The organism is Blautia sp. SC05B48, assembly GCF_005848555.1.
Lineage (GTDB): Bacteria > Bacillota > Clostridia > Lachnospirales > Lachnospiraceae > Blautia_A.
In genome coordinates this window covers 2,557,501-2,672,843 of record NZ_CP040518.1, presented here as the reverse complement: position 1 = coordinate 2,672,843, position 115,343 = coordinate 2,557,501, and the positions used below count along the sequence as shown (strand labels likewise).

The 115,343-nt window shown below is 43.1% G+C and carries 108 protein-coding genes, 8 tRNA genes, 2 rRNA genes, 2 pseudogenes and 2 riboswitches (2 of these 122 only partly in view); of the genes and pseudogenes, 27 read left to right on the top strand and 93 right to left on the bottom strand.

What is annotated here, in order from left to right:
• Positions 1-409, bottom strand: the start of a protein-coding gene (locus tag EYS05_RS12340; protein WP_138277282.1) for a glycerol dehydrogenase. The gene continues 692 nt to the left of window position 1, outside the view; 409 of the gene's 1,101 nt are visible here — the first part of the coding sequence; its start codon is at positions 407-409; the stop codon falls past the left edge of the window.
• Between the two features lie 484 nt (positions 410-893).
• Positions 894-4,100, bottom strand: coding sequence for a hybrid sensor histidine kinase/response regulator (locus EYS05_RS12335; RefSeq protein WP_118513358.1), 3,207 nt, complete (start codon positions 4,098-4,100; stop codon positions 894-896).
• Positions 4,101-4,332: 232 nt separating this feature from the next.
• Positions 4,333-4,423, bottom strand: a riboswitch (cyclic di-GMP riboswitch).
• A 760-nt stretch (positions 4,424-5,183) separates the two neighbouring features.
• Between EYS05_RS12335 and EYS05_RS12330 the strand changes: the two genes are divergently transcribed.
• Positions 5,184-5,675, top strand: coding sequence for a hypothetical protein (locus EYS05_RS12330; RefSeq protein ID WP_138277281.1), 492 nt, complete (start codon positions 5,184-5,186; stop codon positions 5,673-5,675).
• Positions 5,676-5,728: 53 nt separating this feature from the next.
• On the opposite strand, the gene EYS05_RS12325 is transcribed toward EYS05_RS12330, so the two are convergent.
• The 3 genes and pseudogenes from EYS05_RS12325 to EYS05_RS12315 all read right to left on the bottom strand — a co-directional run bounded on the left by EYS05_RS12325 (position 5,729) and on the right by EYS05_RS12315 (position 8,775).
• Positions 5,729-7,423 carry an AIPR family protein gene (locus tag EYS05_RS12325; protein WP_138277280.1) on the bottom strand — a complete coding sequence of 565 codons (1,695 nt, stop codon included), beginning with the start codon at positions 7,421-7,423 and terminating at the stop codon, positions 5,729-5,731.
• A 107-nt stretch (positions 7,424-7,530) separates the two neighbouring features.
• A pseudogene (locus EYS05_RS18090) lies at positions 7,531-7,987 on the bottom strand (very short patch repair endonuclease).
• Between the two features lie 5 nt (positions 7,988-7,992).
• Positions 7,993-8,775 carry an HNH endonuclease gene (locus EYS05_RS12315; RefSeq protein WP_138277279.1) on the bottom strand — a complete coding sequence of 261 codons (783 nt, stop codon included), beginning with the start codon at positions 8,773-8,775 and terminating at the stop codon, positions 7,993-7,995.
• A 206-nt stretch (positions 8,776-8,981) separates the two neighbouring features.
• Between EYS05_RS12315 and EYS05_RS12310 the strand changes: the two genes are divergently transcribed.
• Together EYS05_RS12310 and EYS05_RS12305 are read left to right on the top strand one after the other, a co-directional pair.
• Positions 8,982-9,320 (top strand): helix-turn-helix domain-containing protein, encoded by a 339-nt coding sequence (locus EYS05_RS12310; protein ID WP_117496744.1) that lies wholly within the window; start codon positions 8,982-8,984, stop codon positions 9,318-9,320.
• Between the two features lie 11 nt (positions 9,321-9,331).
• Positions 9,332-10,384, top strand: a complete 1,053-nt coding sequence (locus EYS05_RS12305; protein WP_138277278.1) for a DNA cytosine methyltransferase — start codon at positions 9,332-9,334, stop codon at positions 10,382-10,384.
• Between the two features lie 43 nt (positions 10,385-10,427).
• Here EYS05_RS12305 and EYS05_RS12300 read toward each other — a convergent pair whose 3' ends face one another.
• From EYS05_RS12300 to EYS05_RS12220, 17 genes are all read right to left on the bottom strand, one after another.
• Positions 10,428-11,393 carry a restriction endonuclease PLD domain-containing protein gene (locus tag EYS05_RS12300; protein WP_138277277.1) on the bottom strand — a complete coding sequence of 322 codons (966 nt, stop codon included), beginning with the start codon at positions 11,391-11,393 and terminating at the stop codon, positions 10,428-10,430.
• The gene (locus tag EYS05_RS12295) at positions 11,393-13,243 is read right to left on the bottom strand and encodes a Z1 domain-containing protein (RefSeq protein ID WP_138277276.1); all 1,851 of its coding nucleotides are present in this window, start codon (positions 13,241-13,243) and stop codon (positions 11,393-11,395) included. The genes EYS05_RS12300 and EYS05_RS12295 overlap by 1 nt, the downstream gene beginning before the upstream one ends.
• Positions 13,244-13,254: 11 nt before the next feature.
• Positions 13,255-14,406, bottom strand: a complete 1,152-nt coding sequence (locus tag EYS05_RS12290) for a restriction endonuclease PLD domain-containing protein (RefSeq protein ID WP_138277275.1) — start codon at positions 14,404-14,406, stop codon at positions 13,255-13,257.
• Positions 14,407-14,845: 439 nt separating this feature from the next.
• Positions 14,846-15,043 carry a hypothetical protein gene (locus EYS05_RS17715; RefSeq protein ID WP_138277274.1) on the bottom strand — a complete coding sequence of 66 codons (198 nt, stop codon included), beginning with the start codon at positions 15,041-15,043 and terminating at the stop codon, positions 14,846-14,848.
• Between the two features lie 18 nt (positions 15,044-15,061).
• Positions 15,062-15,355 (bottom strand): hypothetical protein, encoded by a 294-nt coding sequence (locus tag EYS05_RS17710; protein ID WP_138277273.1) that lies wholly within the window; start codon positions 15,353-15,355, stop codon positions 15,062-15,064.
• 12 nt (positions 15,356-15,367) lie between these two features.
• Positions 15,368-15,844 (bottom strand): ParB N-terminal domain-containing protein, encoded by a 477-nt coding sequence (locus tag EYS05_RS17705; protein WP_138277272.1) that lies wholly within the window; start codon positions 15,842-15,844, stop codon positions 15,368-15,370.
• The gene (locus EYS05_RS12265) at positions 15,834-16,619 is read right to left on the bottom strand and encodes a ParA family protein (RefSeq protein ID WP_138277271.1); all 786 of its coding nucleotides are present in this window, start codon (positions 16,617-16,619) and stop codon (positions 15,834-15,836) included. Before EYS05_RS12265 ends, EYS05_RS17705 begins: the two co-directional genes overlap by 11 nt.
• Before the next feature lie 14 nt (positions 16,620-16,633).
• Complete coding sequence (locus EYS05_RS12260) at positions 16,634-16,954, bottom strand: SymE family type I addiction module toxin (RefSeq protein WP_138277270.1); 321 nt, start codon at positions 16,952-16,954, stop codon at positions 16,634-16,636.
• Between the two features lie 487 nt (positions 16,955-17,441).
• Positions 17,442-17,990: a uracil-DNA glycosylase family protein gene (locus EYS05_RS12255; protein ID WP_138277269.1), complete on the bottom strand. Its 549-nt coding sequence runs from the start codon at positions 17,988-17,990 to the stop codon at positions 17,442-17,444.
• Positions 17,987-19,321, bottom strand: a complete 1,335-nt coding sequence (locus EYS05_RS12250) for a B12-binding domain-containing radical SAM protein (protein ID WP_138277268.1) — start codon at positions 19,319-19,321, stop codon at positions 17,987-17,989. Before EYS05_RS12250 ends, EYS05_RS12255 begins: the two co-directional genes overlap by 4 nt.
• A complete protein-coding gene (tmk, locus tag EYS05_RS12245) occupies positions 19,318-19,938 on the bottom strand; it encodes a dTMP kinase (protein ID WP_138277267.1) in 621 nt (206 codons plus the stop codon). Before tmk ends, EYS05_RS12250 begins: the two co-directional genes overlap by 4 nt.
• Before the next feature lie 268 nt (positions 19,939-20,206).
• Entirely contained in the window at positions 20,207-20,395 is a 189-nt protein-coding gene (locus EYS05_RS18085; RefSeq protein ID WP_243119311.1) for an IS3 family transposase, read from the bottom strand.
• A 63-nt stretch (positions 20,396-20,458) separates the two neighbouring features.
• On the bottom strand, positions 20,459-21,121 hold the full coding sequence (locus EYS05_RS12240; RefSeq protein ID WP_243119099.1) for an IS3 family transposase: 663 nt from the start codon (positions 21,119-21,121) through the stop codon (positions 20,459-20,461).
• Positions 21,118-21,402, bottom strand: a complete 285-nt coding sequence (locus tag EYS05_RS12235) for a helix-turn-helix domain-containing protein (protein ID WP_138277266.1) — start codon at positions 21,400-21,402, stop codon at positions 21,118-21,120. The genes EYS05_RS12240 and EYS05_RS12235 overlap by 4 nt, the downstream gene beginning before the upstream one ends.
• A gap of 169 nt (positions 21,403-21,571) precedes the next feature.
• On the bottom strand, positions 21,572-21,835 hold the full coding sequence (locus EYS05_RS12230; RefSeq protein ID WP_330575459.1) for a hypothetical protein: 264 nt from the start codon (positions 21,833-21,835) through the stop codon (positions 21,572-21,574).
• Positions 21,836-21,954: 119 nt separating this feature from the next.
• Positions 21,955-23,322: a 23S rRNA (uracil(1939)-C(5))-methyltransferase RlmD gene (rlmD, locus tag EYS05_RS12225; RefSeq protein WP_138277265.1), complete on the bottom strand. Its 1,368-nt coding sequence runs from the start codon at positions 23,320-23,322 to the stop codon at positions 21,955-21,957.
• Positions 23,323-23,325: 3 nt separating this feature from the next.
• Positions 23,326-24,273: a 3'-5' exoribonuclease YhaM family protein gene (locus tag EYS05_RS12220; RefSeq protein WP_118514797.1), complete on the bottom strand. Its 948-nt coding sequence runs from the start codon at positions 24,271-24,273 to the stop codon at positions 23,326-23,328.
• A 307-nt stretch (positions 24,274-24,580) separates the two neighbouring features.
• On the opposite strand from EYS05_RS12220, the gene EYS05_RS12215 reads away from it, so the two are divergent.
• The 3 genes from EYS05_RS12215 to EYS05_RS12205 are packed head-to-tail and all read left to right on the top strand — an operon-like array spanning position 24,581 to position 29,086.
• Complete coding sequence (locus EYS05_RS12215) at positions 24,581-26,962, top strand: endonuclease MutS2 (protein WP_138277264.1); 2,382 nt, start codon at positions 24,581-24,583, stop codon at positions 26,960-26,962.
• A 16-nt stretch (positions 26,963-26,978) separates the two neighbouring features.
• Complete coding sequence (locus tag EYS05_RS12210) at positions 26,979-27,680, top strand: response regulator transcription factor (protein WP_015524367.1); 702 nt, start codon at positions 26,979-26,981, stop codon at positions 27,678-27,680.
• On the top strand, positions 27,677-29,086 hold the full coding sequence (locus EYS05_RS12205; protein ID WP_138277263.1) for a sensor histidine kinase: 1,410 nt from the start codon (positions 27,677-27,679) through the stop codon (positions 29,084-29,086). Before EYS05_RS12210 ends, EYS05_RS12205 begins: the two co-directional genes overlap by 4 nt.
• A gap of 101 nt (positions 29,087-29,187) precedes the next feature.
• Here the strand turns inward: EYS05_RS12205 and trmL are convergent, their stop codons facing one another.
• The 3 genes from trmL to EYS05_RS12190 all read right to left on the bottom strand — a co-directional run bounded on the left by trmL (position 29,188) and on the right by EYS05_RS12190 (position 32,174).
• Positions 29,188-29,688: a tRNA (uridine(34)/cytosine(34)/5-carboxymethylaminomethyluridine(34)-2'-O)-methyltransferase TrmL gene (gene trmL, locus EYS05_RS12200; RefSeq protein ID WP_118514668.1), complete on the bottom strand. Its 501-nt coding sequence runs from the start codon at positions 29,686-29,688 to the stop codon at positions 29,188-29,190.
• Between the two features lie 78 nt (positions 29,689-29,766).
• Complete coding sequence (locus EYS05_RS12195) at positions 29,767-30,384, bottom strand: AIR synthase-related protein (protein ID WP_174235848.1); 618 nt, start codon at positions 30,382-30,384, stop codon at positions 29,767-29,769.
• A gap of 104 nt (positions 30,385-30,488) precedes the next feature.
• Positions 30,489-32,174, bottom strand: coding sequence for a B12-binding domain-containing radical SAM protein (locus tag EYS05_RS12190; protein WP_138277262.1), 1,686 nt, complete (start codon positions 32,172-32,174; stop codon positions 30,489-30,491).
• Between the two features lie 376 nt (positions 32,175-32,550).
• On the opposite strand from EYS05_RS12190, the gene EYS05_RS12185 reads away from it, so the two are divergent.
• Positions 32,551-33,231: a Crp/Fnr family transcriptional regulator gene (locus EYS05_RS12185; RefSeq protein ID WP_118514672.1), complete on the top strand. Its 681-nt coding sequence runs from the start codon at positions 32,551-32,553 to the stop codon at positions 33,229-33,231.
• Here the strand turns inward: EYS05_RS12185 and EYS05_RS12180 are convergent.
• The 3 genes from EYS05_RS12180 to EYS05_RS12170 form a co-directional block, all read right to left on the bottom strand.
• Positions 33,228-35,051, bottom strand: coding sequence for a DUF6020 family protein (locus tag EYS05_RS12180; RefSeq protein WP_138277261.1), 1,824 nt, complete (start codon positions 35,049-35,051; stop codon positions 33,228-33,230). The two genes, EYS05_RS12185 and EYS05_RS12180, sit on opposite strands and share 4 nt — an antisense overlap.
• A gap of 101 nt (positions 35,052-35,152) precedes the next feature.
• Positions 35,153-35,452, bottom strand: a complete 300-nt coding sequence (gene trxA / locus EYS05_RS12175) for a thioredoxin (RefSeq protein ID WP_118514676.1) — start codon at positions 35,450-35,452, stop codon at positions 35,153-35,155.
• Between the two features lie 46 nt (positions 35,453-35,498).
• Positions 35,499-36,407, bottom strand: coding sequence for an NAD(P)/FAD-dependent oxidoreductase (locus EYS05_RS12170; RefSeq protein ID WP_138277260.1), 909 nt, complete (start codon positions 36,405-36,407; stop codon positions 35,499-35,501).
• Positions 36,408-36,656: 249 nt separating this feature from the next.
• On the opposite strand from EYS05_RS12170, the gene EYS05_RS12165 reads away from it, so the two are divergent.
• Together EYS05_RS12165 and EYS05_RS12160 are read left to right on the top strand one after the other, a co-directional pair.
• Positions 36,657-37,841: an iron-containing alcohol dehydrogenase gene (locus tag EYS05_RS12165; RefSeq protein ID WP_138277259.1), complete on the top strand. Its 1,185-nt coding sequence runs from the start codon at positions 36,657-36,659 to the stop codon at positions 37,839-37,841.
• A gap of 130 nt (positions 37,842-37,971) precedes the next feature.
• Positions 37,972-38,044, top strand: a tRNA-Phe gene (locus EYS05_RS12160).
• 105 nt (positions 38,045-38,149) lie between these two features.
• Here the strand turns inward: EYS05_RS12160 and EYS05_RS12155 are convergent.
• The gene (locus EYS05_RS12155) at positions 38,150-39,229 is read right to left on the bottom strand and encodes a 3D domain-containing protein (protein ID WP_138277258.1); all 1,080 of its coding nucleotides are present in this window, start codon (positions 39,227-39,229) and stop codon (positions 38,150-38,152) included.
• Positions 39,230-39,391: 162 nt separating this feature from the next.
• Between EYS05_RS12155 and EYS05_RS12150 the strand changes: the two genes are divergently transcribed.
• A complete protein-coding gene (locus EYS05_RS12150) occupies positions 39,392-40,081 on the top strand; it encodes a lysozyme family protein (RefSeq protein ID WP_138277257.1) in 690 nt (229 codons plus the stop codon).
• Between the two features lie 166 nt (positions 40,082-40,247).
• Positions 40,248-40,320 (top strand) — tRNA-Gly (locus tag EYS05_RS12145).
• A gap of 207 nt (positions 40,321-40,527) precedes the next feature.
• Here EYS05_RS12145 and EYS05_RS12140 read toward each other — a convergent pair.
• From EYS05_RS12140 to EYS05_RS12090, 11 genes are all read right to left on the bottom strand, one after another.
• Positions 40,528-41,712, bottom strand: a complete 1,185-nt coding sequence (locus tag EYS05_RS12140) for a phosphoribosylaminoimidazolecarboxamide formyltransferase (RefSeq protein ID WP_138277256.1) — start codon at positions 41,710-41,712, stop codon at positions 40,528-40,530.
• Positions 41,713-41,750: 38 nt separating this feature from the next.
• Positions 41,751-42,464, bottom strand: a complete 714-nt coding sequence (locus EYS05_RS12135; protein ID WP_138277255.1) for an IMP cyclohydrolase — start codon at positions 42,462-42,464, stop codon at positions 41,751-41,753.
• A gap of 86 nt (positions 42,465-42,550) precedes the next feature.
• Positions 42,551-42,632: riboswitch (ZMP/ZTP riboswitch) on the bottom strand.
• A gap of 97 nt (positions 42,633-42,729) precedes the next feature.
• A complete protein-coding gene (locus EYS05_RS12130) occupies positions 42,730-43,446 on the bottom strand; it encodes a peptidoglycan recognition protein family protein (protein WP_243119098.1) in 717 nt (238 codons plus the stop codon).
• Between the two features lie 112 nt (positions 43,447-43,558).
• On the bottom strand, positions 43,559-45,013 hold the full coding sequence (guaB, locus tag EYS05_RS12125; protein ID WP_118514690.1) for an IMP dehydrogenase: 1,455 nt from the start codon (positions 45,011-45,013) through the stop codon (positions 43,559-43,561).
• Positions 45,014-45,081: 68 nt separating this feature from the next.
• Positions 45,082-45,585, bottom strand: a complete 504-nt coding sequence (locus tag EYS05_RS12120) for a DUF6106 family protein (RefSeq protein WP_118514692.1) — start codon at positions 45,583-45,585, stop codon at positions 45,082-45,084.
• 113 nt (positions 45,586-45,698) lie between these two features.
• Positions 45,699-47,318 carry a chaperonin GroEL gene (gene groL, locus EYS05_RS12115; protein WP_138277254.1) on the bottom strand — a complete coding sequence of 540 codons (1,620 nt, stop codon included), beginning with the start codon at positions 47,316-47,318 and terminating at the stop codon, positions 45,699-45,701.
• 47 nt (positions 47,319-47,365) lie between these two features.
• On the bottom strand, positions 47,366-47,650 hold the full coding sequence (gene groES, locus EYS05_RS12110; protein WP_015524351.1) for a co-chaperone GroES: 285 nt from the start codon (positions 47,648-47,650) through the stop codon (positions 47,366-47,368).
• A 297-nt stretch (positions 47,651-47,947) separates the two neighbouring features.
• Positions 47,948-48,733 carry a GTP-sensing pleiotropic transcriptional regulator CodY gene (codY, locus tag EYS05_RS12105; protein ID WP_015524350.1) on the bottom strand — a complete coding sequence of 262 codons (786 nt, stop codon included), beginning with the start codon at positions 48,731-48,733 and terminating at the stop codon, positions 47,948-47,950.
• 146 nt (positions 48,734-48,879) lie between these two features.
• Positions 48,880-50,952 (bottom strand): type I DNA topoisomerase, encoded by a 2,073-nt coding sequence (gene topA, locus EYS05_RS12100; RefSeq protein WP_118514696.1) that lies wholly within the window; start codon positions 50,950-50,952, stop codon positions 48,880-48,882.
• A 75-nt stretch (positions 50,953-51,027) separates the two neighbouring features.
• Positions 51,028-51,915, bottom strand: a complete 888-nt coding sequence (gene dprA / locus EYS05_RS12095; RefSeq protein WP_110103465.1) for a DNA-processing protein DprA — start codon at positions 51,913-51,915, stop codon at positions 51,028-51,030.
• A 25-nt stretch (positions 51,916-51,940) separates the two neighbouring features.
• The gene (locus EYS05_RS12090) at positions 51,941-53,476 is read right to left on the bottom strand and encodes a YifB family Mg chelatase-like AAA ATPase (RefSeq protein WP_227945533.1); all 1,536 of its coding nucleotides are present in this window, start codon (positions 53,474-53,476) and stop codon (positions 51,941-51,943) included.
• A 220-nt stretch (positions 53,477-53,696) separates the two neighbouring features.
• Between EYS05_RS12090 and EYS05_RS12085 the strand changes: the two genes are divergently transcribed.
• On the top strand, positions 53,697-53,912 hold the full coding sequence (locus tag EYS05_RS12085) for a helix-turn-helix domain-containing protein (protein ID WP_015524345.1): 216 nt from the start codon (positions 53,697-53,699) through the stop codon (positions 53,910-53,912).
• Between the two features lie 105 nt (positions 53,913-54,017).
• Here EYS05_RS12085 and EYS05_RS12080 read toward each other — a convergent pair whose 3' ends face one another.
• From EYS05_RS12080 to EYS05_RS12055, 6 genes are all read right to left on the bottom strand, one after another.
• Complete coding sequence (locus EYS05_RS12080) at positions 54,018-54,776, bottom strand: hypothetical protein (RefSeq protein WP_138277253.1); 759 nt, start codon at positions 54,774-54,776, stop codon at positions 54,018-54,020.
• Between the two features lie 60 nt (positions 54,777-54,836).
• Positions 54,837-56,795 (bottom strand): fructose-bisphosphatase class III, encoded by a 1,959-nt coding sequence (locus tag EYS05_RS12075; RefSeq protein ID WP_021651819.1) that lies wholly within the window; start codon positions 56,793-56,795, stop codon positions 54,837-54,839.
• Between the two features lie 98 nt (positions 56,796-56,893).
• Entirely contained in the window at positions 56,894-61,387 is a 4,494-nt protein-coding gene (locus EYS05_RS12070; protein ID WP_138277252.1) for a PolC-type DNA polymerase III, read from the bottom strand.
• Positions 61,387-62,451 (bottom strand): flavodoxin-dependent (E)-4-hydroxy-3-methylbut-2-enyl-diphosphate synthase, encoded by a 1,065-nt coding sequence (gene ispG / locus EYS05_RS12065; RefSeq protein WP_138277251.1) that lies wholly within the window; start codon positions 62,449-62,451, stop codon positions 61,387-61,389. Before ispG ends, EYS05_RS12070 begins: the two co-directional genes overlap by 1 nt.
• An 84-nt stretch (positions 62,452-62,535) precedes the next feature.
• Entirely contained in the window at positions 62,536-63,684 is a 1,149-nt protein-coding gene (locus EYS05_RS12060; RefSeq protein WP_059085427.1) for a toxic anion resistance protein, read from the bottom strand.
• A 71-nt stretch (positions 63,685-63,755) separates the two neighbouring features.
• Positions 63,756-64,991, bottom strand: a complete 1,236-nt coding sequence (locus EYS05_RS12055) for a 5-bromo-4-chloroindolyl phosphate hydrolysis family protein (protein WP_129975631.1) — start codon at positions 64,989-64,991, stop codon at positions 63,756-63,758.
• Between the two features lie 149 nt (positions 64,992-65,140).
• Here EYS05_RS12055 and EYS05_RS12050 point away from each other — a divergent pair, with 149 nt between their 5' ends.
• On the top strand, positions 65,141-66,166 hold the full coding sequence (locus EYS05_RS12050) for a branched-chain amino acid aminotransferase (RefSeq protein WP_021651824.1): 1,026 nt from the start codon (positions 65,141-65,143) through the stop codon (positions 66,164-66,166).
• A 147-nt stretch (positions 66,167-66,313) separates the two neighbouring features.
• On the opposite strand, the gene EYS05_RS12045 is transcribed toward EYS05_RS12050, so the two are convergent.
• Together EYS05_RS12045 and thyA are read right to left on the bottom strand one after the other, a co-directional pair.
• Complete coding sequence (locus EYS05_RS12045) at positions 66,314-66,808, bottom strand: dihydrofolate reductase (RefSeq protein WP_015524334.1); 495 nt, start codon at positions 66,806-66,808, stop codon at positions 66,314-66,316.
• A gap of 23 nt (positions 66,809-66,831) precedes the next feature.
• A complete protein-coding gene (gene thyA, locus EYS05_RS12040) occupies positions 66,832-67,680 on the bottom strand; it encodes a thymidylate synthase (RefSeq protein WP_138277250.1) in 849 nt (282 codons plus the stop codon).
• Positions 67,681-67,904: 224 nt separating this feature from the next.
• On the opposite strand from thyA, the gene EYS05_RS12035 reads away from it, so the two are divergent.
• Positions 67,905-68,435, top strand: a complete 531-nt coding sequence (locus tag EYS05_RS12035) for a VanZ family protein (RefSeq protein WP_138277249.1) — start codon at positions 67,905-67,907, stop codon at positions 68,433-68,435.
• A gap of 129 nt (positions 68,436-68,564) precedes the next feature.
• Here the strand turns inward: EYS05_RS12035 and EYS05_RS12030 are convergent, their stop codons facing one another.
• The 3 genes from EYS05_RS12030 to EYS05_RS12020 form a co-directional block, all read right to left on the bottom strand.
• Entirely contained in the window at positions 68,565-68,993 is a 429-nt protein-coding gene (locus EYS05_RS12030) for a hypothetical protein (protein ID WP_138277248.1), read from the bottom strand.
• Between the two features lie 37 nt (positions 68,994-69,030).
• Positions 69,031-70,575 (bottom strand): 4-alpha-glucanotransferase, encoded by a 1,545-nt coding sequence (gene malQ, locus EYS05_RS12025; protein ID WP_138277247.1) that lies wholly within the window; start codon positions 70,573-70,575, stop codon positions 69,031-69,033.
• A 97-nt stretch (positions 70,576-70,672) separates the two neighbouring features.
• Positions 70,673-71,611, bottom strand: a complete 939-nt coding sequence (locus EYS05_RS12020) for an alpha/beta fold hydrolase (RefSeq protein ID WP_022426630.1) — start codon at positions 71,609-71,611, stop codon at positions 70,673-70,675.
• Positions 71,612-71,851: 240 nt separating this feature from the next.
• Here EYS05_RS12020 and EYS05_RS12015 point away from each other — a divergent pair, with 240 nt between their 5' ends.
• Positions 71,852-73,015 (top strand): DUF5067 domain-containing protein, encoded by a 1,164-nt coding sequence (locus EYS05_RS12015; protein WP_243119097.1) that lies wholly within the window; start codon positions 71,852-71,854, stop codon positions 73,013-73,015.
• A 211-nt stretch (positions 73,016-73,226) separates the two neighbouring features.
• The gene (locus tag EYS05_RS12010; RefSeq protein WP_015524323.1) at positions 73,227-73,442 is read left to right on the top strand and encodes a DUF378 domain-containing protein; all 216 of its coding nucleotides are present in this window, start codon (positions 73,227-73,229) and stop codon (positions 73,440-73,442) included.
• A gap of 105 nt (positions 73,443-73,547) precedes the next feature.
• Here the strand turns inward: EYS05_RS12010 and EYS05_RS12005 are convergent.
• From EYS05_RS12005 to epsC, 5 genes are all read right to left on the bottom strand, one after another.
• A tRNA-Gly gene (locus tag EYS05_RS12005) sits at positions 73,548-73,620 on the bottom strand.
• Between the two features lie 3 nt (positions 73,621-73,623).
• Positions 73,624-73,694 (bottom strand) — tRNA-Gly (locus tag EYS05_RS12000).
• A gap of 35 nt (positions 73,695-73,729) precedes the next feature.
• A tRNA-Gly gene (locus EYS05_RS11995) sits at positions 73,730-73,802 on the bottom strand.
• Between the two features lie 3 nt (positions 73,803-73,805).
• Positions 73,806-73,876: transfer RNA gene (locus EYS05_RS11990), tRNA-Gly, on the bottom strand.
• Positions 73,877-74,001: 125 nt separating this feature from the next.
• Positions 74,002-74,922, bottom strand: a complete 921-nt coding sequence (gene epsC / locus EYS05_RS11985; protein WP_118624352.1) for a serine O-acetyltransferase EpsC — start codon at positions 74,920-74,922, stop codon at positions 74,002-74,004.
• A 184-nt stretch (positions 74,923-75,106) separates the two neighbouring features.
• Between epsC and EYS05_RS11980 the strand changes: the two genes are divergently transcribed.
• Together EYS05_RS11980 and EYS05_RS11975 are read left to right on the top strand one after the other, a co-directional pair.
• Positions 75,107-75,194 (top strand) — tRNA-Ser (locus EYS05_RS11980).
• A 129-nt stretch (positions 75,195-75,323) separates the two neighbouring features.
• Positions 75,324-75,394, top strand: a tRNA-Trp gene (locus tag EYS05_RS11975).
• A 168-nt stretch (positions 75,395-75,562) separates the two neighbouring features.
• Here the strand turns inward: EYS05_RS11975 and EYS05_RS11970 are convergent.
• The 11 genes from EYS05_RS11970 to EYS05_RS11915 form a co-directional block, all read right to left on the bottom strand.
• On the bottom strand, positions 75,563-75,985 hold the full coding sequence (locus tag EYS05_RS11970; protein ID WP_118514723.1) for a cytidine deaminase: 423 nt from the start codon (positions 75,983-75,985) through the stop codon (positions 75,563-75,565).
• Between the two features lie 42 nt (positions 75,986-76,027).
• A complete protein-coding gene (gene udp, locus EYS05_RS11965; protein WP_118514725.1) occupies positions 76,028-76,816 on the bottom strand; it encodes a uridine phosphorylase in 789 nt (262 codons plus the stop codon).
• Positions 76,817-76,921: 105 nt separating this feature from the next.
• Positions 76,922-77,389: a YbaK/EbsC family protein gene (locus EYS05_RS11960; protein WP_118514727.1), complete on the bottom strand. Its 468-nt coding sequence runs from the start codon at positions 77,387-77,389 to the stop codon at positions 76,922-76,924.
• A gap of 25 nt (positions 77,390-77,414) precedes the next feature.
• Positions 77,415-77,777 carry a hypothetical protein gene (locus EYS05_RS11955; protein ID WP_118624350.1) on the bottom strand — a complete coding sequence of 121 codons (363 nt, stop codon included), beginning with the start codon at positions 77,775-77,777 and terminating at the stop codon, positions 77,415-77,417.
• A 30-nt stretch (positions 77,778-77,807) separates the two neighbouring features.
• A complete protein-coding gene (locus EYS05_RS11950; RefSeq protein WP_118624348.1) occupies positions 77,808-78,314 on the bottom strand; it encodes a PF20097 family protein in 507 nt (168 codons plus the stop codon).
• 197 nt (positions 78,315-78,511) lie between these two features.
• Positions 78,512-78,775: a hypothetical protein gene (locus EYS05_RS11945; RefSeq protein WP_243101169.1), complete on the bottom strand. Its 264-nt coding sequence runs from the start codon at positions 78,773-78,775 to the stop codon at positions 78,512-78,514.
• 457 nt (positions 78,776-79,232) lie between these two features.
• Positions 79,233-79,889, bottom strand: a complete 657-nt coding sequence (locus EYS05_RS11935; RefSeq protein WP_243119095.1) for a hypothetical protein — start codon at positions 79,887-79,889, stop codon at positions 79,233-79,235.
• A 307-nt stretch (positions 79,890-80,196) separates the two neighbouring features.
• Complete coding sequence (locus tag EYS05_RS11930; protein WP_138277245.1) at positions 80,197-80,370, bottom strand: response regulator; 174 nt, start codon at positions 80,368-80,370, stop codon at positions 80,197-80,199.
• A complete protein-coding gene (locus EYS05_RS11925) occupies positions 80,312-81,028 on the bottom strand; it encodes a sensor histidine kinase (RefSeq protein ID WP_138277244.1) in 717 nt (238 codons plus the stop codon). The genes EYS05_RS11930 and EYS05_RS11925 overlap by 59 nt, the downstream gene beginning before the upstream one ends.
• A 34-nt stretch (positions 81,029-81,062) precedes the next feature.
• Complete coding sequence (locus EYS05_RS11920) at positions 81,063-81,884, bottom strand: hypothetical protein (RefSeq protein WP_118624573.1); 822 nt, start codon at positions 81,882-81,884, stop codon at positions 81,063-81,065.
• Between the two features lie 5 nt (positions 81,885-81,889).
• Positions 81,890-82,507 carry a helix-turn-helix domain-containing protein gene (locus EYS05_RS11915; protein ID WP_118514737.1) on the bottom strand — a complete coding sequence of 206 codons (618 nt, stop codon included), beginning with the start codon at positions 82,505-82,507 and terminating at the stop codon, positions 81,890-81,892.
• 192 nt (positions 82,508-82,699) lie between these two features.
• On the opposite strand from EYS05_RS11915, the gene EYS05_RS11910 reads away from it, so the two are divergent.
• Entirely contained in the window at positions 82,700-83,335 is a 636-nt protein-coding gene (locus EYS05_RS11910; RefSeq protein ID WP_138277243.1) for a class I SAM-dependent methyltransferase, read from the top strand.
• Position 83,336: 1 nt separating this feature from the next.
• Here the strand turns inward: EYS05_RS11910 and EYS05_RS11905 are convergent, their stop codons facing one another.
• The 3 genes from EYS05_RS11905 to EYS05_RS11890 form a co-directional block, all read right to left on the bottom strand.
• A complete protein-coding gene (locus EYS05_RS11905; RefSeq protein WP_138277242.1) occupies positions 83,337-84,185 on the bottom strand; it encodes an alpha/beta fold hydrolase in 849 nt (282 codons plus the stop codon).
• 334 nt (positions 84,186-84,519) lie between these two features.
• A complete protein-coding gene (locus EYS05_RS11895; protein WP_138277241.1) occupies positions 84,520-84,879 on the bottom strand; it encodes a DUF2500 domain-containing protein in 360 nt (119 codons plus the stop codon).
• 31 nt (positions 84,880-84,910) lie between these two features.
• A complete protein-coding gene (locus EYS05_RS11890) occupies positions 84,911-85,399 on the bottom strand; it encodes a hypothetical protein (RefSeq protein ID WP_118514745.1) in 489 nt (162 codons plus the stop codon).
• A gap of 94 nt (positions 85,400-85,493) precedes the next feature.
• Here EYS05_RS11890 and EYS05_RS11885 point away from each other — a divergent pair, with 94 nt between their 5' ends.
• Positions 85,494-85,922 carry an MATE family efflux transporter gene (locus EYS05_RS11885; protein WP_138277240.1) on the top strand — a complete coding sequence of 143 codons (429 nt, stop codon included), beginning with the start codon at positions 85,494-85,496 and terminating at the stop codon, positions 85,920-85,922.
• A gap of 249 nt (positions 85,923-86,171) precedes the next feature.
• On the opposite strand, the gene EYS05_RS18080 is transcribed toward EYS05_RS11885, so the two are convergent.
• The 10 genes from EYS05_RS18080 to EYS05_RS11835 all read right to left on the bottom strand — a co-directional run bounded on the left by EYS05_RS18080 (position 86,172) and on the right by EYS05_RS11835 (position 91,919).
• Complete coding sequence (locus EYS05_RS18080; RefSeq protein ID WP_334295809.1) at positions 86,172-86,264, bottom strand: hypothetical protein; 93 nt, start codon at positions 86,262-86,264, stop codon at positions 86,172-86,174.
• Between the two features lie 183 nt (positions 86,265-86,447).
• Positions 86,448-86,696 (bottom strand): nitrilase-related carbon-nitrogen hydrolase, encoded by a 249-nt coding sequence (locus EYS05_RS11875; RefSeq protein WP_118514749.1) that lies wholly within the window; start codon positions 86,694-86,696, stop codon positions 86,448-86,450.
• Positions 86,693-87,277, bottom strand: a complete 585-nt coding sequence (locus tag EYS05_RS11870) for an NUDIX hydrolase (RefSeq protein WP_118514751.1) — start codon at positions 87,275-87,277, stop codon at positions 86,693-86,695. The genes EYS05_RS11875 and EYS05_RS11870 overlap by 4 nt, the downstream gene beginning before the upstream one ends.
• 96 nt (positions 87,278-87,373) lie before the next feature.
• Complete coding sequence (locus EYS05_RS18075; protein ID WP_138277239.1) at positions 87,374-87,604, bottom strand: GNAT family N-acetyltransferase; 231 nt, start codon at positions 87,602-87,604, stop codon at positions 87,374-87,376.
• A complete protein-coding gene (locus EYS05_RS11860; RefSeq protein ID WP_118624336.1) occupies positions 87,594-88,778 on the bottom strand; it encodes an MFS transporter in 1,185 nt (394 codons plus the stop codon). The genes EYS05_RS18075 and EYS05_RS11860 overlap by 11 nt, the downstream gene beginning before the upstream one ends.
• A gap of 21 nt (positions 88,779-88,799) precedes the next feature.
• Positions 88,800-89,819 (bottom strand): D-2-hydroxyacid dehydrogenase, encoded by a 1,020-nt coding sequence (locus tag EYS05_RS11855; RefSeq protein WP_118514757.1) that lies wholly within the window; start codon positions 89,817-89,819, stop codon positions 88,800-88,802.
• Positions 89,809-90,285: a pyridoxamine 5'-phosphate oxidase family protein gene (locus tag EYS05_RS11850; RefSeq protein WP_118514759.1), complete on the bottom strand. Its 477-nt coding sequence runs from the start codon at positions 90,283-90,285 to the stop codon at positions 89,809-89,811. The genes EYS05_RS11855 and EYS05_RS11850 overlap by 11 nt, the downstream gene beginning before the upstream one ends.
• A gap of 73 nt (positions 90,286-90,358) precedes the next feature.
• Positions 90,359-90,538: a hypothetical protein gene (locus tag EYS05_RS11845; RefSeq protein WP_118514761.1), complete on the bottom strand. Its 180-nt coding sequence runs from the start codon at positions 90,536-90,538 to the stop codon at positions 90,359-90,361.
• Complete coding sequence (locus tag EYS05_RS11840; protein WP_118514763.1) at positions 90,516-90,749, bottom strand: DUF3791 domain-containing protein; 234 nt, start codon at positions 90,747-90,749, stop codon at positions 90,516-90,518. Before EYS05_RS11840 ends, EYS05_RS11845 begins: the two co-directional genes overlap by 23 nt.
• A 24-nt stretch (positions 90,750-90,773) precedes the next feature.
• A complete protein-coding gene (locus EYS05_RS11835) occupies positions 90,774-91,919 on the bottom strand; it encodes an aldo/keto reductase (RefSeq protein ID WP_118514765.1) in 1,146 nt (381 codons plus the stop codon).
• A gap of 375 nt (positions 91,920-92,294) precedes the next feature.
• On the opposite strand from EYS05_RS11835, the gene EYS05_RS11825 reads away from it, so the two are divergent.
• On the top strand, positions 92,295-92,915 hold the full coding sequence (locus EYS05_RS11825) for a Gfo/Idh/MocA family protein (RefSeq protein ID WP_207670813.1): 621 nt from the start codon (positions 92,295-92,297) through the stop codon (positions 92,913-92,915).
• A gap of 20 nt (positions 92,916-92,935) precedes the next feature.
• On the opposite strand, the gene EYS05_RS11820 is transcribed toward EYS05_RS11825, so the two are convergent.
• Genes EYS05_RS11820 through EYS05_RS11810 form a run of 3 tightly spaced genes read right to left on the bottom strand, consistent with a single transcriptional unit; the run spans position 92,936 to position 96,134 of the window.
• Entirely contained in the window at positions 92,936-94,081 is a 1,146-nt protein-coding gene (locus EYS05_RS11820) for an ABC transporter permease (protein WP_118514767.1), read from the bottom strand.
• Positions 94,068-95,192 (bottom strand): ABC transporter permease, encoded by a 1,125-nt coding sequence (locus EYS05_RS11815; protein ID WP_138277238.1) that lies wholly within the window; start codon positions 95,190-95,192, stop codon positions 94,068-94,070. The genes EYS05_RS11820 and EYS05_RS11815 overlap by 14 nt, the downstream gene beginning before the upstream one ends.
• 12 nt (positions 95,193-95,204) lie before the next feature.
• The gene (locus EYS05_RS11810; protein WP_138277725.1) at positions 95,205-96,134 is read right to left on the bottom strand and encodes an ABC transporter ATP-binding protein; all 930 of its coding nucleotides are present in this window, start codon (positions 96,132-96,134) and stop codon (positions 95,205-95,207) included.
• 516 nt (positions 96,135-96,650) lie between these two features.
• On the opposite strand from EYS05_RS11810, the gene EYS05_RS11805 reads away from it, so the two are divergent.
• From EYS05_RS11805 to EYS05_RS11795, 3 genes are all read left to right on the top strand, one after another.
• Positions 96,651-97,658: a sensor histidine kinase gene (locus EYS05_RS11805; protein WP_243119306.1), complete on the top strand. Its 1,008-nt coding sequence runs from the start codon at positions 96,651-96,653 to the stop codon at positions 97,656-97,658.
• A gap of 133 nt (positions 97,659-97,791) precedes the next feature.
• Positions 97,792-98,412: a response regulator gene (locus EYS05_RS11800; protein WP_118514773.1), complete on the top strand. Its 621-nt coding sequence runs from the start codon at positions 97,792-97,794 to the stop codon at positions 98,410-98,412.
• A 103-nt stretch (positions 98,413-98,515) separates the two neighbouring features.
• Entirely contained in the window at positions 98,516-99,634 is a 1,119-nt protein-coding gene (locus EYS05_RS11795; protein WP_138277236.1) for an RluA family pseudouridine synthase, read from the top strand.
• Here EYS05_RS11795 and EYS05_RS11790 read toward each other — a convergent pair.
• From EYS05_RS11790 to EYS05_RS11775, 4 genes are all read right to left on the bottom strand, one after another.
• Positions 99,616-101,022, bottom strand: a complete 1,407-nt coding sequence (locus tag EYS05_RS11790) for an MATE family efflux transporter (RefSeq protein ID WP_118514777.1) — start codon at positions 101,020-101,022, stop codon at positions 99,616-99,618. The genes EYS05_RS11795 and EYS05_RS11790 overlap by 19 nt on opposite strands.
• A 173-nt stretch (positions 101,023-101,195) precedes the next feature.
• On the bottom strand, positions 101,196-102,842 hold the full coding sequence (locus EYS05_RS11785; protein WP_138277235.1) for a glycoside hydrolase family 43 protein: 1,647 nt from the start codon (positions 102,840-102,842) through the stop codon (positions 101,196-101,198).
• 1 nt (position 102,843) lies between these two features.
• The gene (locus tag EYS05_RS11780) at positions 102,844-104,022 is read right to left on the bottom strand and encodes a glycoside hydrolase family 5 protein (RefSeq protein WP_138277234.1); all 1,179 of its coding nucleotides are present in this window, start codon (positions 104,020-104,022) and stop codon (positions 102,844-102,846) included.
• Positions 104,023-104,038: 16 nt separating this feature from the next.
• Positions 104,039-105,409: an MFS transporter gene (locus EYS05_RS11775; RefSeq protein WP_138277233.1), complete on the bottom strand. Its 1,371-nt coding sequence runs from the start codon at positions 105,407-105,409 to the stop codon at positions 104,039-104,041.
• Positions 105,410-105,559: 150 nt separating this feature from the next.
• Here EYS05_RS11775 and EYS05_RS11770 point away from each other — a divergent pair, with 150 nt between their 5' ends.
• Complete coding sequence (locus EYS05_RS11770; RefSeq protein ID WP_138277232.1) at positions 105,560-106,417, top strand: AraC family transcriptional regulator; 858 nt, start codon at positions 105,560-105,562, stop codon at positions 106,415-106,417.
• A 103-nt stretch (positions 106,418-106,520) separates the two neighbouring features.
• Here EYS05_RS11770 and EYS05_RS11765 read toward each other — a convergent pair.
• The 4 genes and pseudogenes from EYS05_RS11765 to EYS05_RS11750 form a co-directional block, all read right to left on the bottom strand.
• A pseudogene (locus EYS05_RS11765) lies at positions 106,521-106,919 on the bottom strand (family 1 glycosylhydrolase); the annotation flags it as partial.
• Between the two features lie 525 nt (positions 106,920-107,444).
• Positions 107,445-108,731 (bottom strand): cytidylate kinase family protein, encoded by a 1,287-nt coding sequence (locus tag EYS05_RS11760; protein WP_138277230.1) that lies wholly within the window; start codon positions 108,729-108,731, stop codon positions 107,445-107,447.
• A gap of 28 nt (positions 108,732-108,759) precedes the next feature.
• Positions 108,760-109,179, bottom strand: a complete 420-nt coding sequence (locus tag EYS05_RS11755; protein WP_118514789.1) for a MarR family winged helix-turn-helix transcriptional regulator — start codon at positions 109,177-109,179, stop codon at positions 108,760-108,762.
• 379 nt (positions 109,180-109,558) lie between these two features.
• Positions 109,559-110,170 (bottom strand): ECF transporter S component, encoded by a 612-nt coding sequence (locus EYS05_RS11750; RefSeq protein ID WP_118514791.1) that lies wholly within the window; start codon positions 110,168-110,170, stop codon positions 109,559-109,561.
• Positions 110,171-110,485: 315 nt separating this feature from the next.
• Between EYS05_RS11750 and EYS05_RS11745 the strand changes: the two genes are divergently transcribed.
• Together EYS05_RS11745 and EYS05_RS11740 are read left to right on the top strand one after the other, a co-directional pair.
• On the top strand, positions 110,486-110,977 hold the full coding sequence (locus EYS05_RS11745) for a DUF5060 domain-containing protein (protein ID WP_138277229.1): 492 nt from the start codon (positions 110,486-110,488) through the stop codon (positions 110,975-110,977).
• Between the two features lie 276 nt (positions 110,978-111,253).
• Entirely contained in the window at positions 111,254-111,766 is a 513-nt protein-coding gene (locus EYS05_RS11740; RefSeq protein WP_138277228.1) for a DUF5605 domain-containing protein, read from the top strand.
• Between the two features lie 222 nt (positions 111,767-111,988).
• Here EYS05_RS11740 and EYS05_RS11735 read toward each other — a convergent pair.
• Positions 111,989-114,878 (bottom strand): 23S ribosomal RNA (locus EYS05_RS11735).
• A 460-nt stretch (positions 114,879-115,338) separates the two neighbouring features.
• Positions 115,339-115,343, bottom strand: a 5S ribosomal RNA gene (gene rrf, locus EYS05_RS11730) (it continues 113 nt past the right edge of the window).

The following is a 115,343-nucleotide window of genomic DNA, read 5'->3' as shown; positions in this document are numbered from 1 at the left end:
AAACTCCTTCTTCTGTATAAATAACAGACAAAGCACTGCAAGGGGCATCTGTAGATGCGATCGTCGGACAAATAAATACCGGTGTTCCCGCATAATATGCAACTGCCTTCGCTGTATCAAAGATCTTTCCTCCACCAATACCAATGGTAAGATCACACTGCTCATCTTTTACGATCTTTACCAGACGATCGATCTCACTGTTACAGCATTCACCGTTAAAATAATCAAAAACCACCTCACAGGAACTCTCAGCAAAGCTCTCTTCGATCGTTTTGCCAATTCTTTTATATCCGCCTTTACTGATCAGAACCAACGCTTTTTTTCCGCTCTTTGCAGCATAAGTTCCAAGATTCTTCATTTCTCCCGCGCCCTGTAAATATTTGGACGGGCTGATTAAAATTTTCGCCATTTTTATATTTCCTTTCTTTGTTTTCAGAAGTCAGCCTCCGCATCCGGCTTTTGTATTTATATTATAATTGCTGTATTTTTTTATTGCAAGGAGTATTTGAGGATTTATACAGCATCACCTGATCTGAAAAGCTGTTAAGCAATTTTCTTTTTCTCCCAGTCAATCTACTATCCTGCATATGTCAGAAAACATTGCAGTGCCACCCAAATTTGCATCGTTTTGGAATTTACAGCTTACGACTTCTATATAAGGAACATGGTATGTTTCAGGGGAATTAATTGATTTGATCAAAGTGCAGTGTTTTATGATATTTGGCATACTTCCTGAATATGCAATTTTCCATCTTTTACTGTATATTGGCGCTTGTAACTGCTATTTCTGGAATCATACGAAGTACTCACTGTAAATCCTTCATTCTGATTCAAAATTTTCTGTCTGTTTGCTCTGTTCCTAGTAATATACTTTGTGATCACATGAAAATCAGTTACAGCCAGCTTTCCAGAACATCATTCAGCTTATTCATATCCAGCGGTTTCGCGATATGTCCATTCATGCCTGTATTTTTGGCCAGCTGTACATCTTCTGCAAAAGCATTGGCAGTCATGGCAACAATAGGCAGTTTTCCCTTTTCACCCGGAAGGCTCCTGATTGCTGCAGTTGCCTCATAACCATTCATGACAGGCATTTGGATATCCATAAAAACAAGATCATACAATCCTTCCGGAGAAGCTTCCACTTTTTCAACTGCAATTTTCCCATTTTCTGCCGTTTCCACTTTTGCACCTGTCATCTGCAAAATTTCACCAGCAATTTCTCTGTTCAACTCATTATCCTCAACCAGCAGAATCCTTTTTCCCGTGTAGTCTGATTCTGACAGCTTCTCCAGATAATTTCTTGCTGTTTTTTCTTTTCTTCCTGAAGTAAACTGCCGCAGTGTTGCCGTCAGCCTGGAACGGAACAGCGGTTTTGCAATAAAAGCATCTACACCTGCAGCCTTTGCTTCTTCTTCAATTTCGCTGAATTCATAGGATGTCAGTACAATGATGGGGATCTCTTTTCCTATCCGTTTCCGGATCTGTCTGGCAGTTTCTATACCATCCATCTCCGGCATCTTCCAGTCTAAAATAACAGCAAAGTAATCATCTTTCAACTCATGCCGTGCATAACAGCGCTCAACCGCTTCCCTGCCAGAGAGAACCCATTCACCCATAATACCGATTTCCTTTAATGTTGCAACTGTACTTTCACAGCATGTCCTATCATCATCCACAACCAGGACCGGCAGATTCATCAGATCTCTGTCCTGTTCTTTTTCTTTTTCCTGAAGCTCCAGATAAATTGTTACTGTGATTTTAGTTCCCTTGTGCAAGGTACTGTCCACTTTAATAGTGCCATTCATCAGGTTCACAATATTTCTGCTGATTGCCATTCCCAGACCAGTTCCCTGGACTCTGGTTGTCCGGTGGTCATCCGCGCGGCTGAACGGCTCAAACATGATTTTCTGGAATTCCGGTGACATACCGATCCCATTATCCTCAATCGTAAATTCATAGCATCCAAGTTCTGAAAATCCATTTGGCTTTTCCTCTATGGAAAAAATAATATTCCCGCCATCCGGTGTATACTTGATCGCATTACTCATCAGATTCACAAATACCTGCTGAATCCTCAAGCTGTCACCACAGACAGCCTCATGTTCAATATGATTGATGTGTATATCAAAATTATGTTTATGTTCATCAAGCACCGGTTTCGTAAGTGTAATAAGATTATCTACCAGCTCTGACAGATTGAAATCTTCCTGTGCCAGTGTCATTTTTCCACTTTCAATGCGTGCCATATCCAATACTTCATTGATCAGCCCCAGCAGATGGCGGCTTGATTCTGTGATCTTGCCGAGGCATTCAATGACTCTGTCCTGGCTCTCAACATTTGCTCCTGCGATTGCTGTCAGACCCACAATCGCATTCATTGGTGTCCGGATATCATGGGACATATTGGAAAGGAATTCTGTTTTCGCACGATTTGCATTTTCTGCGGACCGGTAAGCCTCTTTCAGTGCCTGACGGGATTCAATCTCTGCTTTCTTCTCCTGTGTCACATCCATGGATGCCAGCAATACCTTTTCCAGCTTTCCATTCTTCCATTCCAAGGGAATATAAGAAGCGATTTTATAAGTCTTTTCATCCAGGCTGCAATACTCAAACTTATAAATATCATTTTCACTTTTCAGTTTTTTCCGAATATTATCCGGGGCTATCAGGATATCTATAGCTTCCAATGGTTCCAGTGTCTTATATTTTTCAAGAACCTGCATCTGAAAATCATGATAAAATCCCAGAGGTTTATATATCATCTGTCCATTCAGATTGTAGAATTCATATCTGTCATTTTCCAGATCACAGACAACAAAGCGGTCAACCAGACGCACTATGCTCTGGATCAGCTGCTCCATGGAAGCATTATCTGCTGCCATCTGCAGATGCCGTGCGCTCTCTACCTTTGTCTCTGTGATATCACGCAGAAAGATCATGGCATATTCTGAATCCTCTATTTCGCCACGTATGACCACATTGCGGACCCATCGTTCTTCTCCATTCAGAGTGATACGGCACTCTAAAGCCAATTCGGTTTCCAGCCCCTTCAGCCTTTCTGCAATATAACCACGGTCGTAAAAAGAGGATACCGCCTTCTTATCTGTCTCCACAACATAGGAATCCACAAAATGCCGGATCAATTCATCCCACGTATGACTCTGTTCAAAGACGGTCATCAGGGACGGTTCAACCTTAAAGGTATCAAAAGTATTCGCTTCCAGATTCACATAATACTCGCACAAATCTGCTTTCGTAAAAGCCCGGTGGAAAGCAGCAGATTTTTGTGCCTGCATGATTTCTTTTTTCTCCCCATCAATGTTAATAAAAATCCCGGCAATCCTGCTGGCAGAACCATCCAGACGGCGTATTACTTCTGCCGATGCCCGAAACCACTGGTATTGATTATCCTTCATTCTCATACGATACTCTACCTGGTATTTTATCTGGTTCGTCTTATCCTTAATTGCCGCCTGAAGCTGCACCATTACTCTTTCTTTATCCTGTGGATGCAGAAGATCTGACCAGGATTCCAGTTTATTCGGAAAGTCCAGGGTGTCATGATAGCCAAGCATTTTTCGAAATTCATGACTCCAGTTTGCATTCACAATCTCACTGTTTTCGTCACAGTCAAAATACCAGAAGCCGGAACAGATAGCCTCATTGAGCAGTGCCAAATTTATATGATCCCAGTTGACCTGTACGGACATAACCCAGATCTGTCTGCCCGCCTCATCTGTCGCATCCTCTTTACAAAGCCGTACATTATTCACTGTACCGTCTGCTGCAAGGATCTGTGCTTCCCCTGTTCCGTGAAGCTGCAAAAAACGGTCTCGCTCCAGTATATCTTCCTCGTCATAAAAGAAGTTTCTCAATGAGCCTTTTGTCTGTTCCATGAAAGTATCGAATGTATATCCTGTACTATGCAACAGCAGATTATCCACAGACAAAATAGACAGGTTTTGGTCATAAGATCCTGTCATTATACCTACCCCGCCATTATTTTCCAGTGTTTTCTGTACGGCCTGTGACATGGCCTGTGTCTGCCCCGTTACAGTCTCACCTAAGGAATATATTTTGTCTTCATAATTTTTCATTTTATAAAAGTCCTCTCTCCGTCTTATGCCTTCTTCATCCTGCTTTTATCTGTATACAGAAAACCTGTCCCTGCTAGTTTTGTTACCCATTTTTGCATACAAAAAGGACATCTGCCAAAATCTGCCAGTGTCCCTACTATATTCTTTAAAATCACACATCTATATAGTATAAAAGGTATCGGAATCTCTCCTGTTCAAACATCTTTTCCATATATTATGATGATATGGAAACAGTGGCAACCGGCTGACATGGTCAAACTTTCTGACTTTAGTCCCTTCTGGCTTTGCGGCCCTGCCTTTCAACAGGTTTGCCTTTAAAATAATTTTCATTTTTTCCAAAAATAAAATACCATGTGGTTTTTCTTACGTCAATAATATTTTGGTGGAAAATTTACATATATTTTAACCGAATCAAGTAACTCCCCTGTGGAGGTTGCGAAAAGCAATAAGCAGTGGGTGAGGACCTGCTTGTATCAGGAAGAGTTCAAGCTCAATGTCATCAACTGAATATCTTTATCCGATAATGACTTACTATTTCATTTGACATGAGCGCACAACCTTCATTGAAGTCCCAAAATGAATGATTTGCATATCTATGTATTAAAACTTTGCTATCGCAGAACTTAATTCTACTATGATGACAATTAAAAATTGTATAATTTATTCTTCTCTACAACAAATAAATCTGATTGCTTTAATCCAAGCGCGCAAAAGCAGGAGGATGCACATATTTTCTGATCTGTCCTAACAGACCCGTCAGAAATTCCTGTGCCTGACCTCTTTTTTTGTGCGCTTTTTTCGCCTCTTCTATCCGAGATCCGGCACTGCCATGTGCATCCCCCTTTCGGCAATCGTCACGAAAGGAGTCCCCTATGGCAAAAAAATCCCAGGAAACAGCCGACGAAAAGAAATATTTTGTACTCTTTGAAACAGATGAAGAAGGCATCCGCCAATTTCAGTCCTGTTCTGATCAGGACAGATCCGCGCCATGCTCTCTAAGATGTGCATAGAAGGCAAAATGGTTCCCGCCCTCAAACTGGAAGTCAATAAAAAGCCTATGATGTTTTCAAACGAGAACAATGGATGCAGGAGCATCATTACAGAATAGAAAACCGCTGTATCGTCAGCGGTCAAAACGGAAAAGCAAGATTCTGCCTCATCAGAATCCCCAACCCCTCATACACTCCGGACAACGGGCAGCCCAAAACCTTATCTAACAGCTGTACTGCCTGTCCGTACAACAATAAGTTCAATCTTCTGAAAGGAAAAACCTGCTTTTCAACATTATCCGTCACGGATAATGACGGAAACACCGATTCCTACGAGCCAGTGTCCACCCGTGACATCAACTATACTGACCACTACCAGGAACTACTCACCGGATGGATCAGCTACATTCAAAAGAACTATCCCAAGTATAACAGATATATAGAATTAATTAAACTCCTAGGACAAGAATTTACCCTAAAAGAAGCCTCTGCAATCCTGCATAAGCCACAGCGAACGCTCTACGGCTGGGTACAGACACTTAGGCCAATTTTTAAGGAATATTTGCAGACAATTGATAATATTTAAACAGAAAAAAATCCACCTGTTTCAACTTATCGACAGGTGGATTTATTCTTTCATCATTTAATTACAAATTCCGTTTTCAAATTTTCTACCAAAGTAGCTGTTTTAGTAGATTCTGCACTAGTGATATCTGTTACATGCTTATCAATTAATTGCGTTAATTTATTTACTTCGTCTGTTAATTTCGAATTATCCGATGCTATAACTAAAATTTTCTCGCAAAACTTATTCATCTTATTTGCATTCATTTCAGGAATTTTATCATCAGCTAAATCGTATTTAATCAGCATTAATATAAAATATTTAAATTTTCTATATTGCGCAGGAATGCTTTTATTTCTAAATAGAAATTCCAAACGATATAATGTAAATGCACAAGTATAATATGGCAATAGCTGATGTCCCTCATTAAAAATTCCATCTATTGCTTTTAACAAACGACCATAATATCTACTAGCTAAATGTGGTTTATCGTAAAACATAGATGCAACCGCTTTAATTTGAGTACTTATAGAAACAATACGCACTTTTTCAATATCTGTTCCATAATTATATTGCTTGGACCTTCTCTCGTAATAGAGGCGATTGGCTCCCGTAAATGTTCCATAAAATGCTTCCAATTTTCTATGAAATTCGTTTAATGCTATTAACTGTTCATCAGATACCTCTGTTTGACGGTTTGTTGCCTTTATTATTCTGTTTACAGTTTCATCATCTTCTGTTTCTATTAATTTTATCGGTAACTGCAATCCATTTATTATATCATCTTTATTATTAAATATAACATGACTAGTTTGACATCCATTAACAATCTGATAATCTGTCAATGTAAATTTATTTCCTATATTCGACAATTCCTTACATATTACAGTCACACCATTATTAAGAAGAACGAATTTTTGTGAATCTGTTCTTAACGATTCAGACATTTCATGATTTACGGGATTATCTCCCTGAAAATCCCTTACATTGTCATAAAACACACTTTTACGTATTTCTCCATTTTCTCCTGTAATAAGTTTCAAATAAGATTCACTATCAATATATCCTAAATACGACTGAGTAACTCCAGGTATTTCTGGCAAAAGAATTTTATTACTAAATTCTATTTCTGTTTCAATCACATCTATTGTGTTTCTATAATATTTCTGCAATAAATCAGCACCAACCGGAATATATACTACATTGCTAAAAATATTCAAGTCTAATAAGTCACTTTTGACAAGCTCCATTCTCCCCACGCAATTCTGATCATTAACCCATTTTCCTGTGGTTATATAATACAAATAACATACAGGTTTCTTCTTTATATATGTAGCCTTTGAAAAAATATATTCAACGATTTTACTTTTTTCAATTATAGCCTCATTTCTTCGCATTTGTGGACTGTCTGAAAAGAAATCTTTTACTCCAGTTCCAAAAGTTCCCATATCACCATAGTCAAAATTTGATGATGTTTTTGCCTGTACAAAAACAAAATTTATTTCGGATAATTTCTTATTAATCTCAAGCAAATCATCTATTTCCTCTTTTGATGTAATCAGCAATCCATTCACTAATATTGCAATTGCATCTATTCCACAATCATCACCATCTCCTATTACAACATCTATCGGGTTAAAATTTTCTGAATACATTTGTTCTATAGCGCAATATGAAGAAAACATTTCAAATTGTTTGCTTTGATTTTTTTCAACTATATCCTGCGATTTTAAAAAAGAATCCATATAGCTCTGTACAATTCTATCCATAAATTATCCTTTCTCGTATGTTCACTAAGAATCACATTATTTTATCCACATAAGTCCTTTTCAGTTATAGCAATTATAATACAAACGCCAACTTACAGCAACACGCCTCATTCTTCTTTCATATATTCAGATTCATCATTTCTGATTTTCAAATCAAAAATCGTCTCTTCAACAACACGTACACACTCATCTGTATTCTTCTTAATATCCTTTCCCCAGAATCTAATCACCGTCCAACCCATAAACAGCAATTTCTTATTAATCTCATCATCTCTCTCTATTTCTGGAAATCTTCGCTAACCAGTATTCACTATTATTCCCTTTTTCAAGTCTTGGTTTTAAAACTTCCCAGTCTTTCCCATGAAAAAATTCACCATCACAAAAAATAGCAATTTTATACTTTGTAAGAACAATATCCGGTTTTCCAGGAAGCTCTTTATAGTTCTTTCTATATCTGTACCCTTTATCCCACAGTGCTTTCCGTAGTATTGTTTCTATCTTCGTATTATCTGAACGAATGTGTTGCATATTCTTCTTTCTTTGATCCGGTGTCAAATTATCCATATCAATTACCCCAAAAAGACTACATCATTGTGATATTCAAGAAATGATTTACCGGGCAAAAATTTATCTGGAAGATTGATTTGTGTACCTTCATACCCATAGAACCAATCTCTTGTTTGCTTATCCATTTCAGCATTTTTCATTTCTTTAGAAACTATCAGCCTTAATTTACTGTCTAACGTTATTAAACCTCTATCAAAGGCCTTATCATGTAATGAATTTAAACACAATCCATTACATGGATTTGTTCTTTCAGTTTTTTCATCACAAACATTCCAAGGTTTAATATGACTCGCAATTAACAAAGATGATTTTGACATTCCTGTTATACAGCATTTATTTCCGTATGAGCTTAAAACAGCCATTCTGAAAAAATATTGTCCAACACGCTTCTTCATTACTCGCTCTTTATATTCTCCCGGTGGAATATCATCAATATCTCCCACATCAATAATTTCCCTAACTTCTACATTTTGCATTCTTGCTCGAATTTCCTGAGCCTGATATGATAGTTCTGTCCAATCATTGCAAAATTCGCTAAATATTTCTCCATCCAGTTTACTGCCATGTGCCATTGCTGTAACATTTCTTTTTTTTAATTCCGGATCATAATGCGCTAAATTATGCATCTTTAATCCTACAGATCCAGGCGTTCTACCTAAAAGTTCTGCAAGCTTTTTTATTTCTGGATTTGACTGGCTAATTTTACTAAATGGTGTTCGACAATACAATTCATATGCTAAAATCGTTTCTTCCCGGCTCCATTTTACTCCATTCCGATTTGCCATATTATCTTCCTTATCTTAACGTGCTTTTCCAATTTTGATTTATTTCTTACACTCACTATACACTATATCACATTTTTACAGCCAGTTATTTTTTAATCGCATAAGTTCTTACAGTTCATATTTTCGCTGCTTTTTGGCAGCATTTTGTTAATTTTTTCATTGACATTAGGCAGCGTGCGTGATATACTTTCACAAGAGGTGAGAGTATGCCCAATTTAGGCCAATTTATAAAATCCAAAAGAGAATCTTCCGGATTATCTTTAAAAAAATTAAGTTCCGCAACTGGAATCAGCGACACTGAAATATTAAAAATTGAAAACGGTACCCGCAAGAAACCAAGCTGGGAACATCTTTGTAAAATTGCAAAGGCATTAAATTTTCACCCATTTGAGGTTTTGCTTAGTGCTGGGTACATATCAGAAAATGATATTCATCCACCATTATTGATCAGCGGACTGGAAGATCTGAATGAGCAACAACTCAATACAGTTCAACTGTTCGTTAACTTTATCAAAACACAGGAAAAGACCTGTCTGAACGATTAAGGAGGCTACTTATGCAATACAGATTAGGAGAATTATTTTGTGGTCCAGGCGGAATTGCATGGGGAGCTACCCACGCTGATATAGGCAATTCCGATTATTCAATTGTACATCAATGGGCCAATGATTATGATGCAAATACTTGCGAAACATACCGGCACAATATCTGCCCTGATGCACCACAAACAGTTTACCATGAAGATATCCGTAAATTCGATATGAGCAAGCTGGCACCAATCGACGCCCTGGCCTTCGGCTTCCCCTGTAATGATTACAGCGTTGTAGGAGAACAGAAAGGAATGGACGGTGTATATGGACCATTATATTCTTACGGAGTAACAGCTCTGAAAAGATTTAAACCACAATGGTTTCTTGCGGAAAATGTTGGTGGTTTGCGTAATGCTAACGACGGCACGGCTTTCACCAAAATCTTAACAGAACTCCGTGATGCCGGATACACGATTACTCCGCATCTTTATAAATTTGAAGAATATGGTATTCCTCAGGCACGTCATAGAATTATTATTGTCGGCATCCGCAATGACATTAATGTAACCTATCACGTCCCTTCTCCTGAACCATATAGTGAGATAGACAACACATGCAGAAATGCTATTCAAAACCCGCCAATCCCTGCAGATGCACCAAACAATGAAGCTACGCGACAGTCAGCGACCGTAGTTGAACGTCTCAGACATATTCGTCCTGGTGAAAATGCATTTACAGCGGATCTTCCGCCTGAATTACAGCTTAACATTAAAGGTGCCCGAATCAGCCAGATTTACAAAAGACTGGATCCAGAAAAGCCATCTTATACAGTAACCGGAAGCGGCGGCGGCGGAACCCACATTTACCACTGGGAAGAACCAAGAGCATTAACCAACCGCGAACGTGCCAGACTCCAGACATTCCCAGATACTTATGAATTTCAGGGAACCAAGGAAAGTGTACGTAAACAGATTGGAATGGCAGTTCCTTGTCGTGGAGCTCAGATAATCTTTGAAGCGATTCTTAAAAGTTTCGCAGATATTGATTATCCATCTGTCGAAGCTAATATCAATGAATAACAAAAAGTCGGAAGTTTAGCAGCTTCCGGCTTTTTATTATTCATCACTTTTCTTCAACAGAAAAGTCCATATAGTACTGTTCTTCATCTATCTTGTAAAAAGTCACATCTGTTCTTCCATACGCCAAAAGATCATCTTTTTTGACATATGCTCCATTGCATAATCCAAGCCGGTTTCTAAAATATTCTCCCAACAACGCATTACTGGCAGGAGTAGTAATTGCTTTATCATTCTGCTGTTCTACTCTCAGCTGTAACGTGTGATGATCATCTGTAACTACTAAAAAATGCTGTTTATCCAACGGGAAAAATCCAGATTTCGCAATATGCGATGGCAACGGAATATAAGCCTCATTTCTGTTTCTTTTATTCCTCTGTCCCCAGTTTAATCCAGATCTAGTTCCAGTTTCTCCGCCTCGTGCCAAGAGTGACAAATGCACACAATTCTCAGCATCTGTTTCCATTTGTTCCCTTGTCGTATCTTCTGCTGACCGCAAAACAACATATTCATCTACTTCTGCATATGTACAATACATCGTCCTTTTCTCGGCATCTGTATATATTCCATACGCCCGAACAGCATCCGTCTCATTTACATTCTCTTTATCATCATGCAAAAGATATTGCTGCGTAAAAGGTCCTGAAATCTTATACGCCCTTACCGGTGTGTCTCCATTCAACCAAATATAATAGCTGCTATTTTCAAATGCTGGCGGATATGTCAAATAACTACATGAAAAATTCCCCCATGTATCTGAATATCTGGTTCCATGCAGTTCCTTAAAACTTTCATGAGATCCTTTATCTATTCCCTTATTCAAAGTATCACCGATAATCAATTTAACTGTCACATCGGAAATTCCAAGTTCCTCATAGCTTTTTAGCAGCCATGAAGCCATACTCGGTGTAGCTTCTGCTGTTAAAATACACAGCCTGTCTACGCCCTCTTTTATTGGATCAAACAGAATTTTTCCTGCAATTCCATCCGGATATTTTAAATCACCGCTCATCAAGCATCCTCCTCAATGACATCATAATACATTGTATTACTCGGCAATTTTATATTCGGAACCCAGAGTTTCTTTCCGCCCCATCCTTTTGTTCCAGTTATCTGATACATTGTCAGAACCACTTTATCTGTAAAAGTTCCACCCAGCTGCCAATCATTAGGTGACAACAATGCACCTGTACCCTGAGCAACATTTCTTTCCCGGCGTATAATCAAAATTCCCTGTCCTGTCGGATGCTCTGACAAAATAGTATCTATAACAGAGCAAAATGCCTGGAGTTTAAAATCAGGACTCGGAATAATATGTGCCAATATTTCTTTCATTAGACGAAGACTCACCTGATAATACGGCTCTGTTTCAGAAAATGCCTCCAGAAGTTTTGATATATCTTCAATAGAATCATTATCAGGATTAAACGGATAATAATTTGTTCCTCCTGAAATAATTTCCACGTGGTCATTATCCAATACATTTTTACGTGTTGGATTAAGCCCCTCTGGATAATATATCTTCACATCCTCAATGCCCTTTTCAACCTGTGCAATTATAGAATTATTGGTAGCGTTTATATCTGCAAACAATTTATACAGATTTTCATCAATGTAAACCTTCATCATGCCCGGATCACGATCATATCCAAACATCCTGCTGTGCTGCCACATTGTATCTGCCTGCGGTTTTTTACTCGTTCTCGTATAGTAAATAGTCTGTAATCCCGGAAATGTTACGCCACGGCCCAATGTATTTCCGCCAACAACGAAATTGCAGCCAGCTTCATAATCTGAACTCTCCACATCATTTTTTCCATTCATAACAAGAACTCTGAACTGATTTCCAGTTAATATTTCTTTAACTTTAGCATACAAGTCTTCCAAAGAACACTTTTGAGATCTTGACGGATTCATATCTGCGTACTGTCTGCTTAATTCATTCTTTAATTCTGCATCAAGATTTTCAATACACCATTTTAGTTCCTTCTGTATATCTCCTTCAATCTTCTTATGTACAGCTACCCTTACGCTCGGATGAAACAAGCAGTTAGATACTTTACCGCCTGACAAAAGAATCTGAGCAGACACCAACAGATGTCTTACAACCACTTCTCTCATAGGCATTTTAAGCTTTTCCAAAAATGATACACAGTCCGGCTTTCCACTTGAAGGGAAGAAAAAATCACCTCCAAGATAAGCATCTCCCGGCTGAAAATAATATGTAAAATATGGATGCCATCCAGATGCAAGCGTCTGTAAAAAGATTGCCTGCGGCGTTCCTGTCACCTGCAGATATAAACTGCTTGATGCACCATTTTTTATGCTGTCCAGATATTTATTAATTGAAGACTGCCAGTTTCTGTTGACCAACGTATTTAATGAAGCCGCATCAGCCTCATCATCAATGATGAACAGCGGATTTCCTTTCATAAAACCTGTTGAATTAAGAATATTCGCCCACAATTTCAGCATCCGCACATTCTTCTTTAATACAATAATTACAGGATCCATCAGACTGTTTTCATTGAAAAGTGCCGCATCATTTTCTCCGCAAATACAGAATCCATCAAGATCTGTTTTTACTCGATCCAGAGTCTGCTGCTGAAGAACAACATTGTCTGTGGTCAGTAAAACAAATACCGGAAATCCTAAATCTGCCGCCTTGCATATAATTCCAAACATCTGTCCAGTTTTACCGGATTGAACATTTCCCAGCAACAGACCAATTTCATGACTGGAAAAAGAAAATGTTTTTATATGCTTATTTCCAACATCATTTGCTGTTTTTTCAATAGATTCTGCAAGTTTTGTATTTCCTCTATCAGTTATTTTTTTAAGGTAGGTTTTCAAATACTGCATATACTTTTCTCCTATTCATCTTCGGATCCAGCTGTAAATGAAAGCATCCAGACATCCAGCGGATTTCCATCTTCATCCAATGCAGTCTGACCTGTTTTCTTAAATTCCAGCCTGTCACATCCATATTCCTGAAGCATTTCTTCTGTAATCATTCCCAGGCGATCCGTATCAACTGCCGTATTATTTACTGGCTTTACTATACCTGCCGCTGCCAGCCTTCCTTTCAGCCATCTTCCCATTATCAATTCATCGCCAACTGCACTAAACTGTTTATTATTATCACTTGTTGTATGTGCTTTGAACCAATATCCATCATCTGTCACTACAAAAAATGGTTTATTCTTCTCTGGATAACCTTCCATACGGTACACATCTGCGCCAACTGTCAGCTGAGTTTCATACCAGTCTCTTGCCTTTCTCTTACTTCGCGGTGCTGCATAACAGACATTAATATTTGACTTTGTATAATGCTTTCCATCATCCAAATGACGCTCATCTTTCTTAGGAACTTTCAGTTTCAGAAAGAATGAAACATACGCTTTACATCTTTCATAAAACTCCACATTTGATTTTGGTACAGATGTAACCAGTTCTATTCCATTTAATGCAGTATTAACTTCTCTCACAAGCGGCATATTCTTTACAAGCGCAATATTCTCTGAGCAGTTTTGCATTTTCAACTTCTCAATGTGTTCTGCAATCTCCGCCACTTCCTGTTCAGTTGTTGTAATAGCAGACATCTCGTACTGCCTTCTATTGCTTGCTTCCAATTTGATAACTCCAAGATTTGCAGATCCGATAATTGCCGAAAATGGTTTTCCGTCTTTATAAAAGCAAAACAGTTTTCCATGATACTTGAATGCCTTTATAACTCGAATCTCACCAATATCTGATTTCTGCCACTTTTCATTGATTTTTATTGCTGTATGATATGCTCCTTCTGGCATACCTTCAATAAAATACATCCCTATATTTAAGCAAACTTTAGAAATACCACATTTATCCACAAGCCTGTCTAATTCGGCAAGTGATGCATTAGAAGTATATCCAACTGCGATTTCGACTCTGTCAGCTATTTTCATCTGTTCATTAAAGCAGTCCATTATTGTTTCCTGATCATCCTCTGTTCCTAATGGCAGAATATTTGAATATAATAATTCCATCCTGCACCCCCTATAAACTCTTAATGTATTATTCAATTTTACTGCAAAACAGCTGATAATGCTAGGACATAAATGTATTTTCAATTTGTATAGTAAATTGTTTTCAAAGATATACACCAAACATAAAAAAGACGCTACCATTTCTGATAACACCTTTCCAAACTATATCAATTTGTAATCTTTCTTCCACCCAACTGCCATTTATCATGTTTCTTAATGCTCCGCACAGCCTGCCGCAGTGTATTACTGCGGCCATGCTGATGATACGGATGGGACACCTTATGCTTATGAAATATGATACAGGATCCCATCAATGGATATTCTGGATTATGTATATACCACATATGCCTTGTATTCCGGGGACATGATGGTTACATCCCGGTCATCCATATAAATAATCTCAAAATACCCCGGATCCAGACATTCAAGATCTTCTCTGCTAAACACCTGTTGCCTCCTTTCCAAAATACCCTTCCAATGCCTTCTCCATAATCTCCTGCACTGCTCCGGCATCCATCTGTGCAAAATACTTCTCATACAATTCCACCGGCAGTTTCACTGACACACTCTGCGGCTTCTTCTTTTCTTTACACGCCAGAACACTCTCAACCGTCTCTTTCGTAATCTCCTTTCCCATCTTCCGCAGTTCCACTGCCTACTTCGGTTTCAGTTTCTTTCCCTCAGCCTCTGCCACCTGCTGGATCATCTTCTGCATCTTCACATTCAGATAAGACAAATCAACAGCAACTACCATTGCCAGTGTCCCCTTATCTACTGCATCCTTAAATTCCGGAATCAGCCGGTCCAGTCTCATATATCTGGCAATATTCCTTCCAGTCATTCCATATTCCTCACCAAGTCCATCACGGCTCTTCTGTGACTTGTGGACATCATGTCCACAGGTTCTCTGTCTGGACTTGTGGACATCGTGTCCACAGGTTTTTTCCAAAGCCTCAATTTCCTACCGGATATCATTCCGTTTCCCCTGACTGCTTATTTTTTCATAACGTGCCACCAGCACTGCCGCCTTCTCTGATGGAAGCAGTTCCGCAAAGGATCTCTGCAACAGGTTTGTCTCGATCACGTACACATAAGCATCCTCATCAGACAGATCCGTCTTCACTATCGCCGGCACCTCCGTCAATCCTGCTATCTTTGCCGCATTGGTTCTGTTATGCCCTGCAAGCATCTCATATCCCCTTGCAGCCTTCCTCACGATCACCGGATTCAGCACACCATGCTCCCTGATGCTCTGTACCATATCTTCGAGGCGGTCTCCCTCATACAGCCGGAATGGATGATCATGAAACGGATGGATTTCCTCAACAGGAATAGAAACAATCCCATTCACAGCCACTGGCGTATCCTTCACCGGATCCTCAGCAAGAAGATCCAGTGCGTCCTGAAATACTTTTCTTTTTGGTGCATTAGCTTTCATCCCCAACCACCTCCTCTGCCAGATTTCGGTATGCTTTACAAGCCTTATTCTCCGGTGCATACTCCAGAAGCGGCTCACTGTAATAAATTGATTCTCCCACCTTTACTGTGTTTGGTATGATGTTCTTAAAAATCCGGATCTGTCCATCAAAAGTATCCGTCAGCTGTTCTGTGATTACCTTGCAGAGATTTGTTCTGGCATCACACATAGTCAGCAGAATCCCTGCAATCTGCAGGCGGTCATTCAGTCTGCTTCTGACTTTCTTCACTGTCCGGATAAAATCCTGCAATCCCATCATTGCCAGAAGCTGTGGATTGACAGCAATAATCACCTCATCAGCCGCCGTCAGTGCGTTAATCGTCAATGTTCCGAGCGATGGACAGGTGTCTACAATAATATAGTCATACAGCCCTCTCAGTGGCTCCAGAATGCCGACCAGCATCTTCTCTGAACCCATTTCCATCCGTAGCTTACTGTCCACTGCCGAAAGCATCATGGATGATGGAATAAAGTCCACACCGTTTCTGCTCTGAATAAATTCTGACGGATCCGGCACTTCCTCATCTTCCAGCCGATTCATCATCAGATGTCCAATCGTCACCGGTACAGCCGCAGGATCTTCAATTCCGAAGCTGGTAGTCTGATTTGCCTGGCTGTCAAAATCAACAGCCAGAACCCTTTTTCCCATCTCAGCCAGTGAATAAGCCAGGTTCCAGGAGCTGGCAGTCTTGCCAACTCCCCCTTTAAATGATCCGCACATAATAATCCTTGCCATACTCTCTCCCCCTCTCATGCTTTCTTTCCATAACAGCCGGCACTCTGCTCCGCCACATATTTTGCAGTAATTTCTTCTTTTTCATTCTGGTATCTGATTTTCAGTTTCTTAATCTCCTCATCCATAAATGCTGTTTTTGCTTCCTGCTCCTGTGCTTTATTCACATCCGGTGTGATAATCAGCTGACCATTTTCACATTTCACCTGTACATAATCTCCAAGATGAAATCCAAGTTCTTCCAGCCATTTTCCTTTTAATGTAATTGTCGGAACCGTCTCATATTTATAACCGCTCTGTCCACAAACCTTCATATTTCTTACATTTTTCTTTGCCATAGAATTGACTCCTTTCAGATTTGACTAATAGATTTTCAGATAAAAAGAAAAAGCCGCTGACACGTTATCTTCTAACGCATCAACAGCTTCTGTCTTGCTTTGTTTCAGTGTATTATTTGGTTTTATTTAGGCTCTTTACCATCTTTAATACGATAGTAATCATCCATATCCACGCTGAGTTTTACCGTGGTATCTGGTTTTCGGTTGCTCAAGAGGCACACAGTCTCTACATGCGGTGAAAGTTACTTCTTATACTAAATAGCGAAACCGTCACCTTTTGCGAAAATGTTTGTATCACTATTAGGGGGATAGCATTTACCCCGTCTAATCAACTTTCCTACACTACAAGTTTTAGTCCGAATCATTCAGCTTTTAAACGAGAGGCAAAAAGTGTGCCATATGTCCCAGACCCCAACCGACTTAGTTCTCCGTCATTTTTATACCTGCGATTGTAGCAGGAACATATCACGCTTTATATCCATCACAACTATAATAATTGATTTATTATCCTTTCAACCCCCTCAATATATTCATCCATTCGTTTTCTTTTATAAACGTAAATATAAGATGGATGGTGAATTGGTACATAATAAGTCCCTTCATATTTTTTATAATGATATTCAAATTCATCCCATTTTTCAAAATTGATTTTTAAATGTTTTCCAACAGATGAATAAACTTTTTCTCCCAACAAAAAAACTATTTTCGGAGACATTGCCTGAATTTCACCAACCAAATGTTCAAAACAACTATCGATTTCTTTTCTATTAGGATAACGCAATTTTTGTTCCTCTGTTAAAGGAAGGCATTTTACTAAATTTGTTTTATATGTGATTACCTCTCCACACAATTCCTCTATCTTTTGAATCAACATTCCTGTATTGGTTTCCGGAGACAACGGGACTTCTTCATCAGATTCCATTTTTTTTGCCGAAAGACCTACCCAAAAAACCTGACATTCTTTTTCTGTATCTAATAGCGGTTTTTGGTTAAAACACAAACCGCACTTTTGACATCTACGTATTTGCTCAATCATTGTTCTTCCTCTGTAAGTTTCTGTGTTTTTATAATATATTCATTTAACATTTCATCTATCTCCGCACTATAATTCCCAAATTCAAAATTGAACTGTGATCTTCCCTCAAATTGACTTATTGATTTATTAAATTCACACCCATGAATAATTCCAGTGCTTTTTACTATTTCATTATATAACTGCGTTCCATGATATGGTCTAAATTGGAACACACTGGTTCTAAATGTTCCAGGAGTCTTAAGCGATATTTCTTTTATTTTAGAAGCCAATTCATATGTTTTTTGAAAATCTTCTTTTGTTTCTTCTGGAAAACCATAAATAAAATACCCCTTCAAGTCAATTCCATTCTCCAGAATTTCTTTTGAAACAGTTATAACATCATCTGAACTACCAAGCTTATTTATTTTCTTTCTCATTCTTTCTGAACCAGATTCGATTCCAATAAACAATTCCCTACACCTTCCATTGTGGAGATCCTTCACTTTTTCAATATTTCCAATTAGAGACAACACATGAACCATTCCTCGCCAACTCAACTGTGGAAATTTTGAAAAAATATTATTTGCCATATCTATACTTTTACCATTTCTTAAAAACAAATCATCTAAAATTCGAATGCTTTGTATATCTGGATATGTAGATAGTATTTCTTTGATTTCCATTATAACACTTTCTTCTGTGCGAATTCTGGTTGTAACATCTTTATTTAAGCTCCTGGCCCCTCCGCAAAACGCGCAATCAAACGCACATCCTCTCGATGTAATGATTGCTATTTCTTTCTCACCATAATGATTGTCTACTATCTCGTTTCCCAAATACCTCCTATCCAAAAAGACATTTGAAATATCCTCTGGAAAATATTCCGAATCTTTATTAACTCTATATACAAATTTTTGATTCTTTTGTTCCTCTGGAATCTGATTGCATAATCCTAAAACAAGGGCAGGTATTATAAATTCTCCCTCACCAATAATTATGTTCAATCTATTTTGGGTATCCCATTGAAGTATATCAAAATAAATACTCTTAACGGCTTGTCCTCCGATAAAACAATCACATGGGATCTCAATACTTTCAATAATAAACTTCACCATTTCGTAATTTTGCGTAAAAATGTTTATTCCAATATAATCTGGATGCATTTTATTAATAAAATTCGCTATATCTGTTACAGATTTTCTTTCTTTTACGCAATCTACAATAGTAACATCTATTCCCGCTTTTTCTAAATATGTTGCTATATATCCTAATCCCAGTGGTGATAAATACTGTTCTTTCTCTTTTGTGGTATCCCAAAATATAGGAGAGTTAAATAGAATAAATTTTTTCATACCTTCCTCCAGTTATTAACTACATAAGAAACCACTTTTTCTACATTTTCTTCCAAATTGTCATTGTTATAAATATTCATAACATCGATATTATATTTCCTTAATTCTATAATCCCTCTCTCCATAAAATCAAGTTCACTTTTTGACTGATTCCCTTTTTCAAATCTAGTCAATGTATCTCGTTCTGATAATCTTTTTTGCAAAACCCTTTCATCTGCAAACACTGCCAATTGCAAATCCGGCTTTATTATTTCGGAATTTGCAGTCAACACAAAAGTAGCACTAACACCATCCATTTCTTGCAATATTAGTGATGAAAGTATATACCTATCAGAAATAACCAGTTGTCCCTCTTCTAATGCAGGTATAATTTCATTGGTCATATGCTCATATCTATCTGCCGCAACCAAACACGCCAAACTTATCCCTGAATGTTTTTCTGCAAACTCTCTTAAGAAATTTCCCAGTTTAGTATCCGTGGGCTCCCTTGTTATATATACAGCATATCCCAATACTTCCAATTTATTTTTTATAGCCTCTATTAGTGTTGACTTTCCAACACCATTAGGACCATCTACAGCTATAAAATAACCGTCTAGTTTTTCCTTCTCTAACATATAACCACCATCTCTATTGAAAAGAAAATATGTGTATCACAGTATCAATATATTTATCATCACTTTTGTTTATAATGGGATTTTCCAAAAGATTTTACCCCTGCTACAAGGCTTCCTGTCTCTGCCTTTCTAAAATTTCTGTATATTGTTCATACGCAGCTGTTTGGAACATTTTAAGTATTTCCTCCTGCACATCTAACATTGCCGGATGAAGACTGGTCCTATGTCAAGATTTAGTACGAGTTAAAATGAGAAATTTCTCCCCATTTTAACCTGCCAGAAGCTCAGCCTCAGTGTGCGTTCTTTCATACACTCGTTCGAATTCGTTTGGCGACATATAGTTGCAATGGCTATGAATTCGTTTCGTATTGTAGAAAGCTTCCAGATATTCAAAAATCAACTGGTATGTCTGCTTATAGTCGCGAATTTTAAAGCGATTGAGCCATTCACGTTTGATAATAGAATGAAAGGATTCAATGCATGCATTATCCCACGGAAAAGCTTTCTTCGAATAACTGCGCTACATATTTTCGGTTGCTTTTTTATATTCCTTTGCAACATATTGGCTGCCACGATCCGAATGGATAATTAATGGTTGATCGATATTTCGGCGAACTTGGGCTTTGTTTATAGTATCAATCACGCAAGATACTTCCAGTGTTTCTGAAAGCGTCCAGGCTATGATTTTTCTGGAAAATAAATCCATAACACTGGTCAGATAGACAAATCCATCTATTGTCCAGATGTAGGTAATATCCGAACACCAGACTGCATTCGGACGATCAGGATTAAATTGCTCATCAAGGATATTTTGTAATTCAGTGCTGAAATCGGAATCTTTTGTGGTGATCGTCCATGGTTTGCTCCACTGAGCACGGATCCCCATTTGGCGCATATATGTACCAACGGTTCTTTCCGAAATGACTTCACCAGTTTTTCGAAGTTCTACAGTGATTTTCGGAGCACCGTAGTTCTGCTTGGAATCATCATAAATATCCTGTATTTTTGCTTTTACAGCTTTACGACGTTTTTCTGTATCAGAAGGTACGTGGTGGAGCCATGCAAGATATCCTGAGCGAGAGACACCTAAAAATTTCAACATTCTGGAGACGGAAACCCGGCGTCCAGCCTTTTTGGCAGCTTCCGTCTTCTCAGACACTTCAAGATAAATGGCTTCCGTCATTTTCTCAGAATGTTGATTGCTTTTTTTAACACATCAAGTGCATCTTGGGCATCACGTAATTCACGTCTGAGACGGGCAATTTCCTTCTGCTCATCAGATGCATAATTACCAGAACCACGAACAGGAATATCACCTGATTCCCGGAAGTCTTTCAGCCATTTTGTTAATGTGCTGTATCCGATGCCAAGATTTTCTGCACATCCACGTACTCCGAGATTTTTGTGATCCTGATAGTACTGGACTGCATCAAGTTTAAATTGTTTGTCATGTTGCTTTGCCATATGAGATCCTCCTTCAGCATGCCTCTATTATATCATGCTTATGTGTATTTGGAATTTCTCATTTTGGCTTGTACTATTTATATTCTAGCACCATTGTCATAATTAAGAAAAGTAGACTTGCCACTAAATTGGTCACCTGTGATATCTATAATAATATGTTTGTCTACCATCAGCCACGCATGAGATGTCCGTTTTCATCCGGTTTACCCCAATATGTTCCACAGACATAATCTGTTTTGATACCTTTATCTAATAAATACTGGGCTAACAAATCACTCGTATCTCCGCAACAAGCACGTGGAAATCTGCGATATATGCTGTCATTATCAAACTCCCCTGCTTCCAAAGCCAAATCAATCGCTCTTCGAAATTGGGTTGTGAACTGTTTAATTTCCTTCATCATACGCTCCTTTAACAAAACCACTTTTGCCAAAATGTATATCTCTCATTCCCCAAATCCTATCCCCTGGGGTAAATCTCCGATTATATCATCACTCTTCGGAAACAGAAACACACATCTATTTTTCTTCCAAAATCGCAGAAACCTTTGATTTATTGGGATTTTCTTGACAGAAGGCAGACTGTTTCAACATGGACTCCCTGCGGAAACATATCCGTAGTAGAAACCCGCATCAACTCATAATCCTCCGCACACAGCACCTTCAGATCCCTCGCCAGTGTCGCACTATCACAGCTCACATACACAACCCTCTCCGGCTTCATTTTAAGGATTGTATCCAGAAGCACCTCATCACAGCCCTTCCGTGGCGGGTCTACCACGATAACGTCTGCATAAACGCCATTCTTCTCATACTCTCTCGGCAGCACTTCCTCTGCTTTTCCGACAAAAAACTCTACATTCTCAATGCCATTGAGCTTCGCATTCTCTCTTGCATTGTCAATGGCCTGTGGTACGATCTCCACGCCGCGGACGAATTTTGCTTTCTGGGCCAGGAACAGGGAGATAGTTCCGATTCCACAGTACAGATCCCATACAGTTTCATTTCCCGTAAGGCCGGCATATTCCAGAGCCTTTCCATACAGTTTTTCGGTCTGGATGGGATTAACCTGGAAAAAGGACAGGGGAGAAATCTGATAGGAAATATCTCCGATGCTGTCCGTTATATAGGACTGTCCCCAAAGGAGACGAAGCTGATCACCCAGGATCACATTATTCCGTTTTTTATTAACATTGATGGTAATGCTGGTCATTTCCGGAATTTCACAGAGTGATTCCACCAGAGCCTTTTCTGCAGGGATCTTATCTCCGTTTAAGATCAGACAGACCATCATCTCATCTGTATGGAAGCCATAACGAATCATAATATGACGTACAAGACCTTTTCCCGTAGTCTCATCGTAAGGCTGTACATGATATTTTTCCATGTGTCCGATCACACGATCCAAAACCTCTTTATTCTGTTTCACTCCCAGAATACATTCCCGGTTATCAATGATGGAGTGGGTTCTTCCTGCATAAAAGCCTGTGATGATCTTTCCGTCTTTATTTTTTCCTACCGGAAACTGTGCCTTGTTTCGATAATGATAGGGTTCTTCCATCCCCATGATCGGTTCCATATCAAGATTCTGAAAACCTCCGATTCTTTCCAGATGTCCACGAACCTTTTTCTCTTTAAATTTCAGCTGCTGCTCGTAGGATAATGCCTGAAGCTGGCATCCTCCGCACTGGCGGGCAATGGAGCAGGCAGGCTTCACACGGTATGGAGACGGCGTGATCACCTCCATCAGGCGGCCATAGCCGTAGTTCTTTTTTGCCTTGATGATCTTGGCTTTGATCCGGTCTCCGATCACGGCGTCTTTCACAAAAACGGTGAAGCCATCGGCTTTCCCGATACCTTCACCGTCAACTCCGCAATCCTCTATATCTAAAGTGAGTATATCGTTTTTACGGAATTCCATGTATTAAATATCTCCTGTTCTTCTTAAATTGGACTCAAAAAGCCGGTTGAAACCAAGCCATTCTTTTTTGCCTTTGTCTGCGTGGAAAATTTCTGTCAGAGTCTCCATCCTTGCATCTGTATTGTCTGCCAGATTCAGGGCAACTGCCTCCGCAAGTGCCGGTTTCTTGGGAGAACCGTACTCCAGCTCACCATGATGTGCAAGAATACAGTGGATCACCTGATTCTCAATCTTCTCCGGAAAATCCGGAATCTCTTTTGCAAGATCATGTACCATCTGCGCCCCGATCACAATATGTCCCAGAAGCTGTCCCTCATCTGTATAATCATTCATCGGAAAAGCAGAAAGCTCCTTAGTTTTACCCACATCATGAAGAAGTGCAGTTGTGATCAGAAGATCACGGTTTAAAACCGGATATGCATTCGCCATGTAATCACAGAGACGTGTCACTCCAAGAGTGTGTTCCATCAATCCACCGATAAAGCCATGATGTACGGTCTTGGCCGCAGAATGTCCCTCAAATATCTTCATAAATTCCTGATCTTCTACAAAAAGCTTCTTCAGAAGCTGGGAAAGATAGGGATTCTTCACACTGTTGATAAGCTCTCGCAGCTGGCTCTGCATATCATCCACACTGTTCTCACTGGTAGGAAGATAATCTGCCGGATCATACTCCCCTTCTCCTGCCTTGCGTGCTCTCTTGATATTCAGCTGCATGGCGCCTGCAAAGCTTGTCACATCTCCCATGATCTCAATGTAATCAAGAGCATCAAAATCATCAATTCCCAGAGAATTGGGATCCCAGATCTTACCATCGATCACACCTGTTTTATCCTGAAGGATCAGATTCTCATAAGGCTTGCCATTCTTCGTTGTAGCTGCCTGTTTCTGTTTGCAGAGATAGATCCCGTTTACTCTGTCTCCTTCATGTAATTCATTTAAAAAACGCATAAATTTCTTGCCTTTCTGTTCTTTTTACTTTCAAAGCGGACATACTTACGAACGCATCTACTTCACACTTTGCATTCACAACCAGTCTTTCTTTACGATCTCTGGCTGTACCCCGGTCCGAGCTTCCCTGCATTTCTGCGCGGTTTCCATTTACTTCCGGGCTTTATTCAGTATCATAACACATTTTACTTTCCTTTGCTATGGAAATCATGTAAAATAGGAAACGAAGTGTTTTTTTGCATATCCTGTGTTGCGCAGAAAAACACAGAATCAACAGAAGTAACAAAAAGGAGTAACTACAGCAACAATGAACAAAAAAGCATACAAAGCACTTGAATACTATAAAATCATAGATCTGCTCACAGACAAGGCCTCCTCCCCCATGGGAAAAGATCTCTGCAGGAAGCTCACCCCTTCCACGGACATTGATGAAATCCGGTCCATGCAGTTACAAACACACGATGCCCTTGCCCGCCTGTTCAAAAAAGGCGGCATTTCCTTCGGCAGTGTCAAGGATATCCGTGGCACATTAAAACGTCTTACTGTGGGCAGCGCTCTGAATGCACCGGAGCTGCTTTCTGTCTGCAGTCTTCTCGAGAATACCGGTCGTGTAAAGGCCTATTCCAGAAGTGATCGTGATGACGGAATGACTGATTCCCTTGATGGAATGTTTGCGGCACTGGAGCCTCTGACGCCCCTTAGTACAGAGATCCGCCGCTGTATCCTTTCTGAGGATGAGATAAGTGACGATGCCAGCAGTACACTTCGTCAGATCCGCCGCAGCATCAAAGCCACCAACGACCGGATACACACCCAGCTTTCTTCTCTGGTTGCAGGAAGTGCTAGGAATTATCTTCAGGATTCCGTTATCACCATGCGTGACGGTCGCTACTGTATCCCAGTAAAGGCTGAATATAAAGGCCAGGTTCCCGGTATGATCCACGACCAGTCAGCCACTGGCTCCACCCTTTTCATTGAGCCCATGGCTGTTGTCAAGCTAAACAACGACATCCGCGAGCTGGAGCTGAAAGAGCAGAAAGAGATCGAAGTGATCCTTGCATCCTTAAGCCAGCAGGTAGCTGCTGAGCTGGAAGCTATTCACGCAGATCTTTCCATCATGGTACAGCTAGATTTTATTTTTGCCCGTGCTGCACTTGCCATGGACATGAACGCCAGTGAACCTATTTTCAACACAGAAGGCCGGATCCGGCTTCGCCAGGCCCGTCATCCACTGATCGATAAGAAAAAAGCCGTTCCTATTGACATCCGTCTCGGGGATGATTTTGACCTCCTGGTTGTCACCGGACCAAACACCGGTGGTAAAACTGTTTCTCTGAAAACCGTAGGTCTTCTTACCATGATGGGACAGTCGGGTCTCCATATCCCGGCGCTCGATCGTTCCGAACTTGCACTTTTCCGCGAGGTTTATGCTGATATCGGAGATGAGCAGAGCATTGAACAGTCCTTAAGTACCTTCTCCTCTCATATGACAAACGTGGTTTCCTTCCTGAAATCCGCAGATCAGGATTCCCTGGTCCTCTTCGATGAGCTTGGTGCCGGTACTGACCCTACAGAGGGTGCCGCTCTTGCCATTGCGATCCTGTCACATCTTCACGAGCAGGGTATCCGTACCATGGCGACCACACATTACAGCGAACTGAAGATCTATGCCCTCTCCACTCCGGGTGTGGAAAATGCCTGCTGTGAATTCGATGTAGAAACCTTACGTCCGACCTACCGCCTTCTGATCGGTGTTCCGGGAAAAAGTAACGCATTTGCCATTTCTTCCAAGCTAGGGCTTCCGGATTTCATCATCGACAAAGCAAAAGAACAGATCAGCGAGCAGGATGAATCTTTTGAAGATGTTCTGACATCCCTGGAGCAGAGCCGTGTCACCATCGAAAACGAGCGTGCTGAAATTGCTCGTTATAAAGAACAGGTAGAAGATCTGAAAAAATCCCTTCAGGAAAAAGAAGAAAAGCTGGATGAACGTAAAGAGCGGATTCTCAGAGAAGCCAATGAACAGGCACATGCGATTCTCCGCGATACCAAGGAATACGCAGATCAGACCATGAAGCTTTTCCATAAATTCCAGAAGGATCACGTAGATACCGCTTCCGTGGAAAAAGAGCGCCAGAACCTGAAAAAACGTATGTCAAAAGCCGAAACTGGAATGTCTTCCAAACAGCAGAAGCAAAAGCCAAAAAAACAGCTGAAACCATCCGATCTTTCTCTTGGCGATACCGTAAAGGTGCTCAGCCTGAATCTCAAGGGAACAGTTTCCAGTCATCCGGATTCCAAAGGATATCTCTTTGTGCAGATGGGTATCATCCGTTCCAAGGTTCATATCTCCGATCTGGAGCTTGTGGACGAACCGGTGATCACCACTCCGTCCATGCAGCGCACCGGTGCCGGAAAGATCCGTATGTCCAAGGCAGCCAGCATTTCCACAGAGATCAATCTTCTCGGAAAAACCGTAGATGAGGCAGTTGCAGAGCTGGATAAATATCTGGATGACGCCTATATCGCACACATGAAATCCGTCCGTATCGTTCACGGAAAAGGTACCGGTGCCCTCCGCAAAGGTGTCCACAATTACCTGAAGCGCCAGAAGCACGTAGCTTCCTTCCGTCTCGGCGAATTCGGAGAAGGCGATGCCGGCGTGACCATTGTAGAATTCAAGAAATAAAAAAGGAGCTGAAACCATGGCTACAAAACAGAAAATCCTCATTGTTGACGATGACAACAACATTGCAGAGCTGGTTGCTCTCTATCTCACAAAAGAATGCTTTGAGACTAAGATCGTAAATGACGGCGAGGAAGCCCTGAAGCAGTTCCATATTTTTCACCCGGATCTGATCCTTCTGGATCTCATGCTTCCGGGCATTGACGGATACCAGGTATGCCGTGAGATCCGTCACACCTCCGATGTACCGATCATTATGCTTTCCGCCAAGGGAGAAACCTTTGACAAAGTCCTGGGACTGGAGCTTGGAGCGGATGATTACATCATCAAGCCTTTTGACTCCAAAGAGCTGGTGGCACGTGTCCGTGCGGTACTGCGCAGATTTCATGTAAAATCTCCGTCTGCCGCGCCAAAGGAAAAATGTGTTTCCTATCCGGATCTGGTGATCAACCTAACCAACTATTCTGTAACTTATATGGGACACCAGATCGATATGCCGCCAAAGGAGTTGGAGCTTCTCTATTTCCTGGCAGCTTCTCCCAATCAGGTTTTCACAAGAGAACAGCTTCTGGATCACATCTGGGGCTATGAATACATTGGTGATACCAGAACCGTAGACGTTCACATCAAACGTCTCCGTGAAAAGATCAAGGATAACCCAAACTGGGCTCTTTCCACAGTCTGGGGAATCGGTTACAAATTTGAGGTAAAGGATTCATGAAACTGCATCTTTATACTAAACTGCTGATCCTGTACTTTATGCTGGGCGGAATCTGCTTTCTGCTGCTTTCCTCCGGCGGCTCCTACCTGGTAGAAAAAAGGCTGGAGCGCTCTACCGGAGAGTCTCTTTACCGCACTGCCAGCCAGCTGGTTTCCAAAAATGAACTTCGTCAGGCTGTAAAAAGCCCCAAAAACGAATCCAGCATCCTGGCTCTTTCCTCAGCAGCAGCCTTTCAAAATGCAGATTTCTGGGTTATGGATACAGATGGGACCGTTCTGATAAACACAAACCAGCAGTCCTCTGATTCCGGTGCTATCACCGTCAGGAACTTCCGGCCGGAAGATTACGAAGATACCTGCTATTCTTCCGGTACGTTTTACGGGACATTAAAAACCGCACAGTTAAGCACAGTTGTTCCCATAAAAGATACAGATCTGGTGATCGGTTATCTGGTGATCCACTATTCTATGAAAAACCTCTACGAAAGCCGCAGCAATATCGTAGAGGTTATGGTACTGATCTTTATTGTGATCTATGCACTGTTTTTCAGTTTTCTTCTGATCTATTTTTACAGGGTCCATAAACCTCTGAAAGAAATCTTAAAGGGTGCCCTGGAATTTGCCAACGGAAATCTTTCCTACACGATCCCCGTAGATTCTGAAGATGAGATGGGATATCTTTCCCACTCCCTGAATTACATGGCAGACAAGCTGAACAAAAACGGAGAGTATCAACGGCAGTTCATTTCCAATGTGTCCCATGATTTCCGATCACCTCTGACCTCCATCAAAGGCTATGTGGAAGCCATGCTGGACGGTACCATCCCACCGGAAATGCAGGACCGTTATCTAAGGGTCATTGCTTTTGAATCCACCCGTCTGGAGAAGCTTACCCGAAGTCTCCTTACCTTAAACGAACTGGATGTCAAAAAGCGTATGATGCATATGCGGCGTTTTGATATCAATGAAACGATCCGTACCACAGCCGCCACCTTTGAAGGAACCTGTTCGGAACGAAACATCCGTCTGGAGCTCCTCCTTGCGGGAAAAGAGCTTTTTGTCCGTGCAGATATGGAACAGATTCAGCAGGTACTGTACAATTTATTGGACAATGCAGTAAAATTCAGCAGTGACAATTCTTCCATCACACTGGAAACCACCGTCAACCATGGCAAGGTTTTTGTCTCAGTCAAAGACCATGGAACCGGAATTCCAAAAGAAAGTCTTTCCAGGATCTGGGACCGTTTCTATAAGATCGATGCCTCCCGTGGAAAAGACCGCAAGGGTACCGGACTTGGCCTTGCCATTGTAAAAGAGATCATCAACGCTCATAAGCAGAACATCAATGTGATCAGCACCGTAGGTGTTGGAACAGAATTTATCTTTACACTGGAAAAATCAAAATAAAACATCAAAAAACCTCTGATCCGGAAGGCTGTAAAAGAAATATCTCTCAATATCTCCTACAGTATTTCCAGATCAGAGGTTTTTATTTACTCTTTGCAGGCTTATTTCCAGTCGTAATTTCTCAGATGACCTTCCAGATTCATATGCGTGAAATTATGCTGTCGCAGCGCCTCATAAAGCACAATGGCAACTGAATTGCTTAAATTCAGGGAACGGATATCTCCGATCATCGGGATCCGCACGCAGGTTTCCTGATTGTTTACCAGAATATCCTCCGGGATTCCCGCACTCTCCTTGCCAAACATAATGAAACAGTCATCCTCATACTGCACATCTGTATAAGTCTGAGGTGCCTTGGTGGTTGCGTAATAAATCTTTGCTCCCGGATTCTTTTTGAGAAAATCCTCATAGTCCAGATATCTGGTCACATCCAGTTGTTCCCAATAATCCATACCTGCACGCTTGATGGCCTTTTCATTCAGGCGGAAACCAAGCGGTTCGATCAGATGCAGCCTGGTTCCTGTTGCCACACAGGTTCTGCCGATATTTCCTGTATTTGCCGGAATTTCCGGCTCATGGAGCACAATATTCAAAACTCCCATTTATTATTTTCCTCTTTTCTACATAACATTAAATATACAAAATATGCATTCGCACTCCGCTTCCGCTTCGCTGCTTGCTCATGAAATCAAAAAGCCAAGCTTTTTGATTTCATCTTCTGCCGGCCGTTCCAGATATCTGGCATTTCCGCCGCTGTAAAGAAGCCTGTCATTTCCGGAATCGGTCTGTCCGATCACTGCTGCCATGATCCCCTCTCGCCGCAGCTGCTGCACAAACGCATCGCCTCCACGGATTCCCAGAAGAATACTTCCGCTGGAAAGGAGCTTGTACGGATTCACATCAAAGACCTCACAGATCTCTATGGTTTCCTGTCGGATGGGCACACTCCGAAGATCTGCGCTAAGACCTACTCCGGATGCCTCCGCTATTTTCCAGAGGGCAGCAAGAAAGCCACCTTCTCCCATCAGATATCGGGCACTGGCTCCGGATTCTTCCGCCATTTTCCAGATCTTATTATTCTCTTTTTCTGTTCCTATTCCGTAAACCTCCGGAAGCTTCACAACATCCTCTAGAAACCGTTCTGCAAAAACATCCCGCAGTCTGTCATGATAATTCTTTGTGATCCATGCAGTTCCTTCTGCAGCCACAGGGCCTGCCACGATCAGCTCATCTCCCGGCATAAGCCGCCCGTCTATTTCTGCCTGAAGCGCCTCCAGTGCCTTTTTTCCAAGTTTCATAACTGCCGCCTTAATAAATGATAAGCGAAAGCACAGTCGGAACTACCATTGCCAGTACCAGAATAACTGCGATGATCGCTGTGATCACTTTCCTTTTTTTCGGATCAAACATTCCCATAATTATTATTCACCTCATCTGTAATATCCGTTAATTGTGCATTGTTGGTCAAAGGATCCCTGTCTGTATAATCAAAAAGAAGCCTCTTTCCATCCCGGAACACCTCGATATGGGCGGTTTTCGGGATTTTTTTTGCTTTCCGGTAATCCCAGATCTGCCGCTCATACGGCTTCTGGTCTGAAGCAAAGGATGGCCTGCTCTTTAAATTCTCTCGAAGATACAGATCGAGGAGCATTACATCGGAAAGTGCTTCCGGCGGGATCTCTTTCTGTTCTCCGGCAAACTCCATAAGAATCTCATAGCGCCTCATTCTGGAATGAGAGATCTCCGAGTAACCTTTTTTCTCATAAAATCTGCCAAGTGCCTCATACATCCGGAAAGGATCGTCAAAATACTTCTCCAGAAATACAAGGGTATTTTTGAACTGCCCACTATTATAATACACTTCCACCATACTTTCCACCATTTTCAGCCTTAAAATCTCCTCGTAGGTCAGCCAGGCTGTGGAAAGTACCTCATAGGGTTCCCGATCCTTATAAAGAATCTGATATTCCCCTGTCATTTCCATCATGTGTGATCCCTTCAGCACCTTCAGAAAACCAAGCTGAAACTGTTCCGGATGCAGTGTGTAAACATCGCAGAAGGACTTGTGGAAGCTATCATAGCCCTCATAGGGAAGTCCTGCGATCAGATCCAGATGCTGGTGGATATTTCCAAAGCTGTGGATCTGCTCTACAATCCTTTTCAGCTTTTCAAAATCCATGGTTCTCCGAATGGCTTTGATGGTCTGAGGATTGGTAGACTGTACACCAATCTCCAGCTGGATCAGACCCGGACGCATGGTTTTCATCAGCGCCAGCTCCTCCGCACGGAGAAGATCTGCTGAAATTTCAAAGTGAAAATTGGTGATCCCGTTGTCATGCTCCGTAATATACCTCCAGATCTCCATGGCATGGTCATGCTTGCAGTTGAAAGTACGATCCACAAATTTGACCTGAGGAACTTTATTATCAATAAAAAACTGCAATTCCTTTTTTACAAGCTCAATATCACGGAACCGAAGCTTCTTATCTATGGAAGAAAGGCAATAGCTGCAGGAAAAGGGGCATCCCCTGCTGCTCTCATAATAAATAATGCGGTTTTTAAACTCTGTAAGATTGCTGTATGCAAACGGAACTTTACTTAGATCCATCAATTCCCGCCAGCCCGTGTGTACAATATTCCTGTCTTTGTTTTCATCACGAAAAGCCACTCCACGGATCTCGCTCAAAGTTTCCGGTTTTCTTTCTATATAATAACCTGCCAGTTCATGGAAGGTTTCCTCTCCTTCTCCCACCATCACTCCAAAAAACGCAGGATTCTTTTTCAGAAATTCCACCGCATCGTAGGATACCTCCGGGCCTCCTGCCCAAAATTCCACCTGTGGAAGAATTTTCTTAAGATCCGGCACTAGTTCCCTGACAAAGGAAATATTCCAGATATAGCAGGAAAAGCAGATCACATCCGGCTGCTCCAGATAAATATCTTTTAAAATGTCATCCCTGATCTGATTGATCGTGTACTCTTTGACCACAACCCTGGAGCTGTATTCTCCGGAACAGGATTTCAAGTTATATACCGCAAGATTGGAATGGATATATTTTGCATTGCATGCTGCAAGTAAGATTTTCAAATTTTACATTCTCCTAACTTCTGCCGGATAATTTCTTTCCCCGGCAGTTTTCATTATTTCTCTGTTGATCCTTTTCGCTTTATGATTATAACGTTCCCTCCACCGGATGTAAATAGAAAAACAGGGGTTACTGTTCACTGGTAATATTCCGCGAGGTGTTTTTTGTGAGCGAAGGTCACAGAAAACCCGAGACATACCGCGCGAATTTATGCGATCAGCATAAATTCTGTGCATCGCGAAGCGTGTTGCTGAGAACGGAGTGAACCATAATAAACAAGGATTTCCCTCCTGCCGCAAAAATGCCGTTTTTGTTGTATTTCCATCCAAACAGCGTTAAAATGAGTACTATATATTTTTATAAAGGAGTAATCTTTTTATGGATCGAAACAGCTGTCTGAATTATTTTCAGGCGTTTCCCTTCTGGGAACATATGACTGAAGAAGATCGGAATTTTCTTCTTGATAACATTCGCGAGCTTCATTACCCGGCAGGTGCTGCCATACAGTCTGAAGAGCGCCAGTGCCTGGGAACTCTTTTTCTTCTGAAGGGAGTTCTCCGTGTTTATCTACTGTCCGCTCAGGGAAAAGAGGCTACCCTGTACCGTTTAAGGGACAGTGATATCTGCACTCTTTCCGCCTCCTGCATGCTTTCTGCCATTACATTTGATGTACAGATCGATGCAGAAACAGACTGTGATCTGCTTCTGCTTCCGGCAGTTCCTTTTTCCCGGCTGATGAAAAACAATATCTATCTGGAAAATTTCATCTACAAACGGACAACTGAACATTTCTCAGATGTGATTGCAGGAATCGAACGGACATTTTTTATGACCCTGACTCAGAGGATCGCAGCCTTTCTTCTGGATGAAGCTGCAGATACCGGTTCCGATGAGCTTGCTCTCACGCAGGAAGCCATCGCCCGCTCCATCGGAAGTGCCAGGGAAGCTGTCAGCCGCAGCCTGAAAAAAATGAATAAAGACGGCTCTATCCAGATCTCACGGGGATCGATCCGCATTCTGGATAAAAGACGTCTTTATGAAATGATGAATCTTTTTTAATTTGAAGCTATTTTTGGTGCCGGCTGCAGAATCCACCAGAACAGCATCGGCATAATAGTCATTACCGGCCACATATAACGGATCATCCCATTTACAGGAGAAACAAGACATATCAGTATATTCAGCACCGGTATGGCAAAGATCAGGATTTTTTTCCATTGTTTCTTCACAAGAAGATATCCTATCAGCAACAGGGTAAGCCATGTATACGTTCCTGCACTTAGGATAAGTCCCAGGCCAGGTGCGCGCATCCATAATTCATCATAAAGCCGGAATATATACTGGATTTTTTTTGGTCCAACATAACTGACATCGATCCCGGATTTCTTCTGATACAGTTTATCTATGTAGAACCGGTACACGCCCTGCTGTCCTCTTCCCATATGGAACGGATCATTATAACTGTAAATATTATTCAATGTCGCCTGGATATATACTCCCGGATGACGACGGAACATGGCAAACCAGGCTTTAAAATAATCCTTCATGTATCCATCCAATTTAGGATCATCATCATTATCTCTGAACCTGAATGTAATTTTCACAGGATCCGACAGTTCCGGATTATACTTCTCGGCAAGAACATCATAATCCAGGATCCTGTTTATCGCTTTCTTCTCACTTGCGGTTACATCATCCGGATATTCTCTCAGATATCGGGCAGTCTGCTGAAACGGTACCGAAAGCATTTCACATCGGGATCCAGGTGCCACGCCAAGGGCAGGTGCTGCCCCCTTTTCTACGCCCAGATAACAGGCAAAAACACAGACAGCCACAATAAATGCATATTTCCTCGCGCCCTTTACCAGGAAGAAAAACAAAAGGATCAAAGAAGGCAGGACTAGATGAATGCCATTATTTCGGGTAAGACAAACACTGATTCCCAGAAGAAATAAATATACTGCCTTTCTCTTGGAAAAAGAATGACAAATATCTATATACACTGCAAAATACAAAGTAATGACTGCCGTATATAATCCATCTTTGATCACTGCCTGCGCATAGCTTCCAAATATGGGAACAAATGCAAACAGCAGAACAGTACCAAAAAGTATCCATTTTGGAGCCTTCCATCTGTACAGATAGCGGACTACCGCACTGTAACACCAGATTTCCACAGAAGTAAACACAATGACGATCAGAAATACTCCAAAATTATAACACCAGATAGTTTTTCCAAGTGTCAGCAGTCCACCCATGATCATCGTCAGGACCCATGGATGATGATTGTCCAGCGGCATGGCTCCCAAAAATACATCCAGCTGCCGAAATCCATCCGCCGGGATCGAGCCTGGGAGAAACGCCAGGATAAACGGTGTCCATCCAATGATCATAGATATCTTTGCCAGGCGGAACCACATTACTTCTTCCTCTCTGGCCGGGATACGCCCGCAGGCCTTTCGGAAAAACTCCATCTCAGGAATCCTCCAGAAATAAGTGATTCCCATATCACAGATAATATAAAATCCTATAAAGCATCCGGCTGAGATCAGGATCTGTTTCTTTGCGCCAAACAGAAAATCCCAGTTTCCATTTGTAAAATAAGAAGTTCCAAGAAGCATTCCCGCTGAAAAGATCACTGCCAAAACATGTGCCTGCCAGTTTCTGTATTTCCGGTAGCCCTCCCATCCTTTCACGTATAAAATAAGCAGCAGGATCCATGCAAGTAAGCTCGTGCATCCCAATCCATTATAAACATTGCTCATTTTCTCTGCAGAAGTATTGCCATCCATTGGAAGGCCCGTAAAAGAAAAGGCCAGTGCTGTGATCATTGCCGCGATCACAGGCACTGCATTCTTTTTTATTATTTTCTCATCCATATTTTATTAACCCTTGTTTAAAATTTTCAGTAAGCCAACAATGCTCTGGAAACCGTTTCGGTTCCCAGAGCTGTATCTGTTTTTTCTGTTTTCTGTTTTGGTTACTGAAGCGCTGCCTCAAGCTCTGTCTTTGATGTCAGTCCCACAAAACGTGCGGTCTCTTTTCCTCCTTTGAATACCAGCAGTGTAGGGATACTCATGATTTTGTACTGCTGTGCCAGTGATGGCTCTTTGTCTACGTCAACCTTGCCAACTTCATATCCGGCTTCTGCAAGTTCTTCCACGACCGGAGCCTGGCGTCTGCATGGTCCGCACCAGGTTGCCCAAAAATCTACCAGTACCGGCTTTTCTGCATTTAATACCTCAGTTTCAAAATTGTCTGTTGTAAAAACTTTTGCCATGATAAAATTCCTCCTTGATCCTGTATTTGTTTTTTTTAATTTCAGCTTATGCCTCCGCTTTCAAAAGCTTCCGCACATACCGACAGGCGGAAAGTCCTGCCTGGGCACCGTCATGAACAGCTTTTGCCACCTGGAGAAGTCCACCGGTGCAATCACCTGCTGCATACAGCCCCGGAACTGTAGTCTCCATCTCTTCATTGATCCGGATATTTCCTTTTTCATTCAGCTCCGCGCCGATCTGGCGGGCCATCTCCGAGCTTCCGGCTGTACCAAGCGCTACAAAGACTCCCTCTGCCGGCACAAAAGAATCTTCTCCGGCACCTGCCTCCTGCATGGACACATCACTTTTCAGGCGGATGCCTGAAACACGTTCATCCCCTTCGATTGCCTGGATCTTCATGGTATTAACCGGAAGCTGATTTTCTCTTGAAAATTCCGGTTTCTTTCCATCTGTAAAGATCGTCACACGGGAAGCGGTATGAGAAAGTTCTTCTGCTTCATGAAGAGCAAAATCACTGCTTCCAAGCACTGCCACTTCTTTTCCTCTGTAAAAAAATGCGTCACATACTGCGCAGTAGCTGACACCTTTTCCCTCAAATTCCTTTACTCCCGGAATCCTGGCAGAAGCTCTCCTGCTTCCGGTTGCCAGGATCACGCTGCGTGCCTCAAAATCTCCTGCGGTAGTTTTCACCTCAAAAGTATCAAAACCACCCATTCCCACAACCTGGGCATCCAGGATCCGTACTCCAAGTGCTCTTGCCTGGGCAAGACCTCTTTCAAAAAGCTCTCTGCCGGACAATGGATGCTCCAGTCCGTAATAATTCTCGATCTTCTCTGCTTTTTCCAGTGAACCGATCCCTGTATTTATAATCAGCGGATCCATATTTCCCCTTGCCGCATAAAGTGCTGCCGAGATTCCGGCCGGACCTGCTCCTATGATAATGATATTCTCCATTTCAGACACCTGCTTTCTTCTTCATTTGGATCTGTTCTATAATATACGCTTCGCATTGGTCTGTTTCTGTGATCAGGTCACTTTTCCTTCACAGAAGTCATTATACCACATTCCCCCAAAATTACACCCTTTTTTCAATAGCTTTTATTTGCGTCTGTTTCTCTTCTATGCTATTATTATAACGTCTTTAAACCAATTAAATGAACCAAGATGATACCCCTGCGGATCATAAAAAGGAGCCTAATCTCTATGAGAAATTTTGAATATTTTACCCCTACCCGGGTTATTTTCGGGAAAGATACACACCTTAAGATCGGCACTGTTCTAAAAGAGCAGAACTGCAGCAAAGTACTGATCCATTATGGCAGCCACAGTGCAGTAAGCTCCGGTCTGATCGATGAGATCCGATCTTCTCTGGATGAAGCTGGTATCTCCTATGTCACTCTTGGCGGTGTGGTTCCCAATCCCCGTCTCTCTAAGGTACGTGAGGGTATTGAGCTTTGCCGCAAAGAACAGGTTGATTTTCTTTTGGCTGTTGGCGGTGGCAGCGTTATTGATTCCTGCAAGGCCATCGGCTATGGACTTGCCAATCCGGATACAGATGTATGGAACTTTTTTCTCCGCACCGAAACCCCAAAATCCTGTCTTCCCGTAGGCGTTATCCTGACGATCGCAGCTTCCGGAAGTGAAATGAGCGGATCCTGTGTGATCACCAATGAAGATGGCTGGCTGAAACGGAGTAGTGCCCGCAACGATCTGTGCCGCCCACGTTTTGCTATTTTAAATCCTCGACTCACCTATACCCTGCCGCAATATCAGACCGAAAGCGGCTGTGTGGATATCCTGATGCATACTATGGAACGGTACTTTGTAAATATCGAAACCATGGAGATCACTGACAGTATCAGCGAATCTCTGATGCAGACTGTGATCTATAACTCCCGAATCCTGATGAAGGAGCCGGATAATTATACTGCACGGGCAGAGATCATGTGGGCCGGCAGCCTTTCCCACAATGGACTTACCGGCTGCGGAACCGGCGGTGGTGACTGGGCCTGTCACCAGCTGGAGCATGAACTGGGCGGCACCTACGATGTAGCTCACGGAGCTGGTCTTGCCGCTTTGTGGGGAAGCTGGGCACGTTACGTTTATGATGCAAATCCGGAACGCTTTGCCCAGTTTGCAGTCAATATATTTGACATTCCCTGCAGTACTGACTTCAACAAAACTGCCCTTGCCGGCATTGAAGCCATGGAAGATTATTTTCGTTCCATCCAGATGCCTACCAGCCTTCATGAGCTTGGTCTTGATCTTACAGAAAAGGAGATCCATGATCTGGCGTTTAAATGCAGCTTTGAAGACACCCGTACCATCGGTGTATTCAAACAGCTGAACATGAAAGATATGGAAAAAATCTATCTTGCTGCCAGATAAATCTGTAGCCATAATATTGCAGATGTTTTTTTGAAAATCAGATTTTTCAGAAAAACATCTGTTTTTTTTATTTTTCCCTTGCATTCTCTACATAAATGTGTTAAAGTAACAAAGTACTCGAAAGAGACATGCCCAGATAGCTCAGTTGGTAGAGCAGAGGACTGAAAATCCTCGTGTCGCTGGTTCGATTCCGGCTCTGGGCATTATTTTTTTACTCTGATCGCAGAATAGCCTCTGCTGGTCAGAGTTTTTTTATACAAAAAAACTGCTGCAAATCCCTTGTGGAATCTACAGCAGTCTTTTTCTGATCACTGAAGCAAATATACTTCTGTATAAAACACACCCTTCTGCTCTGCTTCGGAATGTGTTGCCACATATACGTCGATACAATTGGTCCGGATTGCTCCTCCACAGTCCTCTGCAACATAAACCTGGCCATTGATCACTACTTTGGAACCGTATGGGATCTGACTCGGATCCACTGCGATCGTACGGTTGGTAGTGGCCGTTACTCCTGTGGAAGTAATTCCATTCGCCCATGGTCCGCAGCAGATGCTGCACGGACAATAATGCGTGATCCGGAATGTTCCCAGTGGTTTCAGTGTCGCGTCAGAAGATACTGATACCGGCGTTCCGATCTGTACGCCAGCTGCGGTACTTCCGGAACCACCTGTGGAAGTTACACCATCCACTGCATCCGCAAAAATCCCCTCCCCGGAACTCTTGGTAAGGGATCCTGCTTTTGTGTTCTTTTCCTGCTCTGCCTTGGCCACTTCCGTAGCCTGATAACCTTCCAGACAGCTGGTCGGAATATATCCGACGTGATCTGAACCACTGTCATCTGTGTAAACGATCCTGCTCCAGATAGCATCTACCGTACCTGTTCTTTTCAACTCATCATCCTGAAGGACCTCTCCTACAACCTCTCCGTCTTTCTTGCCGGGATAATCCAGGATATCACTGTCCTGTGCCGCTGTAACTGTATCCGTAAATTTATTTACGATCTCTGTATCACTGAGCACGCTGTCCGAAACATAACCGATGATCTTGTCCTCACCTTTCTTTTGGAAGGTCACCTTGCTCCAGCCATTGTCACAGACTGCAACTCTTTCAAGCTTCGTTCCCAGGATCACAGAACGCAGCTCTGTACCACTGTCTCCCGGATTGGACCGGATTAACGTATTTTTCGCTGTAACATAAAGCGTATCATTCTTCGCCAAAACATTTACTGTATTTCCCGCCCCATCATCAATCTGAAACTGCTGAGGTGTTTTTTTCTCCTGTGTATATGTATCCAATGTTGCTTCATATCCCAGTACCTCTGCAGATACTGATACAGGGAAAAGCATAGAAGCACATAAAATAACTGCCAGAAGCTTTTTTCGCATGAAATCTTGCCTCCTTTTTTCCAGCATTCTACGGTTTGTCCCGACTATCATAGCATATCAGATCATATTTTGCAATTTCACAGGACAGTCTTCAGAAATTTTTAACAAAAAGATCATATTTTTTAACTGGTCAAATCTATCCGTAACGGATACAATACATATATGAATACAAAACACAAGAAACCAACCCTTACTAAAAAACAGCGCCACAGACTCCGTGTACAGCAGGTACGCAGGCAAAAGATCTTTCTGACATGTCTTTTTCTGCTGATCGTGGGCTGTATCCTTCTGCGTTTTCCCAGATTTTCCGGCAGGCAGGAGGAAACCCATCAGATCAATGCAGCCTGTGAAGCTTATCGCGATGAGGTTTCCAGCGAAGCAGCACAATATAATATGTCCGACTATGTAGACCTGCTCCTGGCTGTGATGATGCAGGAAAGCTCCGGACAGGGTACCGATCCCATGCAGTCCTCAGAAGGAGCCTACAATGCCAGATATCCTCAGCAGCCCAATGGTATCACAGATCCTTCTTACTCTATTTCCTGTGGCATCCAAGAACTGAAATATGCTCTGGATAAAGCCGGCTGTACCGGTCCGACTGATCTTTCCAAAATCCGTCTGGCTCTGCAGGCATACAATTTCGGAGCCGATTCCTATTTTGCTTATCTGGAGGAGAACGATCAGACTGTGTGGACGGCCCAAAGTGCCCAGGCCTTTGCCCAGATGGCAAGCGGCAACACACAACGTGATGAAGATGATCCCCTTCACGATCCTGCAGGTCCATGGGACTATGGTGACCAATACTATCCGGATCATGTTTTGCGCTATTACCACTTAGACAATAACTCATAAGCCACCGAAATATTGTCATATACAAGGTCTGTTTCAGATGTCTGGAATAAACTTTATATGTTGTATATAATTTCAAAAAAATTCCAAAAAACATTTGACAGAATATAAAATCTATGCTAATATATGTCTTGTCGCTGAGGGAGATACTTGAGGCGATAAGGCATATGCGATAGTGGCGTAGTTGGTAACGCGCGACCTTGCCAAGGTCGAGACCGCGGGTTCGAGCCCCGTCTATCGCTCTTTAGAACTCTGATTTTTCAGAGTTCTTTTTTTTTGCTGATTTATACCTGCTTTCAATCATATGGACATTCACAGCCTGTTGAAAACTATCCTCCTTCAATCAAAAAGTCCCGAATCTGATTTCTTTTTTCCAGAAATTCAGATTCGGGACTTTATATTTTTTATCTTTTATTTCAGCCGCTTATCATGGTCATGATATATATCTTTTAGTGGTGGAAAAGGCGGATTCCAGTAAATGCCATCACCATTCCATACTTATTACATGTATCGATAACTGCGTCATCACGGACAGATCCGCCCGGCTCTGCAATATATTTTACACCGCTCTTATATGCGCGCTCAATATTATCACTGAACGGGAAGAATGCATCGGATCCCAGTGTCACACCGGTAAGACCATCCAGCCATGCTCTCTTCTCTTCTTTTGTGAACACTTCCGGCTTCTCTGTGAATGTCTTTTCCCACGCACCATCTGCAAGGACATCCATATATTCCTCACCAATGTAAACATCAATGGCATTATCTCTCTCCGCACGTGTGATCGTGTCTTTAAACGGAAGCTCCAGTACCTTCGGGCACTGACGGAGATACCAGTTATCTGCCTTCTGGCCTGCAAGGCGTGTGCAATGTACACGGGACTGCTGTCCTGCACCAACGCCGATAGCCTGTCCGTCCTTAACAAAGCATACGGAATTGGACTGTGTATATTTCAGGATGATCAGAGAAACCTTCATATCTCTCTTGGCTTCTTCCGTAAGCTCTTTATTCTCTGTTACAATATTGGAGATCAGCGCATCATCAATTGCCAGCTCCTGGCGGCCCTGCTCAAAAGTGACTCCAAATACCTGTTTGTGCTCCAAAGGTTCCGGAACATAGTTTTCATCAATCTGGATCACATTGTAATTGCCTTTTTTCTTCTGCTTCAGAATTTCAAGAGCCTCCTCTGTATATCCAGGTGCGATCACACCATCAGAAACCTCTCTCTTGATCAGTATTGCGGTATCTTTGTCGCAGACATCAGAAAGAGAAATAAAATCACCAAATGATGACATACGATCTGCACCTCTTGCTCTTGCATACGCACATGCAAGCGGAGAAAAATTCTTCCAGTCCATATCGTCTACCCAATAGATCTTTGCCAGTGTCTCATTCAGTGGGAGTCCGATGGAAGCACCTGCCGGAGATACATGCTTAAATGAAGTTGCTGCCGGAAGTCCGGTTGCTTTCTTAAGGTCACGTACCAGCTGCCAGCCATTAAAAGCATCCAGGAAGTTGATGTATCCTGGTCTTCCGGAGAGTACCTGGATCGGAAGCTCACTTCCATCTGCCATATAGATCTTTGATGGTTTCTGATTTGGGTTACATCCATATTTTAACTGTAATTCTTTCATGAAAAAGCTCCTCCGTTCTCTGTGATATCCCTATTTTCTTATTTATTCTTGTTTACAATCCTGGATTCATATTTTCCTGTCTCAATGTCAATAAAACGAACAAAGAGAGAAACTTTATTATCCTGGTTCAGGCTCTTCCAGAGGAGATCCGCAAATTCATCAATATCGCTTGGGATCTCTACCAGCTTCGGCTCTCCCTCGAAACTTGGAAGTGGATTTCCATCACATTTATAAGTATGGATAAAACGTCCCTGTCCTGCTGCCGCATTCTCATAGGCGAATGTATAACGAAGACAGGAATCCGGATTTCCGTTATTGCTCTTTAAAATAGACATCGCATAATTGAATTTACCGTTTTCAACATGAAGAACGCCTGAAATACGAGGTGTATAGTTCGGCGCATCCGGCTCAAACTCTCTGCTGCGGAGAGACTGTTCAAAGGTAAGCTGTCTGTCCATTCCCTCATAGATCGTATCTGTCTGATCACCATTTGTTACAATGGTCTTATTTCCAAGGACACGTACCGGTGCATAGATGATCAGGCTCGGGTCTGTAAGCTTGGATGGATCAAAAGCCTGTGTACGGATTCCTTCCCCATCCTCAACAAAAATACGGTTTCTGCTGTTCTCGCTTCTTCCCATAATAAAATATGCAGTAACTGCATGTTTCCCGTCAGCGGAACGTCCGATCACAATTCCTCTTCCCGGATAGGAATTTTCTTTCAGTTCTTTTTCAAGTGAAAATGTCGTCATTTTTCACAGTCCTCCTTGTCTAATGTAAGGCCCAGGGCTTATCCCAGGATATGAACGGTAACAAAAAACCGCCTGGACACCCCTTATCAGGCTGCCCAGGCGGTCGGCTTCTCACTTCACTGCACTCCCTGTAGGTGATCCTACTTTCCGCCAGTCATGCAGCTTCTGCTGTTATACTACAATACTTCTTCTTAATTTTCAAGCCCCTATTTTCAGAAATTATTTTTCCAGACTTCTTGTTGCTCACAAAATAAACAATAACACTTTATTTCCCCTGTAATGCATAATCTGTCTGGATCTGTGCGGCAATGTCTGATTTCATCTGGATCCATGCATCGGGATTCTCCACATAATACTTCGGACAGTCTTTACCTGTAACATCATAATGACGGATCACCTGATCCGAAGTCAGCCCAAAGCGTGTACAAAGCCACGCTGTCAGCTTTACCGTCGAATCATAGGTTGCTGTATTAAACTGCCCTGTTTCATCCGGATGGCAGCATTCAATGGATATGGTATCTACATTTCTGGAATTTGTGGCATAGGATATTTCCGAGGTAGGAATACATTGTACCACTTCTCCCTCCAACCCTATCACAAAATGACTGCTGACTTTGTTGTCCTGTGTTGTCGCAAGATTTTCAAAATAATTCCGGTTGGATACGGCAGTAGATCCCGGATTGGCCGTATAATGAATGGCTATATAATTTACCTGTTCGATAGAAATCTGTGGTCTGGAATAGGAATTCGGTGTCAGAAGCTCCACATCAATAAAAGGCGCTCCTTCTGCCTGCCATTGTTCCGGCCCGCCATTTCCGCTGGCATTCCCGGATATTTCTTCCTGTCCGTACTGAGTTTCACTCTGTTCCATGCGCATCTCCAAAAATGCGTATCCTAACACACACGCAGCAAAAGCAACGATCACAATGATAAATATCAGCACAACCCTTTGCAGGATCTTGATCGGATTCTTTTTTCTCAAAGACTTCTTTTTTCTTCTGGAAGACTCGGAGGAAGTTTTCTTTACGGAAACAGGCCGCCCGCTATGGGACGGCCTGGGTGACTTCTTACCGGTCTTACCTTTTTTTCCTTTATTATTCATCTACACTGTAGTTTGGAGCCTCTTTTGTGATGTGGATGTCATGTGGATGTGACTCTTTAAGAGATGCAGCTGAAATCTTGATGAATCTGCCTGTTGTCTTAAGCTTCTCAATATTCTCTGCTCCACAGTAACCCATACCGGATCTTAAACCACCGATCAGCTGGAATACGGTATCCTCAACGTGTCCTTTATACGCAACACGACCCTCAACACCCTCCGGCACAAGCTTCTTGGCATTCTCCTGGAAATAACGGTCCTTGCTGCCATTCTCCATAGCTGCGATAGATCCCATTCCACGATATACTTTATATTTTCTTCCCTGGTAAAGTTCGAATGTTCCCGGGCTCTCATCGCATCCTGCGAACATACTTCCCATCATGCAGACATTGGCACCTGCTGCGATGGCCTTGGTGATATCTCCGGAATATTTGATACCGCCGTCTGCAATGATCGGGATTCCGTAGCTGTTAGCCACTTCATAACAATCCATAACTGCAGTAACCTGCGGAACACCAATACCTGCAACAACACGTGTTGTACAGATAGATCCCGGTCCGATACCAACTTTGACTGCATCTACTCCGGCCTCGATCAGAGCCTTGGTAGCTTCGCCTGTTGCAACATTACCTGCGATTACCTGAAGTTCCGGATATACTGTCTTGATCTCGCGGACTGCTTTTAAAATGTTTTCTGAATGACCATGTGCAGAATCAATTACGATCACATCTACATTAGCCTTCACAAGCGCATCAACACGCGCAAGCACATTTGCTGTGATACCAACCGCAGCACCACAGAGAAGTCTTCCCTGTGCATCCTTGGCTGCAAGCGGATACTTGATCTGTTTCTCGATATCCTTGATGGTAATGAGTCCTTTTAAATTAAAGTCATCATCTACAATGGGTAATTTCTCCTTACGGGATTTCGCAAGGATCTTCTTGGCATCCTCAAGTGTGATTCCTTCCTTAGCTGTGATCAGTCCTTCTGAAGTCATGCACTCCTTGATCTTTCTGCTGAAATCTGTCTCAAATTTAAGATCACGGTTTGTGATAATACCTACCAGTTTTCTGCCTTCTGTGATCGGAACACCGGAAATACGGTATTTCGCCATCAGATCATTGGCATCCTTCAGTGTATGCTCTGCTGAAAGATAAAACGGATCGGTGATAACACCGTTCTCAGAACGTTTAACTTTGTCAACCTCTTCTGCCTGTGCCTCAATGGACATATTCTTGTGAATGATACCGATACCACCCTGTCTGGCCATAGCAATTGCCATTCTGTGCTCTGTAACTGTGTCCATTCCCGCACTCATCATGGGGATATTCAGCTTTACTTTCTTGGTTAAATACGTTGAAACATCAACCTGATTCGGAATTACTTTAGAATAAGCCGGAACCAGCAGGACGTCATCAAACGTAATGCCTTCACCAATAATAGTACCCATTGCATTTCCTCCCTTTGTGTAAGATATTTTAAATTTGTGAACTAGTGTAACAAAAAACAAGATTCATGTCAATCCAAAAAAACTTTACTCGGTGCAGAATTTTTCATGGTATTGGCAAGTTCATCATCCAGCTCCAGGATCACCTTGCAGGTTTCTCCGCTGTCTCTTACGATCATGGCATAGCGCTTATGATCCTCAATCCCTGAGGAAAAGTCTATGGTTTTCATCTTCTGATTTCCGTTGTAATAATCCATTCTGTGGGATTTCAGAGGTGCCACAAGATCAGCCTCCGCAAGCTGGAGTGATTTTACTCTTTTCCTCTTTGACTTGGACATGATCATATCAATATCCAGTTCCCCGTTAACAAACAGATATTCATATTCCAGGTCTGTTTTCGGAATCACAAAATAACATGCAACACCAAGAGCGATAGCCGGAACCAGAAGAAGTGCATTCAGCACCAGACCTCCCAGAACCATGATCACGGTCAGTGCAATAAGACCGTATTTTACAACAAGATCCTTCCCTGTCTGTTTCTTCTTTACCAGAAGTTCTGAATATAAGTCACTCATTTGCTTCTTCCTTTCGTAATTTACTGATTTCTTTTGATTATAACACAAAAAGAGAGCCGCGTCCATGACGCAGGCCCTCTCATTTTGTAAATTATTTACCTGCCTGATTGAAATTACATCATTCCCATTCCCGGGTTTGGTGCCGGAGCAGGAGTATCCTCCTTGATCGTGGAAACTACAGCTTCTGTTGTAAGGAGTGTAGATGCAACGCTTGTTGCGTTCTGCAGAGCACTTCTTGTAACTTTAGCCGGGTCAAGAATTCCGTTCTCAACCATATTTACATATTTCTCATTCAGAGCATCGAAACCAGTTCCAACCTCAGACTCTCTTACTTTGTTGATGATAACAGAGCCTTCCAGTCCTGCATTTGCGGCAATGTGGAACAGCGGAGCCTCAAGAGCTTTCATGATCACAGCTGCACCTGTCTTCTCGTCTCCCTCAAGTGTTGCAACAAGTTTTGCAACTTCTTTGGATGCATGGATGTAAGCGGATCCGCCACCTGCGATGATACCTTCCTCAACAGCTGCTCTTGTTGCTGCAAGAGCATCTTCCAGACGAAGTTTTGCTTCCTTCATCTCTGTCTCAGTAGCAGCACCTACACGGATAACAGCTACGCCGCCAGCCAGTTTTGCAAGTCTCTCCTGAAGTTTCTCTTTATCAAACTCAGATTTTGTCTCCTCGATCTGTGCACGGATCTGAGCAACACGTTTTGCGATGTCTTCTTTATCTCCAAGACCATCAACGATAACGGTGTTCTCTTTTGCAACTTTAACAGATTTTGCACGTCCAAGCTGCTCCATCTTAGCTTCTTTCAGGTCAAGGCCAAGCTCGTCGGAGATTACCTGTCCGCCTGTCAGGATTGCGATATCCTGAAGCATCTCTTTTCTTCTGTCGCCATAACCAGGAGCTTTAACAGCTACTACCTGGAATGTTCCTCTCAGTTTGTTAACGATCAGGGTTGTAAGAGCCTCACCCTCAACATCCTCAGCGATGATGAGAAGTTTTGCACCTGCCTGAACGACCTGCTCAAGAAGCGGAAGGATCTCCTGAATATTGCTGATCTTCTTATCTGTGATCAGGATGTACGGATCATCAAGAGTTGCCTCCATCTTCTCCATATCTGTTGACATGTATGCGGAAATATATCCACGGTCAAACTGCATACCTTCTACCAGATCAAGCTCTGTATGCATTGTCTTGGACTCCTCAACAGTGATAACACCATCTTTGGAAACTTTCTCCATAGCGTCTGCAACAAGCTGTCCAACCTGCTCATCACTTGCAGAGATTGCAGCTACATTAGCAATCTGAGCTTTTCCGTTGATCGCCTGGCTCATGTTTTTGATTGCTTCTACTGCAACATCTGTTGCTTTTTTCATTCCTTTTCTGAGGATAATCGGGTTTGCGCCTGCAGCCAGGTTCTTCATTCCCTCATGTACCATTGCCTGTGCAAGTACGGTTGCTGTTGTAGTACCATCACCAGCTACATCATTTGTCTTGGATGCAACTTCTTTGATGATCTGGGCACCCATATTCTCAAATCCGTCCTCAAGCTCAATCTCTTTTGCAATGGAAACACCATCGTTTGTGATAAGCGGAGCACCGAAAGATTTGTCAAGGACTACATTCCTTCCTTTCGGTCCAAGTGTCACTCTTACTGTATCTGCAAGTTTATTTACACCAGCTTCAAGTGCTGCTCTTGCTTCTGCGCCATATTTAATCTCTTTTGCCATGATAAAATGACCTCCTATTTATATTGATATACGATAAGATGTTTATATTATTTAATGATTGCCAGGATATCTTCCTGCTTTACAATAATATAATCAGTTCCATCCATCTTTACTTCTGTTCCTGCATATTTGGAATAGATAACAGTATTTCCGACTTCTACTTCCATTTTTACTTCTTTCCCGTTTACAACTCCGCCAGGTCCAACTGCAATAACCTCTGCCTGCTGTGGTTTCTCCTGTGCCTGTCCCGGAAGCACAATCCCGGATGCTGTTGTTTCTTCTGCTTCAACCTGTTTTAATACTACTCTGTCGCCTAAAGGTACTAACTTCATGATCTATGTTCCTCCTTTATAAGTTCCATCTTCGTCTGCTAGCACTCACTTTCTACGAGTGCTAATCACTATGGCTATATTAGTGAATTTCACATATTTTCGCAACCCTTTTAAGATATAGTTTTTCTATATTATTCTAATTTTATCTCTTTAATACTCTTTTTTTCTCTTGTTTTCTTAATTTCATTATTTATTTTGATTTTATGAAACAGACAAAAAAGAGACTCCCACGATAACGGGAAGTCTCTTTTGTCACGTTCTTTATCTTATATCAAGCATCTGACAGTGCTGATCACATTATGCCTTCTTGCTTCTCTGTGCTTTTATCTCCTCAAGCTCATCAAAGATCACTTCATTAAGAACTTTAATGTAAGTTCCCTTCATACCGGATGAACGGGATTCGATCACACCTGCACTCTCGAATTTACGCAATGCATTTACGATCACAGATCTGGTGATACCTACACGGTCAGCAATCTTGCTGGCAACCAGGATACCCTCATCCCCATCCAGCTCATCAAAGATATGGATGATCGCCTCAAGCTCTGAGAAGGACAGTGTACTGAATGCCGATTTAACGATCTGCTGTTTTCTGTCTTCTTCCGCGTTCTCATCATGAACCGCACGCATCATTTCCAGGCCTACAACTGTTGTACCATACTCGCTGACGATAATATCTTCAATATCATAGGGATGATCATTGCGGTACATGAATAACGTTCCCAGTCTCTCACCTGCAATATCGATCGGATTCACGATTCCCTGATAATTTCCGGGTACATGCTCAAAGCCAAGTGTCTGGAGATTGACATTCTCCTTTGTGGAAAGAACACCAAGAAATCTCTCATTTAATAACGGGTCGATATGTCCGCCAATCTTGTCATCGATCAGCTCTGTGATCTCATCCACACCCGGGCAGATACTGACTCCCAGAACCTTACCTTTCTTACTGAGTACCAGGATATTGGAACTTAAGGTTTCCATGAGCACCTGACAAATGTCGTTAAACACTACCTTGCTTGAGCTGCTGTTATGCAGAAGCTTATTGATTTTTCTAGTTTTATCTAGCAACTGAACGCTCATTTTTCCTCCTTTCACTTTCGTACCTTGAAAGAAATCGTTTTTCTAGTCTAATATTACACGTTATTCTGGAAATTTACAAGACATTTTTATATTTTTTTTATTTTTAACGGGATTTTCTGAAAATTAATAGAAAAGCATTTTTTCGATCAATCTTCATCTTTTGGTTTTTGTTCCACATATCCACAGGTTTCCTGGCTACAAACCAGTTTATTTCCCTTTTCGAGCATATAATTACCACATTTCGGACATTTCTTTGCAGAAGGTTTCTGCCAGGACATAAAATCACATTCCGGATTATTCTCACATCCGTAATATTTTCTGCCTTTTTTCGTTTTTTTCATGACAATTTCGCCGCCGCACTTCGGACATGCAACACCGATTTTCTCATAATATGGTTTTGTATTACGGCAGTCCGGAAATCCGGGACATGCAAGAAATCTTCCATGAGGACCATACTTGATCACCATGTTGCGGCCACAGTTGTCGCAGATCACATCCGTAACCTCATCCTGTATATCAACTTTCTCAAGTTCTTTTTCAGCCTCATCCACATCATGCTTCAGATCCGGATAGAAGTTACGTACAACCGTTTTCCACTGTACAGTACCAGCTTCCACGCAGTCCAAAAGCCCCTCCATAGTTGCTGTAAAGTTTACATCCACAATACTTGGAAAAGCCTGTTTCATAATATTATTAACAACCTCTCCAAGCTCTGTGACGTAAAGATTTTTCTGTTCCTTGGATACATAGCGTCTGCTGATGATCGTTGTGATGGTCGGCGCATACGTACTTGGACGTCCGATTCCAAGCTCTTCCATGGTCTTTACAAGTGACGCCTCTGTGTAATGTGCCGGCGGCTGTGTAAAATGCTGCTCCGGCTTCAGCTCTTTCAGCTTCAGCTCCATACCCCTCTCCAGACTTTGACTTAAAACATTGCCCTTTTTGTCATCGCCCTCTTCTGTGTACACAGACATAAAACCATCAAAGGCAACCTTGGATGCCGCAACCGTAAACACATACTCACCTGCTCCGATCTTGACAGACGTGGTCTCATAACGTGCCGGTGCCATTCTGCTTGCCGCAAAACGTCTCCAGATCAGCTGATATAAACGGAACTGATCCCTGGTCAGGGATTCCTTCACCAGAACTGGTGTCCTCGCAATATCTGTAGGACGGATTGCCTCATGAGCATCCTGTATCTTCTGTCCGTTTTTGATTGCCTTCTCTGTCTGAGAAACATAATCTAAACCATACTGCTCAGAAATATAAGTTCTTGCTGCTGCATCTGCTTCCTCTGAAATTCGAGTGGAATCTGTACGCAGATAGGAGATCAGACCTACCGTACCACTGCCTTTTACATCCACACCTTCATATAACTGCTGTGCCAGGCGCATAGTCTTCTGCGTAGAAAAATTCAATGTCTTGGCAGCTTCCTGCTGCAGAGTACTTGTGGTAAACGGAAGGGGAGCGTTCTTGATCCTCTCACCTTTTTTTACTTCTGTGATCTCATATTTACAGTCTTCCAGACTTTTCAGAATCTCATCCATTTCCTGACGGTTTCTGATCGGAAGTTTTTTATCCGTTCCATAGAACTTGGCTATCAACGGCTTCTTCTCACCCTTTACCTGAAATTCACCCTCCAGGCTCCAGTATTCTTCAGGAATGAATGCATTGATCTCATCTTCTCTGTCACAGATGATACGCAGTGCCACAGACTGTACACGGCCTGCACTTAAGCCTCTTTTTACCTTGGCCCAGAGCAGCGGACTGATGGTATAACCTACCATACGATCCAGCATACGCCTTGCCTGCTGTGCATCTACCAGGTTCATGTCCAGTTCCCTGGCCTGCTTGATGGAAGCCTTAACTGCTGTTTTTGTTACCTCGTTAAATGTGATCCTGTGCATCTTTGCAGTATCTGTCTTCAAAGCCTGCATCAAATGCCAGGAAATTGCTTCTCCCTCACGGTCAGGGTCAGTTGCAAGATAGATCTTATCTGCTTTTTTTGCTTCTTTGCGAAGTTTTGCAAGAAGCTCACCCTTTCCACGTATTGTAATATACTTCGGTTCAAAATCATTGTCCACGTCAATACCAAACTGGCTCTTTGGAAAATCCCTCACATGACCGTTGGACGCTTCTACTGTATAATTTGCCCCCAGAAATTTCTTTACTGTCTTCATTTTAGCAGGTGACTCTACTATCACCAGATTTTTGGCCATTTTACCTCTCCTAATCTCATTCTGCCTTCCTGTCCGGCTTAAAAGCTCCTGCCAAATCTCCGGGCAAAAAAGCATTTATTCAAGTCTGATATAATACTGTCTCCCGGTTTCCTTCACAAGCCCCATCAAAATAAGCTGTCCCAGGATCCCGGCTGTTTTTCCCGGTGAAAAACCGGTTTTTCTTATAATATGATCCAGATTTTTTGGTCGTAAATCGAGACAACTATACACCAAATCCAAATCCGTTGCAAGTCCTAACTTGCTTTTTTCAGACAAATTTGTCTTTTTTTTCACAGATAATCCCCACTCATCCAGAAGTATTTCCGGAGAGTATGCAATTCCTGCTCCGTCGTAGATCAGCTTGTGACAGCCTCTGCTCAGAGCATCATTTACTGCTCCCGGAATGGCATATACCATCTTCCCCTGTTCCAGTGCACAGGCAGCTGTGATCAGTGATCCGCTCTTTTCTTTTGCTTCCACCACAAGCACCAGATCTGCCAGTCCGCTGATGATCCGGTTCCTTGCCGGAAAATAATATGCCCTGCCTTTGGTACCTGGTTCATATTCGCTGATGATCCCTCCGTTTTTTTCGGGGATCCTCCGGTAAATACCTCTGCTGGATGAAGGATAACAGATGTCCACACCATTTCCCAGCACGGCAAAGGTCGGGGTACCACCTTCCAGAGCACCCTTGTGGCCCTCAGCATCAATGCCGGCCGCCATACCGCTGATCACCTGTACACCATGTTCGCTTAAGAATTTTCCGTAATTAAAGGCCTGTATCCGTCCGTAAGGACTGCACAGCCTTGCTCCCACGATCGCCGCTGTAGGTTTGGCATCATCCGGAAAGCTTCCAATGTAATATAATTGTTTTGGCATACCGGGAAGTTCCTTAAGTCTTGCCGGATAAACACTACTGTCCTTCCGGGCACACCGGATCCTTGTTTGCTGTATTTCTTCCATATAAAATACCTTCCTTTTTTCTGTTTTATGACCAGTATTTCTTGTCATATGCCCGGTAAGCCAACGCCTCGCAGATATGTTCTTCCTTTATCTTTTCGGAAGATTCCATATCCGCGATGGTCCTGGCCGTTTTCAGGATCTTATGATATGCTCTGGTACTGAATTGAAACTGCTCATATGCCTGCTCCAGAAGTTTGTCTGCCCCTCCCGTCATTACACAGTATTTCTCCAGTTTTCTTCCGTCAAGCTCCCCATTGAAGCAAAATTTTTCCTTTTTGTAACGTTCTCTCTGGATCTCCTGTACTGCTTCCACCCTCTTTCTTATTTGAGCAGAGGATTCCCCTGCAATTTTCTTTTTCATTTTTGAAAAACTCACTGCCGGAACTTCCGTGCAGATATCAATACGCTCCAGGAGAGGCTGGCTGATCTTTCCAAGATAATGCGTGATCTCCCCTGATGTACAGCGACATCTGTTCATATCCGGGTAAAATCCGCAGGGACAGGGATTCATCGCTGCCGCCAGCATAAAACTGGCCGGAAAAATATAAGTTCCGGCAGCTCTGGACAGATGGATCTCCTTATCTTCCAGCGGCTGACGCAGGATCTCCAGGCTTTTTCTGGAAAATTCCGGCATCTCATCCAGAAAAAGCACACCTCTGTGTGCAAGAGTGATCTCCCCCGGTCCCGGTATCCTGCCGCCACCTGCCAGAGCCTGAGGGGAACTGGTATGATGCGGACTTCGAAAAGGCCTCTGCCGGATCAGCGGATCTTTTTCCGTGAGAAGTCCTGCCACACTGTATACCTTGGTGATTTCCAGGCTTTCCTCAAATGTCATCTCCGGCATAATAGTAGGCAGACGTCTTGCCAGCATGGTCTTTCCGGATCCTGGCGGTCCGATAAAAAGAATATTATGAAAACCGCTCACTGCGATCTCGGCCGCGCGCCGGGCTCCTTCCTGCCCGCAGATGTCCGCAAAATCAACATTTGGTTTTTCCGGTTTATTTTCTGTTTTTTCTTTTTCCTGATACTCATTTGTATAAGTGTTTGGGTCTCTCAGACATCGGATCATGTCATTCAGACTTTTTACTCCAAACACCGGCATATCCTTCACCAGATTCCCCTCCCGGATATTTTCCTCCGGAATAACGCAAAAGCGTAAGCCCATCTCTCTTGCGCGGATCACCCGTGGCAAAACTCCGGCAACCCCATGGATCTCTCCATTCAGACTGATCTCTCCTACGATCATAACTCCTTCCAGAAGATCCGGTTCCAGAATTCCGGCAGCCGCAAGTACTGCAGCCGCCACAGGCAGGTCAAAACCGGCTCCTTCCTTTTTCATATCGGCAGGTGCAAAATTTACAGTTACTTTTTTTGGTGGCAGACAAAGTCGGTTGTTCTTAAATGCAGTCCGGACTCTTTCCTGGGCCTCTCTCACCTGGGCAGAGGGAAATCCTACCATAGCAAAAGAAGGCAGACCATCACTGACATCTGCCTCAACCTGGATCTCACGTACTTCCATTCCGTAGATCGCTGCTGATAAAACACTCGCAAACAAATACATTCCTTTCTGCGAAAAAAACGGATCCCGATCTTCCATCTTTTCGTCTTTTCAGGTCAGGCGGATATTCGAAATCCGCATTGGTTAAAAACAAGGGAATTTTCAGATAGACATTTTCTGAATTTTAGAAGATAATAAATTTAGTATAGTCCATTTTGCTCTCTTTTGCAAGGGTGCATTTCGTTCTGTTTTATACTTTCAATAGAAAGAAGAGGTGAGCACAATGAAATTTCAGCGTATTCAGGATTTACGTACAGACGCGGATCTGTCCCAGAGAGAATTAAGTGAGATTCTTCATATCAGTCAGCGTTCTTATTCCCATTATGAAACGGGATCCCGTAATATTCCTATCGAAATGCTTATCCGGCTGGCAAATTATTACGACACCAGCATCGATTATCTCGTCGGCCGCACAGACCGCAAAAAAATGATCAAATAAAGAGATCCCCGGAAATGTGGAACAGTTTCGGGAATTCCTGTATCGGGATTCCCTGATTGCCAAAATCCGGGGATTCTTTATTTTACCGTGTTTTATTTTTTTTGATCATTCTGTATAATAGGTTTCTTCTTCTCCGTAGGGAATCTCATATTCTTCTGTATTTTCATCAGAAGAATCTTCACTGCTTTCGCTGTAGGATTCCTGTTCATAGGAACTTTCGTTGCTTTCATTATAGGAAACATCTTCTTCGGAATTTTCGGATACTTCCAGGGATGGCTCCTGCCGGGTCATAATAGACTCTGTTTTCGGATAGGTCAGAGATCCATCTCCCCGTTCATATGTTTTTACCTTCACATAAAGCTCACCACTTTTATCGAAAACAAACTCTCCTTTTGCCTTATTCCCTTCGGAATCCTTAAAACGGAACTGTGTGGCATTTCCTGCTACCTCTGCAGTCACATCTGCTTCTGCGGTCATGGAAGGATCTTTTCCATTCACTCTCTTATAGGTAAAGGAAACAGATTTCAGACTGATATCATAAATATCGATCGTTGTCAGCCCGTCTTCGCTGTACCAGATTCCCTGATAATTTTCCGGTTCAAATGCCGGAAGGATTGTCGGGACCGGTGTCAATGACGGTGTCGGCGTCGCTGTCGGAACCGGTGTTGCTGTTGCTGCCGGAGTTGCTGTCACCTCCGGAATACTGTCCAATGCAGCCAATGCGGCCTCTCTTCGTTGTTCTTTTTCCACTTTATCCCTGTGGGAAACATACAGCATCCCTCCCAGTCCTGCCAGAATAAACAGAATGATCAACAGGATCAGAACTGCTCTCAGCCGTTTTTTTCTTCTTTTGTTTTTTCTCATCTGCATTACCTCTGTTTACTATAGCATACAGGAAACCCTTCTTGTATTTCTCAATTCTGCTTATTTTTTCTCTTTGATGATACCTTTTCTGTAAACTTCCAGAAGCTGGATCAGCTCACTGATCCTTTCCTTCAGAGCAGTTCCGGTATCGGTATCACCGACCAGAGTACGTTTGTTATTGTAGTGAACTGCCACCCTGTTGGAAACAATATCCTGCTCCTTGGCTACCGCTTCTTCCGCAGAAGTAAAAGGCTCATGAGCAGACAGGATCAGCCCGTAGGAATTATAAACCAGTGTATAACCGGCAATCCCCGTAACCTTCTGATATGGTCTGGAAAAACCGCCGTCGATCACAAGAACTTTGCCATTGCATTTTACAGGACTCTCTCCCTCACTCTGGTGAACCGGCACATGCCCGTTGATGATGTGACCTTTTTCCGGATCCAGTTCGAATTCACGGAGCAGATCATCTACAACATCCTCATTTTCCAGAAGATGATAGTAGGCATTTTTAGTTTCTTTATGTGTTTCCTTATCTTTAATAAAATAACGCTCAAAGGTGGTCATCTTGTCTTTTCCGAACAGCGGTGAATTCGGAGCTGCCCAGATATACCACATAATATCTCTGCCTTTACGCTTTTCATCCTCATTTACAGAGAAAAACGCCCGGCGCACATAAGTCTCAAGAACATCGTACAATTCTTTTCCTTTGTAGGTTTTTCCATAAATCTGGACTTCTTTCAGACTTCCATCCTCATTAAGCGGAATACTTCCATGGAACAGAAGATTTCCATTATAAGTTTTATAAAGGCCTCCCTTGTCCAGAAGAAGCCGGACATGATTCTGCAGTTTCTCGCAGTTTCGGAACGCGGAATCCAAGCGTTCCATTACATCCTTTTCCTCTGTAGTAAGTTCATATGGCTTTTTCCAGTCAATAGTAGGAAAATATGTATCGGTCAGCGGATATTCTTTTCCGTCCGGAAGTGTGATCATTCCCTTTTTCGGATCGATCCTATGAAGCAAACAACGATTTTCCATATGGAATTCTTTGTGCCGGCGGATCAGCTGCCCCTCCAGCTTAAACTGGATAATGGCAATAGCCTTGTGCATTTTCCGTCCAAGCTCTTCTTCCAGAATACTATAGTTATTGGCATCTCCCTTCATCTCAAAAGCAGTACATGGATCATCCTTATAAGCCTCCATTGCAAAGGTTGCCAGGGGCATGAGATTGATCCCATATCCATCCTCAAGAATATCCATATTTCGGTAACGGATGCTGTTCCGGATCACCGTTGCAATGCAGGCTTTCTGTCCTGTAGCAGCTCCCATCCAGACCACATCATGATTTCCCCACTGGATATCCAGCGAATGATATTTCATCAAACGATCCATGATGAAATGCGGGCCCGGACCTCTGTCATAAATATCTCCCAGCACATGAAGATGATCCACAACAAGACGCTGGATCAGTTCTGCCAGGGCAATGATAAAATTCTCTGCCCGGCCGATCTCAATGATCGTATTGACGATGGCATCGTAATATGCTTCTTTGTCCAGAACTTCCGCTTTCTCTGTGATCAGCTCCTCGATCACATATGCATAGTCTGCAGGAAGTGCCTTACGGACCTTGGAACGGGTATATTTGGATGCCGTTGTCTTGCATACTTCGATCAGACGATAAAGTGTGATCTTGTACCAGTTCTCCATGTCTTCTTCCTGTTTTTTTACAACCTCCATCTTTTCCTTCGGATAATAGATCAGTGTGGCAAGAGAACGTTTGTCGCTGTTGCTTAAGGTATGTCCGAATACATCATCGATCTTTTTTCGTACAGCCCCTGATCCATTCCGAAGAACATGGGAAAACGCATCGTATTCTCCATGAATGTCCGACATGAAATGCTCGGTACCTTTCGGAAGGTTTAATATAGACTGCAGATTGATGATCTCTGTTGAAGCCTTTGCTATAGTAGGATATAGCTCCGCAAGTCGCTGCAGGTATCTTAATTCTTCTTTTTTCATAGTATCTGGTATCCTCCTGGGAGTTCTCACTGCCAGATCAGCCTTCAGGATAAACGGCAGTATTTTTTATTTATTGTAAGCCCTTCCGGTATCATATATCAACCCGTAAAATCAAACAGTGACATCTGATTGGACTGCGGGATATCTCCAAAAAGATCCATATCATCCATCAGATTGATAACGGTCTTGCTGACCTTGGTACGATCACGGAAATCATCCTTGGAAAGGAATCTGCCTTTTGCGGCAGCATCCACAACTGCCTCTGCTGCCTTATCTCCAAGACCCTCTATGGTATCCAGAGCAGGCATCAGTTTATCCCCGATGATCTGGAACCGGTGTGCCTTTGCCTTATAAAGATCGATCGGCACAAAATCAAAACCTCTGGCGTACATTTCCTGTACGATTCTCATATCCTTCAGTGTATCCTGTTCCTTCTTGGATGCCTCATCACCTTTTTTCCGGATCTCCGCCATATAATATTCCAGACGTTCTTTTCCCATGCACATCAGTTCATAGGAAAAGGAAGTGGCACGGATACTGAAAAATGCTGCATAATAAGCCAGTGGATGAAACACTTTATACCAGGCGATACGATACGCCATCATAACATAGGCTGCCGCATGGGCTTTCGGGAACATGTACTTGATCAACTTACAGGACCAGATATACCAGTCCGGAACATCATGCTCTTTCATAGTCTGGATCCATTCCTCACGAAGACCCTTTCCCTTACGGACACTCTCCATGATGGTAAACGCCAGACCACTTTCCACTCCTTTTCCGATGAGATAGATCATAATATCATCTCGCGTACAGATTGCTGTGGAAATGGTAGCTGTACCATTCTGGATCAATACCTGGGCATTTCCAAGCCATACATCCGTGCCGTGGGAAAGTCCAGCAATACGTACCAGGTCGGAAAAATATTTCGGCTTGGTATCGATCAACATCTGCATGGCAAAGTCTGTACCAAACTCCGGGATCCCGAGGCATCCCAGCCTGCAGCCGCCGATATCCTCCGGGCTGATCCCCAGAGCCTGCGTTCCCGCAAACAGGGACATGACATCTCTCTGGTCCAGCGGAACTGTTCTTGCACTGATGCCGGTCAGATCCTCCAGCATACGAATCATGGTCGGATCATCGTGTCCAAGTATATCAAGCTTCAGAAGATTTCCGTCAATGGAATGGTAATCAAAATGTGTGGTGATGATATCACTGTTCACATCATTGGCTGGGTGCTGCACAGGTGTAAATTTCTCAATCTCCTCACCCATAGGCAGTACGATGATACCTCCTGGATGCTGGCCAGTGGTACGGCGGACACCGGTACAGCCCTTCACGATACGGTTGATCTCACAGTAACGCTTGTGCTGCCCCCGTTCCTCATAATAGTTCTTCACATAACCAAATGCGGTTTTTTCCGCAAGGGTACCAATGGTTCCCGCCTTAAAGGTCTGCCCTTTTCCGAAGATAACCTCTGTATACCGGTGAGCATTGGCCTGATATTCACCGGAAAAGTTCAGGTCGATATCCGGCTCCTTATCACCTTTAAAACCAAGGAATGTCTCAAAAGGAATATCAAAGCCTTCCTTGTTCATCCTGGCACCGCATTTCGGACAGATCTTATCCGGCATATCACATCCTGCCATACCCGCGTATTTTTTCACCTCAGGGGAATCAAAATCACTGTATTTACAGTCCGGATTCGGACAGAGATAATGAGGCGGCAGAGGGTTTACCTCCGTGATACCGGACATGGTCGCTGCCAGAGAAGAACCTACAGAACCACGGGATCCAACCAGATAGCCGTCCTCATTGGATTTCCACACAAGCTTCTGTGCAATGATATACATTACCGCATAACCATTGGAGATAATAGAATTCAGCTCCCTGTCCAGACGGTCCTCCACGATCTTCGGCAACGGATCTCCGTACATTTCGTGGGCCTTCGTGAAACAGATATTCTTAAGATCCTGCTCGGAGTTCTCAATGACCGGTGGAAATTTATCCGGATGGATCGGTGATATCTTCTCGATCATATCCGCGATCTTATTGGTATTGGTGATCACCACCTCTTCCGCCTTTTCACTTCCCAGATATGAAAATTCCTCCAGCATTTCCTCCGTTGTACGAAGATAAAGCGGGGCCTGGTTATCTGCATCAGAAAATCCGTTTCCTGCCATGATGATCCGTCGGTAAACCTCGTCCTGAGGATCCATAAAATGCACATCACAGGTGGCAACCACCGGTTTTTTGAACTGTTCTCCAAGTTTTACGATCTTCCGGTTTATCTCTTTTAAGTCTTCCTCAGAATTGATCATATCATGTTTTTCATCCGCAAGCATAAACGCATTGTTCCCAAGAGGCTGGATTTCCAGATAGTCATAAAAATTTACCAGTCTGGCGATCTCCTGATCCGGTGCATTGCGAAGAAGTGCCTGATAAAGCTCTCCTGCCTCGCAGGCACTTCCCACCAGAAGGCCTTCCCTGTATTTTTCCAGCACGCTTTTGGGAACCCTTGGTCTTCTGTGATAGTACTTTAAATGGGACTGGCTTACCAGCTTGTACAGATTGATCCTTCCGGTCTCATTTCTTGCAAAAACAATAGCATGGTATGTGGGCAGCTTTCGGATGGTATCCGGTGAAACCGCACCCTGCCTGTTCATCTCATCCACATCAAAAATATCTCTTTCTTCCAGCATCTTTACAAACCGCACAAAAATCTCTGCGGTACATGCCGCATCATCCACAGCTCTGTGGTGATGATCAAGAGAAACACCTACTGCCTTGGCTACCGTATCCAGTTTAAAACGGTTCAGGGCAGGAAGAAGGAATCTAGCCATACCAACGGTATCCACATAAGTAAAATCATCCGAAATCCCCTGCCGTTTACAGTTTTCAATAATAAAGCTCATATCAAAGTCCGCATTATGGGCCACCATCACGCAGCCCTCACAGAATTCCAGGAATTTCGGCAGTACTTCCTCTATCAAAGGTGCATCCAGGACCATGGAATCATTGATGCTTGTCAGCTGCTCAATACGGAACGGAATGGGCACTTCCGGGTTTACAAAGGTGGAAAAACGATCTGTGATCTGTCCTTTTTCCACTTTTACCGCGCCAATCTCAATGATCCTGCAGGTTAGTGCTGAGAATCCCGTAGTCTCAATATCAAAAACAACAAAATCTCCATCCAGCCGCTGCCCTTTGGAATTGGTGACCATACCCTTCAGATCGTCTACCAGATACGCTTCCATTCCATAGAGCACCTTAAAATCAGACTCCTTTGGAACACAACCGCCCCAGGCATCAAAGCAGTGATTTGCCTCCGGGAAGGACTGCACCACGCCATGATCCGTGATAGCGATAGCCTTATGTCCCCACTCATAGGCACGTTTTACCAATGCCTTTGCATCGCTGACACCATCCATATCGCTCATCTTGGTGTGACAGTGAAGCTCCACACGCTTCTGAGGACTGGTATCCATTCTTGTGCTGGTAAAATTGGCGATTTTCTTGATACCTGTAATATTTCCAATAGTAAGCTCACTGTCAAAACGGTCAATGGTGGTAACTCCCTTCAGCTTCAGGAATGCGCCTTTTTTTACACTTTCCGTCACTTCCGGAACCTGCTCGTTACGCAGAAACATCTTCACAACAATACTGTCCGTAAAATCGGTCACAGGGAAGATCAGGATCGTTTTCTCATTTCGGATCTCACGAGCTTCCACATCCATAACCTGACATCGGATGATAACCTCACCCATCTCACCGGTAATGCTCTCCAGCGGAATCGTTTCTCCATCAAAATCTCTGCCGTAAACCACATCCGGATTGCTGTCCCTGCGGAATCCGAAGCTGCCGCGGAAATCCCCCTTCTGAACCTTCTGCTGTTTTTTGTCAACGGATTTCTTCTCGTTTGTTTTTTCGCCGCTCTTATCTCCAGAGGTTTTCTTTGTCTCTTCCCTGGCTGTATCCTCCTGCTTCGGTTCGCTTTCCTGATCCCCGCTGAGTTTGGCATGCTTCAGGACATTTTCCACTTCCTGTTTGATCTGAAGTGCAGCATTTTTCCGGTATTTACTCTCTTTCACTTCCACAAAATCCAGTTCCACTTTCAGATCCATACCGCAGCGTTCACAGAAAACCTTATGAAAATATTCAACAAGTATTTCGCTTTTCTGTCTGGAAATAACCGTATCCGGAAGCTCCATACGCAAGGTATCTTTTCCTGTAAAAATGATTTTTGATCTACGGAACAGATTGTACTCCAGCATGTTATAGTTGCGCAGCTCCATCTCCATACTGGAACGGTAGCTTTCCAGAAAGTTCTCCGGTGTATACTGCTCGGAAAGATGAAATTTTTCCACAACTGTTACAGTCATGGGAATCCCCGGAAAGCACTGCCGTTCGATCTCATCCTCCAGCGCAAAAATATTCTTCTTGTGTATCCAGCGGCTGCTTTCGATATAAACCCTCAGATGAGTTCTTCCGGGGTTCATGGAAACCTTTGTCACAAATACCATGTCCAGAAGTTCTTCCAGCTCTTTCTTCACTTTAAGATGCGGAAATACATCAAAAAAATCTTTCTCCATTATGACTCCTGCTCATTCCAGGTAAGAAGTTCCTGACGAAGTGTATCCAGAAGATCCGTTTCCGGTACTTTTTTTACAACCTCTCCATGCCGGATCAGAAGACCAACACCATCGCCTCCTGCAATTCCGAGATCTGCTTCCTTTGCCTCTCCCGGTCCGTTTACCACACAGCCCATAACCGCAACCTTGATATCAAGAGGAATATCCTGTACCATGGTCTCTACCTGGTTTGCAAGGCCGATCAGATCGATTTTTGTTCTTCCGCAGGTCGGACAGGAAACAACCTCCACGCCTCCTTTGCGAAGTCCCAGCGTTTTCAGGATCCTTTTGGCTGATTTCACTTCTTCCAGCGGCGCGCCTGTCAGAGAAACACGGATGGTATCTCCGATTCCCTGATACAGGATGATCCCAAGTCCGATAGCTGATTTGATATTTCCCGAATACAGAGTTCCTGCTTCTGTAATTCCCACATGAAGAGGATACTGTGTTTTTTCTGCGATCAGTTCATGGGCTCTGGCGCACATGAGAACATCAGAAGATTTGATGCTGATCACAAGATTGTCATATCCCATCTCTTCAATGATGTGCACCTTATCAAGAGCACTCTCCACAAGTCCTTCGGCTGTAACACCGTGATATTTTTCTACCAGTTCTTTTTCAAGGGAACCGCTGTTTACTCCTACACGAATAGGGATATTCCGTTCCTTTGCTGTATCCACAACTGCCTGGATCCTCTCATTGGAACCGATATTTCCCGGATTGATACGGATCTTGTCCGCACCGTTCTCCATGGCTGCAATGGCAAGGCGATAATCAAAATGGATGTCCGCAACCAGCGGAATATGGATCTGTTTTTTGATCTGGGATAAAGCCTTCGCAGCTTCCATAGTAGGAACTGCGCAGCGGATAATATCACAGCCTGCTTTTTCCAGTGAAAGGATCTGCGCAACCGTTGCTTCTACATCTTCAGTTTTCGTATTGGTCATGGACTGGATAAGGATCGGATTTCCTCCTCCGATAACACGATTTCCAATTTTTATTACTTTTGTATGATCTCTGTACATAAAAATCTCCTTTATGAATCCTGAAAGGCAGGTGTCTTCAAACGCCCTGCCTTTCCTTTCCGAACTATCTTTTTACTCTTACTCCTAACGTCGGATCTCCAGCAGCTTTGTTTTCAGTTCGTTTTCCATACGTCTCATATCTGCCTCTGCTGCCTGACGTTTTTCACGGCCTTCCTGCTGGATCTTCATCACATCATCCAGTGTCTGGATCAGTTCCTGATTGGTTTTTTTCAGAGTTTCAATATCTACAATACCACGCTGGGATTCCTTTGCAGTTTCCACAGATGCCAGGTGAAGCGTTTCCGCATTTTTCTTCAGAAGTTCATTGGTAAAATCCGTAACCTGCCGTTGTGCCTGTGCGGCTTCTGTGGAGTGCGCGATCCCTAGAGCCAGCACCATCTGGCTTTTCCAGAGAGGAATGGTATTTACAATGGTTGTCTGGATCTTCTCGATCATCGTCGTATCATTGTTCTGGATCATGCGGATCTGCGGTGCAGTCTGCATAGAAATGGTTCTGGTAAGCTCCAGATCATGAAGCTTTTTCTCAAAGCGGTCACATTTGCTTTCCAGATCATTGGCAGCCTGTGCATCTTCCGGAAGTCCGCTTGCCGCTGCCTTCTGATGCAATTCGTTGAGCTTGCCTTCTCTGACTTCCCTAAGCTTCTTTTTACCCGCAAGAATGTACATGGAAAGTTCTTTAAAGTATGCAAGGTTCTGCTCATACATTTTATCCAGCACGGCAGAATCTTTCATCAGACGCATCTGGTGCTGCTCCAGAGCTTCCGTGATCTTCGTCACATTTCCCTCGGCCTTTGTGTAACGGTTTTTCAGAGTTTCCACCTTCGCTGTCTGTTTTTTGAAAAAGCCGAAAAATCCCTTTTCCTCTGTGGCATCAAAATCCTTCAATTCTCCTACCACATTTGCAAGAAGCTCTCCTGCCTCCCCAAGATCCTGTGTCTTCACATTTACCAGCGCTGCATCAGAAAAATCTGCCATCTTCTTCTGAGTGCCGGCTCCGTACTGCAGGATCTGGTTTGTATTTTCAATATCGATCTTTGCTGCAAAATCTTCTACGATTTTCTGTTCCTGGGGAGATAACACCGGTTCCTCTACTGCAGGCTCCTGGGGTTTCTCCGGTTCTTTTTTTGCAATTTCTTCTTTTTCTTCCGTGAGATCCGGTTCCAAAGTCAGCACCGGTGCTTCTACCTCAAAGTCTTTAAATTCTTCTCCCATAAGCATTCTCCTTGATCAACTGTACCTTCCGGCAGATGTCTGTATTCCAGCTTCTGATCTGCTCGTTGTACTTATTTCATTTCCGCATTCTGTTTCATTTTTTCGAAATCATCCTCTGTCAGCCCTTCCTGTGCCAGAACTGTATGCAACACAGAAATATCGGTGGATACATCCCATGCGGTATCCCGGAATATGGAATCCAGAAGTTTCTCAAAAGCAATATTCAGTGTATCAATGGTTTCTTCAATTTCTTTCTTGGAAGCCGTGATATTCTCGCCCTGTACAGGCTGTCCATCCATATCCTCATAAGCATCCAGAAGCTTCACAGTCATGGGCAGATAGTAATCCATCATTTTCTTAAGATCCGGAATCACCTCCGGATGCTCTCCTGCACGCTCAAAAATTTTCTGAACGATCATTTCCATCCTGGAAATCTTTGCGGAAATTTCTTCCCCGGGAATGGCGTCATTGCTCTCACGGATCTTTACAAGAAATTCATTTCCTTTTCTCAGGACTTCCTGGGCTTCCGGACTCATGTTCTCCTCCAGCTGAACCTTAGGATCTGCTTCCTGTTTACGAAGTTCCAGCTGCTTCTGTGTTTCCAGATACTGCTGATAGGTCTCATTACTGGTGATCAGACAGGTTCCCTGCTCATCCACATGGCCTTCCAGAAACCAGCCCTTCTGGATCATTCTGCTGATATCTTTTTTTACAAATTTCTCGTTCTTTCCTGCTGCCTGGGCAAGCTTCTGAAAATTACAGTAGGTGTGGTCTCCCAGCGCACGGATATATTTCTGGAAACGTCCCAGTCTTCCGAGACGGCTTGTTCCTGCTCCCAAAAGAGCACCGCCACCTGCTGCGCCTGCACACATCACTCCAAGCACACCTGCTGCAAGTGCACCGCTGTGTCCAATGCCCATCCAGATCAGAAGCACCATGGCTCCAAGCCCCATGCCACTTAAAAGTATCCCACCGGAAACTGCCATCATCATGCCTTTGAGATTCTCACCGGTAGTCTTTCCGTAGAGCAGTTCCGACTGTTTCCTTGCAGCCTGCTGCTTTGCTTTTCTGCTTCTTCCGTAATAAGGGCTCTGGTATGTATAGCTTTTCTTACGGAATTCCGGATCAGCACCCGGATCAAACACGGAATTCAGCGCATTTTTCAGCGCTTCGCTTCCGGAATCAATGGCCTTATTTACTGTCTGGTTGATCGTATGGCTTAATTCGTGATAGCTGTTTGAATTCACTGCATTATCTACAATATCCTGAATCTTTTTTCCAAGGTCTTCAAATTCGTGATTGTCCATTTTTCCCTCCAGTCCATAGATAATTTTTATTATATCGAAATCATATTAAAATTACAAGCAAATGAAAAAAAGGAAGAAAAAACTATTGAAGTCATCACGTAAAAGTTTTACAATGGTAAAAAGTAAAAATTGTAAACGGAGGAATCGTTATGGAAAAAAAGAACATCGACTGGTCCAGCATCGGATTCGCTTACATGCCAACCGACTACAGATACGTGTCTAATTTTAAAGATGGAAAATGGGATGAGGGTACTTTAAGCACAGACCCTAATATCGTACTCAACGAGTGTGCTGGTGTGCTTCAGTATTCTCAGAGTGTATTCGAGGGTCTGAAGGCATACACAACAGAAGACGGACATATCGTTACTTTCCGTCCTGACCTGAACGCAGAGCGTATCGCTGCATCTGCAGCAAGACTTGAAATGCCGGTATTCCCGAAGGAAAGATTTATCGACGCTGTTGAGCAGGTTGTTAAGGCAAATGCTGCATGGGTTCCGCCATATGGTTCCGGCGCAACACTTTATCTTCGCCCGTACATGTTTGGTTCCAACGCCGTGATCGGTGTTAAACCGGCTGACGAATATCAGTTCCGTATCCTTACAACACCGGTTGGTCCGTACTTTAAAGGCGGCGCCAAACCGATCACGATCCGTGTCAGCGACTATGACCGTGCCGCACCTTGCGGAACCGGTAACATCAAGGCTGGCCTGAACTACGCAATGAGCCTTCATGCTATCGTAGATGCTCACAAACAGGGCTTTGATGAGAACATGTACCTTGATCCCAAGACTCGTACAAAAGTTGAGGAGACAGGCGGAGCAAACTTCATCTTCGTTACTAAAGACGGCAAGGTTGTAACACCGAAGTCTGACAGCATCCTTCCTTCCATCACACGTCGTTCTCTGATCTACGTTGCAAAGGAGTACCTTGGACTGGAAGCTGAAGAGCGTGAGGTCTACTTCGATGAGGTTAAAGATTTTGCAGAGTGTGGTCTTTGCGGTACTGCTGCAGTTATCTCTCCTGTCGGAAAGATCAATGATCACGGCAAGGAAATCTGCTTCCCAAGCGGAATGGAGAAGATGGGACCGGTTATCCAGAAGCTGTACGACACACTGACCGGTATCCAGATGGGACGCATCGAAGCACCGAAGGGATGGATCCACGTAATCGAGTAATTACCGGATTTTCGTCATTATACATAACATTAAGCACAAAAAAACAGACCGCCGTATTTTTTTCGATGGTCTGTTTTTTTATTATTTCTTCATTGTTTTTCTGTACAAAGCGGGCATTCTCATTCTGCTTTATGATCTGTGCTCACATTATCTATCTTTTCTCTCGTATTTCACAAACGCATATTCCAGATCAAAGTATGTCTGTTCTTCACTCTCCGCTGTGATCTCCCAGTCCGGGTCCTCATCCAGGTTTGGGAAATACGCATCCGCTTCATATGCAAAATCGATTTTTGTCACATGAGCTGTATCACAGTACGGAAGCATCTGTTTGTAAATACTGTCTCCGCCGATACAGTACACATCCTCTGCCGGATATTTCTCCACTTCCTTCAGTGCTTCCTCGATGCTGTGAACGATCACCGCACCTTTTACCTGATAATCCCTGTTGCCGGTGATCACAATGTTGGTTCTGTTTTTCAGAGGAAGTCCGTTTGGAAAAGACTCCAGTGTTTTTCTTCCCATAACAACCACTTTTCCTGTAGTTTCCTCACGGAACATCTTCATATCTGCCGGAATACTTACCAGAAGTTCATTATTTCTTCCGATTCCCCAGTTTTTATCTGCTGCAACAATAATATTCATTCTTTCTTCCTTTCTTTATGCAATTATACTGCAATGGGAATATTTTTGATCTGTGGCCATGTCTCATAATTCTCCACGATCAGATCATCGGTGGTGAATTTATAAAAATCCTTTATCTCCGGATTCAGTTTTACTGTCGGTGCAGGATACGGTTTTCTGGAGATCAGTTCTTTAATTACCGGAATATGACGATCATAAATATGGCAGTCTGCGATCACATGAACAAGCTCTCCGGCTTCCATATCGCAGGCCTGTGCGATCATCATGAGAAGAAGAGAATACTGACACACATTCCAGTTGTTTGCAGCCAGGATATCCTGAGATCTCTGGTTCAGCACCGCATTAAGGACCAGCTTGTCTTTTTCGGGTTCCTTGGTTACATTGAAAGTCATGGAATAGGCACATGGGTAAAGATTCATCTCGTGGAGATCCTGATGTACATAAATATTGGTCATGATCCTTCTGCTGTACGGATTGTTCTTAAGATCAAAAAGAACTCTGTCTACCTGATCCATCATTCCCTCTTTATACTGATGCTTCACACCTAACTGATAGCCGTAGGCTTTTCCGATGGAACCGTTCTCATCTGCCCAGCTGTCCCAGATGTGGCTGTGAAGATCATGGATATTATTGGATTTCTGCTGCCAGATCCATAGAATCTCATCCATCGCACTCTTTAACGCTGTTTTTCTTAAAGTCAGTGCCGGAAACTCCTTCCGGAGATCATAACGGTTCACAACACCAAATCTCTTGATGGTATAAGCCGGAGTTCCATCCTCCCACACAGGACGTACCTTCTCACCTTCTGTGCTGGTTCCGTTTTCTATGACATCTTTGCACATGTCAATGAATATATTATCTGCAAGACTCATTTGTTGATTTCCTCCTGTAATTTTCTTCTATTCGATCCCGGGCTGCTTTTTTCTTAAAAATGCCCCTGAAATTTATTTTATATTCTAACACATTTCAGTCCTTACTGTCCACTTCCCCTTTAACCTCCTATCCCATTTAACCTTCTCTCCCTGTTTTTCCTTTTCCCTGTTCTTTTTCTGTATTTTTCTGGACTTTTCCATGCGGGAGTGCTATATTAAGAGCCATGAAAATACTGATTACATTATTAAAACCTTTTTCTTTTGCACCTGCGATCCTGATGATGTGCGTGATCTACTCTTTTTCCGCACAGACCGGAGATGTTTCCGGTGCCCTGAGCTATAAGATCAGCTACCAGATCGTAGAAACCAAAAACGAAATATTAGCTTCCGGCAAAAGCCTGGAACAGCTTTCCCAGGAAGCTGCAGATATCGAATTTTATGTCCGTAAGGCTGCTCACATGACAGAATACTGCCTGTTGGCCATATCTATTTCCTTCCCCCTCTATGTATACGGAGTTCGGGGAATCTGGCTGATGCTCCTTGCCGGATTTGTATGTGTGGGATTTGCCGGACTGGATGAATACCATCAGTCTTTTGTAGAGGCCCGCGGACCTTCCGTAAGGGATGTAGGGATCGACAGTTGCGGAGCAATGATCGGAATTTTGCTGGTACAGGCATTCTGCTGGTCTACCTTACATACCCCCAACAGAAAAAAATCTCGAAAAAAACGCAGAAACGCGCAAAGACGCAGATAACTGTTTTGCGATCTGCCTGATCTAAAAAACGGAACATACATAAGGATTTTTTTGCCTTATGATGTTCCGTTTTTGCTATTACTAATCGTCATATCTCAGCAGGCATTTTACTCTCACCTGCATCCGGTTTTATTTTTCGTCTTTCTCCTCCGGTGCGTCATCCAGATTTTCCGCAAGATGCGCCCGCTCCGCAATTGACATTTTTTTCTTTGCCACGGTTTCCGGATTTTGAGAAGCTTCCTCTGCCGCTTTTTTCGCAACAGCTTCTTCTATCTCATGTTTCTGTGCGCCAGCCTTTGCAAGATTACGGATCGCCATGATCAAAAGCACTGCTCCGATCACAACAAAAATACCTCCCGCTGCCAGAAATACCACACCGGAGTCTTCTGCTCCGCTTATGACACTGGCGCAGAGACGATATCCTGTATACACAAGATAGCCTCCTGCAAAGATCCACAGAAGACTGCTTCTTGTGGAAGAATTTCCCTGTCCGGAATTCTTTTCCTCAGCAGTTTCCTGCTGCAGCTCTTCCTTATTTTCTCTTTTCTGTTCTTCCATGATGTATTTCTGTCCTTTCTGATATCCTTATATTTCTCTATTTGTCAGATATCTTTTCCCTGTCAGCTTCTGTTTTTTCCTTCTCTTCCGTTTCTTCTTTTACAAGTCTTCCATAAAGCTTTGTCATTTTATAAATCTTCTGAATAATTGTTTCATTGAGCTGGCCTTTTTTCATACGCCACTTCCAGTTGTCACCAAGAGTTGACGGTTCATTGATCCTTGCCTCATTTCCAAGGCAGAGATAATCCTGTACCGGGATCACACAGCGATCTGCAACACTGGACATCGCCGCACGTATCATGCTCCACACTGCCGCAGTCTCATGCTTGCCCTCACAGCCAATATAGGCCCTGGCAAAATTTCGGTCATGCTGGCTCAGATTGCGGAACCATCCTCTTGTTGTCTCATTGTCATGAGTACCTGTGTAAACAATGCAATTCCTTTCATATCTGTGCGTCAGATACGGACTGTCCTCATTCTCGTCAAAAGCAAACTGCAATACCTTCATTCCCGGGAATCCGGATTCTTCCACCATCTCGATCACACTGTCTGTAAGGAGACCAAGATCCTCTGCGATCACATCCAGCTTTCCAAGATTCTTTTCAAGCGCACGGAACAGATCCATTCCCGGTCCCTTTTCCCAGTGACCGAACTGGGCAGTTTTATCTCCGTACGGAATGGAATAATACTCATCAAAGCCTCTGAAATGGTCGATCCTTACCACATCATAAAGCTTCATACAATTTGCCATTCGGCGTGTCCACCATGCATAGCCTGTTTTCTTGTGATATTCCCAGTCATAAAGCGGATTTCCCCAGAGCTGCCCTGTGGCGGAAAAAGCATCCGGCGGACATCCGGCAACGCCGATCGGAATATTTTCCTTATCAAACTGGAACAATTCCGGCTGTGCCCAGGCATCCGCACTGTCAAACGCAACGTAGATCGGGATGTCTCCGATCATCTCCACTCCCTTAGCATTTGCATAAGCTTTCAGTGCTGTCCACTGTTTAAAAAAGCAGAACTGCTGGAAGCAGTAAAATCCCACTTCTTTTGCAAGCTTCTCTCTTTCTTCAGCCAATGCAGCTTTTTCTCTGTTTTTGAGTTCCGTAGGCCATTCGATCCAGCTGATCCCATTCAGGCTGTCCTTGATTGCCATATACAGGCTGTAATCTTCCAGCCAAGCAGCATTTTCTTTTACAAACTTACGGTACTCCTGATCTGTCTCACAGTCATAATTTTCAAAGGCTTTTCTCAAAAGCCGAAATCTGGAATTATAAATCTTCTCATAATCCACATAGCTCTCGTTTGTACCCCAGTCACAGTCCTCGCAATCACTTTTATCCAGATATCCCTCTTTTACAAAAGCCTCCAGATCAATAAAATACGGATTTCCCGCAAAGGTAGAAAAAGACTGGTATGGTGAATCTCCATATCCGGTAGGTCCGAGAGGAAGAATCTGCCAGTATTTCTGTCCTGCTCTTGCCAGCTGGTCTACAAACTCATATGCTTCCGCAGAAAAGCATCCGATTCCATATTTCGATGGAAGACTGGATACCGGAAGTAAAATCCCACTTGCTCTCATAATTTACGAATCCTCCTGTTTTCTCAGTAGTTGCGCCCTCTCACAGATGTCTGCAGGAGCACTCAGATTTTTATTATATCACTCTGTCACAGAGCGTTCAAAGTCCTTTTTTGCAGATATATGTAAATATATCATGATAAACCTTTTCCCTGTCTTTCTCATTCAGGATCTCGTGGCGCATTCCCGGATATAATTTTCCCCGGACATCCCGGTATCCTGCACAACGCATGGCACGGACAGACTTCGCAAACTGTCTCACATTTCCCATGCAGGGATCCTCCGCCCCACTGATAAACAGCACCGGCATTTCCGGCTTTGTACACTTCCAGTGCTTCACATCATAGGCTCTTTTCATCAGGTCAAAAAGTGCCAGATATGCATCATCCGTAAAGGTAAATCCACAGTATTCTGAATCCGAATAATCCTGCACAACCTGCGGATCAGAGCAGATCCAGGAAAAACGGTTTTTTTCTTTTTTAAAGTGCATTGCATAGCTTCCAAAAGACATCATCTCGATCAGACCCGCACTGTGTTTAGGCCCGAAAACAGTCTTTCCCGCTTTTGCCAGAGCTACTCCGACCGGGCGAAATACATTATAGCTGGGTGAGCCGCAGACGATCAGCATATCCATACAGCTGTCATGATGCGCTGCATAGGCACGAACTGCCAGAGAGCCCATGCTGTGTCCGAAAAGGATCAGCGGAATACCTGGGAAATGATCCTTGATCAAGCAGTTCACCGTATGGATATCCTGCAGCATGGCATCCGCCCCACCACCGTACATATACCCAAGATCCTCTTTACTGCGTACGCTTTTCCCATGGCCACGGTGATCATGGATCACACTTATATATTTTCGCTCTGCCATATATTCCATAAAAGGAATGTAGCGTTCCTTGTACTCACTCATTCCGTGAACGATCTGTATGATCCCACGGTATTTCTCATTACGTTCCAACTCCGGCACTACTGCTAAGCAGGAAATTTCCAATCCGTCTGCTTTTGAAGGAAATGAATACTGAATTGTCCGTAACATATATTTCACCTCACCTTTTCTGCTGCATAAAGCGGGCATTCGCATTCCGCTTTGTCACCTGTACTCAACCACTTTTTCTGTGTCTTCCAGTATATCATAACACAGGGGGTTTCTCAAACAGTAAACCTATGATATAATCGTTACGGTAACATAGGGTGATGCTGTTTGCCCGCAAATGCAAACAGATATCCTCTGACTTACCCACCCGAAAACCAGAATGACTTATTGTAAGGAGGAATAATGAATACAGAAGACAATAATGATTTTTATGACGATGAGCTCTCCAGATCATTGATCTCCAATGATTTTGAAGGCGACACTCCCCACAGAAAGAAAAAAAGCAAAAAGCCTCTCGTGATCTGTCTGATCATCCTTCTGATCGCTGCCGCAGCCGGCGGAACCGCCTGGTATATGATGCAGCGCCATAAACCGGTAGAAGCCACAGAAGAATTTCTCACAGGCATGCAGAACATGGATTTTACCACAATGGAGAACCTTCTCCAGAGTCATGATCTCAGTGCTCTGGATGATGCAGATATCCGTGATTCTGCTTACACAGATTTCTTCACTACCGTCAACAAAAAAATGACCTACAAGATCACCAAAAACAAATTTGACATCCAGAACGGAACTGCCAGGATAACGGTTCACATGAAATATATTGACGGAACCAATATCTATGCAGCAACTATTCAGGAATACACCCGTAAGGTTGCTGTCGCAGCCTATGCCGGAAAGGAAATGACACAGGATGATATCCAGGAAATGCTCGCTGCACTTCTTGCCGAAAATGCTTCCACAGCTGATGAGAAATACAGTGAGATCGATATTACCTATCCTCTGATCAAAATCGGCAGCGACTGGAAGATCGTTTCTCTGGATGACACCACAGTCAAGGTTATGTGTGCAAACTTCAAAAGCGTAAAAGACGAAATATCATCCCAGCTTACGGATGACAGCACAGATAGCAGTTCTGCCGCTGCAGAGGATTCTTCCACCCCAGGCAGCACGGCCTCTGCTGAGGACACAAGTGCATCCATTGATATTACAACTGACAAATTCTCCGTCCGTTTCAAACAGTTTGCGATTTCCAAGGACTACGGCGGAAATCCCTGTCTGATGATCTACTACGACTATACAAACTCCGGCGATTCCCAGTCCAGTGCATTTGTAGACTTCACCCTGCAGGCTTCCCAGAACGGAGAAGTTCTGGAAGGAACTTATCCGGAAGCCAGCGATGATGCTGTAGATAACTACATGAGCACCATTGATCCCGGAAAAACCGTCACTGTATGCCAGGTATTTCTTCTGAAGGATACTACCAATGATGTAACGCTTCAGGGCAAAGAAACTCTGAATGTAAGCGGCGGACAGACAACCTCTCAGATTCTGAAGCTGAAGTAAGATATCGGAATCGCCTGGCGGATATTTACGATCCAAATTCGATAAACCGGAAATTTACATTTTATCTTGCATATGAAAGGAAAACGGAAATTTCTCCTTCATGATTTTTTCATGGCTGGCAGAAATTTCCGTTTTTCTTTTTCTCATTCCTGTGTATATTTTTTCGATTCCATGAAAAACTATTTCCTGTATAACGAAAGGATGGTGACTTATGTCAAATAAATGTCTGCAGTACTTCACCCTGACCATTGCTGTGGTCGGTGCCATAAACTGGGGTCTGATCGGCTTCTTTAATTTTAATCTGGTAGCATTCCTGTTCGGAAGCATGAGCTGGCTCTCCCGGATCATCTACGGACTTGTAGGCTTATGCGGGCTTTATCTTCTGACCTTCTATACTCTGATCGATCAGGGTGAAACAACTGAATAAGCTACGCAGTAACACATAACGCAAAAAATCCTCTGCTGCATAAAAATAAAGCAGAGGATTTTTTCGCAACAAAAAAGAACTCTGATCATTCTCAGAGTTCCGAAGAGCGATAGACGGGGCTCGAACCCGCGGTCTCGACCTTGGCAAGGTCGCGCGTTACCAACTACGCCACTATCGCACAAGCGGGTGATGGGAATCGAACCCACGTATCCAGCTTGGAAGGCTGGTGTTCTACCATTGAACTACACCCGCAGTTATGAAATTATAAATCTTCATCCTTCGATGAGAGCGATAGACGGGGCTCGAACCCGCGGTCTCGACCTTGGCAAGGTCGCGCGTTACCAACTACGCCACTATCGCATAAGCGGGTGATGGGAATCGAACCCACGTATCCAGCTTGGAAGGCTGGTGTTCTACCATTGAACTACACCCGCGCATCGTCGCTTCGGTGATTACCGACTGCTTGACCGCTGCAACGATGATTAGTATATAGCAAGCTGTTTTATTTGTCAACAGTTTTTTGCAATTTTTTTAAACTTTTTTATTTATTGGATTTTTATCAATACTCCCATACATTTGTGGCAGAAACCTGGGCCTTCGGTTTCTTGATCACAAGCTCCGGACTTTTTGCACTGACCTTGGTATTTGCAGGAATGGATTCTGTGATAAAGGTATTACCACCTATAATCGTATTCTCTCCTACAACCGTCTCACCACCGAGCACTGTGGAATTAGAATAGATCGTTACATTATCACGGATCGTCGGATGACGTTTTACATTGGCAAGCTGCTGTCCCTTTCTTGTGGAAAGCGCTCCCAGTGTCACTCCCTGATACAGCTTTACATTATTTCCGATCTCTGTAGTCTCACCTACAACCACACCGGTACCATGATCGATAAAGAAATACTCTCCGATGGTCGCTCCCGGGTTAATATCAATTCCTGTACGGCCGTGTGCATATTCTGACATCACACGTGGGATAAACGGAATTTCTTCTTTATAAAGAATATGAGCCAGACGATATACATAGATTGCAAACAGTCCCGGATAGGAAAAAATAATTTCTTCCTTACTCTTGGCTGCAGGGTCTCCGTCAAAACCAGCCTGCACATCTGTCAGAAGCAGTCTCTGGATCTCCGGAAGCTGCTCAAAAAATCCACATGTGGTTCTGTCTGCACGAGCTGCTGCCTCTTCCGGTTCCTCTCCGTGATAAAGAAGCGCAATCTCGATCTGATTCTTCAATCTGTCATAAATGTCATTCAGTCTGTGTCCCACATAATATTCCGGAAATACGGTAGCACTGGTATCCGTACTGAAATATCCCGGAAATACAATTGATTTCAGATCTCTTACTATATCAATGATCACCGAACGATTCGGCAGCCGTCTGCCGCTCTTCGGCATAAAAAGTTCTTCTGAAGCATAATTCTCAGTAAGCCCCTTCGCTGCTCTGAGAATCGCTGATTTCTTATCGCTCATAATTCCCTCCATTTCTGCACATCCACTTCTGTCTGTACACTTTATCTCATTATCATATTATAGTCCGGAAGATTCGTCAATAATACAAAAAAGAAAAATTTTAAAAAAGATTGACCTTTCTCCGGATACCTTATATAATAATAAAGGTTTTCACGAAAGCTGCTGAAAAGCTCTGAAAACATCCGGAGATGTACCCAAGTGGCTGAAGGGTCCGCACTCGAAATGCGGTAGGTCGGGCAACCGGCGCGAGGGTTCAAATCCCTCCATCTCCGTTTTTCTGCCGATTTATGACAGGAAGAATTTTTATTTATATTTTATTATACAAAAAAGCACTCTCATCTCTTGACAATTGTATATTTTATATGTATAATTGCAACAGTGATGAAAACACAATTTAATATAGGGGATTGGTCAAATGGTATGATAGGGGTCTCCAAAACCTTTGGTGGGAGTTCGATTCTCTCATCCCCTGCTCTTAGGAACGCTGGAAAGCCTTAATTAAGGTTTTCAGCGTTTTTTGTTGTATGACAGAAAAAGTGACCGCCCGGCCTGTGATATTCAACATCTGGGTGATCACTTTTCAATATTTTACTTCTCACTACTTCATATCGTGAAAATCTCTGCACGTATCTACCTGCGCTTATTTCTCCAGATTATCCGGTCCAAATCCAAATGGCAATAGTTCCTTTAATGTGAAGATATCATATTTATCTCTGCTGACTGCCAGTATGATCTGAAAGGTTTCCGGATCACAGAACTCCATCATAACCTGTCTGCATACTCCGCAGGGTGCTGCATACTCTGTAGGAACACCATCCTTGCCGCCAACGATACAGATTGCCTGAAAGTCTCTCACGCCTTCACTGACCGCTTTGAAAAAAGCAGTTCTTTCTGCACAGTTTGTTGGCGTATAGGCAGCATTTTCTATGTTGCACCCGGTATAATAGATGCCATTTTTGGCAAGAAGCACAGCCCCTACATGAAAATGTGAGTATGGCGCATATGAATAGTCCATCTGTCTGATCGCCAGATCGATCATTTCTTCAATCTGTTTCTTTTCCATGATTTTCCCACCTTTCCTGAATCAGGTGCATAACCGTTATTCTTACTTTTTCTGTGTCTGGTAGTCTGCACGGATCAGTTGCCGGATTGCCTGCAATGCAACATGGATTGCCTTATCGGTATCATGTACTACCGGATTTTCCAGCCCAAGTTTTTCTCTTTCCTGATTCGCCATTACCAAAAAGCAGGAACCCACTCGCACTTTTAAATAACTCGCCACTACAAAGAGAGCAGCCGATTCCATTTCTGAAGCAAGGCATCCAAGGCGCTTCCATGCTTCCCATTTATTCACCAGTTCATAGCTGACAGGTTTCGTTTCCGGCTCATGCTGACCGTAGAATGCATCTTTACACTGTACCACACCTGTGTGGAATTCACAGCCTTCTTTTTTGGCTCCTTCCACAAGTGCATTGATCACTTCCAGATTTGCCACAGCAGGAAACTCGATAGGTGCATACTCTTTGCTGGTACCTTCCATACGGATCGCACCGGTTGCAACAACAATGTCTCCGCTCTTTACTTCCGGCTGCATTCCACCGCAGGTTCCGATCCTGACAAATGTATCCGTTCCGCATCGATAAAGTTCTTCCATTGCGATCGAAGCGGACGGTCCGCCGATTCCGGTGGATGTCACACTTACCTTCACTCCATCCAGTGTTCCGGTATATGTTACATATTCCCGGTTATCTGCTACAAGAACCGGATCGTCAAAATACTGCGCGATCTTTTTACAGCGTTTCGGATCTCCCGGCAGGATAACGTAACGTCCTACTTCTCCTTTTGCCACCTGAATGTGATACTGTCTGCTTGCATCTTCTGAATAATTTTTCATATCCGTTTCCTCCTTTTCCAGCTAATGATTTTCCCCGTTTTTCTGTCTCTTCCGGACAAAAAAAGGACTGCACTTTCATACAATCCAGTCCCTTATTCTTTTATTTCAGCTTTCCTTACACACATCAACCCAGCCTTCAGCTCCGGATATCTGTTCCAGTTCTTCGATGGAAAGCTTCACTGCGCTGTGGTCATCTCCTGCTGCCGGATAAACGATGTCAAACTGCCGCAGGCTCTCATCCAGATATACATTCACGCCTTCGTTGATTCCGAACGGGCAGACGCCTCCAGGTGCATGTCCGATACAGGTTTCTACCTGCTCAAACGGAATCATCTTTGCTTTTACGTGAAAGGCATCCTTATATTTCCGGTTGTCGATCTTTGCGGTTCCCTCCGTCAGTATCAGTACCGGCTGGTCATCCCGAAGAAACGACATGGTCTTTGCGATCATCTCCGGTTCCACACCCAGGGCCTGAGCTGCCTCCACGACGGTCGCCGTAGAATCTTCCAGCCGGATCACATGATCCAGCATTCCTTTGTTTTTCAGATATTCTTCTGCTTTTTCCAGTGACATTTCCTGTACCTCCAAAATATCTATTTTATGTCAAAAATCCCTTGCAAGACCCGTTCATACATTTTGTATTCCGTCCAGCCAGTGTCCTCATAAAACATGTCTTTTGCCTGGACAAAATCTCATCCACATCACATTCAATATTCCACGGTACACCTGCATATCCTTCATTACAGACACTGTTCAGGATCACGCTTGCACAAAGCTGCCCTTCCTCTTCCAGCACAAAAAGTTCTCCTCTGTCAAGACTTTCCTGTAAAAAAGAATCTGTAGGATAAATCCCTTTCTTCCATCCAATCTTATCATTCTGATCGCTCATCTCATCAATAAGATCCCAGTAAAACTGTCTGATCCTGTAGAAATCTTCCAGGTTTACCTTCTTAAATAACATCGTTCATTCTTCCTTACATTATAGTCCAGTTTATTCATAAAATATAATGATCTTCTTACAATGCTCACAACGATAAGCATCGATCCGGTCACCATAGATCATTTTCGACAGGCCTTTTTCTGTGTTTAACCGTATGGACTCACCCCTGGTTCTCCATTCCATTCCCGAATTAAATGAATGGATCTGTCCCTCACTCATCTCTCTTCCGCAATAGGGGCATTTCACCTTCATTTCTTCTGCGTCTACGTTCTCCATCTCCGCGATGATCTTAAGCGCCTGTTCTGCCTCATCACTTCTCACCAGCACATCCACACCGTATATTCCAAATCCCGGAGAACCGTACATCGTAGGATTGCCGCCTGCTTCCTGGGAAAAAGCAGGAATATGATTTTCTTTCAGCAGTTCTACGATCTGCTCTGCTTCAATGATATTCTGTGCATTGTAAACTTTTGTACATTCACTCTTTGATTCCCCGGTGTCTTTCGGTACCGCTTCATGATTCCGCTTGAAAAAACTGCTGATATTCTTCGTACTCATATAATCCTGCCACCTTTCTGTATGCGATCAGCAACTGCCAATCTTCTTTTATTGCATCCATTATAACATAGATTCATTTTCTCCACGACAACAATCTTTCATAACTCCTCTATAAAATTTCAGGGGCCGTCCATGACGAACAGCCCCTGAAATCTTTTTTATTATAAATCAAATATTCACATACCGGAATTTACTTCTTACTGCTCAGAAAGATTCTCCTTGCAGAAAAGTTTAATACAGTTCTCAACCATCTCCTGGTCATACTCTGTAGAAATTCCGGAGCCAAGCCAGTAAGCATAGTCCCCTTTATCATACTGTCCCAGAGCATCAAGATCGCTGTCATAACGTAACTCAATGTGATAGGTGGTATCATTTGTATCCGGTGCAATGTAGAAATAAGTAAACTCACCGGAATCTTTATCATCGCTCTCATACTCATACAGGCCACGTGTCTCTTCCATTCCTGCATAGTAGTATGTATGGGAAAACAGCTCTTTTTTATCTTCATCATATCCTTGCAGTTTTCAAGCCACAGCTGTTTATACTGGTCATCAAGGATTACCGGACACAGTTCCTGATAAGAACCTGTAAGGTCTTTCATAAGCTGTTCGGCATCTGCCTGATTCTCTTCCTCTGTCTTCTGGGTTTCTTCTGTGGAAGTTTCTGTTTTTGCATCTGTGGAATCACTTGCTGCAATATGCCAGATGCATGTCGTTGTAAACCAGTTCAATTCCGGGAAATACCTGATACAGGGTAATATTCCCTACCCCACTTTCATTTTCAAGATAAAAACTATTACAGTCCTCATCATCTTTATCTTTATTCTCCCGTTGTCGCAAATCTATCCAAACAGAATTACAATATTCCAGTATCTTCCACGGTTCATTTGTATGGAAATGGATTTTTACCAGATATTGATTAATTTTCATCCCACTGCTTATACTCATCCAACCGCTGGATAAATCCGGAAAATTCCGGAACCGTGAAATCCAGTTCTTTATATCTTACCGGATAAATGATCCCCTTACTGATCAGCTGTGCTCTGGTCGTAGATATGGAACTGACACTTTTGTGAAGATTTTTTGCTACATTTGATATCGTACAGGGCAGCTCTCCACATTTTACCATTGCGAATATAAATTTTTTGTCACTTTCCGCACATCTTTCATACCTGGATCTGAAAAATCCGTCATCCAGCATTTTCAGAAATTCATCAATTCCCTGATCTACGTCAGAATACTCTATGACACTTGAATCCGTTCTTTTATAAACGATCTGACAGAGCTGCTGAATAAAAAATGGATACCCCTTTGTTATCTCCACGATCTTTTTTATCGCATTTTCTGTATAAGATACATGGAATTTCCTGACAGGTTCCTCAATTGCTTTTTTTGACTGCTCATATGTCAGAGAATCAACCTGTTTATACACAAACAGTCTCTCTGAATAAGATTTCTCATCAGAAAGCATTTTATAAATTTTAGGCAGTCCAGCTCCCACGATCATTACCGGATACCCCAGCTGATTGGTCCTGTGTAATGCTGCGATCAACGATCCCAGCTGATTCTGTTTCATATACTGAATTTCATCAATAAAAAAACATATCGGCGTTTCTGTTTTCTGAGCAGTCTCTCCAATTGTTGTAAAAACATCCGTCAGACTCTGCGTTAAGTTATTTGAAAGATATAAATCTCTGTCCTGCAATATAAACAGGCATTAACCCGGCACCAGGTCTGTATGGATTTATCTTAAACATATAAACACCTCCACGTTTAACTGATCATACCAGAAATTATCTTATTCCTATTTTACTGCATCCAGAGGTTTTATTCAACATTCCACCGCATCATATCGCAGAAAAATCCCTATAAACACCTATATCTTATCCCATATTTCTTCCCATACACTCCCGGAATGCAGCCAGAAGTTTTTTCTCTTCCAGCGGCTTGGTAAGATGCCGATCCATACCGGAAATACGGCTGTTGATGATGTCTTCCTCAAATGCATTGGCACTCATGGCAATGATTGGAATTGTACCGGTATCCCTTCTTCTCATGGAACGGATCTTGCGTGCCGCATCCCAGCCTGTCTGCCATCTTTCTGGCGATGGCAAGGCCAAGGCCTGTTTCTTCATATCTGGATCTGCAGGTTTCATTTTCCTGGGAAAACATCTCAAATACATGAGGAATAAAAGCTTCACTCATGCCAATCCCATTATCAGAACAGGTAAATTCATATACCACATGGTCATGATCTGCTTCTTTTTCCACACACCACACCTGCACACAGCCACCTGGTTCCGTAAATTTCACTGCATTGTCCGCAACTGCTGTCAGAATTCTTTCCAGATAAACCGGATTTCCTTTCAGACCAGTATGCCTCATATCAGATTTTTCCCAGTCTACTACAAACTCAACATTCTTTTCCTCTGCAAGGATCTGTTTACCGGTGTTGGCTCTGCTCAGAAGATCCGCCAGATCAAATGAAAGTTCCTGATCAGAAAATTCCTCAAACTCCAGCTTGTTCATCTCCAGTATATCGCTTACAATGGACACCAGATATTTCGATGATTTCATGACCTGATCCCTGCATCTCTTCTGCATTTCAAGATTATCGGGATAATGGCCAGCCAGCTCGATCATACCCATGATCCCATTTACCGGCGTACGGATATCGTGGCTCATATTAGACAGAAATCTGGATTTCAGGGCCACATCTTTCTTTGCCTCCGCTACCTGATGATGTTGATTATTTTTTTATCAGATAAGAATATTTTCGAATCTGATAACGCAACAATTCCCTGATTCGATTACAGATTTCTTCAGAATACATCCCATCAACGGAATCCAGAATGGCATTTACATCCTCAATGTTAAAATTAAAATCTATCTGGGTTCCATATAATTCTTCTGCTGCCTCAAGCTGAATGTCAAAATCCATGCTAAAAGGTTTTGATTCTATTTTTTCCAGGCAAGCCTCGTAGGATAATTCTAGTGGATAGTCCACACTGGTATCTGCAAATATGCAAAGTCCCTGGTCAAATAAAGGGCTGAGCGAATATCTCTGTGTTTTTTCATTATAGATCACAGCAATATTATTGGTATGTCTGTCCTCATTTACAAAAAAAGCATCAATCTCCAACATTGCCGTAATATACTTGCCAAAACCTTCAATCTCAGTTATACGTTCAACCTGTTCTACCATATACTGAATTCTTTCCGTAACTTCTTCAAAATCAGTCAGCCTTATAGCCAGGCTTTCCCCCATATATTGGCGATACAATTTCTCAACTGGAATCAGAATTTCATTCTTTTTTAAAAAATCCTCACTAACACAACCAGATATAACCTGCTCTTTATATTCGATCTGAACCGGTTCATATCTTACAAACGGATAGCTCAATTCACTTCTGTCCAGAAGCTTCGAAACAAGTACCTCTGCCAGGCTCTCATATCCCATATAATCCGCCTTGTACCACAGGTTCTCAATCTTCCATTTACGTTGATCACCTTTTGATGTATGCCCTGTCTTATGCAAAGGAGAATATTTATCAAGTTCAACTTTATCCATAAAAATCATCTCTCCTTTTTTACCATCATGATCCATTGGTGATCCCCTTCCATATATCCATCTGTTTTTTCAATAATCAGAAGTGGATCATAAAAAGGAATTCCTATATCTCTCAGGATTTCTTTTGCATGATCACGTGTCCTGGGAAAACATCTGTCCTCCAGAAAATACTCAAAATCATTCCAGCTTGGATTATCCACAACTCCAAATGCCCTTAATGGTATCTGATCCGTATAATTTTTAATATAAATTTTTTCGTGTAAAAAATCTATATCTATCATCGTGCACAGATAATCCCTGTTCATAAAATACATCCTCATTTTTACATCTGGATCTTCACTGAAATTATGCACACGTTTTATCTGACTGTAGATCGTCTGTCGGGATACATGGTATTTTTTTGCAATTTCTGTAATCTTCACACCCTGTTTCTGCAACGCAAGGATATTCGCAAGCTGTGGATCTGTAAAAGAATTTTTTCTGCCGGCCGGATTCCTGTTTGCAGAATTTCCTTTTTTTCTGTAGCATGCTGCATCTTCTGCGATCTGCCTTAACTCTTTAACATCTGTTGTACCAAAAATCGCTCTGATCTGTTCCGTTAAGTCTGGTTCTTTTTCTTTCATATAACCACCTCAGTCTGACTATAACATGTAAAAGAAAGAAGTGTCAAGTTTTTATTTCTTGACACTTCTTTCTTACGCAAATATTAGCTCTGTCAGGTTTTATCAACCATATTCCTTTTGACTTTTCCTGAAATTTATGATACCGTTAGTTAGTAGAATCTAACAGTAAATCAATATCAAGGAGACGTTGCTATGACCCCTGAAGAATATAAAAAACTTTCTGTCAAAGAATTTACACAGGCAGCCAAGATCTATGACAGTGGACACGCCGGCATTTATGAAATGTGCAAGGACGATTATCCGCCGATCCTGGCTGAACTGAAAAAAGAGCCTTTCTGCGATGTTTTGGACTGTGGATGTGGAACTGGCCCGATGATCGAACTTCTTCATGAAAAATATCCGGAGAAACACTACACCGGTCTGGATCTTACTCCTGAGATGATCCATGTGGCCCAGGCCAAGAATCTCTCCAACACGGAATTTCTTGTAGGTGACAGTGAAAATCTGCCCTTTGAGGATGATTCTTTTGATGCCGTTATCTGTGCAAACAGTTTTCATCATTATCCAAATCCCCAGGACTTTTTTAACAGTACCTACCGTGTCCTGCGTAAAGGCGGTCGCCTGATCCTGCGCGACTATACTTTCTCCAACTTCGTTGTCTGGCTTATGAATCATCTGGAGATGCCCTTGGCTAATCTGTTCGGACACGGCGACGTAAAGATACACAAACCTGCAGAATTCATCACCATGGCAGAAAAAGCCGGATTCACAGTACTGACTATGGAAAAGCAGAAAGGCTTCCGCGCACATCTTGTTGCGCGGAAATGATTTATATGTTTCCCAGAAAATCCCGGATCACTTTTACATAATCATCCGCTTTCAAAATCGTAGAAAGATGTCCACCCGAAACATACTGGATTGCAGGATCATGCATCAGCTGTATCAGGTCTTTCTGCATCTTTTCGGAAAAGAAATCCTGCTTCGGAAGTATCAGAAGTATTTTTCCCTTAAGCATTCTAAAATCAGCTTCCGTAACCGGCGTCTGCTTCATCAGATCAGCCAGCAGGCCGGAAATATGCACATCTTTTTCCTGGGTATAATCTTTGAAAATAGTTTCAAACATATCTTTGGCATATGCAATTTCTTCTTTACTCTCGTTCCGGCTGTGTCCCATTCCGACTTTGATCAGTTTCGGTTTCAGTTTCTCATAATTACAATGTTTCATATAAAATAGCATCAGCGGTGCCAAAAAATATTTCTTCCTGAGACTTTTTATCGTCTCCGCATCCATACCGCCTGTTGAGATCAGAATAAGCCCCCCAGCTTCCCCCGGATACGCCTGCGTATAGATCTGGGCAACCATGCCGCCATCACTTGCACCTATAAAGACCGGCTCTTTAATCCCCAGCCTTTCGAAAAAAACATGCATCCCTTTTACCAGTTCCTGGTTGGTCCGAATCTCCTGGGGATAATTAAAAAGCAGTACCTGATACGTATCAGACAGCGCATCTATATATCGCATCCACATTTCCAGTGTATTCATTCCTCCATTTAACAGTATCAGCGTCTTTCCACCTTTTTTCCCACTCAATACATAATGAAAAGTACTTCCGTCGACTTTTATATCCTTATATGTATGGGTTGCTGCAAATGCTCTCAGTTCTTCTGAATATGACATCTTTTTCCCTCCGTAAGTTTAATTTTCATTATAAATTAGTTTCTTCTAACATATTTTTTTCAAAAAACCGTGCAAACTTCTTTCAGTTCACACGGTTATTCCATTGGCCATAAACCTTTTGTTCCTTTCTCTGTATTCTGATCTATTTTTTTACATCTCTTATCACTTTTGCCGGCACTCCTGCCACAACTTTATTGGCAGGTACATCTTTGGTGACAACCGCTCCTGCTGCAAGCCCAAATATCAGATACAGCATTTTCTCCTGTACCCAGTTTCCATAATTTTTTTTCTTTCATGCTTCTTACCTCCAATTCCCACATGTTCCGCCATTTTTTCAGTTTCTCTCAAATCCAAGAAATCTCGTTCCCTGAAAACTTAATTCACCAACATCTCCCTCTGCCATCTGACCATATTCCTTTCCTGTGACAGCAAGTTCCATCCGATCGCCACTCTTCACTTCAAAAGTCACATAGTAACTGGTAGATGTAGTGGTGCTAAAACCGTCAAACTGCTGATTATGGAAAACCTTCGTTCGCTTTGCAACAATCTCTGCTGTGACCGTTAACCTGGGAGAATTGTTATTTTTATTCCATGTACTGATATTTTTCGCAAAAATATAAACCATCGTTCCCAAAACGCAAAAAAATATAATTGCAAATAAAATATTAAATACCTGGTCAAATCCATAAAACATAATTTCTTTCCCCTTTATCTGCCTATTTTTACTACATTACTAACACACCAATCACTGCCAGCACCGCTGAGATCACTGCCATTCCAACAGTTCCTGCAATCCATTTTTTGCGTTTATCTTCGCTGGTGATGTACGGCCTTAAGTCTTCTGTTCCCGGAATGATCCATGCTTTTGTATGACCTACCCACCAGTCATCCACAAGAAAACGGTCTATCACATTCATCACTGATAAAATGACAAACATCTGCCAGAAGCCGGACAGGAAATCCTCTGCGCCATTTATAGCATATACACATACGAGAATATACAGTATGTATCCCGGAATACAGATGATCTTAAACATCTTACTGTTTTTGCTGATTTTCTCATGGGTTGTCAGTCCCAGTTCCACACAGCGATCTTTTACATCCTGATGATAGAGATGCAACATTCCCACTGCGCCCTTTCGAATCCCGACGGCGCAGATCCCCATCAGCAAAATCCCAAGTATCAAACCCTCCAGCAGCACCTGTGCTATCATATTCTTTTTCCTCCTTCGTTCCGTGTTAGTCTCGATTTACTTTTATTTTATCAAATTCCTGTTCTAACTTCAAATCAGATTTTACGGATCTGTGATGGCGGTTCTTAAAGTCGGAATCCCCTCTGCCATTCAGGGTGCTGTTTTCTGCTTTGCCAATATTTTTGTACAGGCCTCTGTGAATGGCTTCGGCTCTTCTGCAATTGCAGGCAGTACCATTGCCATGAACTTTGAATATTTTACCTATTATGTGATCACTGCCTTCGGCCAGACAGCGACCACCTTTACCAGCCAGAACCATTCTGCCGGTCAGGATCACCGATGCAGAAAAATCCTGCGGATATGTATGATTTTCTCTGTCTTAAGCAGTCTGGTCCTTATTGAACCCTTTGTCATATTCCGGAATTTTTTTGCAGGAATTTTTTCTGCAGATCAAATCGTTATACAGAATGCCTGTCTTCGTATCCTGTGCATTCTTTTTTCGAACCGCTGTGCAACCTGTACGAAATTCCGGCAGGCGTATTAAGAGGCACCGAACATTCCCTGTACCCGGCTGTTGCTACCATTAGCGGGACCTGTTGTTTTCGCATTGCATGGATATGCACGGTTTTCAGACATTACCATCAGTTAAACATTCTGTATTATGCATTTCCGATCTCATGGGTGTTGACGATACTCCTTATTGCGATCGGATTTATTGCAAAAAAGCCAGATAAGATGTTTTGACTTATCTGGCTTTGGAGCATCATATTCTTCCCTGCTTCCGGATGTTATCTCACTTACACAATTTCCCTTCTTTATAGTGTTTTCTGCAAAGTGCCACATAACTTTCATTGGAACCCAGCATGATCTGTGCGCCTTCCCGCACGATTTTTCCGTTGGAATATCGTGTATTGCACTGTGCACGTTTCCCGCACCATCAGAATATTGGCAGATTTCAAGCTTCCCATCGCCCCGTATCTGAAATATAGTTTTGCCATTTTTTTGTTTCTCCTTTATCGATCATACTGCTCTCTGTCATCTGCTTTTGTATTTGCAGTCGGGACTATGATCAGGTCTGCACCTTTTCTTGCACAGGTACGGATGCTTTCCGGCACAATCTTACCAGTGCATCATTATCCATATCTATACAGTAATGGTCCACACATACCTTGTGATACTGCGGAAAAAACGGTGTCAGCTGTATTTCCGGAAAAAAGACCAGATCACAGTTTTCTGCCATATCACAGTATTTCAGGCTTTTATCAAGGTTCTCAGATATTTCTTTTCCCATACTCATCTGTACAAGTGCAATTTTCATTTACCGTTCCCCTTCACATCATTCATTTTTTCCAGAAGTTTGCTGTAAACATGCTCCACAAACCACGGTTCTGTAGATTTCTCCAATGCTTCTTCTGGTGAAAACCAGGCTACGCCGCTGTTTTCATCTGCTTTTATGGAAACCGCTTCTTCCGGGTCTGCCTCAAGGAGATATGTGATATTAAAGTGCAGATGGCTGGATACATATTTTCCTTTTTTCACATGACCATCTACAGTCAGGGATTCCATGGAAAAAATCTCCTCGGACACCGGATGAACATTGGAAATTCCGGCTTCTTCCTTTACCTCCCGGACTGCAACAGACAGAAGATCCGTCTCCCCATCCGCATGTCCTCCAAGCCAAGACCAGGAGTTGTAAATATTGTGATATACCATAAGAACTCTGTTTCGTTCCTTGTTCACAACCCAGGCGGAAGCTGTCATATGGGCTACTGTATTCTCTCTCAAAAAAGCATTCTTATTGTTTCTGATCCAGTCCAAAATTAAGATCTTATCTTTTTCTTCCTGTTCATTGTAGGGCTTGTATTTTTCTATCTGATCGATCAGTTTCTGACAGTTCATTGTTATCCTTTCCTTTCGACTTTATCAACACAGTGTCAATATAGCACTGGTAAACCACGCATCCTGTACCTGCTCACAGACAAATAACCCTTTTGCTTATCTGGATAGCCTCATATACAGAAGCGGATACGGATTCCCTTTCTCATCATGATCCGTTCTTTTATATGTCTGAAATCCCATGTGCTCATAAAAGTCGGCTGCCCGGGGATTCTGTTCGTTTACGGTGAGTTCTTGAATGTTATAAATTTCGATACCGTACTGAAGCAGCTGCTTTCCAAGCCCGTTCCCTCTGGCCTCCGGAGAAAGGCAGAGCAGCTCAGTCTGCACTCTGTCTGTTTTTCAGAAGCAGAATTCCCACCAGCAAAAATACAGGGAAAATAACCCCTGCCAGAATTCCCCTTTTCAGGTTATCCGATAATATCCCGGACACAAAGCCAACTAACGTCGGGCCTCCGGAACATCCTACATCTCCGGCCAGTGCCAGAAGTGCAAACAGGGATGTTCCGCCTCTTCGCAGTGCCATGGACGACTTGCTGAAACTTCCCGGCCACATGATTCCCACAGAAAATCCGCAGATGGAACAGCCGATCAGTGACACAAATGCAGATGGTGCAAGGGAAATACACAGATAGGAAATAATACAGAGAATGCTGCTGCCGATCATAAATTTGTCCAGATCAATCCGGTCTCCGAATTTTCCATAAAAGGCTCTGGAACTTCCCATCAGGATTGCAAATGCCATAGGGCCTGCAAGATCACCGATGGTCTTACTTACACCAAGTCCCATCTCCGCAAATGTGGACGCCCACTGGCTGACGCCCTGCTCGCTGGCGCCTGCACACAGCATCATTAACATCAGGATCCAGAATGTTTTATTTCTGCATAATTCTTTTATGGTCATTCCTGTCTCACCCTCTTCGATGAGTGTTGCGATAGGAACTTTTGTAAATGCAATACCATTTACAACCGGAATGATCGCCCAGATCAGTGCCATGATCTTCCAGTTTTCAATTCCAAATATCCGGAAGAAAATCGTGGAAAGCAGAACCACTGCCACATGACCCCAGCAGTAAAAAGAGTGGAGAAGGCTCATTGCCTTTTCTTTGTTGTCGCTTGGGCAGCTTTCTACAATGGGGCTGATCAGCACTTCGATCAGTCCTCCGCCTACGGCATAGATCACTACGGAAATAAATAATCCCGCAAATGCGTTGGGCAAAAGATCCGGCAGGATCACCAGACAGATCAGTCCTGCTGCCGAAAATACATGTGCCAGAACAATGGAAATCCGGTAACCGATCCGGTCTACAAATTTTGCTGACAGAAGATCGATCAGCAGCTGAATCCCGAAATTGAATGTGATCAGCATTGTGATCTGGCTCAGTGGAATGTGGTAACTTTTTTCGAATGTCAGAAAAAGCAGCGGCACAAAGTTATTTACGATCGCCTGTACGATGTAACCCGCAAAACAGGCGTATACCGTTTTCCGGTATTTGTCTTTCATTTAAACATCCTCCAATGTTATTTAATACCCGTCCTTTAACCGGACAATATTCTTTAATTCTTTTCCATTCACATATCGTTCCAGATTTTCCATACAGATGTTCCAGATCATGTCCTGGACTTCTGCGTTTCCTCCGAAACTTGGACCTGCGATGTGTGGGGTGATGAGGATGTTTTCCATATTCCAGAGAGGTGATGTCTCCGGCAGGGGTTCTGTCTCAAATACATCCAGGACTACGCCTTTTAAATGCCCCTCCTGTAATGCTCGGATCAAATCTTCTGTTGGAATGAGACTTCCCCGTCCTATGTTGACCAGAATTGCTTCTTTTTTCATGGAATGCAGCCGGTCATAATTCAGAAGTCCTTTTGTTTCCGGCGTTCCAGGGAGACAGCCGATTACGATATCTGCTTTTTGAAGCTGCTGATCCAATGCTGTCAGATCGTATATCTGGTCAAAATCTTTCAGCTGGTCTGAATGTTCTGAGACTGCAGTTCTTTTTATTCCAGTCACACGGGTTTCAAATGCTTTCATTCTGTGAGCGATATTTTTTCCAATGTCGCCGGTTCCCAGGATAAGAACATTTTTTCCGTATATAGTGTCTGATAATTTATTCTGTACCCAGAGATGTTCCTTCTCGTTTTTCCAGTAAACAGGAAATCCTCGGTACAGGGCAATGATGTTCCCGATCACATATTCCGATATGATTTTTCCGAATGCTCCGGAAGCATTAGTCAATGTAACTCCTGTCGGAAATGTTTTCATTTTTGTATACTTATCCGCACCGGCCCATGTCAGTTGAACCCAGCGGAAGTTTCCGGCTTTCTGAAGTTCCGATTCTTCCGGTTCTCCGATCACCACTTCCGCTGTTGTGATAGAATCCCTGGTTTCATTTTCCTCAAAAACAAACTCACATTTCTCTCCAAATTTTGTTATAAACCTGTCCCGGATTTCCGCGTCACACTGTGGCTTTACCAGGACTTTTATTTTCTTCTCTGTATTTCCCATGATATTCTTCTCCACAGGCAGTTTTTCAGGACTCATTTACCAGTTTCCCGGTTATATGTTCCGGTTCCAGCTCCAGACAGAGAACCTGGGAGCCGAAATGTTCCAGTTCGTATTCCACATATGTCTCATCATCCGTGAACTTTTTGCATAAATTTGTGCATATTTCTGTTACTTTTTCCGGTTCTTCCACTGTGTGAAGGCGTCCAAATACAATGACGCTTCGGATATTTAATGCCCATTCGCCCTCATTCCGGTATCCCTTGTCCATAACACAGAATGAAACTTTATCACAGTTTCTGATGGCATCGATCTTATGACCGGATTTCGCTCCGTGGAAATAGATTTTTCCATCTTTCTCATTATACCAGTGGGTCATCGGCATTCCATAAGGATAGCCTTCCTCTCCCTGCACAGAAAGTACGCCTCGCGGTTCTTTTTTCAGGATTTCGATACATTCTTCTTTGGTTAATTCCTGTTTGGATCTTCTCATTTTTCGAAACATAAACTGGTCCTCCCCTTGCTCTGTATCTAATCTGTTTTCTTGCTTCTATGACTGTTTTTCTGTTATCTTTACTTTATCTTTCAAAAATAACTTTATATGTTCCCAGCCCCTGTCTGCATGGGATTTTTGCTGCATTTTCTGCTGTGAAGGCTTCTCTGGAATATATTGTTTTTTGTTCTTCCGAGTAGGCTGGAAGGGTTTTACCGATGCTGACACCATGGGCATCATTTTCAGTAAAATTCCAGATAGCCATTTTTATTATCCTGAATCTCTGCATTGATCCTAAGGACCGGACGCAGAGAAACAAATCCCTCCGGAATGATGTAATCATTCAAAATATCACTTTTTTCTGCCAGAGCATTATATACCTTTTCTGCACTTACACCCAGTTTTGCTGCTACATTTTCAATACAAAATATCGCAAATTCCAGTTCTCTTGACTTTTCTATATTTTGTTTCATCATTCCCAAGGCCTCCTGTATCAGATATCAGCACCCAAACAACTTCGCAGTTTTCTCCATCCTTTCTGCGATCGGCACGCCGAACGGGCAACGGGTTTCGCATTCCTGGCAGCCGATGCATTCGGAAGCTTTGTGCTCCAGAAGTTCGTAGTGGGATTTTATAGTTGCCGGGACTTCCGGCTGCATGGTGGCAAGATCGTAGAACTTATTGATCATGGCAATATCCAGCTCTGCCGCACATGGCTTGCAGTGTCCGCAGTAAGTGCACTCTCCTTTATAGGAATGGAACGGGGCATTGGCGATCACAGATGCGTAATCTTTTTCTTCCTCCGTTGCTGTTTCATATGCTACGGCATCATTGACCTGCTCTTTTGTGTCATAGCCGCACATGATGGAACAGACTGCAGGTCTTGTAAGTGCGTAATGGATGCACTGTACCGGTGTCAGGCTTGCACCGAAAGGAGAACGTTTTTCATCAAAAAGTCTTCCCCCTGCAAAACCTTTCATAACTGTGATACCCACATCATTTTCTTCGCATGCTTTGTACAGGCGAGCACGGTCTGCATCGATTCCTTTTAAGCTGCTGTCAAATTCTTCCGCAAACATGGTATCAATATTTTCACTTGCAGGAAGCATATCAAAAGCCGGATTGATACTGAAAAGGATCATTTCCACATATCCGGATTCCGCTGCTTTTTTCGCTACTTTCGGGTTGTGGGAACTCATGCCGATGTGACGGATCACGCCGGTTCTCTTCAGTTCCATCACGTAATCCATATATTCCGAATGCTGGAGATTTTCCCATTCCTCCTCAGAGTCCACATAATGGATCATGCCAAGATCAATATAATCCGTCTGGAGCCTTTTTAAAAGATCCTCAAATGCAGGACGCACATATTCCATCTCTCTGGTACGGTAATACTGCTCGTCCTTCCATGTTGATCCGATATGTCCCTGAATAAACCATTTGTCACGGTTCTCCCTGATTCCCTCCCCAATGATATTTCTGGATTTCGGGTCCGGCATCCAGCAGTCCAGGATATTGATCCCCTGTGCAGATGCATAATGGATCAACTCAATACTTTCTTCCTCCGGATGGCGTTCCAGCCACTCTCCTCCAAAACCGATCTCGCTGACCTGAAGCTCTGTTTTTCCTAATCTTCTTGTTTTCATAGCTGTTCTCCCTTCTGATAACCGTCTCCTCTTCGACATCCTCATCATGCCTGTTAGCTATATACTATCATAGTTAACAGGTATTTGCCATTCCTTCTGTTTGGATGTATACTTCATTTATATGAATAATGTACATACAATACACCAGTTTACAACTTTATAAATGATAGACTTGCTTATAAATCAGCTATTTTAAAGCCTTTGTCATATCATTTGATTTTATATGTACTTCAACATTTTTCACGAAAGTGGCAAAAAATATCTGACTGCGAATGCCTTGACTTAATTCAAAACGAAATTCCTGTACGCTTTTTGTGCGGTGCTTAGAAAAATGTTCGTTCTGGCTGAGGAAAAAATCTCATCCTTGCTGAGGCCATGACCATCTGGCATATGCCGATCTACAAAAAGCTCTGGGAAACTGTCCGCAGCGGTTCTCTTGGAAAAGTCCAGATGATCACCATGAATTTCGGAAGTTTCAAAGAACACAATATGAACAACCGTTTCTTCAATATGAACCTGGCAGGCGGTGCCATGCTGGATATCGGTGTTTACGCGCTCTCCATTGTCCGGAGCTTTATGGATGAAAAGCCGGATGAGATCTTAAGCCAGTGGAAACCTTCTCCTACCGGTTCTGATGAACAGGCTACCATCCTTCTTAAAAATCATTCCGGCCAGATGGCAACCGTCGCACTTTCCCTGCATTCCAAACAGCCGAAACGTGCCATGATCAGCTGTGAAAAAGGTTATATCGAGATCATGGAATATCCACGTGCAGATAAAGCAGTGATCGTAGATGCAGAGACAGGAGAAAAAACTGAGATTTCCTGCGGTGACACTTCCGATGCACTGCTTTATGAGATGGAGGATATGGAACATGCAGTTCTTACACATGATAACTCCGGTTTATATCTGAATTATACAAAAGATGTTATGGATATCATGACTTATCTCCGTAAAGAGTGGAACATGAAATATCCGGATGAAAACTGGGACTGATCTTCTTCGGTTACTTCTGTTTATTTCTGCCTCTGATACCTGGTCACTGCCAGGATCATGCAGACAAAAACTACCGCAAACATAACTTCCAGTCCAATGCCTTTCCACACCGATACAGCTGCCTCACCTGTAAGGTGGCTGTAACTTCCAAGAGTCTCATTTACGTTTTCATACCAGTACACAGGAAGAAACTGAGACACCTTCAGGACGTTTCTGTCCATAATATTCATGGGAACAAACACACCACACAGAAAGCACATTCCAAGAGACAGAATATTTGCGATCCCGCTTAACATGTTGCTGTTTTTTACAAAAAGACCGATCAGATAAGAAAGCGAAAGTGCCACTGCCATCATCACCAGAGTGTTCAGTACATAGTATCCGAAATTTTCTGAACTGAGAAATGTTTTTCCATACATAAGGATGGCTCCAGCCATACCGATTCCCCATAAGCCCCCGCCCATGATAAACATGGCCAGAAGCCCTTCCAGACTCTGCCGTCTTGCAGAAACCGCAGATGCCTGCATTCTTTTTGGTATATCGTCTTTTTTGAAAGCCATCAACACGTAGCCCATCACATAGCAGAGTAATGCAAGAAACAGATATGGAATATATCGGAAATAATAGAGCCATCCGGACGTACCACTGTTTTCATCTGTATCCAGCATAGTGACTTCTCCTCTTTTTTCATCCAGGATTGCTGTTGCCGCTTCCTTCTGGGAAAAACCGGCTTTCAGATATGTCCTCATTGTATTCAGGCAGCTCTCCAGCTGCTGATCCACATAATATGCCGAGTAAGATCCGGGCACCTTTGTCACAGAAATGCTCTCTCCGTTTACCATACAGTTCTCATAAAAATCCTCAGGGATCACCACGATGTACTCTACATTTCTGTAAAAAAGCTCTTCCTGAAGCTTCTCCCTGTTATCCTCCAGCATGGTCACGTGATGCGTACCTTCAAGCCATTTTACCAGTCCTTCTGCAAGTGGTCCGTTGTCTTTATCCACCACTCCGATCTTTATTTTTTCGCTTTCATAGCTGGTATAAGTTTCCTTACCGGCCGCTGCCTGAAGTGCCATTGTCACTCCGAAAAAAATGCCCAGATACAGGAGGATCAGACCTGTATTTTTTTTCATGATCCTCATATAGCCTTTAAATACTGTCATAACGTTCCCTCCTGACCATGAAAAAGGATGCCAGCGCCAGCACCACACACATTACCGCCAGTGTGATCAGATTTCTATAATATCTGATCATATCATCATACACATTAATACAGTAAAACGCATCTGAGATCAGTGATGCAGGATTGATCCGGTTCACAATCGGAACACTTTTTTCCACGATATCCTTCATATTTCCGTTCATCAATCCTGCAAGGAAACTGCTTACCATGGAAATTCCCAGTATGATCCCGATTTTGGCACCTTCCTGCATTTTTCCGAAGCTGCCTATAAACATTCCCATAGATACACCGATGAGACTTCCGAAAAAAGATATCACCAGCATTTTTCCCATCTGTCCCTGAAAATCCAGATTAAGAATATACCGGAGATACAGGATCAAAATGATCACGTCCATATAGCCCAGAGCAAAAGATGTCAGCTGGTCTGTAAGGATCAGCTTCAGCTTGTGGGTCGGCGTTACACACCGTCTGGCTGCCAGAGGTGTGATATTGGCCTGGATCCCGATTGCAGAGCCAAAGCCAATGAAACCTCCGTACAAGCAGGCCATAGCGATCAGTGCGTAAAAGAACTGCATATTTCCGTCAATGGTCCGACCACCAAGAGAGACCTCCTTTACCAGACTGTCAGTGCTTAACAGGTTTGTTATGGTTTCTATGTCCATCTCCGGATTTTTTTTCATGATGTTGGTGATGGTCGTTCTGGTGTTTTCACAGCTGTCGAGAACAGTCTGGAGGATGCTTTCTTCCATTCCGGTTCCTGCTACTGTAAGGGAAGGCTCTTTTCCCACGTAATAAATTCCTTTTATTTTTTTATCCTGTAATGCTTCCAAAGCTTCTTTTTCCGGCATTTTTTCTGCCTTTAAAAGATCCGGACTGCTTTTTTCCACTTCATCCAGATAGGTCATAAAAAACGTATCTGCCGAAGCTTTCTTCACCACTGCCACAGGAACCGTCTGAAAATCTGCTTCATTGATATTTCCGAATGCAAAGTAGAAAAAGGTTCCAAGCACAAGCGGAAAGATCAGCGGCCAGAATACAATGTTAAAATTCCGGATCTTGGAAAGAAAACTGTATTTCAGTAAATGCAACATCTCCCATCCCTCCTAATCTCTCAGCTGTTTTCCGGTGATCTCCAGAAAGACATCATTTAATGTGGGCAGCTCGGAAAAGACTCTTCCAAAAGAAATATCCTGACTTTGCAGATAATTAAGAAGACGGATCAGGTTATGCTTCGCATCGGTACAGCGCACGACCAGCACCTCTTTTTCATACTGCACATCAAACACATGCTCCAGTGTGCGGATATCCCGGAGATTTTTTTCTTCCAGAGCAATGGCTTCTACGGTGATGGTCTCTCCTGTTTTGATCATCTGCTTCAATTCTTCTTTTGTTCCCTGAGCGATGACTCTTCCGTGATCCATGATGGCGATCCTGGTACAGATCTGCTCCACTTCTTCCATGTAATGAGATGTGTAGATAATGGTGGAGCCTTGGTGGTTCAGCGTCTGGATTCCTTCCAGAATCTTGTTTCTGCTCTGTGGGTCTACAGCTACCGTCGGCTCATCCATGATGATCAGTCTTGGCTTGTGGGCAATCCCGCAGGCAATGTTCAATCTGCGCAAAAGGCCTCCGGAAAGCTTCTTCGGGTACATTTTGCAGAAATCTTCAAGACCTGTAAATTCAATGGCATCCTCCACCAGCTCTTTTCTCCGTTTCCTGTCTCGTATGTAAAGGCCGCAGAAGTAATCTATATTTTCCTGCACTGTCAGCTCATCAAAAACGGCTACATTCTGAAGAACGATCCCGATCTGTTCCTTGAGCTTATAGCTGTCCGGCTTCATCTCTTCTCCGAATATTTTTATTTGACCTCTGTCATATTTCAGAAGTGACAAAATGCAGTTGATGGCCGTTGTCTTTCCCGAGCCGTTAGGACCAAGTAATCCGAATATCTCACCCTCCCGGATATCCAGTTCCAGATGATTCAGTGCGGTAAGATCACCGTATCGTTTTACAAGATTTTCTATGTGGACCATACTCTGTGGCATATGTTTTCCTCCCCTTTTCCTGTCCGTTAAACAGGTCTTTCCTTTTTTACTGCAGAAATTCATATTTCTTCTATGATCTATTATATCTTTTTCTTCTGTCTGCTCCAAGTGTTGGATGTCATTATCTGCGAATGACAAATGTCATGTCTTTCGCAAGAGCTCAGATTTTTCTTTGCAGGGAAGGAACCGGTATATTATAATATAGACACATTGATTTCAGAAATTTGTGCGGCGAAAGGGGTTCTCCCGGAACAGGATGCGATAATTTTAGCCGGTTATCTGCATGACTTTCGGAAAATGCTGTAATTCTGTAGTAGAAAGGGTATATTTTTTATGCGTTATTTTACAGATTCCATCCTATTGTTTTTATACAGTACTTTGACGTTTTTTTATGTGCCTGCAGATCAGTCTCTTGTGTTTGCCCTCCTTTTTGCGGTGATCCTTTGCTGCATTACTTATCTGTGCAGGATATGTAGAACATCCTGTTCACGCAATTCTTTGCCAGTGTTAAAGCGCTCCGGAAATATCATTCCGGTTCTTGCCGGAAGTTTTGTGATCTTTGGATTATGTTCCCTGTGGTTTTCGGATCTTCTTCTGTTTTTCCCGCTGCTTCTGTATCAGACTTTATCTGCCGAACTTTTTCCTCTGGCAGTGGCTGAGCTTCCACTTTGGGGATTTCTGGTTTTTCAGATCAACAGATTTCCGGCAGTTCTTTGTCTGCTTGGGATTTTTGGATTCATTCTCTCATTTTTTCTCTGGCTCTATGCAGGAAAATATCAGACTCTTTACCAGGATTTCCATCAGATCCGGGATGACAGTGAGGAACATACGCTTCTTCTTTCTGAAAAAAACAAGGCACTTCTGGAAAAACAGGATTACGAGATCTATGCAGCTACATTGCGTGAGCGTAACAGAATTGCCAGAGAGATCCATGATAATGTGGGACATGTACTATCCCGTTCTATCCTTATGACTGCTGCCTGCAAAACCATCAACAAAAATGATGCTCTTGATCCTCTGCTCGGAAATCTGGAAGAATCTCTGAATGGGGCCATGAGCAGCATCCGTTCCAGTGTCCATGATCTTCATGACGATGCGGTAGATCTGGAAGATGCCATAAAAGGACTTGTAAAGGATTTCACCTTCTGCCCGGTGAAGCTTACTTATGATATGTCCAGGCAGATTCCAAGAGAGGTGAAATACAGTCTGATCAGTATTACAAAGGAAGGGCTTTCCAATGTGATGCGGCATAGTAATGCAGATTCCGTAAATATTCTTCTGCGGGAGCATCCTGCACTTTATCAGTTGTGCATTGAGGATAATGGAACACCGGGAAATGGAATTCCGGATATTCAAACTGAAGCAGACATCAATAAGGAAGGAAATACTTCCGGTGGTATGGGGCTATCCAATATCCGGGACCGCGCAAAGGCGCTGGGCGGTACAGTCCAGATTACGCAGGAGAATGGTTTTCGGATCTTTGTGACGATCCCGAAATCTGTTTCTAATTGAAGCAGACAGATATTTCTCACTCTGCCGGAAACCTTCCCTGTTTGATCAAAGTACTTTCCCGGCATATTGGATTCGTCCGTTTTTTCTGATCTGTAAATTTATTTTTTATAACTCATAAACAGGAGATTTTGACATGAAAATTATAATCGTAGACGATGATTGCCTGGTTGCAGGTGCATTAAAAACCATTCTTGAGTCAAACCCGGATATCGAAGTGACTGCCACCGGCTCTGATGGTGAAGAAGCCTGTACTCTGTACAGAGAATATCTTCCGGATATTCTTCTGATGGATATCCGTATGAAAGGAATGGACGGACTGGAAGCTTCCAGAAAGATACTGGATGAATTTCCGGAGGCTAAAATTCTTCTTCTGACTACTTTTTCCGATGATGAATATATTGTAAAAGCCCTCCGCCTTGGCACAAAGGGTTATCTTCTGAAGCAGGATTATACCAGCATTTTTCCAGCTTTGCAGGCAGTCTATTCCGGACAGACTGTATTCGGCACGGAGATCATGTCCAAGATCCCGGAGCTTCTGCAGTCTTCCGGTGGATTTGATTATACTTCCCGGGAGATCAATGAACGGGAACTGGATATTATCCGGCTGATTGCCAACGGATACAGCAATAAGGAGATTGCCGCAGAACTGTTTCTCAGTGAGGGAACTGTACGAAATTATCTCAGTTCCATTCTGGATAAACTGCAGCTGAGGGATCGGACACAGGTTGCTGTGTTTTATTATCAGCATAAATAAAATCCGATTACATCCACCGCCGCACCTGCAACTGTCCTATATTACAGAATATAGATGTCTTTTCAATGTTTTACTATAATCTATAATCGGAGGATTTCTCACAATGAACCGCTATCTTACTATCCATATCCCGGAAACAGCTGTTCCAATACCTATCTCCCACTTTCTTCGCACTCAGGCTGGTCTTACAAAAAAGCAGATCAGCCAGGCAAAGTTCCGTCCCGGTGGTATCCGGAAAAACGGACAGCAGTGCCGGGTAACGGAAACAGCTTATCCCGGGGATCAGATCACAGTATGCCTGGAAACGGACGATGTGGATTCTGCCCAGCTGGAATCTGCGACTTTCACTGTCAATTCAGACCGTCACAAATCCTGTTTCCATCATTCTACAGGCTTAACCTTCTGTTCATATTCTAATTCTGATTCCTGCTGTTTATCAGCTTCAACTTCACATTTTTTTCCTGAACTGGAAATCCTCTACGAAGACCAGGATATTCTTGCCATAAACAAACCGGCTGGAATAGTCACTCACCCTTCCGGTTCTCACTACAGTGACAGTATCTCCAACCAGGTGGCTTCCTATTTCCGGTCCAAGGAAGAGCCTACCAAAGTCCGGTCTATCGGACGATTGGATAAAGAAACCTCCGGTATCCTGCTCTTTGCCAAGAACCAGACTGCTGCAGCCAGATTACAAAATCAGCGTGCGGAGGGGCTTTCAGAGAAAACCTATCTGGCTGCAGTTTCCGGTTTCATGCCTGTGGATGAATATGGATCTTTTCACAGGATCTCAATTCCACTTGCACCTGACCCGGATAACCGTCTGAAAATGGTCGTATCCACAGATGGCACGCTTCCCGGAAGCAAACATGCAGAAACCCTTTATTCTGTCCTGAAATCTACCGGCCCTGACGCAGCAGCTCCGGCTTCCCTTGTAATGCTCCGTCTGAAAACCGGCCGTACCCATCAGATCCGTGTGCACATGGCATCTCTCGGGCATCCTCTTCTGGGTGATTCTCTGTACTGTTTATCGGACATGTCGAACCATTTTTCCCGAGCTGCACTCCACGCGTGGAAGCTTAAATTTCAACTTCCATTTCCAATTGATGAAATTGCTTCCGACACCCCGTCTTCCATGTATCATGACAAAAATGCAAAAAAAGAAATCTCCCTGGAAGCACCCCTCCCGGAAGATTTCAAAAAATTCTATGAAACAATATTCTGAAGCCATACGCCTTTTTTTACAAGGATAAATCCAATGACACATTTCATCATATCCGCAGCCTGGACCATTGCGTAGATCACAAGTACAGGCAAACCTGTAAAACGGCTTAAGGTAAATGCGATCGTCACACTTACCACCCAGATAAACACACTGTCAAACAGAAATGTAACAATGGTCTTTCCGCCGGAACGCAATGTAAAATACGTTGCATGCAGGAATGCATTCTGCGGCATGAAAAATGCTGTGATCATAATAAAATATTTCGCCAGAGTACGAGCCTCAGCATTGGTATTGTAAAGCCTTGGAAACAGTGGTGCCATCACAAACATCACGGCTGCCACGCAGGTACAGCAGAACACAGAGAATGCGATCATCTTGTTGTCCGTATCTCTGGCTTCCTTCATCTTACCTGCCCCCAGAAGCTGTCCTACAACAATGGCTACCGAATCTCCAAGTGCGATAAATACGATATTAAATACATTGTTGATGGTATTGGAAATATTTAATCCCGCAACCACGTTCAGTCCACGGACTGAATAACACTGTGTCAGCATGGCCACTCCGGCTGCCCATAAAGTCTCATTCAGAAGCAGCGGGGTTCCCTTAATAAGTATCTTCTTTGTCAGGTTCGCCGGAACCTTTAATGTTGAATACAGCCCCTGTGCAAAAATATTCTTTTCTGTATGCTTATGTGTCCAGCTCAGGACAATGCAGGCTTCCACATATCTGGAGAGCACTGTGGCAACAGCCGCACCTCTTACTCCCATTTCCGGGAAGCCGAATTTTCCATAGATCAGAAGATAATTAAATATCAGATTGATCAGCACTGCCACAATCCCGGCCTTCATTGGAAGTACAGTCTCACCGCATTCACGTAAGGTACTTGCATAGACCTGCACCATCATAAATGGCGGAAGTCCCAGAAGCATGATCCATAAATACTGTTTCCCATAAATAAGAGTATCCCTGATTTCCTGTGCGGTTCCGTCACCTTTTAAATACATGCTGATCAGTGAACCCCCTGCTGTCAGAAACAGTATAATGGTGATCGCTGTCAGAATCACTGCCATCCACAGTTTATAACGAAGTGTCTGGCGGACACCCTCATGATCCTTCTGTCCGAAATACTGTGCTGTAAAAATTCCCGCTCCGGACACCCCGCCGAAAATGCATAGATTATATACAAAGATCAGCTGATTGACGATCGCTGCTCCTGACATCTGTTCTGTACCGATACGACCGATCATAATATTGTCCAGAAGACTGACAAAATTTGTGATTCCGTTCTGTACCATGATCGGTACCGCAATAGACAGGACCATCAGATAAAATCTCTTATCTCCTACGAACTTTCGGAAAAAAGAAGATTTCTCTTTTACCTTCTCCATAAATTCTTCCTCCTTGTTTTTCGTTTTCCTTCATCCAAAATTCTCCACAAAAAGAAGACTGCCCACCCGAAACAGTCTTCCCTTTCGTAAGCGTTGTAGCTACTACCTTACTACAAACTTCTTTTATTTTCAATAGTCTTTATAACGATAAATCCCCGTTTTTTTGTATCTTTTTACTCCACCATATGACTCTCATCTGCAATATATTCGAAGAAGTCAAAGTCCGCACATTTTTTGTGGAGAATGCGATCTGCACAGGTGATTCCAACCATGGTTCCTGTAAATTCTCCGTACTTACAGTACTCATCAGAAAATCTTGTGGTGTCAAAGATACGTCCAATCTTTTCATAAGTTTCTCCGTCATAGCTCCACTCAAACCAGGATTTTCTTCCCTCTATATAAAGTCTCAGATAAACTGGTTTATCTTCTACCGGAATTCTGGTGTTCAGAAACTCTGTTTTTTCTCCGTTTTCCAGATGGATGATGGACAACGCACTCTGTCCCAGGGTTTCACTGTAATATTTACGAAGATTAATGTAATTCATGTTGTCGTAATACAGGATCAGACCTGCGCTGTGCTGATGTACTTCCGGTGTGAATTCCATCTTTGTGGTGATCCGCGCATAGACACTTGTGAGCTTTCTGGCCAGAATACTTACCTTGTTGAGAGAGGTTCTTGATTCCTGTCCACGAATACGCACATAGCCTTTTCTTACTTTCACATCCGCAAAACGCTGAGGCATGAGCCTTGGGGAATAATAAAAGTTTCCAAGTTCATCCCCATCAAAATCATCAAAGTACGGAGCTTTTTCCACCGGATATTCCGGAAGGGATGTTTCCGGCACCTCAATCTTCGCCAGATTGCTTCCATCTGCCATGCGAAGCCAGTTATCCTCAGTCCACATCATTTTCTGAATTGCAGTTTCTCTTCCAAGTGTACAGCGGAGCTCCGGTACAAACGGTCTTGCACAGAGATGAACCAGATAAACCTCTCCTGTCGGAAGTTCCACATAGCTTCCGTGACCGGATTTCTGAAGCACAGAGTCCGAATTATAGTACTTTGGTTTCAGATGATCTGGATCCTGACGCTCATAGGATTCTCCGGGAACACTGGTAACGATAGGATTCTTCGGATCTTTTTCATATGGTCCCCATACATTTTTGGACCGTCCCATTGTCACGCAGTGATTATAACCTGTACCGCCTTCTGCACACATAATGTAATAATATTCCCCACGTTTTGTAAGATGCGGTGCCTCAATGCATCCCCGGTCTGTACCACCTCGCCAGATTCTCTTCGGATAACCGATGATCTCTTTTTTCTCAGGAGAATATTCTACCATACAGATAGCGCCTGGCTTCTCATAGCCTTCTCTTGTCTCCCACTCCAGAGATACCACATATTTTTTTCCGTTGGTATCGTGAAACAGAGAAGCATCAAAGCCGGAAGAATGAAGATAAACCGGCTCACTCCACGGTCCGCGGATATCTTTTGCACAGATCAGGAAATTGTCCACATCAAAATATCTGGCGTTCATGGAATTCATTACTCCATAGACAACATAAAACATGTCCTCTTCCTCGCAGTAGGTCAGGCACGGAGCCCAGATTCCCTTTGCGCTTGGAAGTTTCTTGAGATCTACTTTTTCGTCATCTGTAATAACATGTGTATACAGTTCCCAGTTTTTCAGATCTTTTGAATGATAAACCGGAATTCCCGGAAACCATTCAAAAGTAGAAACTGCCATATAGTAATCATCGCCTTTCCGGCAGATGCACGGATCCGGATTGAAACCCGGAAGTATTGGATTTATAATCATATTATTTTTCTCCTTTTCCGGCCGGAAACCAGCCAAAATCAACGCACCGTCCCAGATCCCAGCTGTCCCAGCCGATCCAGCCCGGAGTATTCACGGTATCTGTAAGCAGTTTATAGCTCCAGTAAAAATATCCGCTGCATTTATCCCAAAGCTCCAGCTGTGCCTTCGCCAAAGCCGCATAGATTTCTTTTTTCTCTTCTGTGGAAAGACTTTCCCGTTCGCTTCCTTCCACTCCGTTGAGCACACTCTGTCCGCCTTTTGTATCACAGCCGCATGCAAGGGAATTGAAGAGACACCATTCACCGCAGATCACCGGGAAATATTTTTCCATCTCCGTAATCTGTGGTTCCAGCTCCTCACGCACATATTTCAGATATCCCTCGATCGTCTGACTGCAGCCTCTTGCCTCTGCCACCATCAGATACTGATGAGTATCCAGAATCACATTGGAATATTTTTCTTCCTGCATAAAGTCCTTCCACGCCATCAGCTCAAAGCCGTCGTGGAGCACAACGTATTTTTCCTTTGGCATGTAAGTACTGATCCGATCGTATGCTTCCAGATAAAATTTTCTTAAGAATTCCATGGTGATCGGGGCTGAGCCTTTTGCTAGCTCCGGATCTGCCGGTGCATAACGGTTCTGCACATCCATAGTCTCCCACATATTCTCAGTTACAGGTTCATTCAACGGCTGTATGCCAAACAGACCTTTTCTATGACCGTATCGTTTTGCCAGACGTTCCAGAACTCCAAGAACAAATTCTACCTCATCCGGATTCTGTGCCCATTTACACACGCCGCTGATTCCACCGTTATCAAAACCATTCTGGCTTAACGGTACAGTGTGAAGATCGATCAGAATGGTAAGTCCGTACTTTTCCGCCCAGTTAAATGCTTTATCCAGTTCTTCAATGCAGCCGATAAATGGCTTTCTGTCCCCAAATATAAAATATGGTACCGGAATACGGACAGAATCCATTCCCATTCTTTTTATGGTTACAAAATCTCTTTCTGTGATGTACTCCGAACGATGGATTTTTATCCTTGCTTCATATACCTCCGGTGAAAGCTGCGTTGGAAGATAATACTCATCTTCCGCTGTTGTTCCCTCAAACAGGGCCGGGTTCATCCATTTCTCCAGAACCAGCCAATTTCCAAGATTTACGCCTTTTATATTCATATCCGGTACTCTCCTTTTACTTCTGTGTACGCTTTTTCAGATCTTCGATGATTCCGGCAAATTCCTTGTCCAGATGATAAAATTTCATGATCACAAGTCCGCATACATAAACTGCGATCGGAATCCATACAAAGCAGATCTTAATAGAAGTCAGTGCAGATTCTGTCTGTACAGCTGCAGTTCCCACATAGCCGCCGATTTCCAGAATCAGTCCGAGAAGTGCAGATCCTATTCCATTTCCGATCTTATATCCAAAGCTGCAGGCACTGTTTACAAGGCCCTCTGTACGGCAGCCTGTTTTCCACTCACCATAATCGATCGTGTCGGAAACCATTGCCCACATAGTTGCACCGCCACAGGCATTACCAACACCACGGATCACACTGGAAATCACAATGATTGCCATGGAACCACCGGAAAAATTCAGTACCAGCATTCCAATGATATCCAGGATAAGACCAATAGAAAATACATTTCTCTTTCCAAGTTTCTTAACCATCATGGCAATAAAGAACATTCCGCAGATCTGTACAATATTAAAAATACCGTTGATCGTACCTACCAGATTTTTGTCGCCGAGAATATCTTTTGCATAATATACAGTCGCACCACCGTTAACAGAATACATAAGGAAGAAAAGGGCAAGCATACCTGTCATCATGATCCAGTATTTGTTTTTGAAAAGTGCTTTGATACCTGTTACAAAAGGCACATCCTCTGCCTTTGTCTCTCCGCTGTTCTCAGATGCACGTACACGTTCCTTTGTTCCAAAGAAAGTAAATAAAAATGCTACGATTGCCACAAAGCCAAATACTATAAATGTTTTAGTCCATGCTGCTGCATTGTTTCCGAAGTGCTCCACCAGCGGAAGTGTAAATGTATTGATCGTAAGTGTTCCGGCTGTTGCCAGAAGATTTCGGAAAATACTTAAAACAGAACGCTCATACGGATCCTGTGTCATCAGTGCGTTCAGTGCAGAATACGGTACATTGATCGCTGTATAAATCACTGTAGATACCAGATTATATGTGATAAATACATACACCAGCTTCGGTGTTGATGCCCAGGAAGCCGGAACGGAAAACAGAAGGATTCCGGATATTGCAAACGGAATACACATACGAAGGATCCATGGCCTTGCTTTTCCATACTTGGATTTTGTACGATCAACGATCACACCCATGATAATATCACTGATTCCATCAAAAATACGCGAAACCATCATAATGGTTCCCACTGCTATCGCACTGACATTGGCATAGTCCGTATAATAGAACAGCAGAAACGCTGACATTGCTGTATAAATAATGTTACATCCGAAATCACCACAACCATAAGAAAAACGTTCCACAATTTTTCCAAAGGTCAATTTACTCTTTTGATTCATATTTTTTTACTTCTCCCTTTGTTTTATTTCGCATTTCCATGACCATGAAGCTTTGTTTTATGGTATTATACTATCATAACGATTCTGTATCTATTAGGTCAAAAAAGCTCCAATATATAGGTCAATATTCTCTTTTTGCAGGAGGGTTTTATGGATAAAAAAGAAATTTCCTATGAGATCATAGATTATTCGGGTGTCACCAACGTTAAATTTTACACTTCTACAGACAACGGAAGCTACATTCCGTCGCACTGGCACAGGGCTGTTGAGATCCTTTATATGCAGGAAGGCGCTCTTGATGTCACCATAGAAAATACCAGCTTTACCATCCACCCGGGAGACTGCATCCTGATCAATGCCAATGTAATTCATTCCACCAAATGCACAGTTCCAAATAAAGCGATCGTTCTCCAGGTTCCTGTGGATTTCATGGAAAAATATATTCCGAATGTTCAGCAGTTTATGTTTATCTGGGATCATCATACAAAAGATCCCGTAAAAAGAACAAAACTGAAAATGCTGAAAACGACTCTGGAGCAGCTTCAGATCATTGACGATATCCGGCCAGATGGTTTTATCCTGCGTTTTAACAGTCTGATCTTTGAGCTTCTTTTTCAGCTGTATCACAATTTCCGCGTCCGGATCTTTCACAGTGATCTAAGCCAGCAGAAAAAAGATCTTGACCGGCTGAACTTTGTTCTGAATTACATTGCCGAAAATTATCAGCGTCCCATATCTCTGGACGAGATTGCCGGTGTCGCTTACCTGCAGACCGGCTATTTCTGCAGATTTTTCAAGAAAAAAATGGGAGTTACTTTTCTGGAATATCAGAACGAATACCGGCTTTCTTTTATTTACAAGGATCTTATAAACACCAAAGACCCTGTTCACATAATACTGGAACGGCATGGTTTCACCAACTACAAGCTGTTTCGCCGGATGTTTCAGGAACATTTTGGATGTACGCCTACCAAAGTCCGGAAAAACACTCAGAACGCCAAGGACTGACAAACCAGCGTTCTTATTTTCGTTTAACAAAAAATCTTCCGGAAGCGTATCTCACAGACTCCCGGAAGATTTTTTGTCTTAATATTCTAAATTTCTCAGTATCTTATAATTCCCGTCCATTGGTCTCAATAACTTTTTTATACCAATGGAAGCTCTTTTTCTTATAACGCTTCAATGTTCCGCTGTCGTCATCATTGCGGTCTACATAGATGAATCCGTAACGCTTGCGAAGCTCTGCTGTTGATGCACTGACAAGATCGATACATCCCCATGTGGTATATCCCATCAGATCTACGCCATCCATAACAGCTTCTTCCATCTGGCGGATATGATCACGGAGATATTCAATACGATAATCGTCCTCTACAGTCATCTCACCATCTTCACCCTGCACCAGCTTGTCCATAGCACCAAGGCCGTTTTCCACGATGAAAAGCGGCTTCTGATAACGATCCCACAGAGTGTTCAGTACATAGCGCAGTCCCTTCGGGTCGATCTGCCATATCCTCTGTTGTATTTTCATTTAAAACTGCATCCATGATCTGTGCAATGTCCATCACTTCCGAAAACTGAAATCTTTTCAGGATTTTCTCTTTATCTGTGTGTATCCCGTAACGCTTATAATATTTATGCAGTTCCACCTTGTTCAGCACGCCCAGGCTGAACGGACCTGCAAAATAATACCGTTCCTCTGATCTTACACAGATAAAATAAATACTGTCTTCCTCTTTCATTAATCCTTCTCTCAGCTGGCTGTTCCTGAAAATCGGATTCAGTTCTGAATTTCTCTGATAGCTTGACAACGTTTCGTCTGCCTGACAAAAAATATCAACGCCTGTCAGTTCAGCCAATCTGTTTAATATGTATTTTTTATGATCACCCATAAGCAATTTCCCCAACTCTCCTATAGCAATTCACAAAATCAGTGATGCTGTAAAATCCATGTATCGTGTCTATCTGCTATTCAGCATAACACAGACTCTTTGCAAATTGTATAGGATTTTGCCGGGTACGGAATACTCCGTAATTACAGTTTCATCGCTCCGCGGATACAGGTTTCGATATAATCTTCGCCAAGATCAGTGTTCAAGCTGAGATCAAAATTGCCTGCTGCTCCCCACATTCTTCTTGTGTAATAACGGTAGTTGTCTGCACGGAGCTTTTCATTTTTCTGTACGACTGTCTTTGCCTCTTTTTCAGAGATATTCTGTCTTTTGGAAACTCTTTTGATTCTGCTCTCAAGAGGTGCTGAGAAGAATACCTTCAGACAGTTTTCTGAATTTCGAAGAACATAATCTGCACACCGGCCCACGATCACGCAGTTTCCTTTTTCTGCAAGCTCACGTACTACCTTTGACTCCGCCGCAAAAATCTTATCCTTCGGTGCCTCATCCTGAGAATTACTGTTTAAATACATCTGATTGACAAGATCATAGAGGAGGCTGTTTGTCATGATCTCCTCATTCTTTTTAATAAATTCCGGTGTATAGCCTGTTGTTCCTGCTGCCATCTGAATGATCTCTGCATCATAGAAATCATAGCCAAGCTTCTCTGCAAGTGCCTTGCCGATATCGTGGCCGCCACTTCCAAACTGTCTTCCTATAGCGATGACATTTTTTACCTGAATGCCATGCTGTGTCTGAGCCACCTGTTCTCTCTGCTGTTCTTCCTGAACAGTCTCCGGAAACAGCATTGTTTTTACAAAAGCAAACTTCTTTCCGAAAAGTCTCGCGATAAATCCAACCAGCAGTGCGGCAATTACAGTACCTTCACGCACACCGTCCAGTCTGCCTGCAAAAACAAATGACAGTACTGCGGCGATCACAGCCATGGAAACATCAAAGCAGATCTTGGTAGTTCCGAAATTTGTTTTCCAGGTAAGGACGATCGCGCGGACAAAAGATTCTCCCGGAAGCATAACTACATCGGCCAGAACCTCCATGTACACACCAAAACCGAGGATCAGGCATCCGATGAGAAGATAAACGATCTTCATCACATACATCTCCGGGTTTACCCAGTAAAAAAGAAGCATGGTAAGATCGATAAAATATCCGAATACAATGGATACCGGAATCTGTAAAATATGCTCCAGTTTAAAATTCTTTCTCAGGATTATCAGCTGCAGTACGATCAGAAAAATGCTGAAAAAGATGGTAAAGTTTCCGAGCGTAAACGGGAAGTTAAGGCTTAATACATACGGGATCGATGAGATTGGCGACGTTCCCAGGTTCGCCTTGGTGATAAGACTGACTCCCAGCGAGTTCACAAACAGTCCTACCAGAAAAATCAGATATCGTTTCAGTTTGTCCATTATTTATTCCCCTCTCTTTTTGTTTCATTTATTTAGCATTAAGATTTTTATAAATCTTTTCAAATGTCTGCATAAATCTTTTCTGTTCTTCTTCTGAAATACCGGAAAATGCTGTTTCTTCTATTTTTTCAAAAGCAGCTTCCACAAGCTTCTGATTTTTCTTACCGGATTCTGTCATAAAAATATGAAAAGTCCGACGGTTTCCGTTGAGCATTTTTCTCTCGATCAGGCCTTTCTCCTCCATACGGTTCAGTATGGAGGTCAGTGATCCTGCTTCGATCAGGCATCCTGCCGCAATTTCCTTCTGGCTGGCACCGTCATGATCCTTCAGATAATCCAGAACTTTCGGCTGTCCCAGCGTAAGACCTGTGGTTTTCAGCTGCTCCATGAGCTTTTTCTGGATCATCATCTGATTTACCATGGCCAGATAGTGAAATGAATCCTGCATTTGTATGTTCACTTCCTCTCCTTTATCTAATCAAACGGATAAAAGCATTCGATTTAATTATGTTAATAGTTATAATTCAAATGTTTAGAATTATAACTATTTTATTTTGCTGTGTCAATATGTTTTTTATATTTTGTCTGGAATATTGCACAATTTATCTTTCTTATTTTTATGAAAAGCACACAATATATGTGTGTTACAGCGTATTAGTGTAAAAAAATAACAGCTATTCTTACTTTCACATCTGTAAAATGTTCGTAAGAATAACTGTTGAAAACTGTTATTTATATACTTCTTTATGAATTTGGATTTGGACAAAGCACTCTGCTTATTGCTCTCCACAACCACGCCGAAAACTTACTTATAGCAATTCAATAAATTATGCTGTCTGTTCTTTTTTCTTAGTAACTGTGAGCAGATGACTCTTGATCAGTACCGGACGAACCGCATTATAGATGATTGCTACCAGGATCACTGATACAACCGCATTGACAAAGGTTGCCGCCGCGCTCATTTTTGCCAGTGCCTCTGCAAGCTTCTGTGGCTGCCCTAAAATATACTGCTTGTAAAAATATCCCACGATCGGATCAGCGATTACATTAAATGCAAGTCCTGCGATGGATGCGATCACACTCCATTTAAAAACATATTTCTTATCTGTGCTCTCATTGATCTTCGCGATCTTATGTGCCACAAGACCTACGATCAGACCGATACAGAATTTAAGGATAAAAGTTTTCGGCGCACCTGTAATATAAACCGGATCCATCACATCCGCGATTCCCATTCCGATCGCACCTGCAAGTCCTCCATATACGCCGCCAAGAAGTAATGCCGCCAGCACGCAGAAAGCATTTCCGATATGGATCGATGTTGCATCTCCACCCGGCACTGGGATCTTGATCTGCAAAAATGTAAAGGATACGTAGCATAACGCTGCAAGTAATGCAGTTTCTGCAAGCTTGACTACTGTGTTGTTCTGTGTGTTCATAATAATGTCCCCTCTCGTTCTGTTATTACTTTTGTGTATGATTGTTTTAGCGTGTCAGTGTAATAACACAGATGTTATGATACTTTATGAGTGGATATATGACAAGTGACAATTTTTATTCTTTTTTAGGGTACAGTTTTGTAAGTTAGTAAAATATCACTCAAATCGCAAACAGTGCAAAATAAAGATATAAATATCGAAATTAATATATATGTAACACGGATTTGTTGCTAAAATATAGTTGTCATAATTCGTTTAACATGATTTGAAATTTTTATAAAAAATGTGCTAAAAACAATCAAAGGAGATAAAAATATGATTCAGAACAAAATGTTTGAACTGGTTTTCCAGGGTGAAAAACCAGACGGCTCAGAAACACTTGCCGATATCAAAGCTGTATTCACAAACGGCAATTCCTCTCAGTCGGTTAAAGGATTTTATGATGGAAACGGAACCTATAAAGTACGTTTTCTTCCGCGCGAAGCCGGAGTCTACTCCTGGAAAGTCACAGGTGCCGTAGAAGCAGAAGGACAGGAAGAATGTACTGCATCCACGCAGCACGGAATGGTACACACACAGGGCTGCCATTTTGTCTACGAAAACGGAGACTCCTACATTCCTTTTGGAACTACCGTATATGCGCTGATTCATCAGGATGACGCCCTGGAAAAAGAAACTCTGCAGACACTGCATACGTCTCCTTTTAATAAGATTCGTTTCTGTGTTTTCCCAAAATCCTATGAATTAACGAAAATGGACCTCGGGAATTCGCATTTTGCAAAGATACAGAAGGAAACTGGGATGTAGATCATCCAAACTACAAATTCTGGAATCATCTGGAAGAAGTGATCTCCCACCTTCAGGAAATGGATATTGAATCAGATCTTATCTTATTCCATCCTTACGACAGATGGGGCTTCTCAAAATTAGCACCAGAACAGAATGAAACTTATCTTCGCTACCTTGTCCGCCGTTTATCTGCATTCCCGGGTATCTGATGGAGCATGGCAAACGAATATGACTTATGTTTTTCCAAATCAAAAGAGGAATGGTACAAAATCGAAGAAATCATAAAAGAGGAAGATGTTTACGACCATCTTCTCAGCAATCGGTGAAACCTATCTTTCCGATGACGATGTCCTCTGGTGGGCAAAAGACGGAAAACTGAAAGGCAAAAGCCCGGAAAGAATCGCTTTTCTCCGCGAACTCATGGAAAGCCTTCCTTCTGCCATTGAACCTTGGTACGAGCCGGAATCTGTAACATTCGGAGATGAATTTCTCGGATATAAAGCCGGCCCGGATCATCCGATCATCTCTCTCGTTACCAGCCTTACTGAACCAGAAGATGATGCAGGTGCGCTGAAAGATAAAATCTTTTCCGAAAGATGCGGTGATCAGGTTTACATCAAATACCTTGGAAAACACTGCTCAAGAAAACCTTTCTTCATCCTTCCAGAAGACCATAAATACAAAATTGATGTCATTGACACCTGGAACATGACAAGAAAAACCATCATGACTGGCGCCAGCGGAATCACATGGCTTGATCTTGGCGAAGCAAAAGAGGGTATTGCACTTCTTGCTGTGGAAGAATAATATCGTGATAAAATAAAAGACGGAAAGTTCTTCTCTGTTTATTTTGAGAAATGAACTTTCCGTTTTTATTTTTTAATTGCCATGCATAATATTTGTTTTTAATTACATCAAAAAAAGCAATATCTAAACCAAACAGTTTAAATATTGCTTAATTTTTATACTCTCAAAACTACATACATGCTTTGTTGATGGTTAATCACTTGAATCAATTGCGACCTGCTTTTTGGTCAAGCCCTCACCCGATTAGTAACAGTCAGCTCCATGTGTTACCACACTTCCACCTCTGCCCTATCTACCTCGTCGTCTTCAAGGGGGTTTACTTCACTAAGAATGGGATATCTCATCTTGAGGGGGGCTTCACGCTTAGATGCCTTCAGCGTTTATCCCTTCCGGACTTGGCTACCCGGCCATGGCTTTGGCAAGCCAACCGGTCCACCAGCGGTCCGTCCATCCCGGTCCTCTCGTACTAAGGACAGCTCCTCTCAGATATCCTGCGCCCACGCCGGATAGGGACCGAACTGTCTCACGACGTTCTGAACCCAGCTCGCGTACCGCTTTAATGGGCGAACAGCCCAACCCTTGGGACCTACTACAGCCCCAGGATGCGATGAGCCGACATCGAGGTGCCAAACCACTCCGTCGATGTGAACTCTTGGGAGTGATAAGCCTGTTATCCCCAGGGTAGCTTTTATCCGTTGAGCGATGGCATTCCCACTTAATACCACCGGATCACTAAGCCCTACTTTCGTACCTGCTCCACCCGTCGGTGTCGCAGTCAAGCTCCCTTCTGCCTTTGCACTCTTCGAATGGTTTCCGTCCATTCTGAGGGAACCTTTGGGCGCCTCCGATACCCTTTCGGAGGCGACCGCCCCAGTCAAACTCCCCGCCTGGCATTGTCCCACCGCCGGATTACGGCGGCTGGTTAGAAGCCCAATATCACAAGGGTGGTATCCCAACAGCGGCTCCGCGGCAACTGACGTTACCGTTTCTCAGCCTCCCACCTATCCTGTACATGCAACACCGGACCCCAGTGCCAAACTGGAGTAAAGCTCCATGGGGTCTTTCCGTCCTGGCGCGGGTAGCCAGCATCTTCACTGGCACTTCAATTTCACCGGATGTATTGCCGAGACAGCGCTCAAATCATTACGCCTTTCGTGCGGGTCGGAACTTACCCGACAAGGAATTTCGCTACCTTAGGACCGTTATAGTTACGGCCGCCGTTTACTGGGGCTTAAATTCAAAGCTTCGCATTGCTGCTAACCTCTCCTCTTAACCTTCCAGCACCGGGCAGGCGTCAGCCCATATACCTCACCTTTCGGTTTCGCATAGACCTGTGTTTTTGCTAAACAGTTGCTTGAGCCTATTCTCTGCGGCCTGCTCTCGCAGGCACCCCTTCTCCCTAAGTTACGGGGCCATTTTGCCGAGTTCCTTGGCAATACTTCTTCCGCCGGCCTTAGGATTCTCTCCTCATCCACCTGTGTCGGTTTACGGTACGGGTACAATATGAACGATAGCGGCTTTTCTTGACGCATGGCTCACGGGCTTCGCTACTAATCTTCGCTCCACATCACGTCTTCCCATTGCACGGCGGATTTTCCTACCGTACTGGTACCTCGCTTGTACCGGGCTTTCCATTCCCGGCTCCCGCTCTCCTTACGTGTCCCCACAGTTCTGTCATACTGCAGTACAGGAATATCAACCTGTTGTCCATCGGCTACGGCTCTCGCCCTCACCTTAGGTCCCGACTCACCCAGGGCAGATCAGCTTTACCCTGGAAACCTTGGATATTCGGCCTAGAGGATTCCCACCTCTATCTCGCTACTCATTCCGGCATTCTCTCTTCCATGCAGTCCACAGCTCCTTTCGGTACTGCTTCTTCCCGCATGCAATGCTCCTCTACCAATCTTTTCAGATTCCTTAGTTTCGGTGGCGCGTTTCAGCCCCGGACATTTTCGGCGCAGGACCTCTCGACCAGTGAGCTATTACGCACTCTTTGAATGTATGGCTGCTTCTGAGCCAACATCCTGGTTGTCTTCGAAATCCCACATCCTTTTCCACTTAACGCGCACTTTGGGACCTTAACTGTAGGTCTGGGCTCTTTCCCTTTTGACCGCCCAACTTATCTCGTGCAGTCTGACTCCCGGTGATATCTACACGGCATTCGGAGTTTGATATTCTTCGGTAGGCTTTGACGCCCCCTAGGAAATTCAGTGCTCTACCTCCGCAAGACTCACACCGAGGCTAGCCCTAAAGCTATTTCGAGGAGAACCAGCTATCTCCGGGTTCGATTGGAATTTCTCCCCTATCCACACCTCATCCCCACCCTTTTCAACGGATGTGGGTTCGGTCCTCCACTACCTCTTACGGCAGCTTCAACCTGGACATGGATAGATCACCCGGTTTCGGGTCTACTCCTACTGACTCTGGCCCTGTTAAGACTTGGTTTCCCTACGGCTCCATCCCTTGAGGACTTAACCTTGCCAGTAAGCGTAACTCGCCGGACCGTTCTACAAAAAGTACGCGGTCGTACATATAAAGTACTCCCACAGCTTGTAGACACAGGGTTTCAGGTTCTCTTTCACTCCCCTCCCGGGGTCCTTTTCACCTTTCCTTCACAGTACTATGCGCTATCGGTCACTAAGTAGTATTTAGCCTTAGGGGGTGGTCCCCCTTACTTCCCACAAGGTTCCTCGTGTCTCGTGGTACTCCGGATCCTGCTCAGTCAGCTCTGCTTTCACGTACGGGGCTTTCACCCTCTCCGGCCGGCTTTCCCAAAACCGTTCTGTTAACTTCGCTGAATCTTAAATGCAGTCCATGACCCCGGCATGCACGCACACCGGTTTAGGCTCCTCCGCGTTCGCTCGCCGCTACTTACGGAATCGATGTTTCTTTCTTTTCCTCCGGGTACTTAGATGTTTCAGTTCCCCGGGTTCCCTTCCATACGTTATGGATTGGCGTATGGATGCATGAGGTCTGCTCATGCGGGTTTCCCCATTCAGACATCTCCGGATCACGGGATATTTGCTCCTCCCCGAAGCTTTTCGCAGCTTATCACGTCTTTCATCGGCTCTTAGTGCCAAGGCATCCGCCCTGTGCCCTTATTGCTTGACCATTTGCATTCATCACCCTAGCGTAGGTGATGCGGTCTCTTGATTCTCATGTTACTACCAGTAAGTGCTTTCTTCTCACGAAGTTTACACTCACGTTCGTAACGTATGTGTTTGATTACTCTGTTCATAACAGATAAATCGATGTCTTCCTATCTTTGCGTTTGCATTAATTTCTTAATACTTTGCGTTTAAGGATATTTGATTAACTTAATCAAATTTCATGTATGCAGTTTTCAAGGTACAATGCTGACTGATGTTTTATCAGCCATCAGAACTCACAAACTGTTTTGTAATCTCTGATCACTGGTAAAAACCAGCTATTATAACAGTCCTTCCCGACTGATTTAGGGTTAGCACCGGACTTATCGAAAATCTTCTGGTTCCACTCTGTTTCCGACAGAGCTCACTTTCCAGTGCCCGTTCTATTTTTATCAGGCAGCTTCGCCTGTTTCTTTCTTTTTAATCTG

What these genes read in the sequence shown, in the direction of transcription:
- EYS05_RS12335 (WP_118513358.1), bottom strand. Translation starts at nt 4,100, where the DNA reads ATGAAAAATTATGAAGACAAAATATATTCCTTAGGTGAGACTGTAACG.
- EYS05_RS12330 (WP_138277281.1), top strand. Translation starts at nt 5,184, where the DNA reads ATGCAGGAGCATCATTACAGAATAGAAAACCGCTGTATCGTCAGCGGT.
- EYS05_RS12325 (WP_138277280.1), bottom strand. Translation starts at nt 7,423, where the DNA reads ATGGATAGAATTGTACAGAGCTATATGGATTCTTTTTTAAAATCGCAG.
- EYS05_RS12315 (WP_138277279.1), bottom strand. Translation starts at nt 8,775, where the DNA reads ATGGCAAATCGGAATGGAGTAAAATGGAGCCGGGAAGAAACGATTTTA.
- EYS05_RS12310 (WP_117496744.1), top strand. Translation starts at nt 8,982, where the DNA reads ATGCCCAATTTAGGCCAATTTATAAAATCCAAAAGAGAATCTTCCGGA.
- EYS05_RS12305 (WP_138277278.1), top strand. Translation starts at nt 9,332, where the DNA reads ATGCAATACAGATTAGGAGAATTATTTTGTGGTCCAGGCGGAATTGCA.
- EYS05_RS12300 (WP_138277277.1), bottom strand. Translation starts at nt 11,393, where the DNA reads ATGAGCGGTGATTTAAAATATCCGGATGGAATTGCAGGAAAAATTCTG.
- EYS05_RS12295 (WP_138277276.1), bottom strand. Translation starts at nt 13,243, where the DNA reads ATGCAGTATTTGAAAACCTACCTTAAAAAAATAACTGATAGAGGAAAT.
- EYS05_RS12290 (WP_138277275.1), bottom strand. Translation starts at nt 14,406, where the DNA reads ATGGAATTATTATATTCAAATATTCTGCCATTAGGAACAGAGGATGAT.
- EYS05_RS17715 (WP_138277274.1), bottom strand. Translation starts at nt 15,043, where the DNA reads ATGGGAAAGGAGATTACGAAAGAGACGGTTGAGAGTGTTCTGGCGTGT.
- EYS05_RS17705 (WP_138277272.1), bottom strand. Translation starts at nt 15,844, where the DNA reads ATGAAAGCTAATGCACCAAAAAGAAAAGTATTTCAGGACGCACTGGAT.
- EYS05_RS12265 (WP_138277271.1), bottom strand. Translation starts at nt 16,619, where the DNA reads ATGGCAAGGATTATTATGTGCGGATCATTTAAAGGGGGAGTTGGCAAG.
- EYS05_RS12260 (WP_138277270.1), bottom strand. Translation starts at nt 16,954, where the DNA reads ATGGCAAAGAAAAATGTAAGAAATATGAAGGTTTGTGGACAGAGCGGT.
- EYS05_RS12255 (WP_138277269.1), bottom strand. Translation starts at nt 17,990, where the DNA reads ATGATTGAGCAAATACGTAGATGTCAAAAGTGCGGTTTGTGTTTTAAC.
- EYS05_RS12250 (WP_138277268.1), bottom strand. Translation starts at nt 19,321, where the DNA reads ATGAAAAAATTTATTCTATTTAACTCTCCTATATTTTGGGATACCACA.
- tmk (WP_138277267.1), bottom strand. Translation starts at nt 19,938, where the DNA reads ATGTTAGAGAAGGAAAAACTAGACGGTTATTTTATAGCTGTAGATGGT.
- EYS05_RS12240 (WP_243119099.1), bottom strand. Translation starts at nt 21,121, where the DNA reads ATGACGGAAGCCATTTATCTTGAAGTGTCTGAGAAGACGGAAGCTGCC.
- EYS05_RS12235 (WP_138277266.1), bottom strand. Translation starts at nt 21,402, where the DNA reads ATGGCAAAGCAACATGACAAACAATTTAAACTTGATGCAGTCCAGTAC.
- rlmD (WP_138277265.1), bottom strand. Translation starts at nt 23,322, where the DNA reads ATGGAATTCCGTAAAAACGATATACTCACTTTAGATATAGAGGATTGC.
- EYS05_RS12220 (WP_118514797.1), bottom strand. Translation starts at nt 24,273, where the DNA reads ATGCGTTTTTTAAATGAATTACATGAAGGAGACAGAGTAAACGGGATC.
- EYS05_RS12215 (WP_138277264.1), top strand. Translation starts at nt 24,581, where the DNA reads ATGAACAAAAAAGCATACAAAGCACTTGAATACTATAAAATCATAGAT.
- EYS05_RS12210 (WP_015524367.1), top strand. Translation starts at nt 26,979, where the DNA reads ATGGCTACAAAACAGAAAATCCTCATTGTTGACGATGACAACAACATT.
- EYS05_RS12205 (WP_138277263.1), top strand. Translation starts at nt 27,677, where the DNA reads ATGAAACTGCATCTTTATACTAAACTGCTGATCCTGTACTTTATGCTG.
- trmL (WP_118514668.1), bottom strand. Translation starts at nt 29,688, where the DNA reads ATGGGAGTTTTGAATATTGTGCTCCATGAGCCGGAAATTCCGGCAAAT.
- EYS05_RS12195 (WP_174235848.1), bottom strand. Translation starts at nt 30,384, where the DNA reads ATGAAACTTGGAAAAAAGGCACTGGAGGCGCTTCAGGCAGAAATAGAC.
- EYS05_RS12185 (WP_118514672.1), top strand. Translation starts at nt 32,551, where the DNA reads ATGGATCGAAACAGCTGTCTGAATTATTTTCAGGCGTTTCCCTTCTGG.
- EYS05_RS12180 (WP_138277261.1), bottom strand. Translation starts at nt 35,051, where the DNA reads ATGGATGAGAAAATAATAAAAAAGAATGCAGTGCCTGTGATCGCGGCA.
- trxA (WP_118514676.1), bottom strand. Translation starts at nt 35,452, where the DNA reads ATGGCAAAAGTTTTTACAACAGACAATTTTGAAACTGAGGTATTAAAT.
- EYS05_RS12170 (WP_138277260.1), bottom strand. Translation starts at nt 36,407, where the DNA reads ATGGAGAATATCATTATCATAGGAGCAGGTCCGGCCGGAATCTCGGCA.
- EYS05_RS12165 (WP_138277259.1), top strand. Translation starts at nt 36,657, where the DNA reads ATGAGAAATTTTGAATATTTTACCCCTACCCGGGTTATTTTCGGGAAA.
- EYS05_RS12155 (WP_138277258.1), bottom strand. Translation starts at nt 39,229, where the DNA reads ATGCGAAAAAAGCTTCTGGCAGTTATTTTATGTGCTTCTATGCTTTTC.
- EYS05_RS12150 (WP_138277257.1), top strand. Translation starts at nt 39,392, where the DNA reads ATGAATACAAAACACAAGAAACCAACCCTTACTAAAAAACAGCGCCAC.
- EYS05_RS12140 (WP_138277256.1), bottom strand. Translation starts at nt 41,712, where the DNA reads ATGAAAGAATTACAGTTAAAATATGGATGTAACCCAAATCAGAAACCA.
- EYS05_RS12135 (WP_138277255.1), bottom strand. Translation starts at nt 42,464, where the DNA reads ATGACGACATTTTCACTTGAAAAAGAACTGAAAGAAAATTCCTATCCG.
- guaB (WP_118514690.1), bottom strand. Translation starts at nt 45,013, where the DNA reads ATGGGTACTATTATTGGTGAAGGCATTACGTTTGATGACGTCCTGCTG.
- EYS05_RS12120 (WP_118514692.1), bottom strand. Translation starts at nt 45,585, where the DNA reads ATGAGTGACTTATATTCAGAACTTCTGGTAAAGAAGAAACAGACAGGG.
- groL (WP_138277254.1), bottom strand. Translation starts at nt 47,318, where the DNA reads ATGGCAAAAGAGATTAAATATGGCGCAGAAGCAAGAGCAGCACTTGAA.
- groES (WP_015524351.1), bottom strand. Translation starts at nt 47,650, where the DNA reads ATGAAGTTAGTACCTTTAGGCGACAGAGTAGTATTAAAACAGGTTGAA.
- codY (WP_015524350.1), bottom strand. Translation starts at nt 48,733, where the DNA reads ATGAGCGTTCAGTTGCTAGATAAAACTAGAAAAATCAATAAGCTTCTG.
- topA (WP_118514696.1), bottom strand. Translation starts at nt 50,952, where the DNA reads ATGGCCAAAAATCTGGTGATAGTAGAGTCACCTGCTAAAATGAAGACA.
- dprA (WP_110103465.1), bottom strand. Translation starts at nt 51,915, where the DNA reads ATGGAAGAAATACAGCAAACAAGGATCCGGTGTGCCCGGAAGGACAGT.
- EYS05_RS12090 (WP_227945533.1), bottom strand. Translation starts at nt 53,476, where the DNA reads ATGTATTTGTTTGCGAGTGTTTTATCAGCAGCGATCTACGGAATGGAA.
- EYS05_RS12085 (WP_015524345.1), top strand. Translation starts at nt 53,697, where the DNA reads ATGAAATTTCAGCGTATTCAGGATTTACGTACAGACGCGGATCTGTCC.
- EYS05_RS12080 (WP_138277253.1), bottom strand. Translation starts at nt 54,776, where the DNA reads ATGAGAAAAAACAAAAGAAGAAAAAAACGGCTGAGAGCAGTTCTGATC.
- EYS05_RS12075 (WP_021651819.1), bottom strand. Translation starts at nt 56,795, where the DNA reads ATGAAAAAAGAAGAATTAAGATACCTGCAGCGACTTGCGGAGCTATAT.
- EYS05_RS12070 (WP_138277252.1), bottom strand. Translation starts at nt 61,387, where the DNA reads ATGGAGAAAGATTTTTTTGATGTATTTCCGCATCTTAAAGTGAAGAAA.
- ispG (WP_138277251.1), bottom strand. Translation starts at nt 62,451, where the DNA reads ATGTACAGAGATCATACAAAAGTAATAAAAATTGGAAATCGTGTTATC.
- EYS05_RS12060 (WP_059085427.1), bottom strand. Translation starts at nt 63,684, where the DNA reads ATGGGAGAAGAATTTAAAGACTTTGAGGTAGAAGCACCGGTGCTGACT.
- EYS05_RS12055 (WP_129975631.1), bottom strand. Translation starts at nt 64,991, where the DNA reads ATGGACAATCACGAATTTGAAGACCTTGGAAAAAAGATTCAGGATATT.
- EYS05_RS12050 (WP_021651824.1), top strand. Translation starts at nt 65,141, where the DNA reads ATGGAAAAAAAGAACATCGACTGGTCCAGCATCGGATTCGCTTACATG.
- EYS05_RS12045 (WP_015524334.1), bottom strand. Translation starts at nt 66,808, where the DNA reads ATGAATATTATTGTTGCAGCAGATAAAAACTGGGGAATCGGAAGAAAT.
- thyA (WP_138277250.1), bottom strand. Translation starts at nt 67,680, where the DNA reads ATGAGTCTTGCAGATAATATATTCATTGACATGTGCAAAGATGTCATA.
- EYS05_RS12035 (WP_138277249.1), top strand. Translation starts at nt 67,905, where the DNA reads ATGAAAATACTGATTACATTATTAAAACCTTTTTCTTTTGCACCTGCG.
- EYS05_RS12030 (WP_138277248.1), bottom strand. Translation starts at nt 68,993, where the DNA reads ATGGAAGAACAGAAAAGAGAAAATAAGGAAGAGCTGCAGCAGGAAACT.
- malQ (WP_138277247.1), bottom strand. Translation starts at nt 70,575, where the DNA reads ATGAGAGCAAGTGGGATTTTACTTCCGGTATCCAGTCTTCCATCGAAA.
- EYS05_RS12020 (WP_022426630.1), bottom strand. Translation starts at nt 71,611, where the DNA reads ATGTTACGGACAATTCAGTATTCATTTCCTTCAAAAGCAGACGGATTG.
- EYS05_RS12015 (WP_243119097.1), top strand. Translation starts at nt 71,852, where the DNA reads ATGAATACAGAAGACAATAATGATTTTTATGACGATGAGCTCTCCAGA.
- EYS05_RS12010 (WP_015524323.1), top strand. Translation starts at nt 73,227, where the DNA reads ATGTCAAATAAATGTCTGCAGTACTTCACCCTGACCATTGCTGTGGTC.
- epsC (WP_118624352.1), bottom strand. Translation starts at nt 74,922, where the DNA reads ATGAGCGATAAGAAATCAGCGATTCTCAGAGCAGCGAAGGGGCTTACT.
- EYS05_RS11970 (WP_118514723.1), bottom strand. Translation starts at nt 75,985, where the DNA reads ATGGAAAAGAAACAGATTGAAGAAATGATCGATCTGGCGATCAGACAG.
- udp (WP_118514725.1), bottom strand. Translation starts at nt 76,816, where the DNA reads ATGAAAAATTATTCAGAAGATGCAAGCAGACAGTATCACATTCAGGTG.
- EYS05_RS11960 (WP_118514727.1), bottom strand. Translation starts at nt 77,389, where the DNA reads ATGTCACTGGAAAAAGCAGAAGAATATCTGAAAAACAAAGGAATGCTG.
- EYS05_RS11955 (WP_118624350.1), bottom strand. Translation starts at nt 77,777, where the DNA reads ATGTTATTTAAGAAGGTAAACCTGGAAGATTTCTACAGGATCAGACAG.
- EYS05_RS11950 (WP_118624348.1), bottom strand. Translation starts at nt 78,314, where the DNA reads ATGAGTACGAAGAATATCAGCAGTTTTTTCAAGCGGAATCATGAAGCG.
- EYS05_RS11945 (WP_243101169.1), bottom strand. Translation starts at nt 78,775, where the DNA reads ATGGAAGAGACACGTGGCCTGTATGAGTATGAGAGCGATGATAAAGAT.
- EYS05_RS11935 (WP_243119095.1), bottom strand. Translation starts at nt 79,889, where the DNA reads ATGAAACAGAATCAGCTGGGATCGTTGATCGCAGCATTACACAGGACC.
- EYS05_RS11930 (WP_138277245.1), bottom strand. Translation starts at nt 80,370, where the DNA reads ATGAGAAGAAGGGATACCGGTACAATTCCAATCATTGCCATGAGTGCC.
- EYS05_RS11920 (WP_118624573.1), bottom strand. Translation starts at nt 81,884, where the DNA reads ATGGATAAAGTTGAACTTGATAAATATTCTCCTTTGCATAAGACAGGG.
- EYS05_RS11915 (WP_118514737.1), bottom strand. Translation starts at nt 82,507, where the DNA reads ATGAAAGAAAAAGAACCAGACTTAACGGAACAGATCAGAGCGATTTTT.
- EYS05_RS11910 (WP_138277243.1), top strand. Translation starts at nt 82,700, where the DNA reads ATGACCCCTGAAGAATATAAAAAACTTTCTGTCAAAGAATTTACACAG.
- EYS05_RS11905 (WP_138277242.1), bottom strand. Translation starts at nt 84,185, where the DNA reads ATGTCATATTCAGAAGAACTGAGAGCATTTGCAGCAACCCATACATAT.
- EYS05_RS11895 (WP_138277241.1), bottom strand. Translation starts at nt 84,879, where the DNA reads ATGTTTTATGGATTTGACCAGGTATTTAATATTTTATTTGCAATTATA.
- EYS05_RS11890 (WP_118514745.1), bottom strand. Translation starts at nt 85,399, where the DNA reads ATGATAGCACAGGTGCTGCTGGAGGGTTTGATACTTGGGATTTTGCTG.
- EYS05_RS11885 (WP_138277240.1), top strand. Translation starts at nt 85,494, where the DNA reads ATGGCGGTTCTTAAAGTCGGAATCCCCTCTGCCATTCAGGGTGCTGTT.
- EYS05_RS11875 (WP_118514749.1), bottom strand. Translation starts at nt 86,696, where the DNA reads ATGAAAATTGCACTTGTACAGATGAGTATGGGAAAAGAAATATCTGAG.
- EYS05_RS11870 (WP_118514751.1), bottom strand. Translation starts at nt 87,277, where the DNA reads ATGAACTGTCAGAAACTGATCGATCAGATAGAAAAATACAAGCCCTAC.
- EYS05_RS11860 (WP_118624336.1), bottom strand. Translation starts at nt 88,778, where the DNA reads ATGAAAGACAAATACCGGAAAACGGTATACGCCTGTTTTGCGGGTTAC.
- EYS05_RS11855 (WP_118514757.1), bottom strand. Translation starts at nt 89,819, where the DNA reads ATGAGTCCTGAAAAACTGCCTGTGGAGAAGAATATCATGGGAAATACA.
- EYS05_RS11850 (WP_118514759.1), bottom strand. Translation starts at nt 90,285, where the DNA reads ATGTTTCGAAAAATGAGAAGATCCAAACAGGAATTAACCAAAGAAGAA.
- EYS05_RS11845 (WP_118514761.1), bottom strand. Translation starts at nt 90,538, where the DNA reads ATGGCTATCTGGAATTTTACTGAAAATGATGCCCATGGTGTCAGCATC.
- EYS05_RS11840 (WP_118514763.1), bottom strand. Translation starts at nt 90,749, where the DNA reads ATGATGAAACAAAATATAGAAAAGTCAAGAGAACTGGAATTTGCGATA.
- EYS05_RS11835 (WP_118514765.1), bottom strand. Translation starts at nt 91,919, where the DNA reads ATGAAAACAAGAAGATTAGGAAAAACAGAGCTTCAGGTCAGCGAGATC.
- EYS05_RS11825 (WP_207670813.1), top strand. Translation starts at nt 92,295, where the DNA reads ATGACCATCTGGCATATGCCGATCTACAAAAAGCTCTGGGAAACTGTC.
- EYS05_RS11820 (WP_118514767.1), bottom strand. Translation starts at nt 94,081, where the DNA reads ATGACAGTATTTAAAGGCTATATGAGGATCATGAAAAAAAATACAGGT.
- EYS05_RS11815 (WP_138277238.1), bottom strand. Translation starts at nt 95,192, where the DNA reads ATGTTGCATTTACTGAAATACAGTTTTCTTTCCAAGATCCGGAATTTT.
- EYS05_RS11810 (WP_138277725.1), bottom strand. Translation starts at nt 96,134, where the DNA reads ATGGTCCACATAGAAAATCTTGTAAAACGATACGGTGATCTTACCGCA.
- EYS05_RS11800 (WP_118514773.1), top strand. Translation starts at nt 97,792, where the DNA reads ATGAAAATTATAATCGTAGACGATGATTGCCTGGTTGCAGGTGCATTA.
- EYS05_RS11795 (WP_138277236.1), top strand. Translation starts at nt 98,516, where the DNA reads ATGAACCGCTATCTTACTATCCATATCCCGGAAACAGCTGTTCCAATA.
- EYS05_RS11790 (WP_118514777.1), bottom strand. Translation starts at nt 101,022, where the DNA reads ATGGAGAAGGTAAAAGAGAAATCTTCTTTTTTCCGAAAGTTCGTAGGA.
- EYS05_RS11785 (WP_138277235.1), bottom strand. Translation starts at nt 102,842, where the DNA reads ATGATTATAAATCCAATACTTCCGGGTTTCAATCCGGATCCGTGCATC.
- EYS05_RS11780 (WP_138277234.1), bottom strand. Translation starts at nt 104,022, where the DNA reads ATGAATATAAAAGGCGTAAATCTTGGAAATTGGCTGGTTCTGGAGAAA.
- EYS05_RS11775 (WP_138277233.1), bottom strand. Translation starts at nt 105,409, where the DNA reads ATGAATCAAAAGAGTAAATTGACCTTTGGAAAAATTGTGGAACGTTTT.
- EYS05_RS11770 (WP_138277232.1), top strand. Translation starts at nt 105,560, where the DNA reads ATGGATAAAAAAGAAATTTCCTATGAGATCATAGATTATTCGGGTGTC.
- EYS05_RS11760 (WP_138277230.1), bottom strand. Translation starts at nt 108,731, where the DNA reads ATGGACAAACTGAAACGATATCTGATTTTTCTGGTAGGACTGTTTGTG.
- EYS05_RS11755 (WP_118514789.1), bottom strand. Translation starts at nt 109,179, where the DNA reads ATGCAGGATTCATTTCACTATCTGGCCATGGTAAATCAGATGATGATC.
- EYS05_RS11750 (WP_118514791.1), bottom strand. Translation starts at nt 110,170, where the DNA reads ATGAACACACAGAACAACACAGTAGTCAAGCTTGCAGAAACTGCATTA.
- EYS05_RS11745 (WP_138277229.1), top strand. Translation starts at nt 110,486, where the DNA reads ATGATTCAGAACAAAATGTTTGAACTGGTTTTCCAGGGTGAAAAACCA.
- EYS05_RS11740 (WP_138277228.1), top strand. Translation starts at nt 111,254, where the DNA reads ATGTTTACGACCATCTTCTCAGCAATCGGTGAAACCTATCTTTCCGAT.